This window comes from Exiguobacterium sp. s91 (assembly GCF_018618915.1).
GTDB classification, from domain to species: domain Bacteria; phylum Bacillota; class Bacilli; order Exiguobacteriales; family Exiguobacteriaceae; genus Exiguobacterium_A; species Exiguobacterium_A abrahamii.
The window spans coordinates 112,371-227,713 of record NZ_JACSMZ010000001.1 but is presented as its reverse complement, the minus strand read 5'-3'; the positions used below and the strand labels follow the sequence as shown (position 1 = coordinate 227,713).

General features: G+C 45.4%; 104 protein-coding genes and 1 pseudogene (2 of these 105 cut by a window edge). 23 read left to right on the top strand and 82 right to left on the bottom strand.

Annotation, left to right across the window (positions count from 1 at the left end; translation table 11 throughout):
- The 7 genes in view from KNQ06_RS01135 to KNQ06_RS01105 are tightly spaced (at most 21 nt apart) and all read right to left on the bottom strand, a layout consistent with a single transcriptional unit that may run on beyond the window.
- A protein-coding gene (locus tag KNQ06_RS01135; RefSeq protein ID WP_251133461.1) for a nucleotide sugar dehydrogenase crosses the window boundary here: on the bottom strand, window positions 1–954 show its 5' portion. Its footprint begins 390 nt before the window's first position; the window shows 954 of its 1,344 coding nt (coding positions 1–954); the start codon lies at window positions 952–954; its stop codon lies beyond the left edge, outside the window.
- 12 nt (window positions 955–966) lie between these two features.
- Window positions 967–2,316 carry a phenylacetate--CoA ligase family protein gene (locus KNQ06_RS01130; protein ID WP_215147140.1) on the bottom strand — a complete coding sequence of 450 codons (1,350 nt, stop codon included), beginning with the start codon at window positions 2,314–2,316 and terminating at the stop codon, window positions 967–969.
- Window positions 2,306–3,340, bottom strand: coding sequence for an NAD-dependent epimerase (locus KNQ06_RS01125; protein WP_215147138.1), 1,035 nt, complete (start codon window positions 3,338–3,340; stop codon window positions 2,306–2,308). The genes KNQ06_RS01130 and KNQ06_RS01125 overlap by 11 nt, the downstream gene beginning before the upstream one ends.
- Window positions 3,330–4,616: a glycosyltransferase family 39 protein gene (locus KNQ06_RS01120; RefSeq protein ID WP_215147135.1), complete on the bottom strand. Its 1,287-nt coding sequence runs from the start codon at window positions 4,614–4,616 to the stop codon at window positions 3,330–3,332. Before KNQ06_RS01120 ends, KNQ06_RS01125 begins: the two co-directional genes overlap by 11 nt.
- A gap of 12 nt (window positions 4,617–4,628) precedes the next feature.
- On the bottom strand, window positions 4,629–5,888 hold the full coding sequence (locus KNQ06_RS01115) for an oligosaccharide flippase family protein (protein WP_023469399.1): 1,260 nt from the start codon (window positions 5,886–5,888) through the stop codon (window positions 4,629–4,631).
- Window positions 5,889–5,903: 15 nt separating this feature from the next.
- The gene (locus KNQ06_RS01110) at window positions 5,904–7,769 is read right to left on the bottom strand and encodes a polysaccharide biosynthesis protein (RefSeq protein WP_215147133.1); all 1,866 of its coding nucleotides are present in this window, start codon (window positions 7,767–7,769) and stop codon (window positions 5,904–5,906) included.
- 21 nt (window positions 7,770–7,790) lie between these two features.
- A complete protein-coding gene (locus KNQ06_RS01105; RefSeq protein ID WP_251133460.1) occupies window positions 7,791–8,426 on the bottom strand; it encodes a YveK family protein in 636 nt (211 codons plus the stop codon).
- Between the two features lie 338 nt (window positions 8,427–8,764).
- On the opposite strand from KNQ06_RS01105, the gene KNQ06_RS01100 reads away from it, so the two are divergent.
- On the top strand, window positions 8,765–10,033 hold the full coding sequence (locus KNQ06_RS01100; protein ID WP_215147129.1) for an O-antigen ligase family protein: 1,269 nt from the start codon (window positions 8,765–8,767) through the stop codon (window positions 10,031–10,033).
- A gap of 28 nt (window positions 10,034–10,061) precedes the next feature.
- Window positions 10,062–10,820, top strand: coding sequence for a homing endonuclease associated repeat-containing protein (locus tag KNQ06_RS01095; protein ID WP_029342637.1), 759 nt, complete (start codon window positions 10,062–10,064; stop codon window positions 10,818–10,820).
- Window positions 10,821–10,884: 64 nt separating this feature from the next.
- On the opposite strand, the gene KNQ06_RS01090 is transcribed toward KNQ06_RS01095, so the two are convergent.
- Both KNQ06_RS01090 and KNQ06_RS01085 read right to left on the bottom strand, forming a co-directional pair.
- Entirely contained in the window at window positions 10,885–11,880 is a 996-nt protein-coding gene (locus KNQ06_RS01090) for an ATP-grasp domain-containing protein (protein ID WP_215147127.1), read from the bottom strand.
- A gap of 16 nt (window positions 11,881–11,896) precedes the next feature.
- Complete coding sequence (locus KNQ06_RS01085) at window positions 11,897–12,421, bottom strand: VanZ family protein (RefSeq protein ID WP_215147125.1); 525 nt, start codon at window positions 12,419–12,421, stop codon at window positions 11,897–11,899.
- Window positions 12,422–12,629: 208 nt separating this feature from the next.
- Between KNQ06_RS01085 and KNQ06_RS01080 the strand changes: the two genes are divergently transcribed.
- Entirely contained in the window at window positions 12,630–13,049 is a 420-nt protein-coding gene (locus tag KNQ06_RS01080; protein WP_064299317.1) for a helix-turn-helix domain-containing protein, read from the top strand.
- A gap of 39 nt (window positions 13,050–13,088) precedes the next feature.
- Here KNQ06_RS01080 and KNQ06_RS01075 read toward each other — a convergent pair whose 3' ends face one another.
- From KNQ06_RS01075 to KNQ06_RS01060, 4 genes are all read right to left on the bottom strand, one after another.
- Window positions 13,089–13,400 carry a hypothetical protein gene (locus KNQ06_RS01075; RefSeq protein WP_050678158.1) on the bottom strand — a complete coding sequence of 104 codons (312 nt, stop codon included), beginning with the start codon at window positions 13,398–13,400 and terminating at the stop codon, window positions 13,089–13,091.
- 141 nt (window positions 13,401–13,541) lie between these two features.
- Window positions 13,542–14,279: a class I SAM-dependent methyltransferase gene (locus KNQ06_RS01070; RefSeq protein WP_244290062.1), complete on the bottom strand. Its 738-nt coding sequence runs from the start codon at window positions 14,277–14,279 to the stop codon at window positions 13,542–13,544.
- Window positions 14,272–15,477, bottom strand: coding sequence for a hypothetical protein (locus tag KNQ06_RS01065; RefSeq protein ID WP_215147123.1), 1,206 nt, complete (start codon window positions 15,475–15,477; stop codon window positions 14,272–14,274). The genes KNQ06_RS01070 and KNQ06_RS01065 overlap by 8 nt, the downstream gene beginning before the upstream one ends.
- A gap of 76 nt (window positions 15,478–15,553) precedes the next feature.
- Window positions 15,554–15,700 (bottom strand): hypothetical protein, encoded by a 147-nt coding sequence (locus KNQ06_RS01060; RefSeq protein ID WP_156323178.1) that lies wholly within the window; start codon window positions 15,698–15,700, stop codon window positions 15,554–15,556.
- A gap of 147 nt (window positions 15,701–15,847) precedes the next feature.
- Between KNQ06_RS01060 and KNQ06_RS01055 the strand changes: the two genes are divergently transcribed.
- Window positions 15,848–16,723: a helix-turn-helix domain-containing protein gene (locus tag KNQ06_RS01055; protein WP_215147121.1), complete on the top strand. Its 876-nt coding sequence runs from the start codon at window positions 15,848–15,850 to the stop codon at window positions 16,721–16,723.
- Between the two features lie 23 nt (window positions 16,724–16,746).
- Here KNQ06_RS01055 and KNQ06_RS01050 read toward each other — a convergent pair whose 3' ends face one another.
- Window positions 16,747–17,022: a hypothetical protein gene (locus tag KNQ06_RS01050; RefSeq protein WP_047392874.1), complete on the bottom strand. Its 276-nt coding sequence runs from the start codon at window positions 17,020–17,022 to the stop codon at window positions 16,747–16,749.
- 292 nt (window positions 17,023–17,314) lie between these two features.
- On the bottom strand, window positions 17,315–17,488 hold the full coding sequence (locus tag KNQ06_RS01045; RefSeq protein ID WP_023469413.1) for a hypothetical protein: 174 nt from the start codon (window positions 17,486–17,488) through the stop codon (window positions 17,315–17,317).
- Window positions 17,489–17,567: 79 nt separating this feature from the next.
- Here KNQ06_RS01045 and KNQ06_RS01040 point away from each other — a divergent pair, with 79 nt between their 5' ends.
- Window positions 17,568–18,149: an LOG family protein gene (locus KNQ06_RS01040; RefSeq protein WP_149427856.1), complete on the top strand. Its 582-nt coding sequence runs from the start codon at window positions 17,568–17,570 to the stop codon at window positions 18,147–18,149.
- 149 nt (window positions 18,150–18,298) lie between these two features.
- Here KNQ06_RS01040 and KNQ06_RS01035 read toward each other — a convergent pair whose 3' ends face one another.
- The 3 genes from KNQ06_RS01035 to KNQ06_RS17080 all read right to left on the bottom strand — a co-directional run bounded on the left by KNQ06_RS01035 (window position 18,299) and on the right by KNQ06_RS17080 (window position 20,524).
- Window positions 18,299–19,252, bottom strand: a complete 954-nt coding sequence (locus KNQ06_RS01035; protein WP_058705433.1) for an ABC transporter ATP-binding protein — start codon at window positions 19,250–19,252, stop codon at window positions 18,299–18,301.
- Between the two features lie 15 nt (window positions 19,253–19,267).
- Window positions 19,268–20,077 carry an ABC transporter permease gene (locus KNQ06_RS01030; RefSeq protein ID WP_050678164.1) on the bottom strand — a complete coding sequence of 270 codons (810 nt, stop codon included), beginning with the start codon at window positions 20,075–20,077 and terminating at the stop codon, window positions 19,268–19,270.
- 324 nt (window positions 20,078–20,401) lie between these two features.
- Window positions 20,402–20,524 carry a hypothetical protein gene (locus KNQ06_RS17080; RefSeq protein WP_255359374.1) on the bottom strand — a complete coding sequence of 41 codons (123 nt, stop codon included), beginning with the start codon at window positions 20,522–20,524 and terminating at the stop codon, window positions 20,402–20,404.
- Window positions 20,525–20,895: 371 nt separating this feature from the next.
- Here KNQ06_RS17080 and KNQ06_RS01025 point away from each other — a divergent pair, with 371 nt between their 5' ends.
- On the top strand, window positions 20,896–22,992 hold the full coding sequence (locus KNQ06_RS01025) for a 5'-nucleotidase C-terminal domain-containing protein (protein ID WP_215147119.1): 2,097 nt from the start codon (window positions 20,896–20,898) through the stop codon (window positions 22,990–22,992).
- A gap of 62 nt (window positions 22,993–23,054) precedes the next feature.
- Here the strand turns inward: KNQ06_RS01025 and KNQ06_RS01020 are convergent, their stop codons facing one another.
- Window positions 23,055–24,494, bottom strand: coding sequence for an ankyrin repeat domain-containing protein (locus KNQ06_RS01020; RefSeq protein WP_215147117.1), 1,440 nt, complete (start codon window positions 24,492–24,494; stop codon window positions 23,055–23,057).
- 384 nt (window positions 24,495–24,878) lie between these two features.
- Between KNQ06_RS01020 and KNQ06_RS01015 the strand changes: the two genes are divergently transcribed.
- On the top strand, window positions 24,879–25,073 hold the full coding sequence (locus KNQ06_RS01015) for a hypothetical protein (RefSeq protein ID WP_133207773.1): 195 nt from the start codon (window positions 24,879–24,881) through the stop codon (window positions 25,071–25,073).
- Between the two features lie 53 nt (window positions 25,074–25,126).
- Here KNQ06_RS01015 and KNQ06_RS01010 read toward each other — a convergent pair whose 3' ends face one another.
- The 3 genes from KNQ06_RS01010 to KNQ06_RS01000 all read right to left on the bottom strand — a co-directional run bounded on the left by KNQ06_RS01010 (window position 25,127) and on the right by KNQ06_RS01000 (window position 28,577).
- Complete coding sequence (locus KNQ06_RS01010) at window positions 25,127–25,639, bottom strand: VanZ family protein (RefSeq protein WP_215147115.1); 513 nt, start codon at window positions 25,637–25,639, stop codon at window positions 25,127–25,129.
- 157 nt (window positions 25,640–25,796) lie between these two features.
- Window positions 25,797–26,816, bottom strand: a complete 1,020-nt coding sequence (desA, locus tag KNQ06_RS01005) for a Delta(5) desaturase DesA (RefSeq protein WP_029342653.1) — start codon at window positions 26,814–26,816, stop codon at window positions 25,797–25,799.
- 234 nt (window positions 26,817–27,050) lie between these two features.
- Window positions 27,051–28,577 carry an FAD-dependent oxidoreductase gene (locus KNQ06_RS01000; RefSeq protein WP_215147113.1) on the bottom strand — a complete coding sequence of 509 codons (1,527 nt, stop codon included), beginning with the start codon at window positions 28,575–28,577 and terminating at the stop codon, window positions 27,051–27,053.
- A gap of 204 nt (window positions 28,578–28,781) precedes the next feature.
- Here KNQ06_RS01000 and KNQ06_RS00995 point away from each other — a divergent pair, with 204 nt between their 5' ends.
- Window positions 28,782–29,228: a hypothetical protein gene (locus KNQ06_RS00995; protein WP_064299305.1), complete on the top strand. Its 447-nt coding sequence runs from the start codon at window positions 28,782–28,784 to the stop codon at window positions 29,226–29,228.
- A gap of 42 nt (window positions 29,229–29,270) precedes the next feature.
- Here the strand turns inward: KNQ06_RS00995 and uhpT are convergent, their stop codons facing one another.
- The 7 genes from uhpT to KNQ06_RS00960 form a co-directional block, all read right to left on the bottom strand.
- Window positions 29,271–30,680, bottom strand: coding sequence for a hexose-6-phosphate:phosphate antiporter (uhpT, locus tag KNQ06_RS00990; RefSeq protein WP_023469436.1), 1,410 nt, complete (start codon window positions 30,678–30,680; stop codon window positions 29,271–29,273).
- Between the two features lie 35 nt (window positions 30,681–30,715).
- The gene (locus tag KNQ06_RS00985; protein ID WP_215147111.1) at window positions 30,716–31,705 is read right to left on the bottom strand and encodes an ABC transporter substrate-binding protein; all 990 of its coding nucleotides are present in this window, start codon (window positions 31,703–31,705) and stop codon (window positions 30,716–30,718) included.
- Window positions 31,702–32,478, bottom strand: coding sequence for a DUF3919 family protein (locus KNQ06_RS00980; protein WP_215147109.1), 777 nt, complete (start codon window positions 32,476–32,478; stop codon window positions 31,702–31,704). The genes KNQ06_RS00985 and KNQ06_RS00980 overlap by 4 nt, the downstream gene beginning before the upstream one ends.
- A 95-nt stretch (window positions 32,479–32,573) precedes the next feature.
- Window positions 32,574–33,959 (bottom strand): sensor histidine kinase, encoded by a 1,386-nt coding sequence (locus KNQ06_RS00975; RefSeq protein WP_215147107.1) that lies wholly within the window; start codon window positions 33,957–33,959, stop codon window positions 32,574–32,576.
- A complete protein-coding gene (locus KNQ06_RS00970) occupies window positions 33,956–34,627 on the bottom strand; it encodes a response regulator transcription factor (protein WP_215147105.1) in 672 nt (223 codons plus the stop codon). The genes KNQ06_RS00975 and KNQ06_RS00970 overlap by 4 nt, the downstream gene beginning before the upstream one ends.
- A gap of 122 nt (window positions 34,628–34,749) precedes the next feature.
- Complete coding sequence (locus KNQ06_RS00965; RefSeq protein WP_215147103.1) at window positions 34,750–35,655, bottom strand: hypothetical protein; 906 nt, start codon at window positions 35,653–35,655, stop codon at window positions 34,750–34,752.
- A gap of 18 nt (window positions 35,656–35,673) precedes the next feature.
- Window positions 35,674–36,897 (bottom strand): J domain-containing protein, encoded by a 1,224-nt coding sequence (locus tag KNQ06_RS00960; RefSeq protein ID WP_215147101.1) that lies wholly within the window; start codon window positions 36,895–36,897, stop codon window positions 35,674–35,676.
- A gap of 87 nt (window positions 36,898–36,984) precedes the next feature.
- Here KNQ06_RS00960 and KNQ06_RS00955 point away from each other — a divergent pair, with 87 nt between their 5' ends.
- On the top strand, window positions 36,985–37,740 hold the full coding sequence (locus KNQ06_RS00955; protein ID WP_215147100.1) for a hypothetical protein: 756 nt from the start codon (window positions 36,985–36,987) through the stop codon (window positions 37,738–37,740).
- Window positions 37,737–38,420 (top strand): hypothetical protein, encoded by a 684-nt coding sequence (locus KNQ06_RS00950; protein WP_215147099.1) that lies wholly within the window; start codon window positions 37,737–37,739, stop codon window positions 38,418–38,420. Before KNQ06_RS00955 ends, KNQ06_RS00950 begins: the two co-directional genes overlap by 4 nt.
- A gap of 44 nt (window positions 38,421–38,464) precedes the next feature.
- Here KNQ06_RS00950 and KNQ06_RS00945 read toward each other — a convergent pair whose 3' ends face one another.
- The 4 genes from KNQ06_RS00945 to KNQ06_RS00930 all read right to left on the bottom strand — a co-directional run bounded on the left by KNQ06_RS00945 (window position 38,465) and on the right by KNQ06_RS00930 (window position 42,766).
- Window positions 38,465–40,195: a zinc ribbon domain-containing protein gene (locus KNQ06_RS00945; RefSeq protein ID WP_215147098.1), complete on the bottom strand. Its 1,731-nt coding sequence runs from the start codon at window positions 40,193–40,195 to the stop codon at window positions 38,465–38,467.
- Complete coding sequence (locus KNQ06_RS00940) at window positions 40,192–40,614, bottom strand: zinc ribbon domain-containing protein (RefSeq protein WP_214807832.1); 423 nt, start codon at window positions 40,612–40,614, stop codon at window positions 40,192–40,194. Before KNQ06_RS00940 ends, KNQ06_RS00945 begins: the two co-directional genes overlap by 4 nt.
- A 20-nt stretch (window positions 40,615–40,634) precedes the next feature.
- The gene (locus tag KNQ06_RS00935) at window positions 40,635–42,026 is read right to left on the bottom strand and encodes a TcaA 3rd/4th domain-containing protein (protein ID WP_215147097.1); all 1,392 of its coding nucleotides are present in this window, start codon (window positions 42,024–42,026) and stop codon (window positions 40,635–40,637) included.
- A 179-nt stretch (window positions 42,027–42,205) separates the two neighbouring features.
- Window positions 42,206–42,766 (bottom strand): hypothetical protein, encoded by a 561-nt coding sequence (locus tag KNQ06_RS00930; RefSeq protein ID WP_064299294.1) that lies wholly within the window; start codon window positions 42,764–42,766, stop codon window positions 42,206–42,208.
- A gap of 366 nt (window positions 42,767–43,132) precedes the next feature.
- Between KNQ06_RS00930 and KNQ06_RS00925 the strand changes: the two genes are divergently transcribed.
- Both KNQ06_RS00925 and KNQ06_RS00920 read left to right on the top strand, forming a co-directional pair.
- On the top strand, window positions 43,133–43,567 hold the full coding sequence (locus KNQ06_RS00925) for a sigma factor (protein WP_215147096.1): 435 nt from the start codon (window positions 43,133–43,135) through the stop codon (window positions 43,565–43,567).
- Window positions 43,567–44,397 carry a tyrosine-type recombinase/integrase gene (locus KNQ06_RS00920; RefSeq protein WP_251133459.1) on the top strand — a complete coding sequence of 277 codons (831 nt, stop codon included), beginning with the start codon at window positions 43,567–43,569 and terminating at the stop codon, window positions 44,395–44,397. Before KNQ06_RS00925 ends, KNQ06_RS00920 begins: the two co-directional genes overlap by 1 nt.
- Here KNQ06_RS00920 and KNQ06_RS00915 read toward each other — a convergent pair.
- Entirely contained in the window at window positions 44,378–45,196 is an 819-nt protein-coding gene (locus KNQ06_RS00915; protein ID WP_215147093.1) for a tyrosine-type recombinase/integrase, read from the bottom strand. The genes KNQ06_RS00920 and KNQ06_RS00915 overlap by 20 nt on opposite strands.
- Before the next feature lie 239 nt (window positions 45,197–45,435).
- On the opposite strand from KNQ06_RS00915, the gene KNQ06_RS00910 reads away from it, so the two are divergent.
- From KNQ06_RS00910 to KNQ06_RS00900, 3 genes and pseudogenes are all read left to right on the top strand, one after another.
- Entirely contained in the window at window positions 45,436–45,879 is a 444-nt protein-coding gene (locus KNQ06_RS00910) for a hypothetical protein (RefSeq protein ID WP_058704779.1), read from the top strand.
- 136 nt (window positions 45,880–46,015) lie between these two features.
- Window positions 46,016–48,346 carry a bifunctional diguanylate cyclase/phosphodiesterase gene (locus KNQ06_RS00905; RefSeq protein WP_251133458.1) on the top strand — a complete coding sequence of 777 codons (2,331 nt, stop codon included), beginning with the start codon at window positions 46,016–46,018 and terminating at the stop codon, window positions 48,344–48,346.
- A 90-nt stretch (window positions 48,347–48,436) separates the two neighbouring features.
- A pseudogene (locus KNQ06_RS00900) lies at window positions 48,437–49,712 on the top strand (transposase).
- Between the two features lie 362 nt (window positions 49,713–50,074).
- Here the strand turns inward: KNQ06_RS00900 and wecB are convergent.
- From wecB to KNQ06_RS00820, 16 genes are all read right to left on the bottom strand, one after another.
- A complete protein-coding gene (gene wecB, locus KNQ06_RS00895; RefSeq protein ID WP_215147091.1) occupies window positions 50,075–51,208 on the bottom strand; it encodes a non-hydrolyzing UDP-N-acetylglucosamine 2-epimerase in 1,134 nt (377 codons plus the stop codon).
- 92 nt (window positions 51,209–51,300) lie between these two features.
- A complete protein-coding gene (locus tag KNQ06_RS00890) occupies window positions 51,301–52,614 on the bottom strand; it encodes a nucleotide sugar dehydrogenase (RefSeq protein WP_215147089.1) in 1,314 nt (437 codons plus the stop codon).
- Window positions 52,615–52,623: 9 nt separating this feature from the next.
- The gene (locus KNQ06_RS00885) at window positions 52,624–54,012 is read right to left on the bottom strand and encodes an MATE family efflux transporter (protein ID WP_215147087.1); all 1,389 of its coding nucleotides are present in this window, start codon (window positions 54,010–54,012) and stop codon (window positions 52,624–52,626) included.
- Window positions 54,002–55,177: a glycosyltransferase gene (locus tag KNQ06_RS00880; RefSeq protein WP_215147084.1), complete on the bottom strand. Its 1,176-nt coding sequence runs from the start codon at window positions 55,175–55,177 to the stop codon at window positions 54,002–54,004. The genes KNQ06_RS00885 and KNQ06_RS00880 overlap by 11 nt, the downstream gene beginning before the upstream one ends.
- Complete coding sequence (locus KNQ06_RS00875; protein WP_215147082.1) at window positions 55,170–56,306, bottom strand: glycosyltransferase; 1,137 nt, start codon at window positions 56,304–56,306, stop codon at window positions 55,170–55,172. The genes KNQ06_RS00880 and KNQ06_RS00875 overlap by 8 nt, the downstream gene beginning before the upstream one ends.
- 3 nt (window positions 56,307–56,309) lie before the next feature.
- Window positions 56,310–57,329: a glycosyltransferase family 2 protein gene (locus KNQ06_RS00870; RefSeq protein ID WP_215147080.1), complete on the bottom strand. Its 1,020-nt coding sequence runs from the start codon at window positions 57,327–57,329 to the stop codon at window positions 56,310–56,312.
- 21 nt (window positions 57,330–57,350) lie between these two features.
- On the bottom strand, window positions 57,351–58,373 hold the full coding sequence (locus tag KNQ06_RS00865; protein WP_215147078.1) for a glycosyltransferase family 4 protein: 1,023 nt from the start codon (window positions 58,371–58,373) through the stop codon (window positions 57,351–57,353).
- Window positions 58,348–59,352, bottom strand: a complete 1,005-nt coding sequence (locus tag KNQ06_RS00860; RefSeq protein ID WP_215147076.1) for a hypothetical protein — start codon at window positions 59,350–59,352, stop codon at window positions 58,348–58,350. The genes KNQ06_RS00865 and KNQ06_RS00860 overlap by 26 nt, the downstream gene beginning before the upstream one ends.
- 92 nt (window positions 59,353–59,444) lie before the next feature.
- Window positions 59,445–60,218, bottom strand: coding sequence for a glycosyltransferase family 2 protein (locus tag KNQ06_RS00855; RefSeq protein WP_215147074.1), 774 nt, complete (start codon window positions 60,216–60,218; stop codon window positions 59,445–59,447).
- 1 nt (window position 60,219) lies between these two features.
- Window positions 60,220–61,068: an NAD-dependent epimerase/dehydratase family protein gene (locus tag KNQ06_RS00850; protein ID WP_215147072.1), complete on the bottom strand. Its 849-nt coding sequence runs from the start codon at window positions 61,066–61,068 to the stop codon at window positions 60,220–60,222.
- Between the two features lie 5 nt (window positions 61,069–61,073).
- Window positions 61,074–61,700: a sugar transferase gene (locus KNQ06_RS00845; protein ID WP_215147070.1), complete on the bottom strand. Its 627-nt coding sequence runs from the start codon at window positions 61,698–61,700 to the stop codon at window positions 61,074–61,076.
- Window positions 61,701–61,719: 19 nt separating this feature from the next.
- Complete coding sequence (locus KNQ06_RS00840) at window positions 61,720–63,528, bottom strand: nucleoside-diphosphate sugar epimerase/dehydratase (protein WP_215148214.1); 1,809 nt, start codon at window positions 63,526–63,528, stop codon at window positions 61,720–61,722.
- A gap of 82 nt (window positions 63,529–63,610) precedes the next feature.
- Window positions 63,611–64,498, bottom strand: a complete 888-nt coding sequence (gene galU / locus KNQ06_RS00835; protein ID WP_215147067.1) for a UTP--glucose-1-phosphate uridylyltransferase GalU — start codon at window positions 64,496–64,498, stop codon at window positions 63,611–63,613.
- A 191-nt stretch (window positions 64,499–64,689) separates the two neighbouring features.
- Window positions 64,690–65,454, bottom strand: coding sequence for a tyrosine-protein phosphatase (locus KNQ06_RS00830; RefSeq protein WP_133207892.1), 765 nt, complete (start codon window positions 65,452–65,454; stop codon window positions 64,690–64,692).
- 11 nt (window positions 65,455–65,465) lie between these two features.
- Entirely contained in the window at window positions 65,466–66,161 is a 696-nt protein-coding gene (locus KNQ06_RS00825; protein ID WP_050678204.1) for a CpsD/CapB family tyrosine-protein kinase, read from the bottom strand.
- Window positions 66,154–66,885: a YveK family protein gene (locus KNQ06_RS00820; protein ID WP_215147065.1), complete on the bottom strand. Its 732-nt coding sequence runs from the start codon at window positions 66,883–66,885 to the stop codon at window positions 66,154–66,156. The genes KNQ06_RS00825 and KNQ06_RS00820 overlap by 8 nt, the downstream gene beginning before the upstream one ends.
- A 199-nt stretch (window positions 66,886–67,084) precedes the next feature.
- Here KNQ06_RS00820 and KNQ06_RS00815 point away from each other — a divergent pair, with 199 nt between their 5' ends.
- Window positions 67,085–68,236: a hypothetical protein gene (locus KNQ06_RS00815; RefSeq protein WP_215147063.1), complete on the top strand. Its 1,152-nt coding sequence runs from the start codon at window positions 67,085–67,087 to the stop codon at window positions 68,234–68,236.
- Window positions 68,237–68,274: 38 nt separating this feature from the next.
- Here the strand turns inward: KNQ06_RS00815 and KNQ06_RS00810 are convergent, their stop codons facing one another.
- The 12 genes from KNQ06_RS00810 to KNQ06_RS00755 form a co-directional block, all read right to left on the bottom strand.
- The gene (locus tag KNQ06_RS00810; protein WP_029342698.1) at window positions 68,275–69,201 is read right to left on the bottom strand and encodes an LCP family glycopolymer transferase; all 927 of its coding nucleotides are present in this window, start codon (window positions 69,199–69,201) and stop codon (window positions 68,275–68,277) included.
- Between the two features lie 154 nt (window positions 69,202–69,355).
- Window positions 69,356–70,042, bottom strand: coding sequence for a hypothetical protein (locus KNQ06_RS00805; RefSeq protein WP_215147061.1), 687 nt, complete (start codon window positions 70,040–70,042; stop codon window positions 69,356–69,358).
- Between the two features lie 16 nt (window positions 70,043–70,058).
- Window positions 70,059–70,748 (bottom strand): hypothetical protein, encoded by a 690-nt coding sequence (locus KNQ06_RS00800; RefSeq protein ID WP_215147059.1) that lies wholly within the window; start codon window positions 70,746–70,748, stop codon window positions 70,059–70,061.
- A gap of 15 nt (window positions 70,749–70,763) precedes the next feature.
- A complete protein-coding gene (locus KNQ06_RS00795; RefSeq protein WP_215147057.1) occupies window positions 70,764–71,456 on the bottom strand; it encodes a hypothetical protein in 693 nt (230 codons plus the stop codon).
- Window positions 71,457–71,486: 30 nt separating this feature from the next.
- Window positions 71,487–72,185 (bottom strand): hypothetical protein, encoded by a 699-nt coding sequence (locus tag KNQ06_RS00790; protein ID WP_215147055.1) that lies wholly within the window; start codon window positions 72,183–72,185, stop codon window positions 71,487–71,489.
- Between the two features lie 44 nt (window positions 72,186–72,229).
- A complete protein-coding gene (locus tag KNQ06_RS00785) occupies window positions 72,230–72,913 on the bottom strand; it encodes a hypothetical protein (RefSeq protein WP_215147053.1) in 684 nt (227 codons plus the stop codon).
- 17 nt (window positions 72,914–72,930) lie between these two features.
- A complete protein-coding gene (locus KNQ06_RS00780; protein WP_215147051.1) occupies window positions 72,931–74,490 on the bottom strand; it encodes a S8 family peptidase in 1,560 nt (519 codons plus the stop codon).
- Between the two features lie 137 nt (window positions 74,491–74,627).
- Window positions 74,628–76,202, bottom strand: a complete 1,575-nt coding sequence (locus KNQ06_RS00775; protein ID WP_215147049.1) for a S8 family peptidase — start codon at window positions 76,200–76,202, stop codon at window positions 74,628–74,630.
- Window positions 76,203–76,325: 123 nt separating this feature from the next.
- Window positions 76,326–79,004: a glycoside hydrolase family 70 protein gene (locus KNQ06_RS00770; RefSeq protein WP_215147047.1), complete on the bottom strand. Its 2,679-nt coding sequence runs from the start codon at window positions 79,002–79,004 to the stop codon at window positions 76,326–76,328.
- A 206-nt stretch (window positions 79,005–79,210) separates the two neighbouring features.
- Window positions 79,211–82,549: a hypothetical protein gene (locus KNQ06_RS00765; RefSeq protein WP_215147045.1), complete on the bottom strand. Its 3,339-nt coding sequence runs from the start codon at window positions 82,547–82,549 to the stop codon at window positions 79,211–79,213.
- A gap of 500 nt (window positions 82,550–83,049) precedes the next feature.
- Window positions 83,050–83,460, bottom strand: a complete 411-nt coding sequence (locus KNQ06_RS00760) for a hypothetical protein (protein ID WP_215147043.1) — start codon at window positions 83,458–83,460, stop codon at window positions 83,050–83,052.
- Window positions 83,461–83,521: 61 nt separating this feature from the next.
- Entirely contained in the window at window positions 83,522–84,763 is a 1,242-nt protein-coding gene (locus KNQ06_RS00755) for a UDP-glucose dehydrogenase family protein (RefSeq protein WP_215147041.1), read from the bottom strand.
- A gap of 111 nt (window positions 84,764–84,874) precedes the next feature.
- On the opposite strand from KNQ06_RS00755, the gene KNQ06_RS00750 reads away from it, so the two are divergent.
- Complete coding sequence (locus tag KNQ06_RS00750) at window positions 84,875–85,126, top strand: hypothetical protein (RefSeq protein ID WP_230088487.1); 252 nt, start codon at window positions 84,875–84,877, stop codon at window positions 85,124–85,126.
- A gap of 69 nt (window positions 85,127–85,195) precedes the next feature.
- On the opposite strand, the gene KNQ06_RS00745 is transcribed toward KNQ06_RS00750, so the two are convergent.
- From KNQ06_RS00745 to KNQ06_RS00720, 6 genes are all read right to left on the bottom strand, one after another.
- Window positions 85,196–85,621 carry a helix-turn-helix domain-containing protein gene (locus tag KNQ06_RS00745; protein WP_215147038.1) on the bottom strand — a complete coding sequence of 142 codons (426 nt, stop codon included), beginning with the start codon at window positions 85,619–85,621 and terminating at the stop codon, window positions 85,196–85,198.
- Between the two features lie 112 nt (window positions 85,622–85,733).
- Window positions 85,734–87,302, bottom strand: coding sequence for an SdrD B-like domain-containing protein (locus KNQ06_RS00740; protein WP_214807972.1), 1,569 nt, complete (start codon window positions 87,300–87,302; stop codon window positions 85,734–85,736).
- Between the two features lie 135 nt (window positions 87,303–87,437).
- Window positions 87,438–87,752, bottom strand: a complete 315-nt coding sequence (locus KNQ06_RS00735) for a four-helix bundle copper-binding protein (protein ID WP_214807975.1) — start codon at window positions 87,750–87,752, stop codon at window positions 87,438–87,440.
- 97 nt (window positions 87,753–87,849) lie between these two features.
- Window positions 87,850–88,272 (bottom strand): hypothetical protein, encoded by a 423-nt coding sequence (locus KNQ06_RS00730; protein ID WP_029342715.1) that lies wholly within the window; start codon window positions 88,270–88,272, stop codon window positions 87,850–87,852.
- Window positions 88,273–88,279: 7 nt separating this feature from the next.
- Complete coding sequence (gene fabZ / locus KNQ06_RS00725) at window positions 88,280–88,702, bottom strand: 3-hydroxyacyl-ACP dehydratase FabZ (protein WP_029342716.1); 423 nt, start codon at window positions 88,700–88,702, stop codon at window positions 88,280–88,282.
- A gap of 28 nt (window positions 88,703–88,730) precedes the next feature.
- Window positions 88,731–89,027 (bottom strand): DNA-directed RNA polymerase subunit beta, encoded by a 297-nt coding sequence (locus KNQ06_RS00720; protein WP_029342717.1) that lies wholly within the window; start codon window positions 89,025–89,027, stop codon window positions 88,731–88,733.
- A gap of 404 nt (window positions 89,028–89,431) precedes the next feature.
- On the opposite strand from KNQ06_RS00720, the gene KNQ06_RS00715 reads away from it, so the two are divergent.
- Both KNQ06_RS00715 and KNQ06_RS00710 read left to right on the top strand, forming a co-directional pair.
- On the top strand, window positions 89,432–90,799 hold the full coding sequence (locus KNQ06_RS00715) for a hypothetical protein (protein WP_064299258.1): 1,368 nt from the start codon (window positions 89,432–89,434) through the stop codon (window positions 90,797–90,799).
- Between the two features lie 96 nt (window positions 90,800–90,895).
- On the top strand, window positions 90,896–91,831 hold the full coding sequence (locus KNQ06_RS00710) for a class F sortase (protein ID WP_215147037.1): 936 nt from the start codon (window positions 90,896–90,898) through the stop codon (window positions 91,829–91,831).
- A gap of 38 nt (window positions 91,832–91,869) precedes the next feature.
- Here KNQ06_RS00710 and KNQ06_RS00705 read toward each other — a convergent pair whose 3' ends face one another.
- From KNQ06_RS00705 to KNQ06_RS00675, 7 genes are all read right to left on the bottom strand, one after another.
- Window positions 91,870–92,460, bottom strand: coding sequence for a hypothetical protein (locus tag KNQ06_RS00705; protein WP_050678223.1), 591 nt, complete (start codon window positions 92,458–92,460; stop codon window positions 91,870–91,872).
- A 14-nt stretch (window positions 92,461–92,474) separates the two neighbouring features.
- Window positions 92,475–93,536: a YheC/YheD family protein gene (locus KNQ06_RS00700; protein WP_215147035.1), complete on the bottom strand. Its 1,062-nt coding sequence runs from the start codon at window positions 93,534–93,536 to the stop codon at window positions 92,475–92,477.
- Entirely contained in the window at window positions 93,533–94,150 is a 618-nt protein-coding gene (locus KNQ06_RS00695; protein WP_215147033.1) for a class D sortase, read from the bottom strand. The genes KNQ06_RS00700 and KNQ06_RS00695 overlap by 4 nt, the downstream gene beginning before the upstream one ends.
- Window positions 94,147–95,775 carry a poly(glycerol-phosphate) alpha-glucosyltransferase gene (locus KNQ06_RS00690; protein ID WP_215147030.1) on the bottom strand — a complete coding sequence of 543 codons (1,629 nt, stop codon included), beginning with the start codon at window positions 95,773–95,775 and terminating at the stop codon, window positions 94,147–94,149. The genes KNQ06_RS00695 and KNQ06_RS00690 overlap by 4 nt, the downstream gene beginning before the upstream one ends.
- Window positions 95,776–95,854: 79 nt before the next feature.
- Window positions 95,855–98,614 carry an adhesive domain-containing protein gene (locus KNQ06_RS00685; RefSeq protein ID WP_215147028.1) on the bottom strand — a complete coding sequence of 920 codons (2,760 nt, stop codon included), beginning with the start codon at window positions 98,612–98,614 and terminating at the stop codon, window positions 95,855–95,857.
- A gap of 317 nt (window positions 98,615–98,931) precedes the next feature.
- The gene (locus KNQ06_RS00680) at window positions 98,932–99,255 is read right to left on the bottom strand and encodes a winged helix-turn-helix transcriptional regulator (protein ID WP_023469481.1); all 324 of its coding nucleotides are present in this window, start codon (window positions 99,253–99,255) and stop codon (window positions 98,932–98,934) included.
- 67 nt (window positions 99,256–99,322) lie between these two features.
- Window positions 99,323–100,480 (bottom strand): AI-2E family transporter, encoded by a 1,158-nt coding sequence (locus tag KNQ06_RS00675; protein ID WP_064299252.1) that lies wholly within the window; start codon window positions 100,478–100,480, stop codon window positions 99,323–99,325.
- A gap of 249 nt (window positions 100,481–100,729) precedes the next feature.
- Between KNQ06_RS00675 and KNQ06_RS00670 the strand changes: the two genes are divergently transcribed.
- Both KNQ06_RS00670 and KNQ06_RS00665 read left to right on the top strand, forming a co-directional pair.
- The gene (locus tag KNQ06_RS00670) at window positions 100,730–103,270 is read left to right on the top strand and encodes a HAMP domain-containing sensor histidine kinase (RefSeq protein WP_215147026.1); all 2,541 of its coding nucleotides are present in this window, start codon (window positions 100,730–100,732) and stop codon (window positions 103,268–103,270) included.
- A 100-nt stretch (window positions 103,271–103,370) separates the two neighbouring features.
- Window positions 103,371–104,219 (top strand): NAD(P)-dependent oxidoreductase, encoded by an 849-nt coding sequence (locus tag KNQ06_RS00665; protein ID WP_215147024.1) that lies wholly within the window; start codon window positions 103,371–103,373, stop codon window positions 104,217–104,219.
- A gap of 52 nt (window positions 104,220–104,271) precedes the next feature.
- Here the strand turns inward: KNQ06_RS00665 and KNQ06_RS00660 are convergent, their stop codons facing one another.
- The gene (locus KNQ06_RS00660; RefSeq protein ID WP_058704123.1) at window positions 104,272–105,054 is read right to left on the bottom strand and encodes a flagellar hook-basal body protein; all 783 of its coding nucleotides are present in this window, start codon (window positions 105,052–105,054) and stop codon (window positions 104,272–104,274) included.
- 12 nt (window positions 105,055–105,066) lie between these two features.
- Window positions 105,067–105,855 (bottom strand): flagellar hook-basal body protein, encoded by a 789-nt coding sequence (locus KNQ06_RS00655; protein WP_064299249.1) that lies wholly within the window; start codon window positions 105,853–105,855, stop codon window positions 105,067–105,069.
- Window positions 105,856–106,081: 226 nt separating this feature from the next.
- Here KNQ06_RS00655 and KNQ06_RS00650 point away from each other — a divergent pair, with 226 nt between their 5' ends.
- Window positions 106,082–108,940, top strand: a complete 2,859-nt coding sequence (locus tag KNQ06_RS00650) for a sensor domain-containing protein (RefSeq protein ID WP_215147022.1) — start codon at window positions 106,082–106,084, stop codon at window positions 108,938–108,940.
- Between the two features lie 45 nt (window positions 108,941–108,985).
- On the opposite strand, the gene KNQ06_RS00645 is transcribed toward KNQ06_RS00650, so the two are convergent.
- Window positions 108,986–110,185: a multidrug efflux MFS transporter gene (locus tag KNQ06_RS00645; RefSeq protein WP_064299247.1), complete on the bottom strand. Its 1,200-nt coding sequence runs from the start codon at window positions 110,183–110,185 to the stop codon at window positions 108,986–108,988.
- A 180-nt stretch (window positions 110,186–110,365) separates the two neighbouring features.
- Here KNQ06_RS00645 and KNQ06_RS00640 point away from each other — a divergent pair, with 180 nt between their 5' ends.
- Window positions 110,366–111,235, top strand: a complete 870-nt coding sequence (locus KNQ06_RS00640) for a glycoside hydrolase family 18 protein (RefSeq protein ID WP_064299246.1) — start codon at window positions 110,366–110,368, stop codon at window positions 111,233–111,235.
- 470 nt (window positions 111,236–111,705) lie between these two features.
- Here the strand turns inward: KNQ06_RS00640 and mreB are convergent, their stop codons facing one another.
- The 4 genes from mreB to KNQ06_RS00620 form a co-directional block, all read right to left on the bottom strand.
- Complete coding sequence (mreB, locus tag KNQ06_RS00635) at window positions 111,706–112,686, bottom strand: rod shape-determining protein MreB (protein ID WP_050676945.1); 981 nt, start codon at window positions 112,684–112,686, stop codon at window positions 111,706–111,708.
- A 219-nt stretch (window positions 112,687–112,905) separates the two neighbouring features.
- The gene (murA, locus tag KNQ06_RS00630; protein WP_058704128.1) at window positions 112,906–114,210 is read right to left on the bottom strand and encodes a UDP-N-acetylglucosamine 1-carboxyvinyltransferase; all 1,305 of its coding nucleotides are present in this window, start codon (window positions 114,208–114,210) and stop codon (window positions 112,906–112,908) included.
- Window positions 114,211–114,461: 251 nt separating this feature from the next.
- On the bottom strand, window positions 114,462–114,695 hold the full coding sequence (locus KNQ06_RS00625) for a DUF1146 domain-containing protein (protein WP_215147020.1): 234 nt from the start codon (window positions 114,693–114,695) through the stop codon (window positions 114,462–114,464).
- A gap of 316 nt (window positions 114,696–115,011) precedes the next feature.
- Window positions 115,012–115,343: the 3' portion of a F0F1 ATP synthase subunit epsilon gene (locus KNQ06_RS00620; RefSeq protein WP_023469493.1), read on the bottom strand. Its footprint extends 82 nt past the window's final position; only the last 332 of its 414 coding nucleotides appear in the window; its start codon lies off the right edge, out of view — the gene reads right to left on this strand; it ends in the stop codon at window positions 115,012–115,014.

Below are 115,343 nucleotides of genomic sequence, written 5' to 3'. Positions count from 1 at the left end.
GACGAGCGCTGTTGCGATGAAGCGCCCCATCGTATCGTTGATCCGGCGTCCGGCAAGGATGACTTCCGGATGATAGCCGAGTGACTCAGCTTTCATCGTCAGATAGAATGGATCGACGCCGATACAGTGACCACCGACGAGACCTGGACGGAACGGAAGGAAGTTCCATTTCGTACCGGCGGCTTCGAGGACTTCGAGCGTATCGATGTCCATCCGGTCAAAGATGATTGCTAGTTCGTTCATCAAGGCAATATTGAGATCACGTTGTGTGTTCTCGATGATTTTTGCGGCTTCTGCGACCTTGATCGATGAAGCACGGTGGACACCGGCTTCGACGACGGCTTCGTAGACTTCTGCGACGATGTCGAGTGTTTGTTCATCCTGGGCCGAGACGATTTTTTTGATTGTCTTGAACGTGTGCTCGTGGTCGCCCGGATTGATCCGCTCTGGTGAGTAGCCGACGAAGAAGTCGACGCCAGCGCGTAAGCCGGATGCTTCTTCAAGAACCGGGATACAATCTTCCTCCGTCGCCCCTGGGTAGACCGTCGACTCGTAGACGACGATGTCGCCTTTGTTGAGCTGGCGACCGACGAGATGTGAGGCTCGTAAGAGTGGTGTTAAGTCCGGTTGATTCTGCGCATTGATCGGTGTTGGAACGGCGATGATGATGAAGTCACTTGCTTGAAGAGCAGAAGGATCCGAGACGTAGTCGACGGTTGCATTCTTCAGCGTAAACGGACTCAGTTCGAGTGTTGCATCGATGCCTTCTTGCAGTTCTTGGATTCGTTGTTCCTTGATGTCAAAGCCGATCACGCCTGTCTTTTCACCAAACGCGACGGCGACGGGAAGTCCGACGTATCCGAGTCCGACGACGGCAATCGAACGGTTGGCAATGGGAAGTGCACCGGATTGGGCTGCTGTCGTATCTACGATGTGTTTGACTGCCTTGTTCATGGTGGGTTCCTCCTATTTCATCGACTGTTTGACGATCAATGTTTTTCCGTTTGGTTCTTGTTTGACCTGTTCGACCGGCTCGAGGACGATCTTCATCTCGGAGCCGAGTAGCTTGCGCATCTCGTTTAAAAGAATCTGTTCGTGTTTCGGATGGAAACGTTTCGTATCTGGAATATAGCGAAGTGTCACGTGATTCAGCGCGTGCTGCTCGACTTGGAGTCGTAAGACCGAATTCGGTAGTTCCCGGGCAATCGTCGTAATGTCTCCTTCGAACACCTTGCCCCGCTTCTCGCTGACGATATAACTCGTTCCCCGTCCATCGATCGAAGCGATGACCGGTCCGTTTAAGCCGCAGCTACATGTCTCGTCACTGAGCGTCATCCGGTCACCGATCCGGTAACGAATCAGCGGTGTCCCGCGTGTCGTAAAACACGTGACGACGACCTCGCCATCCTCTCCATACGGTTCGATGATGCCCGTCTCGTGATGGAGATGTAGTTTTCGATGACTGCACTCTGAGATGATCGGTGCGCCTTCTGAGGAACCGTATTGATCGAAAACTGGAACGCCGAACGCTTCCTCAAGGATTGAGCGCATCTCCTCCGTCACCGTTTCCGATGTTGGGAAGATGGCAATCAGCGGACTCTCCAGTCGAATGTGATGCTTCAGCATATAGCGGGCGATTTCGACCATCGCCGTCGGTGTGCCATCGAGCGCTCGTGGCTGGAAGCGATTCAGCTCCTCGATATAAGCGGGAAAGTTCTCTTCCTTCATGTGAAAGATTGAAAGCAATAACTGATTGAGTGGTCGGTTCATCCGCCAGAAGATCGGTTTCTTTTGATCGACGGCTGTCAGTGTCCGACCGGTGAAGCTCGCCCGCCGCATCCCGGCATGAAAACCGTGACGTTCCTTGAAGTAGTCGAGATGCGCCATCCGTTCTTGAACGTCCTCGCGCATGAATGCGACTTGGAGCGACTTTCCGCTCGTTCCGCCCGTTCGCCCTCGGACCGGCGCATCGACGCGGGACATGAATGCATCGTTATTTTGGCGGAGCGTCTCTTTTTCAAGGATCGGGATTGTCTTCAACTGTTCGAGTGACGTCAACGGTAACTGGATGTCATGTTCGTGAAAGAGTTGCGTGTAGTATGGTGTATGCGTCACGACAAAAGCGAGAAAGGCATTCAGGCGATCGAGTTGTTCCGCTTTATAATCCTGCGTCCGATCCTTCATCCGAAGTTCCTTCATCTTCTGTTCATAGAAGGGACCGTATCGTTCTTGCATTAACTTGCGACCATATAACGATGTCAGCCAATTTTGGATGAAGATCGGAGAGCGGTAGTAGAATTCCTCCTTAAGCGCCATCTTGGATTTCCTCCTTCAGCAAGTAGTGACTCTCATACCAGTCGATGAATGCGTTGACACCGGCTTCGACCGTCGTCTGTGGACGGTAGCCGATCGTCTCGAACAGTGAGGAGACGTCAGCAAAGCTTTCTGGAACGTCGCCTGGTTGAAGTGGCATGCCATTTTTAATTGCTGTCTTGCCGAGTCGCCGTTCAATCAAGGCAACAAATTCGTTCAGTCGAATCGGGCTGTGACTGCCGATGTTGTAGACGCGGTACGGGACGTTGCTACGATCCGGTAAGGGATTCGAGGCATCGAACGCTTCGTCGACTTCCGGTTCGGTCTGGAACAGGCGATAGATGCTTTCGATGATATCGTCGACGTAAGTGAAGTCCCGTCCCATCTCGCCGTAGTTGTAGAGATCGATCGGTTCGCCCTTCGCAATCGCCTCCGTGAACTTGAACAGTGCCATATCCGGGCGTCCCCAAGGACCGTAGACGCTGAAGAAGCGAAGACCTGTCGTCTTGATCCCGTAGAGACTGCTGTAAGTGTGAGCCATCAGTTCGTTCGCTTTTTTCGAAGCGGCGTAAAGACTTAGCGGATGATCGACGGCATCCGTCGTCGCGAACGGCATCTTCGTATTCGATCCGTAGACGGAACTGGAGGAAGCGTAAATCAATTGTTCGACTGGGTAATGCCGACACGCCTCTAGAATCGAGAGAAAGCCGACGATGTTTGACGTCATGTAGACGTCCGGTCGATCGATGCTGTACCGTACCCCTGCTTGTGCTGCCAGGTGGAGAACGAGATCGATCGATTCCTGTTCGAAAACCTGCGCGACGGCTGCCGTCTCTTCGAGTGAGACCCGGTAAAACGTGTAGTTCGTTCCAAGTTCAGCGAGCCGGGCTTCTTTTAGCGTCGGGTCGTAATAGTCGTTCACTTCATCGAGTCCGATGACCCGGTAACCCTCCCGGATGAAACGACGTGCGGCGTGAAATCCAATGAAGCCTGCGATACCTGTAATTAAGATCGTTTTATTCGGCACGGTGTTCGACCTCCTCGAAGTAGTGGCGCGCTTGCCAGCGCATGTAGTGAACGGATGTGTAGACGATGAGTAACATCGGGAACAACTTATACCGGTGTCGGATGGCCGTTCCGACATTGCCGGTTCCTAGACCGAAGATGACCGCGTTAAGCGCAAAGAGAAGGAAAAAGAAGAAGAGGACGCTGCCGAACGGATGCTGACGGATCAGTTTAAAGGACCGGACGATCGCAAAACAGGCGATGAAGTAGAAGACGGCATCAAGGAAGAAAATCAGAATGTTCATGATGCTCGACCATTGCCAAGGGAACGGTGAGAACAGGAAGTAGATCGTCCGAATCGGTGAGTAGAGAATCATGTCACCTGGACCCGTCACCGTCAATCCGTTCAGATAAGCGGAGCCGCCACGGTCGTAACTCATCCCGCTGAACAACTGTCCGTTTTCTGAGACGTGGGTGAACTTCGCAAACAAGACGTCCTGGAAGCTGTAGACGATGAAGCCGACGACTAGTACTTGAAAGATCAGTCGCTGCACCTTCGTCGGTTCAAAGTCCATTCGTCGTGTCTCATGACTGTAAAACGAGAAGTAGACGAGTAAGACGATGATCCCGACAGCAAGACCGGAGTGGAACATCGTACTGACGAAGTAGCCGAGATACGCGAGCGTCATATACCATCCGGACTTCTCTTCCGTCCAGCGCACCATGTAATAGAGTGTATAGACGATGCCTAGGGCGACGATTTGGTCACGCAGGAGAATCGGTGAGAGCAGCAATCCTTGTGGGAAGAACGCGAAGATCAGTGTTGCTGCGAACACGTAGCGTTCCGGTAAGCGTAACCGTTGCAGCGTCTTCGCTAGGATGACGACAGCGACGACACCGAGGATGACGTTCAAGAACTGAGCGAGAATCCGTTCCGGACCAAACATCAGGTAGAAGATTCCGAGAAACTTGGAATAGGTGCCGCGAACGACATCATTGAAGGTCGACGGATCGGTGAAGATTTGGACACCTTCGAGATGAAAGGCTTCCGTGTCGTCACCACTGTGTGGCGGTAAGCGGAACAGCTCGAGATCGATGAACATCAGGACCAATCGGACGAAGAAAGCTGTGATGAAAACGAGAAAGAGTGGCGTCGTCTTTGCTTGACGGAGTAGATAATAGAGAAACAACAACGAGTTGATGAGCAGCAAGGCGGTCACGTAGGTGTCCGGGAAGAGCGACCGGGCGAATTGACAAGCAAGCGCTTCGATGACGATGAGTAGTAGGATTGGTCGCATCTTCTTCCCTCCTTAGCTGCTTTGTTCGACGACGAGCGTGACGTCCCGTGGATATAAGGACCGATACAGTGCCGGTAACAATAGGACGATCTGAGTGACAGCGCAGAGGGTGTAAGCGATCGTCGCACCGTATAGACCATACAGCGGAATCAACAGGCTACAGGCGATCAGGTTGACGACGACACTGCCGAAGATCGAGATCGTCTGGATCCGGAACTGCTGGAAGCCGGTCAAGAGTGCTTGAATGACGGTCGAGTTGTAGAAAAAGAGTGAGGCGACCATCATCAAGACGAAAATCAGATGATATTGAACGAACGATGCGTTGTAGAAAATCGTCAAGCCCCACTTACCAAAGAAGATTGCTCCGATGATCAACAGGATCCCGACGACGTTCGTCATCAGTAACATCGAACGAGTCAGCTTGCGCAGTTCCGGTAAACTTTGGCGTTCACCCGTCTCAGACGAGAAGTTCGGTAGCAAGACGGCAATCAAGGAGTGGATGAACAGACTACCAAGTACGAGTAGATAGGCGATGCTGGCGTAATAACCGAGCTCTTCCGTTCCGATTGCGTGACCGACGAACAATCGTGGGATGTTTGCGTTCAAGGCGATCAGGAGAGCGACGAATCCGAGTGGCATCGCCTTAAGGAACAGCTCCTTACCTGATCGGTACCGTAAGTCGAGTGCTTGATTGTCAAAGCCGCGACCGACGCGGCGAATCGTCGGTAAGTCGTATGCGAGTAGCATGATCAAGTTTCCGGCGATCAAGGCGAGTACGAATCCATGAATCGAATGGGTCGTAAAGAGGACGAGTGCTGCGCCCGAGACGTTCAAGAGACTCCGGAAGATTTTCGAGACGGCGACTTCCTTGAAGGCAGTGTGTCCTTGCAAGAAACCATAAGCGAGATCAGCGAATGACTCCATGTATTTATTGAGGTAGACGAGCAGTGTCAGGAGTAAGATGTCCGCTTCACCGAAGAAATAATAGACACCAAGGAGGACGAACACACCTGCCGAGAGGAGTGAAAAACGAGTCTTGATGAAGAGCCAAAAGTTCGTCAGACCAGCCCGTTCTGCCGTCAGGATCGTACTGGCGTTCAGCCAACAGAACATGACGATCGGTGCGGTGATGGCAAGGGCGTAGTTGAAATAACCGATGTTGAGCGGTGTACTCCATTTGATCAGGAGCGTCAAAATCATCCATTGATGAAGCGAATACGCCGTATCGGCAATGAAGATGAGATTGAAGCGGGACAGCCGGGCCGTTTTCATCGTTCTCCCTCCTCTCTATTTGCGAGCGATCCGTATCGTCGGTGCGACCGGGTCGGCATCGGTTTCGTTCGTGACGTCTAACAAATACTGGCGGAGTACCTCGTCCTGTCCGAGTGCTTGGGCGATCTCACGCAAGTACGGGTCGACGGATCCGAAGGGACGTGTCTTACCGACAAGAATCTTGTCGAAGACGAGTTCGTCATGCACTTCATCGCGAGCGAGCAGTTCCTCGAAGAGTTTCTCGCCTTTTCGAATGCCGCTGTAGACGATTGGGATCTGCTCTTCCGTGAATCCACTCAAGTGAATCAAGTTCTTCGCTAGTGTCGTGATGTGGACCGGTTCACCCATATCGAGGACGAACACTTCGCCACCTTTCGCGAGGACACTCGCTTGGATGACGAGACGACTCGCTTCCGGGATCGTCATGAAGTAACGTGTCATCCGGGGATCGGTGATCGTAATCGGTCCTCCTTTCGCGATTTGTTCTTTGAAGAGTGGAATAACGGAACCGCGGCTCCCGAGGACGTTACCGAATCGGACGACAGCGAACGTCGTCTCGCTGTTACGCGCCATCTGCTGGATGACCATCTCGGCGATTCGTTTCGTCGCCCCCATCACACTCGTCGGATTGACGGCCTTATCGGTCGAAATCATGACGAAGCGTTTGACACCGGCTGCTTCCGCCGCTCGAGCGACGTTGCGTGTTCCATAGATGTTGTTCTTGACGGCTTCGCTTGGGTTATCCTCCATCAGCGGTACGTGCTTGTGGGCTGCCGCGTGATAGACGAGATCTGGTTCGAACCGTCGCATGACTTCAAGCATCCGGTCACTGTCCTGAACATCGGCGATGACGGATTCGAACTGGATGTCTCGACTGAGACACTCGAGCTCCCGGCGGATCAGGTAGATGCTGTTTTCGCCGTGTCCGAGAAGGATGAGCCGTTCAGGACGGAAGCGAATCAGTTGCCTGCAAATCTCGGAACCAATCGAACCACCAGCACCGGTGACGAGGACGGTCGCACTATGAACGCTTCGTTCGATTTCCGTAATATCGAGTTCGACCGGTTCTCGACCGAGTAAATCGGCGATTGAGACTTCACGGATTTGTTTGATCGAGACCTTTCCGGACGCCAGTTCGACGAGCATCGGTAACGTATGCGCTTCGACTTGGGTTTGTTTGATCCGGTTCAGCAATTCAACCCGCTGCGGATAAGGTAACGATGGGATTGCCAGGACGACCGCTTCAATTTTTTGTTCCTCGATGATGCATTCGAGTTGGTCGATTGCTCCAATGACGGGAACACCGTGAATCCGCATCCCGCGTAGTTCAAGCGAATCATCAAGTAAGCCGACGACGTTTAAGATGTGCGACTTCTTTTGCTTCAGTTCTTTTGTGATCATCTGACCGGAAGCACCGGCACCGATAATGAGTGTTCGTTTGCCGAGCATCTTATTGTCAGGAACGAGTCTTAAGCTACGTCCACGAATCAACAGACGGACGAATAAGATACCGTTCAAGACGAGACCGGTCTGCAAGAAGATCGCTCGTTCGACCGCGAAGTCGAACAACGCGTATTCAAGACCAAGTAAGACGAAACTGCTGGCGAGAACGACGACGAGGAGAACGGCGAGATCACGAAGACTCGCGTAACGCCAGATGATTTGATAGAAGCGCATCCAGTGTGCAACGAACGTAAGGGCGACCCACTGGATGAGAGCGATTTCGAGTGCGTCCTGCAACTCGAAGTTGACGGTGAGATGGAGCGGATTAAAGAAGTAGAACGTAACGACAGTCGCGAGTGCGATGATTCCGGCGTCGATCAGGCGAAGGAGTCCGATCTTCAACTGCCGACGGTACGGGGTGAGCGGGGAATGCTGCATGACGGTGTCTCCTCTCCTCTCTCATGAATGACTGCGGGGAATCGCTTTCGGATAACTATCAGTGGATTCGCGTGTCGCTTCCTTTTTGCTTAACGAGCGAGAATAAACGATCAAGAGTCCGAGCATCAGACCAAGGACGCCACCGATGCCTGTATTCATCAGAATGTTCGGTGACACGGGTTTCGTTGGAATCCGTGCGCTCGAGAACACTTCCGTCTTACTCGTGTTGATCAGTTGCGGGAGGTAATCCTGGAAGACTTCCGTCATCGTATTCGCCTGGATGGCTGCCTGCTCCGCTGAACGATCCTTGACGGATAAGGCGATGACTTGCGAATCGAGATTGCTCGAGACCGTCAGACGATCCGTCAAATCGAATAACCGCTTGTCGGTGACGTTCATCTTTTGGGCGACCTGATCGACGACCTCTGGGCTTCGTAGGATATCTTGATAGGTACTGACGAGTGTCGGCGTCGATGTCGCCTCTGCGTTCGATTGAGGAACGACGAGGATGTAGGCTGTCGCCTCGTATGTCTTCGGGATGACATACGTGCTAAGCGCATATCCGGCTCCCGCAAAGAGAATCATGAAGAGTGCGAGTAACCACCAGCCGCGTCGGAGTGTCGTCAAATGATCTCCGAAGGTTTTTCTTTGATGCATCGAGCTCACTGTTGTTCACCTCTTTCTGACTTGACCGAATGGATGGACATTGGTTATGTCTACACCTTATTTCCAATCGGTTCCTAAAACAATTAGAGCTTGGTGGAAATGATTATATTTTTTTCGGTAGCTATCTCGCTTGCGTGACACTAGTTCACAGCATGAATTCATATCACGAAAAAGACGCGATTCACGAAAAAATGATCACGGTTTCCTTAATATTTTTTCATTTATCTGCATGATGTTTTGAAAGATAAGGGTAAATACCAATTTGATGATTAAAAAGTGCTTAAATCGGTAATAAGTCCTATATGAAGGGTGGATAGTCTTTAGAAATCATGTTAAAATCAGCCAATATACCCACATCGTTTGCCTTATCCATCCTAGTCGTTTGGATCATGCTCGATGCTTGGATTCGTCCCTTATCGTTTACGGACGAAGTGTTGCCGAAACAGTGGTCTCTTTGGTTGCTTCCCATCTATATCGTTCTGTTCAGCGTCTGTTGGTTCATCTTACGACCGTTCTATCGTGCCAATCGAGCGACTGGGCATCAAGTTGTAATCATTTTTCTGATTTATCTGACATTTCATATCATTTTTTTCTTTTTTAACGCGAATACGGATCGTGTTCTCGCTTCGCTTTACCTCATCTCGACTTGGCTATTCGTTGGCATCGTCTCTTCGCTCTCGCGTACATCGATCGAACAATGGCAACGGCTTTTGTGTCACTTTCTTTATGGACAAGCCGTCTTTCTCGCTTCCTATGCTCTCATCGTCTCATTTGGTTCAGAGTATGTTCCGGTCGAAAACCTGCAATGGCTTCGGATCGGTCCCTTATCGTTTCCACAATTGTACGTCGGGGAACAAGGCTCATTCCTTCGCCTCGCTGGTCTGATGAACAATCCGAATACGTTTGCAGCGTGGCTTGTTCCAGGCGGACTGTTTGCTTGGTTCTATCTACTCAAACAGTTCCCACGTCGGCAAAGCTTTCTACATGCTGTTCTCCTCCTTCTCATCACCATCGCCCTACTTCGAAGTGGTTCGCAGACAGGAATCTATTCTTTTCTCCTCCTTGCTCTCTTGACGAGTATTCGAATGGTTGAAGGAACGAGACGCAGGATGCAGGTGACAGCATGTTACGTAACGGGAAGCTTGATTCTCCTAGCTGTCTTTGCGTTTCAAGGACTGCTTCCCCGTTTGCTCAGTCTCAACGGACGATTTACGCTTTGGCAAGCAGGATGGCGCGCTTCCACTGATTCGCTTTGGTTCGGACACGGGATCGGAAGTGCCCCACGCGGCCTGCAGGAACAACTGAACGAACAAGTTCTCTATACGTTCCACAGCACACCGATCACTTATCTTTATGAATTCGGACTGATCGGTTGTTTGCTGTACGGTGCAGTCTTTCTGTATCTGTTCTATCGACTGTTTCGGATTCAGACGACGGATCTCACGTTTCTCGCTCTGTTGCTTACTGGCTGGCTCGGACTACTTCAATTCACGGAAAGCATTCTCGTCAGACCGAGTGGATTTTATTTCATTTGGCTCAGCCTTCTCGCTTATACGTCGCTTCGTCGACTTCCACCTCACGACAGTACCCACACCTAGAGCACCTACACGAAAGGGGTATGACATCATGAAGAAATGGACAGAACAACAAGTCATCGATAGCCTAATCGAAGCTAGTATCGAATATCCCGCTCTCGACGCAAAGACGTATGCACGTTGGTCGATTGGAAAAGATATTCCGTCGATCACGACGATCATCAATGTATTCGGCTCTTGGCGTGAAGCACTCCAAGCGGCCGGTCTCTCATCGATTCGTCCGTACTTTTCAGATGAAGAAATCCTTGCTTTCATCAAGGAAGCATCGACACGCTTACACCCTTTCCATAGCAACAGCTACCGGGAATGGGCAAAGGCGAAACATGGACCATCCTTGACATTGATCAACTTACGTTTCGGTTCTTGGTCACGTGCGCTCGAAGAAGCACAGATCGAGATGACACGTTCCATCTCGATGACGGAAGAGCGCATCATCACAGCCTTACTCGAAGCTTCCGATGTCCTCCCCCGTCTGACGACACAGACGTATGCCATTTGGGCACAGGAAAATGGACATCCGACAGTCGCGACGATTGCCCGTAAATACGGTTCATGGGCAGATGCCCTCGCTTGCCTCGACATCGCACCGCCTCGCCGGAAATGGGTCGAAGAAGATGTCCTTGAAGCACTGCGGCAGGCGCAAGAAGAATTACCTTCCCTCAGTATCATTCATTACCGGAAATGGGCAGAAGGTCGCTCGGTTCCGAGTACCTCGACGATCAACGCCCTCTTCGGTAGCTGGACCTCCGCCGTGCAATGCCTCAAGCGTGCACGCGTCTCTCTTTCTTGATTCTGCTCTTCTACCTAAAAGGAGTGACCCGGTATCACTACCAGGTCACTCCTTTTTCGCGCGCTTATGGTTTTTTAATTTGCTCAAGCAGAGACGCAGGCAACAGCGTCACCGTGTCGTGTTTCAATAAATAGATGTCTTCCGCATAAGCTCCGATGCGTCGGGAATTACGTTGTCCCTGCAGATTGTTTCGGATCGCTTTCGGAAAATTGACGCCGCATTCATAAGCATGTGGATATCCCCCACCGAATCGCGGATTGATCTCTGATAAGTAGAGCGTTCCGTCAACATCAAACAGGTCGAAATCAAGCGGACCGACAAGACCGGTTCCATGTAAAACGTGCTCGACCAGTTCAAAGACATCGTCGCGTTTGATGGAGCGACTCTTATCCGTTTCCCCTGCACGCATGACGAGTTTCTCCTTAATGAAGATATCCGTCACTTCATGCGTCAACCAGTCGACATAGACGTCAACACCGAGCTCCTGCCCTCTTAAGTATTCTTGAATCAATAAATCCGGATGAACAGCAAACAGTCCTTCAACGACTTCAAGAGAGGAGACCGCCTGGACATGGAGACTGGCACTCCCATTGCGTGGTTTGACGAAGACCGGGAACTGGACCTCCCCTTGCGCAAGTGCGCTCCGGAATGCTTCGAGCGTCACATATGTCCGCGCATGCGCAATCCCTTCCGCGACACAATACGTATACATTGCGTACTTGTCGAAACAGAGACGACAGGCATCCATCGGTGAGACGAGGACCGTGACACCGATGGCTTCAAACCGTTCCGCCGCCGCTGCGAGCAATTCCAGTTCAGGATCAATCAATGACAAGAGCGCCGTCACCTGTTCGCGCTGACACAACTCTAGCAAATGATCGATATAATCCGGTGCATCAATGCAGGGAACGAGATGATGGCGTTCTGTCATATAGAGACCCGGTGCGAGTGAACTACAATCCGCAGTACTGACGTGACCGTCCGGCATCTCACGGACGAAATACTCGACTAGCTTCGTCCGGCGACCGACGCTCGTCATCAACAAATGGGAAGTCTTCATAAGGCAGTCTCCTTCGTTAAAAGTGATGCCTGTTCTTTTCGTGCTGGAAGGAAATACTTCCTGCTTGGCGTCGTACTTTTTTCCTATAGATGAGTACATAACATCCGATTCCAATCAATGCGCCGGTTCCATCGAGTAAGACATCTTGGATGAGTCCCGTCCGGTCTCCTGTCAAGATTTGATGGAACTCATCAAAGACAGCGACCATGATTGCTAACGAATAGGCGAACAAGACGGCAAGTCCTGGTGTCAGACGACGACGTGTCAAATCGATCAATCCGATCCCTAATACGAGAAAAGTCGAGACATGGGCCGCTTTACGGATGAAAAACTCAATGAAGCCACTCCGTCCAAGGGCAGCGACACTGACTTCCCCATGATAGGAAAAGGAGATGAAACGCAGATGATCGACGAATCCTAACGGAATGAATCGCGATAACCCTGGTTTGATGGATTGCGCTTGATACGGCATCGAACTTGAGATGAAGAGGATCAATAGAACGGCAAGGACGACGTAGCCGGACCACGTGATTTTTTTCATGAAGACACTCCTTTTTTAATATCATTTTACAATAGCATAGACCCCAGAAAATTAGCGGATTCTTTCTAAAATTCAATTTCTAGTTTAACCCATTTCATTTTTTTAGTTTCCTTGAAAAACGATATTTTACATTTCACAGGTTTCTTTTATAATGAAAGTGGTTAATTAGTACTATACACGATGACCTGAAGAATAGGAGTGGAGTGCCATGAATCGTGCACTAGGTAAAAAAATCATGCAATTGCGCAAACAACACAAGTATACTCAAAAGTTTTTAGCTGAACGGTGTGGGGAAACAGCAACGGACATCTCCGCTTACGAACGTGGTCAGCGCATGCCCTCTCCTCAAGTCCTAGAACGATTAGCTCTTGCTTTAGACACGACGGTCATTGATCTCATCGATCCGAAGTATGTACAGCATCCTTCGTTGAATGAATTCATGCAACAAGCGCTTGAACCATCACAACCGCTTGATCTGAAGCTCATTCTCGAGGACTTACTCGTTCACCTCAGTCTGTCAAAGGAAATTTATTTCGATGGACGCCTCGTCTCAGCAGACGTCCGAGACGAGATGGCAACGTCGATTGATCAGGCATTAAAACGCGGACTTTCCTCCATCGAGGCGTAAAAAAAGGAATCAAAATCTGCTGATTTTGATCCCTTTTTCTTATTCTGTTTGGACGATATGGTCGATGTACAATTGTCCCTCTTCATATGTCGCTTCTAATAGTTGACGAAAAAACGCATTTTCACTTGTTTTCTCGGATACGAATACACGTGTGTAGCGCTGGTGCGCCTGCGCGAGTACACTGAATTTCAGAGTACGGGCAGATGAAGAGAAGAACAATTGTCGACCGGGATGACCAAAGGCGTCCGTTGCTTTCGATTCTTCTAAGAAGTGAAAAGATTCGTCTGGAAACAAGGTCTCAATGAACGATAGACAACTTTGCTGAAAAGTACTTCCGCTCTGATTTTCCATGATACGTCCGGCTCCTCTTTCTCATGATGTACTTCGAATCGTGAAAAGGAAACTACTGTATCCAATTACCCAGTCTTTAGACCTATTCAAACCAGTATATTACATATATTTTTCTTTTTATTATCACATTATATTTTATACTTATTGTTTTTCGAACTCCAGCACGAGTGTCGTCTTTCCTTCGTACAAAAATTGTCCACGATAGCGCGATAGCGTCGCAAATTCAAACAGCGTGTTCGGTTCATACAAATATTCGACCGCATAACTGATTTTTTCCTCATTCCCCGATTTGAGATAGGCGTTGAACAATAAACGTTCACCGTCGACTTGATAGCCATAGAACAGCAAAGTTTTTTGAAAACGTCGCGTCGCGATCGGATGAGCGATCGATTTTAGATGATCGACACGATACAAGGACACGAGCAAGCGTCCACTTGGTCGCAGCAATTGACGGATGTTTCGAAAGAACAACAAAAGCTCTCCGCGCGTATAACGTAAAATCGTCGTTCCCGGTAAGATGATTCGATCAAAGTACTCCGGACCGACGACGTCCGTCACGTCATGACTCCAGCCGTAAATCTTATGTTGATACTTCTCCGCAATCTGTTTCGTCCGTGCAGCTTCCGGTTCGATCAGATAAAGATCGTATCCTTCATCCGACAAAAGATTAAAGAGCGCTGGATCAAACGTTCCATGAAACAGGATTCGCTCGCCTTTTCGTAAATAACGCCGATACAGCATCAGCTCATCGACTTCATTTAACTGTTGCGCTTCCTGATACAGTTGACCGAATCGTTCATCTGCCTGAACATGATTCAGTACCTGGACGCGTGAGTAGCTCCCTTTACGCAAGAATGGACCAAATAAGACATCACCCATGATACATCAACTCCTTGTAGTGCTGAATCGCTTCTGCATAATCTGCGCCGAGTCGCTCCGGTAATACGTCGAACTGTTCCTTTTGATCCGCTTCGAGAATCCAGAGAAATGCTTCATTCGTCTCAAATAAACGTAACGTCGTCCGGTCGAACGCAAAACAGCCTTCCTCGTTTTGAATACCGATTAACGTCAACGGTCCGATTCGCCCGGACGTCCGAGGCAATTCGATATCAGAGTACGGTGTGATGAAACGGCTCGTTCCCTGAAACGTTCCTGCCAGTTGATACAGTAGAGGAAACAGCTCCAGTTCAGTTTGTGATGCAAGCGCGTCAGGTTGAGGTTGCTGTTCCCGGAAAGATTCAATATCAACAGATAAGTCTGCACTCAATTGGATCGTCTTCTGTCGATCAGCGTAAATCCCGTCCGCAAAGAAGAATAGTCGATGCGAGACACGTAATCCACTTAACGTCGCATAATCAAGGATCCCCATCGATTGATCGTTTTGAATCCGTCCCGTTCGTTGCCAGTCCGCTAGTCGCTCCGCAAGAGCATCACGTGACAAGATCGTTAGTTGCGAATCAAGTGAGGGAGAGAGGCGATCGGAAAACGTCAACAGAATCGGTGTCCGGCTCATCAGTTCGATGATCGGTAGATCGTGACGCATCGGGTGATCAAAATAGATGACGCTGTTGATCGTCATCGCCTGGAAATTGCTTGCCGGAATCTGCTCCAGTAATGAGCTGTCTTCGATGTAGACATGACGTAACGGTTGCGGATGATGTGGTACCGATGCTGGGTACACACCTGTCATCAATGAGAGGAGCGCATGATGGACAGCTGGAACAGATGCAGAAGCAGGCATGTCTTCCTGCGGTAAGAAGAGACCATTCAGGAAATCCGGTTGTCCAAATAAGACTTCTCCATTTGGACGAATCAAGTGGAACTGGACATGCAACATCTCGTGTTGCAAATACGCGACGAGTCGTAACGTCCGTTCGCCTTCCCCTTGGAGGACGAAGACGTAATGCTCATACTCCTGAAAATCCATATAATCGAGTAAATCATAGAACGTATGTGTGTCGTAATCAAACGCGTCGAGCGAAATACGGTGCGTCTCACAAAACGTTTGCAGATCAAGCGATGGTAGAGAACGTTGCAGCCAGCCGTCTTGTTCCGATAAAAGCGATAATCCGATCATGTCCTCTCTCCTTTCTCATCAAATGATTGAAAAAAGGGCTTCATTCTAATAGCCGAATGAAGTCCTTTTGTGTGGATTAAGCCGATTTAACGTTTGCCTTAGGTTTCGTAGCAGTCCGGTCCATTTCCCGATGAGCGAGGGGGGCGACGGAGACGGTAGCAGGATTGAGACACCAAGCGCATGAAGTCATGTTACGTCGCGTTTCTTTTAAGATGAGTGTCATGGGTGTACCCCTTTCTGAATCAAGTGAGATGGTCGTTGAAACATTGATACGAAATCGAGTAAATCAGTAGTATCTCGTCTTGTTCGCTTCTATAATAGAAGTTGGTACCCTATACCAGTTCAATCTCCACGAAAGGACGAGGAGCCGATGGATCAATTCATGTCACCGCAAATCGGCTTAGCATTACGCCGACTGCGGAAGAAACATAATCTGACACAAAAGGATTTAGCGAACGGAATTTGTAGTCAAGCAGAGATCAGTAAGATTGAGAGTGGCACACATTCACCGACAGTCGAATTGCTGTATGCTTTATCAAAGCGATTACAAGTTCCATTATCAGCGTTCTTAGACCCTACAAATCAACAAACGAATTTACGAACGATTGACGAAGAATTACTTTATAAATTTAGAAATCAGAACTTTGAAGGCATTTATAAACAAAGTAAAGTCGCACTATCTAATGCTAATACTTCATTTGAACATTCATTATTGTATAAATATTACTTCTTCATTTGCTCGTATCGTCTAGGAAAAATCGATTACCGTACATGTATAGTAGAACTTCAAAATCTATCGAATGAATACTCCACTTCATATTATTCACCAAATATGCTAATTCGAATTAAATCTGCGATTGCGAATCTATATTCTGAAAATAGAAGTTTTCAATATAGTATCAATGTTTATGAAGAAATATTAAATCTCAACTTTGACAATGATGATTTAATCGTCGATCGAATTAGAATTTCGTATAATTTTTCAAAGATTCTTTTAGAATTCCAAAAACATAATCGAGCACTTACTATAATTGATGAAGCAATTGAAACAAGCTTAAAATTTAAAGATATGTCGTTACTCGGACAATTATACTCTCAAAGAGCTGCTTGTTTAGATAAATTAGGTGCTCCATCACAAGAAATCATTAGAACTTTTGATAAATCATATTTTTTGTTTGAATTATTAGGAATGAAAGAGTATCAAAAAATTATCACAACGATGAAAGAAGAATATCTAGCCAAATAGCTGTATCAATGTATGAATTTCAATTAAGCTCGTTTTACTGCGTACTCAAGTGGAATTCCATCAATAGCCACATCTGTTTTTTGTGAATATTCTAAAGGCAATCCTTTAATCGCTACATCGAAAGCTGGAGCATACTCAAGTGGTAATCCTTTGATTGCTAGGTCTGTTTTTTCTGAATACTCGAGTGGCAATCCTTTAATCGCTACATTAGTTTCAAGCTGACTAGCAACGCCAGCACCAACAGTAACAGATAATGATAAAGCTGCAATCGCTAAACCTAATTTCTTTTTCAAGTTCATCTAAATAACCTCCTATTATTTTTCGTATGGCTTCGTAACAACATCATATAACCTTAGACCCCCTCTGAATATTCGAATACGAATAATTATGGTATTTTACACATTATTTTCACTTTCTATTACTTTTGACTCGAGTCATATGTCCTGATTCCTGTTTGTTTTTTACAAATCATCCATCAATGTGTCGAACTTGTGTATGAAAATAGATTTTTTTGAATATTCCATCAAGATGAAATTCCGTAACAGACAAAAAGAGAGCCCGTACAACTCCTACGAGTCGAACGAGCTCTCTTTATTTTGAGGATTGTCGTAACGCGATGACGTAAAAGATACCGAGGACGACAATCACACCTAGTAGTATTGAACTAATCGTCGTTCGCGTTGACGTATCCGGCATCCATATCCCAAGTCCTAAATTGATTGCTGCGATAATTAAGACGAGCCAAACAATCGTACGTGGTCGCATATCGATCTCCTTTCTGGTCTACTCTGCCGTCCGATCACCGAATATGCTATGGTGAAGATAACGAAGGAGGTTCTGTTTCATGAATAGACTTGCTGTATTTTGTGGTTCCAAAGATGGTGCTAGCCTAGTCTTTCGCGAGGCAGCGGGTACGCTTGGTCAAGCGCTCGCAGCGCGCGGCATCGGACTCGTATACGGCGGTTCCCGTGTCGGAACGATGGGGGCTGTCGCGGACGCTACGCTTGCTGCTCAAGGTCAGGCAATCGGTGTCTTGCCTCATTTTCTACAAGAAAAGGAACTTGCCCACCCCGGACTGACTGAATTGCATCTCGTTCACTCGATGCACGAGCGGAAAGCGAAGATGTCAGAGCTTGCCGACGGATTCATCATTCTCCCTGGTGGTCCCGGTACGATGGAAGAGTTTTTTGAAGTCTTCACGTGGGCGCAACTCGGTCTACACGAAAAACCGTGCGGTGTACTCAATATCGAAGGATACTATGATCCCTTGATCGCTCTATTTGACACGATGGAACGTCAAGGATTCCTGATTCCGGAACACCGTGCGATGCTTATCGTCGAGTCAAATCCTGATCGTCTACTTGAACGCTTCGCGACGTATGAAGCTCCACACGTCAAAACCTATATGGATCGCTCACAAACCTGATGCAAACGGAGTCCTCGACTCCGTTTTTTTGTATGGATTCTCAGCTCTTCCGATTCTACTTCTCTCTCGTTACTCATTTTCTCTACACTGACGTAAGAATCCTACTTTACAGAACAAAAAAACCAGATGCGAATGCATCTGGCTTAACATTAAAAGAACTTCAAGATCGCGTCGCTGAGGTTCGTTAAAGACGGGGTCTCGTCAATGACCATCAAACTCCCTGCTGCGAGAACGATGAGACCAAGACCCGACAAAATCCAACCTGGGTGTTTGACCGTGTCCGCTGAATCTGCGTTTTCTTTACCAGACCGCGCATTCGCTGCTTGTTCTTTCAAGCGATCGCGACGGTATTGATGTTGTTCCTCTTTCGACCACTTCTTATATTCAGCAAGAAACTTCTTGTACTCCGGTAAGACATCCTTCGTCGTTCCGTCGAGGCGGACTTGACCGTATTCGAGCCAGACGACCCGCTCACAGAAGCTCTTGATTTGCGAGAGTGAGTGACTGACGAAGATGATTGTCTTCCCTTCTTCCTTGAATTCGTTCATCTTATCGATACAACGGTTGTAGAAGGTTTGGTCCCCGACCGATAACGCTTCATCGACAATAAGGATGTCGGCGTCGACATTAACTGCGATCGCGAAGCCGAGTCGCGACTTCATCCCACTCGAGTACTTCTTGATCGGCTGATCGATGAAGTCACCGATATCCGCGAAATCGATGATGCCGGGCATCCGACGCTCGATTTCCGCGTCATCCATCCCGAGCATGAGACACTTCAAGCGAATGTTCTCCCGCCCTGTCAGGACGTTCTTCAAGCCTTGTGAGACGGCGATGATCGCAACTTCACCGTTGATCGCGACGTCTCCTTCGTTTGCATAGATGATACCTGAGATCAAGTTCGATAACGTCGATTTACCGGATCCATTGATACCGACGAGTCCGACGACTTCTCCCGATCCAATCTCGAGCGAGACATCCCGTAGTGCAGTGAATGTTTTAACGCTCTTGCTTTGATTCTTGAACAAGAGCTTGAATTTTTCTTTTGTAGTCGTGACCATGTCGAAGCGTTTCGTGACATGGTCGAGTTTAATCATAGACATGGCGATTTCCTTCCCTTAGACGAGCTCAGTGAATGATTTACGGAACTTGATGTGCAAGAATGTTCCCGCTGTGAACAACAGAAGCGTCACACTCCAGAAATACAGACCGGTCGGCCACTCCTGCCAGACCCAATGCCCTCCGAGCAAGCTCGCCCGGTATCCCTCGACGAGATAAAAGACAGGGTTCAAACGAAGGACGCCGTGTAAGAAGTCCGGGAACCGTTCAATGTTCCAGAGGATTGGTGTCATATAAAAGAGCATCCGCATCATCGACTGCAAGAAGAGCTGGATGTCTTTGACGAGTGTGATGAGTGTTGAAAAACAAAGTGAGAACGCATAGACGAAAATGTACGTCGCGATCATATAATACGGCAACTGGAGTAACTTCCATGTGATCGGGATACCGTTTGCGATGATGACGATGAAGACGATCAAGAGCATCGCAAAATGTTGATACATCCGCGATAGGATGACATACGATGGAATCGCGCTCATCGGGAAACGCATCTTCGTCACCATTGCGAGACGACTGTTGATCGAGTTCGATCCGCGTAGTAACGCGTCATTGATGAAGAACCAGACGACGATCCCGCAAAGGAGCCAGACGATGAATGGAATATCGCCATCCACGTTCTTATTCCCTTTAAGACCGACACCGAAGACGAACCAATAGATGAAGATTTGGAGACCCGGATTGAGGAGCTCCCATAAAAGGCCAAGGCGTTGCTCTGCATGCGCTGATTTGATTTCATATCGCGCCAACCGGCGAATCAAGGGGAAATTCTCCACCTGTTCCCGGATGATACTTCTCATTTCTTTCAGCATAAGTGTAAGTTCCTTCCGATTCATGATACATGTATTTTATTTTCATATTCGTTGATTCCACTCAAAAAAAGACAGATGCCGTCCGCGATTGCTCAAACGAACGCTCTCTCCGCGTGAACGGGACCTTGCCCGGTCGATTCCGACTCGCCTCCTTTGTCCACTCATTCGTGCATGCAGAAGCAATACTTCCTATATACACTTAATCAATTCTAGCTATCGTGAAAAAGCGTGTCAATGTATTGGACGAACCGACACCAAACTGTAGTTTTTCAGGCACGACAAAAACCGGCGGGTCCACCACCGGTCATCTCCTAGTTTGTTTCCTTACGCATGATTAAAATGTGGAAACTCAATCGTCGTCGGTGGTGATGCGAGCCCCCATACGAGGAGGACGGTGATCACACAAATAATGCCGACGAGGACACCGCCTCGAATCGTATCATTCATCTATCGTTGCCTCTTTTCATCCGAACTGTCTGTATACTGATATCATACAATATTTAGCAATTCAGGACCACTAAAAAATCGACATTTAATGGGAATGTTTAACGATTGGTAATATTCTTTCGTTTCATTTTTATTTAAGACAAGATATAATGAAAGCGTTATCATTTCCTTATGAAGGCGAACGTTCGGATTCTAAAGCTTACGAGCAAACGACTTCCGTGGGTTGTCATGTTGTCGGACCTAAGAATTTACGTTATTTACAAAAGGTTCATCCCACGAAGCTTTCCGAACCCTTTATAGTAGAAGAAGAGGTCAACGATCGCATCACGACCTTGCATTCATACCCCACTCTTGAAGGAGGATTTTTACGTATGTACAAATCAAAACCGCTTTACGCGGCAGCTGTGGCTGTCGCCCTGACGACATCGGCAATCGTGCCGGTTGCCCAAACGACAGTTTCGGCTGCAACGCATGTCAAAGTCAAAACGGTCAAACTCAAGTCACTCGTCTTCACGAAAGGTGCTCCGGTCAAACTCCCTGCTACATATAAAGGTGAGAAGATCACATGGAAGTCTTACGATCGCCATGCATTCAACCGTTATCAAACGGTCAAAGGCACATACGGTAAGAAAAAGAATCCGATTGAAGTCAAAATCTACATTCAGAACTACGCAGTGAAGTTCGTCGAGAAGGTCGCGGATCAGACGATCTATGTCGATCAAAAACCAGAATTGCCGAAAACACTAGCTGTTCTTTATGCGACAGGTCGCATCTATGACAAACCAGTCCGTTGGTCGAAAGTCGATACGAGCGAAGCGGGTGTGAAATATGCGGTCGCAAGTTATACGCGTCTTGGCAAGACGATTACATTAAAAGCAAAAATCACGGTGCTCGACGTCAACACGGATGACTTCTCAATTGGTTTAATGCATACGAACGACACGCATGCGAACCTCGATAAAGCACCGAAGCGGGCAACTGTCATTAAAGAACTTCGCTCTGCTTACCGTGCAGAAGGTAAACCATCGCTTCTTTTAGACGCTGGTGACGTCTTCTCTGGATCACTCTACTTCAACAAGTTCCTTGGCCAAGCGGATCTTGAACTGATGAACTACATGAAGTACGACATGATGACATTCGGTAACCACGAGTTCGATCTCGGCGATACAGACAACAACATCGCTTTGAAAAACTTCGTCACGAAAGCGAAATTCCCGTTCATCACGGCGAACGTTGATTTCAGTAAAAACGAACTCTTCAACGGTCTACAAAAGAAAACGATCACAGCCGGACCAGAGCGTGGCAAAATCTATCAAGGGATCATCAAGGAATACAAAGGACAAAAAATCGGCTTCTTCGGTTTGACGACTGAAGAAACTGCTGATATCGCAAGCCCAGGTACGGTGGCGTTCGCGAACTACATCACGAGTGCGAAAGCGGCCGTGAAGAAACTCGAAGATCGTGGCGTCAATAAAATCGTCGCCTTGACACATATCGGATTCGATGACAACGAAGCAATCGATAACGATCAACTGCTCGCACGTAACGTCGATGGGATCGACGTCATCGTCGGTGGTCACTCGCATACGAAACTTGAAAAACCAGTCGTTGTCGACGAAACGGTCGTACCAGGCAAAACAGAACCAACGATCATCGCTCAAGCATACCAATACGGTGATTTCCTCGGAAATCTTGATTTGACGTTCGACTACAAAGGGAAGCTGACGGAGTACAACGGATCACTGATCGACGTTTCAAAAGCAGCTGAAGACGTTCGTGCAGCTGAAATCCTCAAACCATATGCCGATCAAATCGCTGAATTGAAAAACGAAGAAGTCGGTGCGAACATCGTTAATGCTCTTCCAAACCCACGTGGTGAAGTCAGTGTCCGTAACAGCGAAACAGCTCTCGGAAACTTGATCACGGACGGCATGCTCAAAAAAGCAAAAGAATACAATACAGATACAGTCATCGCGATGCAAAACGGTGGTGGTATCCGTGCTGCTATCGATGCCGGACCACTCACAGTCGGTGAAGTCTTAACGACGCTTCCATTCGGTAACACGCTTGCGACAGCTAAAATGACAGGAGAAGAAATTAAGGCTCTCCTCGAAATCAGTGTTGGTGTGGCACCGGTCGAAAACGGTGGCTTCCTCCACGTCTCTGGGATGAAGTTCGAATACGATAGCACAAAAGCTAAAGGCGAACGCGTCACGAAGATGGAAGTCAACAACAACGGCACATTCGAAGTCATCGATCCAGCGAAGACCTATGTCATCGCAACGAATGCCTTCACAGCTAAAGGTGGCGATGGTCTCACACCATTCGAGACAGCTTACAAAGCTGGTCGCGTCACAGACCTCGGTCTCTCGGACTGGGAAAACCTACGTGATTTCACGAAATCACTCGGTCAAGTCGACTACAAGATTGAAGGTCGCATCGTCGATACATCAAAACTTCCAAACTAATTAGACACAACAAACAACCGCAGGTCTTCTCGATTCGTTCGAGAACGCCTGCGGTTGTTATGTTATAGTGTCTGCGCTGAGTTTTGCTTCAACAGCTCAATGATTTCATCGAGTTCATACTCTTGTGCCAACATAAGTGGCGTAAAGCCATCCGCGTTTTTGATTGACGGATCCGCACCATGCTCGAGTAAGAGCTTGACGGTTTCTTTCCCTTCCCCTTCAACAGCATGATGAAGAGGCGTGAACTTGTCGGCATCTTGTTGATTGACCTTTTCGCCTCGCTTCAAGTACAGGTCGACGAGTTCATCGTTGTTACTGAAGACTGCCGTAATGAACGGTCGCTCGCCGAACTCATTGACAGCATCGACATCACTGCCTGCTGCAAGCAATTCCTTAAAGACCGATTCGAGTCCCGTGCTGGATTTACGATATCCGAGGTAATGCAACGCCGTATCGCCATCGGCATCGACTGCCTTCATATCACTTTCCGGAATCAGTCGATGTATGTCTTCGAGCTTCCCTTTTTGAATCGCTGCCATCAACTCTGTCTCGTTGAGATCCTGACCATTCGTCTTCGTCGTGGCGTTCTCGTCACTCGTTTCTTTTTTTGCCTCAATCGCCCCTTCGTCTAACAGCATACCTGCAGTCGTGCTGACAAGGAATATTGCCATTAGAATGCTACCTGCGACGACGAAGCCTTGACCATATCGAAAGAGTGGGCGCGGACGTTCGATTGGCTCACCCGTTAAGTGCAACCGTTCGAGTAAAGAAAGTTCGGTTCGTAACGCTTCATACAATAAGATGGAAAACGTCCGTAGCTGCCGTTTCTCCTCGATATAGACCTCTGTATCTGTCGTTGCTAGGAGCGTTGGTCCGAGCACATCCTCGAACATGGCTTGTCGCGCGTACGCTGTTGAAATAAGTGGTAGGACCATCTGATGACGGGTCCGAGTACATGCCCGCATGTAAGCCGGACGTAAAAACGGAATCCAGCTGCCAATCCATAGTAAGATTTGCTTTTCCTGATGGTTCCGTTTGATCCGTGCCAGTTCAAGCAGTAACCGAAAACGACGTGTTTCTGTCAATTCCAGATATGACGTCGGTAGGACGATCAAATATTTTTGGAATAGACCAATGACGTGCGGTCGTTTCACGTCATCTTGGAAATAGATTTCTGGCATCCGCCATAGTTGCAACTGTTCCGTATGTATACGGACTTGCTCGAACAACTCTGGGAACTGCTCGGCACTCAAGCGAACCCCTTCACTTCGAATCCGTGACACCCGTTGCCACTGGCGTAACCAAAGTAGTAACAATAGGATCACTAGCGCAAACATGGCATAAATACCGCTCTCGCCGGTTTCAAACACTAACCCAATGATGCCACCCACTGTCAAAATGGCGATGCCTAACAACAAACTAAAGTAGACGGTTTCTTTGCGGGTCACCGCTTGCCTGATCCGGTGCGCGGGATCGATTCGTTCATGCATCTCCTGCTCCATGTGTCATCTCCCTCATCTGTCACGTAATTCATCGTTTTCTCTTCCTTCTTATCTTAACGGTTATTCCATTGAAGTTCCAAGGGAATCCTTTCCTGACATACCAAAAGACTATTCAGATAACTTATATTTTCGTCAATCTTTTGATAACGCAATATTTTTTCCTGAATATTCATTATATATGTAATAAAATTTCATATATTCTATTTTAGAGCGGTTTTTGTTGATTTTTCAGCATTTATACGCAATTCACACAATAAAACAACCTGCCATTTGGACCACTAACATTTTATTAACAGGTAGGACAAAAGTCGCTTTTTTAGATTGCAGAAAAATTTGTAATACCATATAATAACTAACAGAAAGAAGAATATGGGAGTGGTTTTCTTGGGTTTATTTAATTTAATAAAAAAGGACTATACCGTCCAGTATCAAGTATTACGCGGTGATGAGATCGTTGATACGGATCGACTCAACATCCGGGCAGGCGATCACACGGCAGCACGAAAGAAAGCAGACAACATGTTAAGAAAAGAATTCGGACGTACTCAGTATAAGATTGAATGGGTACAACGGTTCTAATCGCTAAAATAACCCATCGCCTCAGTCATGATGATTGAGACGATGGGTTATTTTCATGCATGCTGTTGTTCTTGCTCCCGTACGATTCGATCAGCTTTTAAGTAAAGACGAATCGCTGTGTACAATACGATGCCAATCAATGCACCACTTCCATCGATCAATACATCACCGACGAGTGGGGTTCGTCCACCCGTCAATTGCTGATGGAACTCATCCATGACACCAATCGTCATCGCTGCCGTAAAGGCAAAGAAGGCAGCTGGTAATGCTGTGTATCCTCGTCCACGTAAGAAATGTACGATGCTGATTCCAAGAATGAAGAACAATCCAGCGTGCATCCCCTTTCGAATGAAAAACTCAAGGAACGCTGCAGGTCCAAGCGACGCGACACTGATCGGAACTTCGTAATGGAACGACACGAAGGAAAATGCATACACCCAGTCGAGTGGAATATGCTGCGTCAAAAACGGAATCAAGGATTGTTGCTGGTACGTCATCGAACTGAAGACGAATAAGGAAAGTAAGATGGCTCCTCCTATATAAACGGAAATGGGTATCCGGCGCATCCTGCACTCTCCTTTCTATTAATACATCCTATCATGGATGCTCATCGTGAACATACGCCAAAAGGCGGACTTATCTTACTCTCATTACCTGTTGATTCCCTCTTTTGCTTCAAACACAACAAAAAACACCCCGTCCTAGTGGACGAGGTGCAGTTCCTTACAACGATGACGTCTTTGGTTCGCGTAAGAGGTGTTTGATGTCATGGAACGTCACAAACGTTCTGTTCTTCGCATCGTATAGTTTATAGCGAAGCGACTTCAGACTCGAGAATAAACCAATCTTCGTCGCCTTCTGAAGCGGTGGCGTCGAGACGTGTGCTTTTTCGAGATGATAGTTCGGAACACGTGGGCTGAGATGGTGGACGTGGTGGAAGCCGATGTTTCCTGTCACCCATTGCAAGACCTTCGGCAACTCGTAATACGAACTACCTTCGATTGCCGCCTTGACGTAATCCCATTCACTTTCATCCTCGAAGTACGAGTCTTCGAACGTGTGTTGAACGTAGAATAACCAGATTCCAAGGACGCCTGCTGTGAACATCGTCGTTCCTTGGATGATCAAGAAGGCTTGCCAGCCGATGAAGTAAATCAGGATACCGTACAGGACTATAAGCGACGCATTGATGACATGTGTGTTGACTCGTTCTTTTTTGCGAGCATCCTTCCGGTTGAAGCGGCTCGAGACGAGAATCAATAAGAGCGGTCCAAGACCAAACATGACGAGTGGATTCCGGTACAGACGATACTTGAGACGTGTGAAGCGTGACGCTTCGATGTACTCCTCAATTGTCATGACCCAGATGTCACCGACACCACGCTTATCGAGATTTCCACTTGATGCGTGGTGAATCGAATGCTCTCGCTTCCATTTCTCATACGGGAATAACGTCAAAATCCCGGTGATCGTACCGACGATAGCATTCGCCTTCTTATTCTTGAAGAATGAACCGTGCGTACAGTCATGGAAGATGATGAACATCCGGACGACGAATCCAGCGGCGAGGATCGCCAAAGGAATCGCGAGAAACACAGATAGCTTCAGGGCCTGATATGCCAGAAACCATAGGACGAGAAATGGCAGGATCGTGTTGATCATCTGCCGGACGCTGGCTTTGATGTCTGCCTTTTCAAACGGCGACACATGTTTGCGCAGCTGGGCAATCTTTTCTTTACTCATAGTGGTGCTTCCTCCTCGGGTTGTTTCAGCGTTCACGACGCTAAGTAAAATGGTGAAACTAAATATGAAACCAGTGAGCGATGGTCGTGACGGTGCCTCTACAACACGATTCAAAAGCGGCACTCTAATTGTTTAGCGCTAAAATATTTTTGTTACCAGGTAATTATAGCACATATTATAAATCGACTTCGGATTATTTTTAAAATAAAAAAAAGCAGAGACAAGTGCCTCTGCTTAATCGACTGATTTGAGTGGGTTGACGGCTGGTCCTTCTAGTACTTCTCCTGTCGGACCAAATCGTGAACCATGACACGGACAATCCCATGACCGTTCTGCTTTATTCCATTTCGTATCGCACCCCATATGGGTACAGGTCGTCGAGACGAGATGAAGGTTCCCTTCCGAATCCCGGTATCCACCGACCGTCTTGCCGTGATGGGTGACGAGTCCCCCTTCATCCGGCTGTAACTCGTCAGCACGACGACGTGCTTTCGTCAGCTTCCCTTTGACGAGCTCGATGGCGACGTCCGCGTTGTTCTTGACGAACTGCGTTGCGTCCTTCGTCTTTAGCTTCGAACGGTTTGGGTCAAACAAATGACGATAACGGTTAGCTGTTCCCGTCAATAAATCGCTCAGCAACAATCCGGCTGCGATACCGTTCGTCATCCCCCACTTCGCAAAGCCGGTCGCAACAAATACGTTCGGATCATCCGCCGTCATCTGTCCGATATAGGGAATCTTATCGAGCGTGATCAAGTCTTGCGCTGACCAAAACTGCTCGAACGCCTCGACATGAAACTCACTTCTCGCAAAGTCAGCAAGGTGCTCATAGCGTTGCATCGTCTCCGTCTCGTGACCGGACAAATGATTCTCACCACCGAACAGACCAAGCAGACGACCATCTTCTGTTCGCGTGTGACGCAGAGAACGACTCGGTTGATCGGCACTCATGAACATACCGTCCGGAAACGTCTCATCGACCTGACCCGACACGATATACGAGCGATGGACTTCGAGTTTTGAGAAGTATAATCCCTTGAAGTCATGAAACGGAAAATGGGTCGCGATGACGACCTTCTTCGCCTCGATCTGGTGACCGTTCTCAAGGATGACAGTTGGCGTTCGATTTGATTCGAGCGATACGGCACGTGTCTGTTCATACACTTTCCCACCTTGGTGGACGATTTGTTGCGCGAGGCCTTGAAGATATTTCACAGGATGGAACTGCGCTTGATCGCGCAGGACGACAGCTCGTTTAACATCGTACGGCAACTTACTTCGGACTTCTTCCGTCGCCTCGCCACCGTTTAATCTCAATCTTTCATAGGCACGGACTTCCCGTTCCATCGCTTGCTCTTTTGATGTTGCCGCGTAGAGATAAGCGTCTTGCGTTTCGAGTTCGCAGGCAATGTCGAGTCGTTCCACTTGATGACGTAAAAACGTGATCGCTTCTTCATTCGCTTCATAATACAGTCGCGCTGACTCCTCACCAACGGTTTGGATTAGCGTGTCGTAGATCAAACCGTGCTGTGAGGAAACTTTAGCCGTCGTATAACCCGTCGTACCGGCAGCAACGTCACCTGCTTCAATCACAGCGACATCATATCCCCGTTCCGTCAATTGCATGGCCGTGACGAGTCCAGCAATCCCAGCCCCAATGACGACGACATCATGCTTAGCATCTTGATTGAGAGCGGGATGTGAAGTAGCAGGTGCGCTTTGTTTCCAATAAGACGATGGAAATCCAAATAAGTAAGGCATTAAAAAACTCCTTTCGAAAAAATACGACAGATCGACATGGTTAATCGTTCCCTGAACGATACAAAAACATGCGGAAATCGTATTGTTTTAAAAAGAAGCTCTAATTCAAAGGAATTAATTTACTTTAATAAAAAATAATATGGAATAATTAGGTTTATCATTGTTTATACTACAGTTAACAAGCATAAGAGAGGAGTTTACTTCATGAAACTGGGGCGCCATATAATTGAGACCTTTCGTCGTTTTACGCTTGCAGCAAGTATTGATGAATACGACCTTGCCAGTGTGCTGACAAAGGAAATTCCAGAGCTGACAGATATCTGCGTCACGATTCGACCGACACACCTTCACCTTCAAGCCGCCGTACCGTTGACACGTTATGGTCTAGAGCGTGACTTACCGGTCGAATTGACGCTCCAATTGCGGGCAGTCGATAAACGCACCATCACGTTCGAAGTCTTTGATGTCTGTCCTCATGATACCGAATCCTTTAATGAAACCTATCTCATTCGTCCACCTTATCTGCGTTATGCAAATCGACTCCTGACCGTCGATCTTTCCTTCTATTTTCCTTTCCGTCATGCCCGTTACCGCTCGATTCGTCACGTTAAACTGGAAGAAGGTTTTCTGCTTGCTTATTTATCTCATTAATAGAGCACCCTCTCCTACATTAGGCGAGGGTGCTCATGTTTGTCACGAACTCAACTTATCCGCTTGACGCTCCAGCAGTCCGAGGCGACGAATCTTTTTCTCCTCGACGACGGCGACGATCGCGAGGGCGATCAAACCGAACAGTAACGCCGCATTGAAGATGACAAACGTGTCGCTCCAGCCGTGTAACGTAACCGAACCAATCGTTAGACCGTTCGTCTCCGGGTCAGCGATTTTCGCTAGACCGACTTTTGCGATTGAATCACCGAACAAGTAACCGAACGTACCGACCATCCCGTTCGTGACCGTTGTCGCTTGTTTTGGTGCGAAGCTGATGACCGAGACACCGATCAAGAGCTGTGGTCCGTAGATAAGCGCACCGAGTGCAAATAGTGACGCGTAAATCATAAGTTCACTCGTACCGTAACGATAACCGAGGACCGCGACGGCCGTCAGTAAAAGACAGATCGCTGCGACGAGCGCCCGGCGTCCTTTCAGTAAATCGGACACGTAACCCCAAATCATACTGCCGCATAAGGCGCCGATCTCAAAGAAGAAGATCGTATTGACGGCACTCTCCGTGCTGAAGTGCAAGTGTTCCGTGACATAGAGCGGCGCCCAGTTATCAATCCCGATTCGGACGATGTAAACGAAGACGTTCGCGATACAGAGCGTCCAGATCCAGGGGTTCGAGATGACGTACGTTTTGAAGATTTGCCATTTTGTCATACTTTCAGCAGCGATATTTTCCGGTTCAATCGGTTCTTCGAAGATTTCTTCACTTCGATTCCACCCGAGTTCCTCCGGATCATCCTTCCCGATGAACAGACCGACGATTCCGATGACGAGCGCGATCGCAGCTGGGAAGATGAACATCCCGACGACACTTCCGTTGAAGAAGACGTTCGCTCCCCACAGTGCGAGACCACCGGCAATCGCTCCACCGATGTTGTGCGAGACGTTCCAGAAGCCGAGGTAGCGCCCACGTTTTTCAAACGGTGTCCAGCGAGCGATCGTCGAATACGACGATGGTCCCCCGACCGATTGGAAGAACCCACTGAGTCCCCATAAAACCATCAAGAGACCGACCGGACTTCCGCCGGCACTCATCAAGAGTCCCATCGCGGTGACGATTAAGGACGAGAGAATCAATAAGAACGAGATGACGCGTTTCGTATTTTTTCCGTCAACGAAGTAGCCGAGCAATGTTTTCCCGATTCCGTATGTAATCGAGAAGGCGAAGCCGATATAACCAAGTTCCGTCGTCGTAAAGCCCAGTTCCTCTTTCAAGAGCGGTTGCGCTGCCTTAAAGTTGTTTCGGATGAGATACATCGCCATATATGAGAAGAAGACGACTAAGAATGCCTTTAAGAATTGCTGTAACCATTGTTTCCGTTGTACTTCGATTGGTATGCCGGCATTCGGCAATTTTTTGATGCTGAAGAAGCCCATCTTCCATTTCCCCTATCTGAATCAGAGTCTTCGCATCATTTGTCCTGGAGCTGATTGAATCGACGAAGATAGTCGCGGTAATCGGCGACAATGTCCTGCCCGACGTTCTGCTGGATCGGTTGTGTCTTCGCGATCGCATAGGTCGGCGTACCGAACGAGACTTTCCGCAGGATCGCCTGACCGTCTGCTGAGAGTACGAAACGCATGAAGGCGTTCGCCTGCTTTTGTTGCGTCCGTCCTTTCAGCTTTGAAATCGCGTTGATCGAGTACGTATCGAGTGGAATGCTTTTGACCGGATAATACTTTTCACGCAGCGATTGTTGATCCCCGATGAAATTGACCCCAAGCATCGCTTCCCCACTGGCGACATACGACGTCGGTGCAAAGCCGTTCGCCGTGAATAGTCGTGTTCGCTCGATGAGCTGGCGTAAGACATCTTCCGCCTTCGTTCCGTATCCGTCAAAGACCGCTTGCAGGATCGTCGCACCGGTACCAGAATGATTCGGATCCGGCAAAATCAACGCGTTCTGATATCGCTTCGCCGTCAAGTCAGCGAGCGTTTTCGGATAAGTTGCTGTCCCGAACCGCTCGTTCCAAACGTCTGTATTGATGACGATTGCTAAGCGTTCGACTTCATAGCCGATCCAGTAGCGGTCCGGATCTTGTAGTTCCGCTTGATCCATGTCGCTCGGGAACGGTGTCGACAACCCGCGTTGCTTGAGCGTCTGGTGAGCATCCCACGTTCCGCCGATGATGACGTCGGCACGCGGATGATCCGCTTCCTTCGTCACACGCCGGACGAGTTCTTCCGTCGACAGGCGCACGAACTCATACGTACAACCCGCCTGCTCACAATATGACGACAGCAAGGCGCGACCGATATCCTCTTTCGCAGAGACATACGCCGTCAAATGCGGAACGGTTTCCCGTGCGGCTGTCCCCTGCTTCGTCTGTTCATTGTTGCGGACAATCCAAATGCTCATGAGACAAATGATACTCAGCAAGAAGAGCATTCCTTTTCTCATCGATCTGCCTCCTTCCCGGTCGGCAGGAGTTGTCCTTTTAAATAGAAGGTGTTTCCATTGTCATCATCCATGTACTGGACGCTGAACAATGTCTCATACACAGTAATATTCATTAAGTTGGCACGCGTATTCTGCTCATTCTTGAACCGCTGGAGCTTGAGAATGCGCGGCTGCCGCTGACTCGCATCGAGTGCTTGACCGACTTCTTCATAGTCCGTCATCGGCTCCGCTTGCGTCAGGCGACGCTTGACGTCTTCTCGCTCACGTGCAGTCAAAGAACGAGACCGTCCTGCTGCATAAACGGTTACGACTTCCCCCTCAGCGAACTGACGCGCGAGCTGTTCTGGTTCGTGATAGGCATTCAAGAAGCGTGCTTTTAATGTCGTCGTCTGAGTGCTAGGACGTTGTGCGACACATTTTCCATTAAGCGTCATACTTTCTCCGAGCGAGAACGTCCATGTCGTTCCGTTCAAGAAACGGAGCGTTCCGGTAAACGTCGCCGTACCCGCCGGGCAAGTCCCGTTTGTCACCGTCTTCATTTGCTTCAATAGCGTCGTGATGCGCTGGACTTCCGTTCCGTCTTCTACCGTCTGCTCCCCCCATGCCCGGTGACGTAACGTCAACTCGGTCGGGAGCGAGTCATCGGAAGCATTCAGTCGTTTCGGTCCATCAAGGACGTGTAAGCGTCCGAAGACCGTCTGCTGAAGCAAAAGAAGACCGAGGGCAAACAAGATGCCCATCAGGAAGAGATAAGCGATAGTCGATGCTTTCATGATTCCTCTCCTTGCTTGATTCTTAGATTACGGGGCAATTGTTTCGTAAATCCGGTCGAATTGTTTCGTAAATGCATCATTTGTAAGCGATTACATTAAGTCTGATTCGCTAATCGGAAAGTTAATGTGATACGTGTGCCGCTTACATCACTTTCAAGTGCAAAATCGCCACCTTGTTCCTGCATCAGACGTCGGCATAGCGGTAGACCGAGTCCATTCCCACTCGCCGTCGTCAGACTATGCTGCTCCTTTTCCCATTCGGCAAGCACTGCTGGATCAACACCGATCCCATCATCCGTCATGATGAGTCGGAGGGTCGTATCCGTACTGACGCTCGAAAACGTCACCGTCATCGCGTCACTGTATTTGACGGCATTCTCGAGAAGATTCAACAAGACTTGTTTCGTCTGATCAGGTTGCCCAAGCACGTAGATCGGTGGAACATCTTGTTTAACTTGAATCCCTTGTCCTTCAAGACGCAATTGCATGATGAATAAGGCGTCGGCAAGCAAGGCGTCGAGCGCGAACATCGTCGACGTCATGTGACGTTCGTTGCGCTGTTGTTTCGCCTGTTCGAGATTATGCGAGACGAGTCGTAACAAGCGCTGACTCTCGACTTCGATGTAGTGATAACAGTGCGCCGCTTCCTCCGGTGGCAGCTTGGGGATTAATTCGACATAGCCCATGATCGCCGTCATCGGTGTCCGGAGCTCATGAGTGATGTGATCAATGAACGTCTGTTGGTCGCTTCGTTGTTGTTCGAGTTGTCCAATGTTGTGCTGAATTGCGTCAGCAAGCGTCGAGAAGTCCGCTGCCAGTCGGTTCAATTCCTCATATGGATACGCCGGTAGCGCATGCGCATAGTGTCCTTTCGTCAAGGCGTGCGAGACACTCCGTAAATCATCGATCGGTCCGATTAACGTCTTTGCCATCCGACGCGCTGTCCAAACAGCAATTACGATCAAGATCAGAAAGACGCCCGTGAAGACATAGGTGAATTGCCGTAGCAGTTCGGCTTCCGTCCGCAGATCAACAAGAAAACGGACCGAGCCGATGACGTCCGTTTTGCCATACAGCGGACTCGAGAAGAACAGCACGGGAACATCGGTTTCTTTCAGAAAGAGATAACTCGACTTCCCTTTTAACGCTTGATCGATGTCTCCCGCGAGGAGCGGCAATTGATCCCGTTCCGAATCAGCGAGTAGTTCTGCATTTGGTCCAAACAGCTGGACGCGCGCATCGAAGCGGTCCGCGAGATAGGAAGCGATCGGGACTGCCGTATCGGCGAGCGAGTCCGTCTCTTCACTTGCGAGGTAGTTCATCGTGTAGAGCTCCGCTTCCCGACTCAATTTTTGGACGGACTCGACGGCGTTCTCGTATAGGTTCGATTGGATGAAGGCATAGAGAATCAAGAAGAGGACGAGCAATGCCGGAACGAGGAGCAAGACGAAGTTTTCCGTGATGACTTGGCGTAGCTTCATGCGTCGGTCCACTTGTAGCCAACACCGTAAATCGTCTTGATCCGTTCGCCTTGTGCTCCGAGTTTTTTCCGTAAGCGCTGGACCATGATATCGACGGCGCGGGTCTGACCGGAGAAGTCAAAGCCCCAGACTTGGTCGAGCAGTTCATCTCGCTCAAAGACCCGTTTCGGATGCGTCAGGAAAAGTGCGAGCAATGCATACTCCCGGTACGTCAGTGGCAATGGTTGACCGTCGAGCCGAATGACCCGTTCTTCGGGATCAACAGATAAGAATGGATCACTTGCGACAGGTACTGGTGGCGCGACCGTCTTCGTGCGTTTCAATAGATTTTTGACACGCAAGACAAGCTCCGTTCCGTTAAACGGCTTCGTCATATAGTCATCCGCTCCGAGCTGCAGACCGATGATTTTATCGTTCATCTGATCACGTGCGGTCAGCATCAAGATCGGTAAGTCAGGCGTCGTCTGTCGCAGTTTTGGAATCAAATCGAAACCGGTCGTATCCGGTAGCATCAAATCGAGGACGATCAAATCAAAGGTCTGTGTTGCCTGCAAGGCGAGTGCTGCTGCTCCATCGGCTGCAGTCTCGACCGTCTGACCATCAAGCTCGAGTTGCAGTTTGACGAGATGCCGGATGCTCGCCTCATCATCGATGACAAGAATATGCATAGGAATTCCTTCTTTCTAGGCAGGTTTTTCTGTCCCCTAGCGTATCATGAAATCGTTTGCAATCACACCAGCAGGACAAATGAAAAAGCCAGTTCCTAAAATAATCAGGAACTGGCTTTTAATTATTTCACCGTAAATTTCACCGTGACAGAGTTGTCATATGCGTCTGGTTCGAACATCCATTTTTCGACACCTGTCTTCACCGCTTTAAATCCGTACCCATCAAGTTGTAACTTCCCTTCTCCTGATGAGAGTGCACGGTAGACATATGGATTCGTATCCTTCGTCGACTTACGAACGATTCCAAAACGTTGTCCTTTTTTGAGTGTCATCGACTTGCTGCTCGTCAGATGTGTACGGCCACCATAATAATCGAGCGTCATGTATTTCGATACTTTCCCAGCGACCGTCCGATCATCCGCTCCCGTACCGACACGATACTTTAATGTCTTCCCTTTGTAGGAGTAAACATCATGGACAATTGTCATCGAACCAAGATAGAGTTTTTTGTCTTTAATCAACGCGCGACCGAACGGATACGCTTCTTTTGCTTCAAACATTTTTTTGATTACCTTACCATCCGTTGATCCGATAAGAATCGGAGTTACATAACCACCACTCCCACCAGCGGGTCCGATGACGAGTTGTTCTTTTTTCGTATCAAGGAGTTTTCCTTTCGCCCGAACATCATAGTAGTCCGTATCTCGATCCGTATACGTATAGATCGTCGTCCATTTTTTCTTCTTCGCATCATACTTCTGCGCTTTACCGATGACATCGTTCATATATGTCTTCGTGTTGAATCGTTCATACAGCGTAAACGTCTCAGGGTACTTGCCACCAAGTAGATAGACGGACCGAACATCGATTGGTTTATAACCACCAGATAGTTTACTTTTCTTTAACGCAGCGATTTGGCGATCAACGATTGATTTCTCTGTTTTACTGAGTGCTGCTACCGAGTCACTAGCTACTGGTAGTGTGCTGATGATGAGACCGAGTGCTGTTGCTACAACTACTTTTTTCATTTGAATTCCTCCTTATGATTAATACATCGTCGTATCGTTATGACTAAAGCTTTTCAGTTGTTCAGAATCAACGATGTACCATCGTTCATCATCTAAGTTGTACTTCAGGTAATATTTGAAGGGAACGTCATCTCCAGGATCACGCTCATCGAGTGAACCGTCATCTTCTTTGTAATAGTCACCTTCATAGTAGCAAATGGCTTCTACGGTCGCCGTCAAATCAGTTGCTATTTCACTGACATTAATTGATGAAGGTGAATATTCGACATCATCCAAGTATCCTTCCCAATAAACACCTTTCTTGTCCATGCTTGCGTAATAACTTTGTTGCTTACTTAAATAAGCAGAAGATGTGAACAACGTGAAAGCAGATGTATCCTTATCGATATATGCTTGCTCCCATTCTTTTGCATGTTGATATACGGTATTAACGATATCTTCTTTAACCGATTCTCGGACCTCCATGCCTCTGCCTGTCGCTGAATCTGAGAGCGACTTCCGTTGATCGACGAGCCAGTCTTGTCCCGATTTCACAAGATTTAGTTCCCAGACGATCGTGCTGCCATCCGGACGTTCGTGTAGATACGGCTGATAAGACCGTGATGAGTAGTCGACCTTTACTTTGACCGTCGCCTTATCTCCTTTAATCGTAATATCGTTTTGAGGAATATCGTTGACCGTCAGCTCACCGTCAAAGATATACCCCCCTGTGACGAGATCGTTCAAACTACTTTGGAAGTTTTGATTATAAGTGTTCGTACTGACGGACAGCCCTTTGACGCTCCGCTCCGTCAGAGCATCTTCGAGTTCTCGGAAAAAGAGCGTTGAAATATCCTGGATATTCTTATAATCCTGATCGGACACTTCCTTCGAATCTGACTTTTTCGTCGCTTCCATTGATTTCGATTCCGATTTTTCCTGACTCGTCTTCTCTTCTTCACCAATGACGAATGAAGCATCCTGCTTCTTTTGTTCGACCGCTTGAGGCGTCTCTTCCGGATTCAAAAAGAAATACGTCCCTCCGCCAGCAGCGAGTAAGAGGACAATTGCGCTAATCCCGACCGTTCGCTTATTGCGTTTGTTCTTTTGTTTCTTTTCGTACTTGATGACGACGTATGCTCGTTCGATTTCTGTCCGCTCCTCGGATTCCTCCGGATGTACTTCTAGCTTCTCAGCATACGCTCGCTCGAGCTCTTTCATCGATGAGGTCCGCGATATCCCCAATCGTTCATATGGATCCATGATTCCCTCTCCTTTTGTTCAAAAATTTGTTATTTTTTATCTTTATTTTACATTATAATAGCGAAGTTAAGAAAGGAGTGCTTTTTAATGTCACATTGTTCGAATTGTCGAACCCCGATGAATGACCAGATGATTTATTGTCCGGTCTGCGGTCAAAAAAATCGTTCATCGCAATCCCGTTCCGTCAAAAAATCCTGGTTCATCGGATTGGTGATCGTGATGCTTTGCATCGGTGGAGGTACGTTCGGTTATCTCAAATATCAAGCGGCACAACCATTATTTAAGACGAGTCAACTGACGCATGCAGCGGCTGACATCGATCAAGTCTTGCCGGAAGGTGCTTCAGCGACACAACTTAATCAACTAGCTGATGAGGACCTTGAGGATTACCTCATTTTTGATGCTGCCTCACCCGATTCCTTGTACGAATTCCTAAATAGTTATGCCCAGCGCCTCCCCTTGCTCAACAATGGAGAAGATGGTGGTTGGGATTATTATGACTCCACGATTGAGGATTATAGTTCCTATGCTGATCTATTCTACGGTGAAGACGATTTATCTGAAGATGAGCGAGATCGTTTCGGTGATCGACTGAAGGTGCCTGAAGAAGATCCATATAGTTACCTCACATTAAAGGATATGACCTTCGATCGTATGGAAGCCATCAGCGAAAGTGAATTCAGAGTCGAAACGACCGAGACATACGCTCGCGTTCATTTCAGTAATGATGAAGAAAAGAAACGACTTTATCGCGCCATCGTCGAATATGAGGTGACGTTCGATGACGATCGATACAGCATCACCTCTGTGAAACGAACCTTCAAGAAGGAGATGACATTATGATGCGACGCATATTGCCTTTTCTTTTGACAGCTCTCATACTAGGTGGCTGTAGTAACGACTCAGCGGATCTCTACTTGAAGCAAAGTGCTCAAAGCTCGCTCGCTGGAGACCTGTTCGAAGAACAACAATGGCGCGAAAAAGCTCGGACAGAAGGTGCGACAGACAAACGCCTGATCGCGCTGGCGCAACAACAAGAGGCGTTTCACGATTTGAAAGCTGCCTTGTTCATGAATCAGACGACGGACGCCCTTCGTCATGCGGAACGAGTTATGAATCAAACGTTCGGTGACAAAGCGCTCGCGAACGAAGCGGCTCGTTACCACCGCACCCTTGGTAAGGTCGAAAAAGCATTTCGTGACGTGGCGGGTACCTATACATACTCGACGAGTGATCAAGGCGAGTACGAGCAAGATTATAGCGATGCGACGATTGATGTCGTGACGCATCCGAATCGTGAGGCGACACTGACAATCCATGATGCTCGAGATTATGAAGGACAACCACTTGATGACTTTACATATAGTGGACGCTTTAATTCCGACAATAGCTTGATGCTTTACTTTTATGAGTCTTCTTTAGAAATCCAGTTTAATGACGACGGCGGTCTGACATTCCGCAATTCCGGCATTGAAAAAGATTCGACGGTCGACTTTGAACAGACGACCAAACAGTCCTTATGATAAAACGCTTGTCTTCGAAACCGGAGACAAGCGTTTTTTTGGAATCATCCTTTTGTATCTTTAAAGCGATTCAATCCGTATCCCACTAGTCCACCGAGGAACGGGAAGAGGAACAGCATGAACGCATTCCACCATGTCAAAGTAGAAACGACGACACCGGCTAGGACATCGTTATCCCATTGCAGTTCAAACCGCGTTTGTGTGAAGTACGCTAAAATAAGTCCACCAATCATGAAGACTCCAGCATAGATCGCGACATTCGGTAACGTCCGAATCCAGCGGAATCCGATTCCGACATGGATGACGAACATCAAAATAAGAGCAATCAAGCCGTACGGAGCAACACTTGAACTGAGCAATTGTTCTTCTTCAAACGAAGTGGAGGCATTCGCGATTTGCGCGAAGCGTGTCAAGAGTCCCACATCCACCGTCTCATCAAAACGCGTTACTTTCGGATCAAGTGTTGGATCTTCTCCGTTTTCAATCTGATTCCCGATGATTCCTTGAATCCGACTCAGATTCGAAGCTTCTCCCGCTTCTTCCACTGGTCGTTGCAGATCATTCAAACGGTCTTCGCCATATAAGGCAGCACCTAGACGGAAGTCTTCCGTCAAAACGGTCATCTTGAAATCGACTTGTCCCGCTTGTGACATCGCGTAAAGCGGAGAAGCACCACTCAAGAGAACGAGGCTTGCTGATTCCCCAAATTCGACTTCGTCCATTTCATCGAGCTCGTTTAGATAATACACTTGTCCAAATGACGTCAGTAGGACACCGAACAAATAAACGCTCATCAATGTTGTCGCAGCGACTCGTCCGACTTGCCAAGAACCGCTTAGATTCGTTTGACCGATGAATTGGAATAACAGAACACCAGCGAGTGCTAAAAGGAAAATTCGAAGCATTCCTGTGATCAGATGTAGATCGAAAATGCCGAAATCCGTCGCAAACAATCCGACAATCAATGTGATCACCGATAATGTCAGGGCAAAGACGACCGCACGTTCGATCCGTTCATTCCACGATGTCGCCTTGATTCCGATGACACCACCTCGTTCCAGTAACCAGGCACTACCGATTAATAAAATTAACCCTGGTAAAGACAGCAAGAAGTGTCCTGAGAAAATATGAAAATCAAGCTGATCGATTGCTTTTTGAATATCAGAGAACTGTTCCGCATCGTTGCCTACCACTTCTGTCAGAAAGCGTGATTTCAAGTCTTCACTTGATGTGAGATTTAGACCAGCAAGAGCGACGAAGGCAAGGAAGAAGAACATACCGAACGTACTAAAATCATCCCCCATGTTTTGTTGAACAGTCTTAATTCCTTCTAATGCCGGGTTATCACTGAGTAGACCAAGCATGACGAACAATAAAACGATGATTGCAGCAAAACAAATGACGGCAGCAATACTACCGATCGCAAGGCTCGGATTCCCAAGCGAGAAATCGAATCGTGATATAAATGCGCGTCCCCGCTCTTTCAACGGGAGATTCACGTTCCAATCCTGCGACTTCCACTTCTTACGAATGTCATCCATACCCGGAAGACGGTCTACAAGTGAGCCTTCTGATGTCGCAGCGACGAGGCGCGAATGCCCACAATTCGGACAGTACGACGCACGACCATCCATCTGTGTACCACACCCGACACAAAAATGCGCCGCTTGTTCGAAACGGATCGGACGGGCTTGCTTATCGAGTGACGTCCCGTCTACTTCGCAATACTGGGCGTGCGGAGCATGTGCTTGACCACAGGTCGAACAATACTTCATACGCGTTGCCCCATTTCTGATCCACAGCATGTACAAAAATGCTGATCATTACGTTGTGGCGTATGGCATGTCGTACAGGCGACTTTTGCTTGTTCGTTCTCGCGTGGAACGGACGTGCCACATTTCCCACAAAACTTCGCGCCTGGCTCAAGTGGCGTCCGGCATGACTTACATTGCTTTTGCGCAGCTTCGACTTCCATCTCATCAATCCGTGACAAGGCACCGAATACGAGTACTTCTTGTGCAAGAATATCCTCGATTTCTTGACGACGCCCTTCGCTCCGCAGCTTCATGTAATGACGCTCTCCGATTTCGTAAAGCAAGCGTCCTTTTTCACGTCGTGCTTGCTCCGCCTGCTCCTGTAATTCTTTTGCTGTCATCCCTTGAAAACGTGATTTGACTGATTGCCAATCCATCATCTGTGTAGCCTCCCTTGTTCTTATTTAATACTCGTTGCCTGTTGAATCCGGAAACTTTCCTCGTAGCTATCAGAATCTGGTGTACTACCATATGTGAAGAGATAACGGAAAAGTGATTTGGAGGTTGTTTTACCTGGATACTCACTTCCATAGGTGTAGAGTTCTCCACGAATATAGGTCGTCGCCATGACTTCAATACCGATCGTATCCCCATACTCGACGAATTTCGCTGAAGAACGATCAATCGACGCATTCATGAACTCTCCATCCCACTCCAAGTCCTTTCGGCTCCAATCGTCATAATTTTTTTGTTGCTTCGCAATATATGAAGCATCATCAATCAAATAGAAGTTAGAAGTATCTTGGAATTTTGCGGCTTCTACCCACTGAGCAGCATGCTGTTCAACGACTCCTTGAAGTTGATTCAAAACAGCTTCAGACGGTTCAAACGTGAATGTCGCTTTTTTCGTATCTGGTTTGACGACGATCTCATCCGACGTTTCCTCTCCCCATGGGAATGAATTCTCAATCGACAGTTTGATGCCGTTCTTCGGAATTGGTCCGTAGTTCTTCAAATCGGATACTTGTTTCGATGTCGATTTTCCGTCGACGATTAAAAAGGCATCCGGATACGTTTGATCAAGCTCAATCGCATTTCCTTTTAACGTGATTTCGAATTTTCGGTCCGCAGCGTCGAGCGTCAACGGATTGATCGTGACATCACTCGACTCTTTACCGTATTCGCCATCGTAAGCAATCTTCGCATCCGTTAATCCCGGATAGACACCGTCCATCATGATACCTTCCGCCGATGCCTTACTACTCTCCGTTCCGACCGGATTCACGAGCGTGACCTTCGTTCCTTTAAAATTACTGATGACTTCCGTTTTGACGCTATCGAGGCGTAAACGATAATCTTTGAAGATTCCGAGTTGACGACCACTTGCTACGATTTGACCAGGAACATCACTATCGTTTTCTGCTTGAATCGATGCCCCGGCCATCAATAAATAATCCATGAATGATTCCTTTTGCTCCGGCGTCTCTTTCAAGGCATCTAAAAAGCGTTGCGCCATCTTCTGATCAATCGGTTTTCCGTTGAACTCTGTATGCTCAGCGAGTAGTGTAGCGTCACCAGATCGAATCGCATCGCGGACCTGATTCGTCGTCGCTTCGACCGTGAACCATTGTGTCGCGAGTCCATAATAGGCACCACCGGCAACGACCAACAATCCGACCGTCAACAGAATCGCTTTTGCAGATTTACTCATTTTCTTAGGACGAATTGATCTGACGTCGCGTTCTTTCTCTACAGGTTCTGCATGTTCTACATGCTGTTCTAAGGCATCACCGCAACTCGGACAGAATTTCAATCCACGCTTTGCAGCATCCGAACAATTCATACATGCCATGATAAACCTCCCTCTCTATTTTTTAATTTCAATTAGTAAAAAATAACCATAGAAAATTCTAACATGATTATTCTGTATTTACTATTTATTGTAAAAATTAATTTGTTTATATTTTCCTAATAGTCTGTAAATATAAAATAAAAACCTTTACTCCTGAGGGAGCAAAGGTTAAAGATGAATCATCGATCCGTCGCAGAAACACCAATTGCGCGGACATATCCTTTTGTATCGTAGTCGAACCAAAGCAGTGCTTTTTTGCTGACGTTATAATAGTAGGTACCTTCTTGCTTGAAGTTGAGATACTTCTCTTTTTTAATCAGGAAAATCATCTTCGTCGGAACTTCGCCTTTTTTCAGCTTCTCATGCTCATCCGGTTTACCGAGTGCTTTCTTGACCTCACTTAACTTGATCTTGCGATCGTCAAGCTTCGGTAACGTCATCAAGACACCTACATGCTCCGGATACTTCGCGCTAAAACGAAAATCCGAGTACAAATTCTTTCCTTTTAACTTGCCGAACACACAGCAGTCCGTTTCGTCGACCCCATAACTGGCGTCTTTTCCTTTGATGGTGAAGCGATCATACAGTTTTGCTTTCGCATCCAGCAATGTTCCTTTTTCCGCTGCTGCGAATTGTTTCTTTAAGTACTTGGCGTTTGACATGGTTTTGGCATCAATCGAAGTCGGGACGAGCAACACCAACATCATGACGAGCACGACGAGCCCTTTCATCCATTTCATTTGACGATTCCTCCTTTGTCACGGATTACGCTCACTGTAACATTTATCCATTTCTATTTCATCATTCTATTTCAAATAACATCAATCTATTTTTGAAATTTATTTTCTGGAATTTGATGTCCGATTATCCCGAACACCCCAGCGGATAAGTAGAGTTATCCTGAAAGTGATCGCATTAGAATGCGGGTTTATCTGAAGCGAATGGACGGAAGGATAGGAAATCAAACGGCTTACGCTCATCGAAAGTTGAAGAAACCGTTGGCATGATTGAAGAAATGGAGCGTTGCGCCTGGCGGATAACTCTACTTATACTAAAACTACCGCGGAATACATAACAGATATGCATATCTGAAGAAACGGATACTCATGAACGACTTACTACGTAACTGGATTCCCCTCGTCAACTCCCTCCTGTCCCGCCTCTCGATCCACCCGAATGAACATGATGAATGCCGGCAAGCTGCCCTCCTCCGACTTTGGAAATCAATCGAAGAAGGAAAGGTCATGACTGTCACCTTCGCTCGGATTCGGGCAAAAGGGGCGATGCTCGACTACTTAGCGACCCGTAACCGGACGCTTGCGACTGAAGTCGCAGTCGAGACGATGCCGGAGCTTCCTCGGACACCGAACGCCTCCTTTCATTATCTCCTCAGCGAACTTAAACAGGATCTGTCGAATAAAGAGTACACGTTTCTCGAAGCCTTGATGCACGGCACGGAAGAGACGCTCGGTTACTCCCCGGCGCGACTCCGTTCGTTGAAGTCGGAACTCCGGCAGAAAGTCCAGTTCCTCCTCGGATGATGACCTACTATCAAGAACGCTTACTCGCGATCATCGAACAGGCGGACTATCGTCCCTTGACGAAAAAAGCCTATCGCTCGGACGTACGGCATCTCTGTCGCCACGTCGAACGGATCGATTTTCCGTCGCTCCAACGCTATGGTAAGTTTCTGCGCGACACTTATGCTCCAGCGACTGCCGCTCGACGACTACATGCGCTCTCCATCCTGTTCGATCAACTGGTCGCGGAACGTTCACTCGGGGCGAATCCATTGGCTCGCGTCAAAAAACCGATTCCCGCACCCTACCGACGACTTGCCTTCACGTACGACGACGTCCACCGTGTCCTCGAGACGATTCGTGACGAGACTGTCTACGCCTTTAGCTTTCTTCTCCTGCACACGGGACTAAGGTTTTCGGAAGCACGTGACTTACAGCTCGCAGATATCGACTTTGCGCGCGATCAGTTGCTCGTCCGGAGCGGTAAAGGCGATCAATCCCGTCAAGTTCCGCTGCATCATACATTACGTGATGTCCTGACGCGTTACATCGAGACGATTCGCCCTGATGTCCTGCCGTTGTTTTGTGAAGATAGTGGACGACCGGTCAATCCGGCAAAGTTTCGTCGTGTCTTAAAAGAAGCAAGTGAAAGATGTCTCGGACGGATCCTGCGACCGCATGACATCCGGGTGACGTTCGCAACGACACTTTATCACGTGCATCAGACGGACATTCTAACCATCATGCGCTTACTCGGTCACAGCGATGTTCGGACGACTCAGCACTACGTCTTACCGTCGCACGACATTGCCCATACGTCAGTCAATCGCCTCAAGCGGACAGACGATTAAGAACGTCCCGGACGTGATTCGTCTGGCTACGGATGTATCCTTCCGTCGTTGAGATGCTGGCGTGACCAAGCAGACGCTTTATATCAAGTAGCTTCAATCCTGCCTGCTGGTAAAGATAGGTCGCATAGGCGATCCGGAGCATATGCGGACGGACGTGACGCTTTAAGGACGTAAATCCGACCTCGCGAAGTGCCCTTCTTGCCGCATGTTCATTGATCATCCGTCCCGTGACGGACTGAAACAAGTAGCCAGTCGTGCGACCTGCTAGAAACAGAACAATCTTGTCGCAAAGGGTCTCTCCGATCGGAACGGTCCGTGTCCGCCCACCTTTCCCGTGACGCACGTACAGTTCATTCTTCGCTAGATCAAAATCCTGCACCGTCAACAAACGGGCCTCCATGAAGCGGAGGCCCGTTTGGCTGAGCACCTCGAAGAAGAGGCGATAGGTTGAATTTTGAATCTGTCGAATCACGGGGATCAACTCTTCACTATCATGATAGGTCTCATCTTGGAGACGTTGATGGACAATCGGACGGATCTCGACCATCGGATTCTTTTTAATCCGTCGTCGCTCGACGAGAACGTTTCCGAGCCGATGTAAGACATGATACCGTCGCAGGATCGTCGACGGCTTATAATGTGCTTTCATCCAGTGAAAGTAGCGTCGTAAGGACGCGACTGACCAATCGATTTGATGCAAGCGCATTTGCCGAAGATCACTCCGATATGCTTTGATCGTATGGGCTGACCGCGAGCAGTCGGTCAATAAATACTGATCGAGATAGTCATAGTGGGTCATAGCTGGTTCCTCCTTTTTGTAGGGACTGACATGACAGCCAATGGAGTACACGATTGATTTTCGATGAAATATCAAGAATCGCTTTCCCTAAACAATCAATGAACGAAAAACAAAAATAAGGAAAAAAGTTACAATCATATTGAATCTATGTTCTGCAGATCAGGAGAAAAAGCATACCTTTCTTTACCCTGAACGACAGCGCATTGATTCCCTCCACTAATCGATAAAGGAGCTTATATATGAATACGGATAACGACTATCTTGGCAATCCATCAGATATTCTCGTCACGACGTATGTGACGGAAGAAGACTTGCGCGACATCATCGCAACCGAATTTAAAGATTTTTGGCACCCGAAACTACGCATCACGCCACATGAGCTCGTGATTACCGGATCGACCGTCTCGACAGAACATCGATTTGCCCATCATAAATCGTTCACCCTCACGATTGCCCCGTTTCGCATCCGTCATAACATCATCTCGTTTCATATCTATGACATCAGCCCAGCATCCCAAGAACAGACGATTTTGAATCTGCTAAAGGCAAACCCCAACTTGTCTTACAGTTATCACATGATTCATGTCCATCTTCAACCATGCGACTTCGGAAATCCGTTTTTTCATACGCTCCAGTATACGAAATTAATGGATCATAAAATCCTCGTCGGTCTTCATCTATAATTGATATGCTTTGATTTTTCCTCACCTGCAGATATTATTTGAAAAAAATGTATATGATTGAATGAAAAAGGGTATCTAGATTACACCTTTACCATTCGATTAAACATTCTACTCTGCCGAGGTGACTCCATCTATCATGCCAAACCATACGATGCATGCTCATACTGACTATTTACTTGTCACGTTATCTTATCTGATTGCTGCAACATCCGCCTATATCGCAATTGAACTCGCGGGACGCGTCAAAACGGCGACCGATCGTTCGAAACATCTTTGGTTGATTGCTGGTGGATCGATTTTAGGTCTTGGTATCTGGTCGATGCATTTCGTCGCGATGCTTGGTCATGGTACCTTGAAGGATGCGACCTACTCGTTCCCGCTCGTCTTTCTGTCGGTCATCATCGCGATGACGGGATGTATCCTTGGCTTTTATCTCGTCGCCCGTCGCATGTCCCGTGAATCGTTCGTTCTTGGTGGTTTTTTGATGGGAAGTGCGATTGCCGGCATGCATTATGTCGGGATTGCTGCTTTACAGGGGATGACCCTGCAGTATCATACAGGATATGTGTTGCTCTCGATCTTGATTGCGATTGCTGCTTCTTGGACCGCACTCTGGATCGGTTTCTTTTCGCGTTATGCTAAACGACAGATGCTGGTGCAGACAAAAGTCTTCTTTGCTCTCATCATGGGCATTGCGATCTCCGGGATGCATCACGTTGGTATGCTCGGTTTAGAGTTTCAGATGATTCCATCGTTCACGAGTGATCAAGTCATCGAACCAGCGATGCTATTGACGCTTGTTTCGATCGTCACGCTGTTTTTGTTCATCGTCTTCTTCGCTTCCGTCTTGTTTGACCTCCAGTTACGTAAACGTGACTTCATCCAAGCGACGATTCTTGAATCAACCGAAGATGGTGTCGTAACGACGAATCCTGACGGTCTGATCCAATATGCAAACTCGCTGTTCCATGATTTTTTCCCGGAACGTCACTCATACTTAACGGAACATGACGCGACGTTACGTCTTGATGTGCCCGATCATACGAAACAGATGCTACACGTCGACGAACGTATCCTTGAAGTCGTCAATCACCCGCTAAAAGGCGAGAACTTGAATCAGACACTGTGGTTCTTCCGCAACGTCACCAATCAAGTCTCGTCCCAGCAACAACTCGAACACCTTGCCTTTCATGACCGGTTGACGAATTTACCGAATCGAGACAAAATCACGCTGTTCATCGAAGAACAGATCAGACAAGGAATTCCGATTTCGTGTCTCGCGTTCAGCATGGACCGTTGGCGTTCTCTGAGTGATATGCTGGGACATAAAGGCGTCGAGAGTCTGTTATTGCAAATTGCAGAACGTCTGCAAGCAACGATTCACGCCCGTGATGTCCTAGCACGCCTTGATTCATCGGAATTCCTTGTTCTCCTCGTTGACGAACGCAGTCATCTCGCGACTCAAAAAGCTGAGAAGTGCTACACTGCCTTATCGCAACCATTTGATATCGATGGAACGGTCATTACGCTGACGATGCGCGCCGGAATCAGCCATTACCCGGAAGACGCCACAACAGCAGAAGAACTGATCGAATATGCAAAACTGGCACTACATGCTTCGTTTACTGAAGCGCAAAACACGATCAAGGAATTCAAGGTCGAGAATCGAAACGATATCTTACGGACCGTCCAGATTGAAAAATTCATGACGGAGGCACTCGAAGCAGAAGCCTTCGAGCTTGTCTATCAACCAAAGATTGCAGTAGCTACGGAACGCATGACGGGTGTTGAAGTCTTAGCACGCTGGACGCATGATGAGCTTGGCTTCGTCTCACCAGCCGAGTTCATTCCCGTCGCTGAAAATACGGGAGCAATTCATGCCTTAGGTGACTGGGTACTACGAACAGCCTGCCTACGTTGGGTCGCGTGGCAAGACCTGACTCCGGAACCGTTCTCGATTGCTGTTAACGTCTCGCCACTTCAGTTCGCGAGTCAAAAGTTCTTACGCCGCGTCGAAATGATTCTCGCAGAGACAGGCATGGATCCCGCATATCTGGAGCTCGAAATCACGGAGTCCGCCGCCTTATCCTATGAGACAGCGACCTATGAAAAATTAGCACGACTGCAAGAACTTGGTATTCGTGTCTCACTCGACGATTTCGGTACTGGTTACTCGTCCTTTAAACAACTTCGTTCATTACCGATTCAGTTATTGAAGATTGACCGTTCATTTATCAGTTCGTTATTTAACGGTAAGAATCAACAAGCGATTGTCCAATCGATGATTCAACTTGGACATAATCTCGAGATGGAGATCTTAATTGAAGGGGTAGAAACGTTGGAGCAGGCAGATTGGCTCGCGCAAGAAGGTTGTGATTATTTCCAGGGCTATTATTTCAGTCGACCGTTGAAAGAAGAGGATCTGTTTGGATATTTAAATTTATTACGATCGAGCGGAAGCGCCTAATTTTTTAGTCATAGCATCGCAGCGAAGCTTTTTTGATAACCACTAAATCGCTCATCTCTCTGAGAATTCTGAGAATAAGGAGGACTTCCTATGATGGGTAAGAGAGATCACCATCATCGCTCAAAGAATGTCACCATCACATTGGAACAATTGATCCCGCAGAACCATCTCGTCCGAAAAATAGATGCAGTCATCGATGTCGACTTCATCTATAGTACCGTAGAGAACTTGTATAGCGAAAACACAGAAAGACCAAGTGTCGATCCCGTTCTGTTAATCAAGATGGCGCTTCTTCAATATGTATTTGGTATTCCCTCTATGCAGCGTACCATCAAAGAGATTGAAACCAACGTGGCATATCGTTGGTTTTTAGGTCCTGCTCTGGATGAGAAGGTACCGCACTTCTCTAAATCCGGCAAAAATACGTTCGGCGTTTTCAGGATACAAACGTCTTTGAGAGTATTTTTTATCGGATCCTCACGCAAGGAGTCGAAGCCAGATTCGAGGACCTATAGGTCCTCTTCATTGACTCCACCCACATCAAAGCAAACGCGAACAAGCGGAAGTATAAGAAGAAGTTCGTTCGACGCGCCGCACAACAGTACAAAGAAGAACTAGACCAAGAAGTCAACGAGGATCGGATTTTGCATGGAAAAAGCCTTTCACCTCCAAGACGAAGAAAGCTGAAGAACACGAGACGTAGGAGAGTACGACAGATTCGGAGAGTGGCTATTACGTGAAGGGGGAGCGTGAAAAGCAATTCGCCTATTCGTGCCATACCGCCTGTGATCGGCATGGCTTTATTCTCGGGATGATTGTAACGCCCGGAAACGTCCACGATAGTATCGTCTTTCCTGCACTTCTTCAAACTGTCACGCACCGTTTCGGACAACCATTCGTAGTCGTCACCGACTCTGCCTATAAGACTGTTCCGGTCGCCCATCATCTTCTCAAACAAGGCATTTTACCCGTCTTCCTTTGTACACGCCTCAGAGAGGTGAAAGGAATGCCCACTTCTCTCTCAATGTACATAGAGTCACGACCATAGAAAAGTCATCCATCGCCATCTCTGACAAGAGGCAGTAGATGAGATGGAGCATCTCAGACATACAGTTGTGAATCGTGCGTTGTATCGAAAGCGTCAGTAAACACAATTGAGCGTGTCTTCGCAGACACCAAAGAGAAGCATGGCATGCGTTGGAGCCGCTATCTAGGGCTGAAAAAAACGACGCTTCAAGCGATGCTTACTTTCGTTGCCATGAACCTCAAAAAGCTTGCGAATTGGTCCTGGAATTCCCCCGGGAATCCATGTCTTCACTACGTTTTAATGATGAGGATTTGTCTACAATCTGACACTTCACTTTGAAGTGATTGAATCATTGCTTTACTTATCAGTGATTGGATACAGTTAATCATGGACGGAATTAAAATCCTATTTTTATCCGTAGATTTAATAATTCTCCTTTACTTCGGTTCTCTCGTTTTATATCCTATTTTTTATCTTATCGGTAGCTAATTATTAAAAATTAATTTTTAGCTCAACCAATTTATAAAAATATATTTGTGAATACGACCTGTAAAGAGGAATACAAAAATTTAATTACATTAACTCTCATTAATTTTTTTAATTCTTGTATATCTACAATAAATTTGATGATTATGTAATACAAAAATGGAAGTATAGAATATAGCAATGGAAACATGCGCAATTCTATACTTCTATTTTTATTAGATATTAATTTTATCTCTATTTATGGTGTTAGTAAGACTTTTAATTAGTATCGATACAATTTTTTCAGCTGTTCTTCCATCTCCATAAGGATTACTTGCTAGTGACATTTTTTGATGTTCCAAAGAATCAGATAATAATAAATCAGCTGCATTAAAAATGTGTTCTTCATTAGTACCTACTAACTTTAAAGTACCTGCTTCGACTCCTTCTGGTCTTTCTGTAGTATCTCTTAATACAAGAACCGGAACTCCTAAAGATGGGGCTTCTTCTTGTACACCACCAGAATCGGTTAAAATCAAATAGGATTTCGAGGCGAAATTATGAAAATCGAATACTTCTAAAGGATTAATTAAATGAACTCTATTTAATCCAGACAACTCACTTTGAGCCAACTCTTTTACAACAGGATTCATGTGTACTGGATAAACAAATTCTATATCTTCGTATTTTTCATGTAATCTTTTTACTGCTTTGAAAATATTTCTCATAGGATCACCCAAATTTTCCCTCCGATGTGCAGTAAGAAGAATCAATCGATTTTCACGTCGAACTATAGAACTCAATAAAGGATTATTATACTCTTCAGAGACTGTTGACTTTAAAGCATCAATAGCAGTATTACCAGTAACATAGACAGTTGATTCATTTTTACCTTCTTCAATTAAATAGTTTGCAGAAGTTTTGGTAGGGGCAAAGTGGAAGTCAGTCATTATACCTGTTAATTGTCTATTCATCTCTTCTGGATATGGTGAATATTTATCGTATGTTCTAAGGCCAGCTTCTACATGCCCCACCTTAACTTGATTGTAAAAAGCTGCTAACGAAGAAGCAAATGTTGTAGTAGTATCTCCATGAACTAATACAATATCTGGTTTTACAGAAGAAATAACTTCATTCATCTTCTCCAAAACTAATGCTGTAATACTTACAAGTGTCTGATTCTTAGTCATTATATTTAAATCAAAGTCAGGAACTATTTTGAAGTGATCTAGAACTTGATCTAGCATTTGTCGATGTTGTGCTGTGACAACTACAATTGATTCGATTTCTTTATGTTTTTTTAATTCCAAAACTAATGGAGCCATTTTTATTGCCTCTGGTCTAGTTCCGAAAACAGTCATTACTCTCATTTTGTATCTCCAATCAAAAAAATAAATGAGTTCTATTACTAAGTAAATTACATTACTGAATTAATTAGATATCAACTTTTTAAATCGAAATTTTAAAGTCTCCAAGATTCTATATTATTTTTTTCTAAATCATCTACGTTGAATATACTTTTAACATCAATCAATACTTTAGAATTATTTTTTTTATACATTTTGTTAATTTCATTAATATCCATTAATTTATACTCATCATGAGCTACAGCAAATATAATACAGTCAGCATTTTCTACCTTATCTATCGTAGTTAAATCTATATTGTATACACTTTTTGCTTCTTCTTTACTAGCATAGTGGTCAACAATTTTAGGAGTTATACCAAATGTTTTTAAATTTTCATAAATATCTACTACTTTTGAATTTCTAATATCAGGACAATTCTCTTTGAAAGTTAGTCCAAAAATATAAACATTTGCAGATTTAACTAGTTTATTCGCTTCAATGATTTTTTTTATAGTGGCATTAGCAATGTATTGTCCCATACCATCATTAATTTTTCTGCCTGATAAAATAATTTGGCTATGATATCCTAGTCTCTCAGCTTCATAAATAAAGTAATATGGATCTACTCCGATACAATGTCCTCCAACTAATCCTGGAGAAAATTTTAGAGCATTCCACTTTGTATTCATGGCTTCGATAACTTCGGTGGAATCTATATCCATTTTATCAAATACCATAGCCAATTCGTTCATAAATGCAATATTAATATCTCTTTGACTATTCTCTACTACTTTAGCAGCTTCAGCTACTTTAATACTACTAGCCTCATGCACTCCGGCAGATATTACAATCTTATAAACCTCAGAGATTTGATGAAGAGCATCTTTATCTATTCCAGATACTATTTTAACTATATTCTCAAGCTTATTATTTTTGTCTCCAGGATTTATTCTTTCTGGAGAATACCCTACTTTAAAATCAGGTCCACACTTTAATCCAGAAATTTCTTCTAATATAGGAACACATATATTTTCTGTTACACCAGGGTATACAGTAGACTCGTATACCACAATAGATCCTTTTGTTAAATTTCTTGCAATCATACGACTAGCATTCTCAACTGGTTCTAAATTCGGAGTCTTATCTAAATTAATCGGAGTAGGAACCGCAACAATATGGAATTTTGCTTTTCTTAAATCAGATTCATCACTAGTGAAATAAACATTAGATTTTTTGATGGAATCGTCACCTACTTCCTTAGTAGGATCAATACCCTTTTTATATAATTCAACCTTGCTCTCATTTACATCAAATCCAATAACATCTACTTTTTCTGAAAACAGTACTGCTAATGGCATTCCCACATAACCTAGACCCGTCACGGAAATTTTTTCACGTTTTTTTAAAAGACTATTATATAGCGTCATTTTTATCACTCAACCTTTTATTTTTATTTTTTTAGTTATTTTTATAATATTGTTCTTGTAAAAAAAATAAAGCATTACTATATTCAAAAATACACCAAATAAATATGTGTAAGTATTTAAATTCAAATACACTATTAAAAATAGTATTATAATCATCAATTGATGACTTTCACTTCTAAAAGTATTCATATTAAAGTTTGTTACAATTCTTTTCTCTAGAAAATAATTTAATGCTGATAAAACAATTACAGTAGCAAATCCATAAAAAATAAAATTTAACTTTAAAATATAAATTGTGAAATTTAAGAAGCTTAAAATAAATACACAAAATATATTATAAAGTAATGCAAATTTGGTTTCTGCTAATGCATTTATTTGCGGGATTATTCTTATAGAATAATTTAATCTAATGAAAATTATTGGAAAAAGAATTATAAAATAAATAATTGAGTTGTTATACTTCGGAATAAATATATTAATCATCGGAAAAATTAATATAACAAAAATAATTGTTATACTAAATAGTATATTAAGAATAACTTTAGAGGTTTCAAAAAATTCTATTTGCTTATTTTTCTCCATTTTCATTATCATCGGAAAAATTAAAACAGTTAATGAATCAAAAATAGTTATAAATATTGTAATTAAACTATAAGCAAATGAATAATAAGCATATTCTTCAAGGTTTCCGGATCGCTCGATAAATATTCGATCAAGACCTAATAAAAATGTGGATATAAAATATGCTGAAACTATTGGGAAACCTGTTTTTATTAATTTCAATTCAGAACTAAAAGTTATTTCCTCACTTTTTTCGTTATTCTTAATTACGGAAAAATAACCAATAATAATTTGTAAAATGTAAGTAATGTAAACAGCATAAACTAAATAATAATAATTTTTTATATGCAAAAGCATCATTATTAAGGCAGTTAATACTAGTGCGATTTTTAAGAATAAATTAAATAGTGAAATTAATTTAAACTTATTTTTAAGAACCATTACTTTTGTAATGTATCCCGAAATATTAACGAATGGAATCAAAAAACAAATGTACAAATAAACTGACTTACCAAGAGTACTGTATACAATCATTGACATAATTAACGTTATAAATAATTGTATTATCGAAAAGATATATAGTGATTTTTTAAAAGAATATTTATCTAACTCTTCTGTACTTATAGAACTATATTTCATTAAAATTCCATCTATATAGCCTACATGTAAGATTGGAATAAAGCCAATATAAAACATTAATATTCTATATTTTGAAAAATCATCGAAATCTAACATGCTTGGAATTAGAAATCCTATAATTATGTTTAGTCCAACACCAATAATTGATGATAATAACAATGAAATCACTTGAAAAATTTTACTACGATCAAAATTCATAATTATTTTTAACCACAATCTCAACTGAATATCTTAAATTCAGAAAAATCAACAATCTTTCAACTTCTTGATATTCTAATTCATTATCACAAATAACTCTATTAAAACCCATGTTCATTAGTTCAAACAATTCATTATACTCTTTAGGTATATTTTCTGAAACTATAATATTATTAAATAATCTCATATCTTTTCCAAAAAACTTAATTTTACTTGCGTACTTCAGAAGACGTACTTCTTTAATAATTTTATTTTTTCTAAAATAATCGTTTTTTATATAAAAATTTTCTAAACTTTTTATATAAATATTATCAGTGGATTTTAATTTCCCTTTGATTACTTTAGTAACAATTTTACTTTTTCTCTTTGTTTCTTTTTTAAAAAATATAGGTTTGTATTTATCTTTAAAAATTCTCGATAAGAACCTTTGAAAACTATAAAAAGGTATATCATAAAATCTCATTAAATGCATTATTGATCTTAAATTTCCATTTATGACATTTAATTTTCCTATTTCATTATTTATATAATTTTCTTCATGAATTCGATATTTAATAATAGGTAGATCTATATTTTTTATTTTAATAACTTCAAGATTTTCTTTAGTAAAGTCAATCCAAAACGGAGTATTCCAATAAAGATAATTTTTAAACGATATTTTTTCAAATTCATCTTTTCTAATGAATGCAAAATCGTTTAATATATTTGTTCCATACAACAAAAACATTCTGTTTAATAAATCATCCTTTTTCCCTTCAGATTTTCTAGGTCGTATTTTTTGAATATACTCATCTTTATCATCTATTGCTACTAAATGTCCCTTTAAAGCGCCATAATCTTTATTAATAGCTAATTCACTCATTGCATTTTCTACGACTTTATTATCAAAAAATAGATCATCGCTATGTAAAATGTATATTACATCTCCAGTTGAATAGCTATAACCATTTATTAAAGCGTTAAGTTGATCTTTATTTGATTGATTTAATAATCTAATTCTCTTATCATTAAAACTATTTATAACATCAACTGTTTTATCGCTGCTACCATCGTTAATAATGATCAATTCTATATTTTTATAAGTTTGATTTAAAACCGAATCAATACTCCTTTTTATTGTTTTTTCATCGTTAAAAGTTGGCATTAACACACTTAATTTATCCATCTTTTTTCACTCCTGTAATAAGTAACTCTTTATCAAAAACGTTATCTCCACATTTCTCTTGAATGAACTTAAAACCTTCAGATGATTTTTTTAAATATACATCAGATGAATAATACATTTCTTCTATAGCAGATACATATTCTTCAATATTATTACATACATAACCAAAATTGCTTTCAACAAATTCAGGAATTGCTGAATTATTTGAAGTTATCGGTACTAAACCGCTAGATATTCCTTCACACATTGAAACTCCCTGAGCATCTTGTCTAGTTGGAATTAATAAAATCCCATTTTTTTTATGTAACTTACTAATATCTTTTTGAGATAAAAATGTCTCATTTAAATTTATATTTTGATATTTTTTTAATGATGCATTAGTTTTTTTGAATAATCTACCTGCTCCATAAATATTAATTTCCAGTTCATTAAAAAAAGGCTTTTTCATTAACTTCTTTATAACTTTCACTGTAATATCATTTGCATATTTTTTACTTGAATACGGTCTAATACTTAATATTTTTAAGCGAAGATCTTCAGTTTTTTTTTGATAATCAAATACTTCACTATCTATAGGATTTGGGATAATATCAAAATTTTTATCAATTACTGTATCTGTATCTTTTTCTAAAATTTCTTTCATCCATTTAGATACAAATATAAAATGTTTATCTATTTGTGTATCTTTAATAAGTTTCTTCATAAATTTCATTTGTTTTCTATTGAAATACATATATTTTAAAAATCGAAGTAAATCAAATATATTGAAGCCTAGATTATAGGTTCTTCTTTTCCAAGATAATGCTTCGGTTCCATGAATCCAAATATAAATTTTTAATTTTCTTTTCAATTCTCTTAATGTTTTTATCATTTCTTCATCTACAAAATGAATAAATATTTTTTCTATATATTCAGGAATTATCTCTTTAACATTAGAATAATGACATTCAAAAACCGTTACTCCCTCATATTCATAAGAATTAATAAGATTAGTTTTTTTATTTAAGACAATAACTATTCCATCAACTCCACGTTTTTTATATCCTAATACTCTACTATGTACAAATCCATTACTGTACTTATTACTTTCTGAGGGATAACCATTCGTTAACACAACGAAGTTTTTCAAGAATTAAATACCACCTTTTTTGAAATAATAATATCTATAAAGATATTTTGAAAGTTTAGGCGTAGTAAAATACGTAACAATACAAGCTATTTTTTCTTGAATACTAAATTTTTTATTTAATAAAATATCGAAAAAAATTTCATATCTCTTTTTGCCTACAAATTTAATTGTTTCATTTCTCATTTGAATAAAGCTTTTAAAAAATTCTTTATTATTATTATTTTTATAGGATAAAAAACCTTGAGAAAATAAATTCATATACATTCTCATTTCATAATTCTTTCTATATTTTATAAACTTATTATTTTCTATTAAAATTTTCTTCAAAAATAATAATTTAACTATAGTTTTTTCGAAAATATAAAATTCATATCTTTTTGATTTACTACCCACTCTTTGATAATAGTAATAATAATTGTTATTAATTGTGACAACTTTATTTACATGCATGAGATACTCTAATATAAAAACTTGATCTTGACCACTTGTAACTTCTACTGGACAATAAATTTTATTTGTTTTAATTATATTTGTTAAAAATATCTTGTCACACATAAGAACAGTGAGTGGACTTGTACCTAAAAAATATTCTTCAATTATTTGATCGCCTATAAACAAATTTTCTTCTGCTTTACTTTTTTCTTCTAATCCATTTTTATATATCTTTGTATGTCCACAAACAGCTAAACCTGCATCATTAATTTTTAATGAATTAACAAGTTGTAGAACAAAATCTTTATGTACATAATCATCTGGATCTATAAATATAATAAAATCACCACTTGCATTATCAATAGCTAGATTCCTTGCAGCGCTTACTCCTTTATTTTTTTGTTCATATACAATAAGTCTGTTTTCTATTTTTTTTAATTTGTACAATTTTTTTAAGGTATTATCCTTAGAACCATCATCAACTGCTATAATTTCTAAACTGGCATAAGATTGATTTGAAAGAGAGTTTATACATTTTTCAATATAGTCTTCGACGTTGTAACAGGGAAGAATTAAAGTTACTTTTTCCACTTAATCACTCCTAAATATCAATTATAAATATTGACTTTGTAAAATTTCATCAGCAACTCTTTTGTAATTATATTTTTCAAAATAAAGTCTCAAATCCGTTTTTTCATAAGGATAGATTTTTAAAAATTCGTCAAATCGATACTTTGAATTTTTATAATCATTTAAATCTATTGACATCACATTTTCTTTTAACTCATTTAAAAACTCTAGCTGTCCTCCTGAATCAGGACATATAATTTTGCATTTATTCAATACAGCTTCTAAAAATACTAAACCAAAAGGTTCATGTGGATTTAGTGAAATAAAAATGTCTGCCTCTTGTAATTTTTTCATAACATTTTCTCTACTTGCTTTGCCCTCAAAAAATATTGTTGATGAGCTATATTTATTTTTTAGATATTCTTTTTCAGGTCCTTCGCCAACTATTGTTAAGCTACATTTATTATTATTATTTTCAGTTATATGATTAAAAACCTCACATATCTTGTCTACTTTTTTTTCTTCAACAATCCTTCCTACAAAAATAAATTTAATTTCATTATTTGGTTTTTTCAAAAAATCTTTATAACTTTCTTGTAAACCTAGTTCAATTACTTTATCACATTCTATTCCATATATTTCATTATTAATCAATTTGGTTAACTTACTATTCGCTATAAATAAGTCTGTCTTTTTTCTTATATTTTTTAATATGACATTTAAAATGTTTTTTTTTACAATTCCATATCTATAATTAGGGAATCCATGTATAAAGTGTATAGTTTTAACTTTGGGGCATATTTTTTGAATTTTGTTATTTATCAAACCGTACCACATTGAAGTAATGATCAAATCTGGATCAAAATCTTTTATTACTTTTTTCAAGGAAGCGGATGGATGAATAAAATTACTTTTCCTAAAAAAATTTTTACTGCCTCTTGAGTTAGAAATTATCAATACTTTATGACCTAGAGAATTAAATGCGTTCTTTAAGCCTTCATTAAAAGTGGCAATTCCACCAAAACTATCTTTTGTAATTTCAGGTCCTAAGATACAAATATTCATGTTTTCTTTTCGACTCACTTTCGAAAAAATTGTTTTTCCTCAAAATGAAGAAAATAATAAATGCTATTAAAAAAGATCCATGTGCAATTGTAAATTGCTCAAATATATCATACAAAAATATTGATATGCATATTTTAATAGCAAGATAATCTTTGACTTTAAATAGTTCCTTCATTAGAGCAGTCATTAATAATATATGAATTACGAAATATATTATCCCAATTTCGTAAAGAATTCTTAAGTATGAATTATCTACCGAAATATTTAATCCATAAATAGAATTACCGAATAAATTTAACTCGTTCACTTTAACAAAAGTATTCATTATTTCTGGTCTTCTGTTTAAGATTAAATTAATACTCTGATTACTAAAAAACATAATTAAAATAGTAATTCCACAACTTATAAAATAAAAATTAGATATTATTTTTTTAGATATAAAATAATATCTGTCTTTAATAATAATCATAAACATTAACATCATGACAACTATCAACAAAGTTCTAGAATCTGTGAAATAATAAATCAAAAATGTAGAAATACATATAGTCATCCTAATCTTCTTGTTATTTGGATATAAGTAAATTAGCCCAATAGCTATATCAAAAAAGATCATACTTGCAGTATTTGGATTTGTGAATCCCATTGTATAACGTACTTCTCTATTCAAATCGTTGATGTTATATATTTCATTTAATCCATAATAGCCTAAGCATATTACAACTAGAAATAATACTAATTTTGTAAAAACATATCCTTGTAAAATTTTCTTATAGTTCCCCAACGATGACATGGATAATATATACATAAATATGTTAATAAATGTTATATTACCACTTAAGACTAAAACTACACCTATAAAAAACAAACCTGTGAAAGATTTTAAACTAAGTTTAAAAAAAAGTATAAATATTATTAAATTAAAAATAAATGTTACTATTTTTAAATTATTAACATATGTAGCTAAATTTCCTTCCATGTCTATTACCCTTGGTAAAATTACGGTTGAAGAAATAAACAAAAAACTAGATATATATATTATAACTATAAAAAGATTGTTCTTTTTAAACCTCATTGCTTCACCTTTAAAAACTTATGTTTTTTAAAATAGGCATTTATCGAATGCAGACCAGTAAAAAATAATGATTTAATATAAGAGTAGTTAAGCTCTTTAAATACTCTATATGTCATAAAAATAGTTTTAAGTTTATTCCCAGATTTAGAATTTTTACTGAGTCTGTAAATTAACAATTCTTCATCAATACTATATGCTCGATTTCCATCATTTAATATTTTTAACCATAATAGATAATCTTCATGTATATCATTTTTTTCTATGAAGTTATATTGTAGAATTTTTTTATCAATAATTACTGAAGAGCAAGCTATAACATTATGTTTTCTCAATTTTTTAAAATCCACTGAATTTGGAATATTAAATTTTTTATTGAAGCTAACTTTTTGATCAGTAATGTATCTTGTATTAGTAAATGTAAAATAATAATTATTCTTCAACATGTAATTAGTCTGAATTTCTAATTTTTTTTCGTGCCAGTAATCATCGCTATCTAAAAACGCAATCCATTTTCCTTTTGATTCTTTAATAGCTATATTTCTACTAAAAGCAGCACCTTTATTTCTTACATTTACAATTTTTTTTATTCTTTTATCTTTTTTTATACAATCATCTATAATTTTATTAGTATTATCTTTGGAAAAGTCATCTACAATAATTAGTTCCCAATTGGAATACGATTGATTTATGATAGAATCAATTGCCGTATTTAACGATTTCTCCGAATTATATGCCGGCATAATGATAGACACTAGATGTTTATTTTTCATGTTATTTATCCTCTGATCCTACAATTTTTCGTATATTCTTCTTAAAGTCAGTTATAATAATTTCTTGAGAAATCTCATGAAGATTTTTCTCATAAGTATAGTCCCCAAAAACTTTATCTATAAGTGGTATATCTAATAACAGTAACTTACTTATCATTAAGTCTACAATGAGAATCTTTTTATTATTATGCTTTTTAAATTCTAAAATCACTTCATTTGTACTAACGTATTCTGAATCTCGAGGATGAAATATTCCTGGTATTTCTTTAATAATTATATAATTTAAAAATAAAATTAAATTTTCTATAAAGATCATACTTCTATTATTATGAAAAGAAGGGACAAAAGGAATTTTTAAAGATAGTTTTCTTAATTTATCAAAATTACCTTTACAATTATCACCATAAACTATTGGCGGTCTTACTATAGAAATTTTGAAGCTTTCATCTTTTAATTCTAATAACTTGTTTTCTGCATTAAATTTTGAAATACCGTATGCATTTTTAGGAATAATAGGAGTATCACAAGATATTACTCCTTTATTTTTTCCATAAATACTCATAGTACTCATAAATATAAAATGTTTTACACCATCTTTTTTCGATTTTTCCGCAATTTTTTTTGTAAGATTTGTGTTTACCCTTGTATACACATCATCACTAATTTTTTTTTGATGTACAATGCCAGCTAAATGAAGAACTACGTCATACGTTGAAAAGCTAGTATCTAACCATTGATCTGATTTAACATCTATGAAATCAATTTTCACTGTATTAGAATTTTTCATAGACCACTCGAAGAATTCGCTACCTATATAACTATTTTTTCCGGTTATTAAAATTTTCTTCATTAAATTTACTCCTTTGTAATTGCAACTTCTTTTTTTGTCATTTTTCCAGTACCTCCTTCAACTACTCCTTCACTTTTCAACACACTAAAGAAAGTTAAAATGAGACAACGTGAGTCCATAAAAAATCCAATTCGCTGAATATATTCTCCATCAAGCTTTGCTTTTATTTCAATTGCTAATTCGTCTCGTCCATTAATTTGAGCCCAACCTGTAAGTCCTGGAAAAGTATCATTAGCGCCATACTTATCTCGTTCATCAATTAAGTCATATTGATTCCACAACGCAGGACGTGGTCCAACAAAACTCATCTCACCTTTTAAGATGTTAATCAATTGCGGTAACTCATCTAAGCTTGTCTTCCGTAAAAACTTTCCAACTCGTGTAATATAGACATCCGGATCAGCAAGCAAATGAGTTGGTGTATCTTGTGGTGTTTCAATATACATGGTGCGGAACTTTAAAATGTTGAAGTGACTTTTCTTCAGTCCTACTCGCTTTTGTTTAAAGAAGACCGGTCCTTTTGACTCAATTTTTATCGCTCCCATGATACATAAAAAAACTGGTATTAAAACGATACATGCCACAAGTGCTAGGATGAACCCTAACAATCGCTTCACTGTCATATAACTCATTTGCTTTAGCTCCTTATGTTCATACTAAATTTTGTTGTTTCATCGCAACGTCATTGGCAATATCAAGTAGCGTATTGCGCAGTTGCAGTGGATTCAATTGATGATGTTCGACCATTCGTAAAATTTCTTCAATCGGTTCTAGTTGTTTCGTTCGACCTACAAAGATTTTCGGATAAATCGCTTCCGGATCGACTTCTCCGTCTTTGAGTAGCTCTTCGTACATCTTTTCTCCGGGTCGAATCCCTGAGAACACAATTGGCATCTCATCCTCTGTAAAGCCACTTAACTCAATCATATTTTTTGCAAGATCAACGATTTTAACTGGTTCGCCCATATCAAGGACAAATACTTCTCCACCATCTGCTAGAATCCCAGCTTGAATGACAAGACGACTTGCTTCAGGAATCGTCATGAAGAAGCGTGTCATTTCTGGATGGGTCACCGTGACAGGTCCACCCGTCTCGATTTGTGACTTAAATAGCGGAATTACCGATCCCCGACTACCAAGCACGTTACCAAACCGAACAACCGCGAACTTCGTCTGACTTCGTTTCCCTAAGTCCTGGATGATCATCTCGGCAATTCGTTTTGTCGAACCCATGACGTTCGTCGGATTGACCGCTTTGTCCGTTGAGATCATGACAAACCGTTCGACCTGATGACGGTCCGCTACTTCTGCGACGTTCTTCGTTCCATAGATGTTATTTTTTACCGACTCATACGGATTTGCTTCCATTAAAGGAACGTGTTTATGAGCTGCTGCGTGGAAGACGACATCCGGACGATGTTGTGCAAAAACTTCTTCAAGTCGCATCCGATCTTGTACATCTGCGATGACAGGAATCAAATTGATTGCTGTCTGTAAACCACGTAGTTCTCGTTCAATTAAATAGATACTATTCTCACCATGACCGAGTAGTACCAATGTCGTCGGATTGAACTGAATAATTTGGCGACAGATTTCTGACCCAATCGATCCGCCTGCTCCTGTGACGAGAACCGTCCGTCCTTCAATCTCACTACGGATTCCTGAGATATTCAGTTCGACTGCTTCTCGTCCGAGTAAGTCTTCAATCGATACATCGCGAATCGCATTGACTGACACTTTTCCGGTAACGAGTTCTTCAATCATCGGTAACGTCTGGACATTTTTACAAAGTGTCTTCGCTTCTGTAATTAATTCAATTCGTCGTTGTTGCGACAACGATGGAATCGCTAAAACGATTGCTTCGATTTTATATCGTTCGATGACGGCTTTTAAATCTTCCGTCGTACCTGCGACTTCGAGTCCTTGAATCATAAAGTGCATATGTTTCGGATCGTCATCAACGAATGCAACTGGTTTCAATTCATGAAATGGTGATGCATAGAGTTGACGAACCAATGCACGTCCGGCACGACCTGCCCCAATAACTAACGTCCGCTTACGCGACTTAATCATGCGTCGTGGTAGAGCATATTTTCGCCAGTGCTGACCAATCCCAAGCAAACGTAATCCAACGCGGATTGCTCCGAGTAACAATAAAGAAATACAAAAACTTAATAGTGTGATACGTTCTAAGACTTGTCCGAAGAATAGAACTTGATACACTATTAAGCCGATTGAGCTCAGTGCAAGAGACAATGATAACGTCATAGCCTCTTGCACACTCGCATATTTCCAATTGACACGATATAGCTTCATTAAAAAAGCCACCGTGATGAAGAGTAAAGCAAATACTGCAGCGGACTGAATCAGTGCACGACTGTCAATCAATAAAAATAATTCCTTCGGATACAAGAAAAAATATGTAAAGCTCATTGCGACAATCAATGCGAAAGCATCCATACATGCTAATAAAAAGGTCCGATAGTAATAGTACTTCTTCAAGACGACAACTCCTTTCAACTAATATTTAAAACACTATTTTTTAGACAAGCGATTGTTCTTTATGTGCATCAAGTAGCTCTTGCATGATTTCTGCCACGTCTTGACCTAAATCTTCACGATTCAACGCAAACTCAAGCGTTGTCCGAATGAACCCTAGTTTTTCACCGACATCGTAGCGTTTACCATCAAATTCGTAGGCAAAGACACGTTGCATCTCGTTGAGTCGTGTAATCGCGTCTGTCAATTGAATTTCGCCACCTGACCCGACTTCTTGTGTTTCGAGATACTTAAAAATTTCTGGTGTGAGTAGATAACGCCCTAAAATCGCTAAGTTCGATGGGGCAGTTCCAGGTGCTGGCTTTTCGACGAATGATTTCACCTTATGTAATTGCTCTGAGATGCTTGTACTTGGGTCAACGATCCCGTAACGATGTGTGTCTTTTTCCGGAACTGGTTGCACACCAATGATTGAACTATTCGTGATTTCATATTGCTCGATTAATTGTCGTGTACACGGTACATCTGCTTGAACGATATCATCACCAAGCATGACAACGAATGGTTCGTTCCCGATGAATGCTTTTGCTTGAAGAATCGCATCCCCTAAACCCTTTGGTTTTGATTGACGAATGAAATGGATGTTGATATTCGTCGTTGCTTCAACGAGATATAACAATTCCGATTTATTTTTTGAAATTAAGTTCGCTTCGAGCTCAGGTACGGAATCAAAATGATCTTCAATCGCGCGTTTTCCTTTACCAGTGATAATCAAGATATCTTCAATTCCTGATTCAATTGCTTCTTCAATGATGTATTGAATCGTGGGTTTATCAACGATTGGTAACATTTCCTTCGGCATGGCCTTTGTCGCTGGTAAGAAACGTGTACCAAGTCCTGCTGCTGGAATGACTGCTTTTTTTACTATCATTATGTAACACACTCCTTGAGGTAGTTTTAAGTTGGAAAATTATATTCTTCATTCCATTCTTTATGTAAAATACAATAACATAGGACACATGTCACTTTCCATAAAGTTTTCCATATTTTAATAATGTAAGCGTTGACATAGAAAAAAGAGAGTACGAATTCACTCTCTTTCCCTTACCTTGACAAAAAATGTTACACCCATTGTCCTTTCCAATTCTTCTCGACAGGACTCGGGGGATTGATTGTCACGAGTTGGTTCAAGAGAACGGCTTCATTGTTTTCATAAATCTCATCGATCAACCAATCTTCGAATGTTTTCTCAAGCATCCGTTCGCATTGCTTCCAGTAGAATGGACGTTTCTCGAGGTGATGCGCATCACTTGCCACAAGATGGGCTAGCCCATTCTCAAGCAAGGCAATCGCAAACCGCTGGACATCCTTTCCGTATTTGCCGATCAAACTGGCACACGTCACCTGACTGATCGCACCGTTTGAAATCAATTCAAAAAGTAACGATGGATTTTGAATGATTGCTTTATTCTTTTCTGGATGGGCAACGACCGGGATATAACCATCGGAAATCAATTCTGCAAAGACTTGGCGCGCATACGATGGAATTCCGCTTGATGGAAACTCGATCAAAATATAGCGTGAATCGTTCAGCGTCAGCGCTTGTCCTGCTTCTAACGCTTCCATCAACTCACCGATCAACCGGATCTCATGACCTGGATAGACGGTTAACGGAATATCACGTTGTTTCAACAAGACATTGAACTCATCGACCGTCAACTGGACATCGACATCTTCTGTTTCGAATTGTGGATGATAGAGGTGTGGAGTCGCGATGATCCGCGACACCCCCTCTGCGACGGCTTGTTCAGCTAACTGCAAGGCATGTTCGACACTGGCCGGACCGTCATCGACGAGCGGCAAGATATGACAGTGGATATCAACCATATAGATGTCCCTCACTCATAGGAATAGTAGTATTGGTATGCTGAATCATCCGTCAGTTCACGACGGTTCAAGACGACACCGAGAATTTTCGCTTCGGCCAGTTCAAGCTGTTCTTTCGCTTTTAACACTCGTTGACGATCAGATGTCGTACAACCGACGACAAGGACAACACCATCCGTTAGTTTCGAAGTAATCCGACTATCGGCGACTTGTAGTAATGGCGGTGCGTCAAAGATGATGATGTCGAATTCTTCACGTAGTTGTTCCGTTAGATGCTCCATCGCACGTGACGACAAGAGCTCCGCTGGATTCGGCGGAATCGGACCGGCTGTCAAAATGGATAGGTTATCGACTTTCGTTGGTAAGATTGCCTTTTCTTTTTCCGCTTGGCGAGTTAAAAGACTCGAAAGTCCAAGACCATTCGCAACACGGAACGTATAATGAACCGTTGGGCGACGCATATCCGTATCGATAATCAATACTTTTTTCCCTTGTTGCGCGTAAGCGACGGCCAAGTTTGATGACGTCGTTGATTTTCCTTCACCTTGTGTTGCGGAGGTGACAAGAATTGCTTGAATCTCACGATCGACGGCCATGAATTCAATGTTCGTCCGGATCGTTCGATACTGCTCAGCAACAGGTGACTTCGGTTGCGTGACCGTAATCAGTTTCCGTGCATCTTTGTTCATTTTGCTCTTCTTAGCCATATTGTTTGACCGCCTCTCGTTTTGCTGCTTTTGACGATGACTTGAATACTTTACTGTCGATATCCGGGATACTACCGAGTACCGGCAGATCAAGAATTTGTTGGACCTGATCTTCTGTCCGGATGCGACGATCGAGTACTTCACGTAAGAAAGCAAGACCGACACCGAGTAAGAATCCAACGACTGCTGCAATCGCTGTGTTCAAAATAATATTCGGACTGACAGGTGACGTTGGGATACCTGATGTCGACAAGACAGTAACGTTATCAACACTCATTAATTCTTGAACGTCTGAACTAAAGACTTCAGCAATCGAGTTCGCCAAGTTGGATGCTAATGCTGCATCGGTACTTTGGACCGAAACGTTAATGACCTGAGAGTTTTGCTCACTTTCGACCGTGACCATGTTGTTCAAAGCATTCATATTCGTTGGTGCGTTCGGAACTTCCTTTTGAACCTGTTCTAAAATCGCCGGGCTCTTGATGATGACCCGATATGTATTAACCAATGTGACAGACGACTGGACAGACTGTGCATCAATGACTTCATTTTCTTGTTTCTTCGGTGTGACGAGAATTTGCGTCCCTGCTTGATACGTCGGTTTAATCAAAAAGCTACTGACGGCAAATGAGATGAGGGCGGCGACAATCGTCAACGCCAAGATGCGCCAGAACGATTTACGTAAAATCGAAAATAATTCCTGCAAGCTAATCGTTTCATTCATGGTCTAATTATTCTCCTTTATTTGTCTAATTCAGTGACTTTCCTACATCAACTAGGACTCAGTATAACAAATATTTGGGAAATGGTTGATGTTTTTTTAGGAAATGACATACGTTTATTGAAAAACATTGCGTATAATAAAAGATGAATTGTTACTTTTTACATTCATTTCCGTATCTCGACATAGGAGGAATTTCTTTATGCATCGCTCGTTACAAGCGCTACAATTCTATACATCTCACTCGAAGGAAGATATCGCACGACTTCATGAACGGATTCGTTCGAGTCTTGCTTCGACGGAATCCTTGACGGATACGATGATCCGAATTACTGGTCAACCGCCACTGATTCCTTATGACGAAGATACCGTCACGGTCGAAGAATGGAATGCATTCCTCGCCGGAAAACATCATGCGACATTAGCTGACTTTTACGGTACATTAGTCGCTCGTCCAATCTTGGACGAAGATGGTCCACTCCCGGACGAGGCAGAAGAACCACTTCCAACTCTTTCACGGAGTCAACGCGAACCGGAACCAAAACGACGTAAAAAAGAGAAAGAAATCAAGCATGCTGGAGCAAAACGACCGTTACCTTGGGGCTGGATTGCGCTGTTGATTCTTTGTTTCTTACTTGGAGCCGGTGGAACTTACGTCTACTCGACATACTTCGTAGGATCTGCAGATACGACACCAAAGGCTACTGTCGAAAAACCGGTCACAGTTGAAAAAACGAAGGAAAAGAAACCAACAGCACCAGAAGAGACTGCCGCTGTTGATGATGTCCTATACGTCAAAACACGTTCGAGCAACATCTACCGGGAAGAGTCGATGACGACATTGCTGTACGAAGCCGATTTCGGTGACGGATATCGCATCGTCAAGAAAAATGACGGTGTGACTGAAATCGAATTGTCGGATGATTTAACGGGTTATATTAAAACGTCCGATACGACAAAACGGCTTGAAGGTGAAACACTTGCTGATGAAACGCTTTTGACGTGGGTCAACGATCAGCTCGATACAAGTTTTGTTACCGGGACCCTCATTGACCTTATCGGTAAAAGTAGTGAAGAACTGAATAGTCTTTATGGACCAGCCGATCGGACTTTCAATGATGAATTGCATGACTACCTGTTTTACGGAAATCACTTTTTTGTCTTGAAGGACAACAAAGTCATCGCCATTGACTGGACGGAGACGACTATTACGAATGAGCAATTAGCCTCACTCGCCCCACTTCAACTAGAAACGGAATCGACAGGACTCGTCACGAGTAACTCGTATCGTCTCCAACGTTTTGCAAAAGACGGAACGATCAGCCGGATTCGTCTAGCGGAACAATCGTTCTAAACGAAAAGCACCGAATCCGTGAGATTCGGTGCTTTTGTTCATTCCATATCGAGTGAATAGCGTAATGCCGTTTGTGTCTCTTTTAATGAATCTTCTGTCGGGTGCCAGTAATAAATTCCGTCGCCTTCTTTTCCACCTGTTCCTTCGAGTTTCAAGTTCTTCTGGTTACGGAAGGCATCCATGTAATCAAATGCTAAAGTACGCATCGGTTTGAACGAGACGTTTGTTTGTGCATTTTTGCCAACGACGTCCATGATGGCGTTAAAGTTACTAACTGATACATCGGATGACAATTTGTTCGCGACTTGAGCGATGACTTCCCGTTGGCGCATCTGACGACCAAAGTCACCACGTGGATCTTCATAACGCATGCGTGTGAATTTCAAAGCCGATTTTCCATCTAAGTTAACTTTACCGACCGGGAAATGTGTCCCACTGACCGTAAAGTCGATGTCGTTATTGACCGTCACCCCACCGACTGCATCAACTAGGGACGTGAACCCTTCCATGTTGATTTCTGCATAGTAATTGATTGGGATATTAAGAAACTTTTCGACTGTCTTGATTGCCATCTCCGGTCCACCGAATGAATACGCATGGTTGATCTTATCATTTGTTCCTTTTCCGACGATATCAACCTTCGTGTCCCGAGGAATACTGATCAATCGACTTTCGTTTCGTGTCGGGTTCAATGTCATGACCATGATTGAGTCACTGCGTCCGCGCTCTCCTGGACGTTGATCGACACCAAGTAACAGAACCGAAACCGGCTTTTGCTCTTCGACGACTTTGTCTCCCGTATTCTTGACGGGGGATTGAATTTTTTTGACCGTTTGGTCGACTTGATAATATGTATAGCCGATGAATCCGCCGACACCGACGACGAGGACAAGTGCAATCAATAGCATGATTTTCAGTGGTGTCCAGCGTTTTTTCACCTTACGTCTTTTTTTGACTCGTTCCAACTGCGTCCATTCCCTTCTGTGTTTTGCTTCTCGTTAGTATCGGTCATCCATGAAAAAACTTACAGTCCGAGTATAACGAAATTTGAGAGCGATTTGTCAAAAACGGGAAAAGATGAAAAAAAGAGCCTATCGTTCAGATAAGCTCCTTCGTTCATTAGAGTGACGTTTGACTACCTACTGTATAGGTTTTCTTCTCATAATCATAGTTCATGATGACAAGTTTACGCTGTGTTGTCGAAGTCGGGAACACGTATGTTTTCGAGAGTGCTTTGATTCCGAGTCCATATTCTAGTTCTTGTTTCGTTTGAATCGATGTCCAGTCGATTGAATCCACTCCTGTCCACTCACCCAAACCAGTTCCAGATAATACTGCATCCAATTGCTTTTCGGTCATGCCCGTCTTGATTTTCTTTCCTTTGAGCAGTTTCATCTTACTTTCACGTGCACCTGAGTAACTATCTGCACGATAAAGATCTAGCGATTTCCCTGTCAAACGATAAACCGAACTGTTCTTTTTCGTCATGAACTGAAAAACAGACACATTCGTAAAGTTCTTTTCATCAGAGAACGCATATGTCGTCGTTTTTTGCCCTTGAGATACGGTCGTAAATTCCGCTTTTTTCTTCAATACCGTCGAACCACTCTTTTTCGTCAGCTGCTTCTTATATTCTTTCCCATAGATGACTTTTGCTGCTTGCTCGATTGTCATCCCCGCTTTTAATGCTGTGTAACGGTCGGTTACTTTCGTTTCGTCTTTCGTCGCCGCAGATGCTGCTCCTCCGAATAAAGTCGTTCCTGCGATTACTGTTGCTACTGCAACTTTCGTAAATGTCGTTTTCATGTTTCTATCCCCTTTTTTAGAATGTTTGATAGTCTTCAACAATGTAGGTTTTCTTTTTAGCATCGTATGTCATATCGACGTAAACACGCGATTTTGTAGATTTTTGAAAGATATACGTTTTTCCTTTATATTCGCTTGCTTCCCCAGCTTTGATTTCAGCTTGGCTGTAAACACTACGTGTATCAGCTTCCATCACTCCACCCCATTCACCAAGACCCGTCCCTGATAATATGCCGTCGAGTTGTTTTTCCGTCATACCGAATTTAATTTTAGCTCCTGAATTCACCTTACGTGTGCTCTCGCGATATTTTGAATAACTATCCCGACCGATTTTTAGTTCTTTAAAGACAAGACGATACACAGAGTCATTCTTTTTTGTCATGAAAGCAAGTCCAGTGAACGTCGGAGGCGTCTTGACTTTTCGATCGTAAAGCTCATAGTAGATTTCCTTACTTTTCCCTGACGTATTTTGAAGCACTTCCTTCATTTTCAATACTTGTGAACCTTTTTTCGTTGTCAATTGTTTTTTGTAGTCTTTGCCGTATAAGACTTTGGCGACTTGCTCCATCGTCATACCCGCTTTGAGTGCTGTGTATTGATTTGTCGCTGTTGTCTCGACTTTCGTCGCCGCCGATGCCGTGCCACTAAAGAGTGTTGATCCCGCGATGATTGTCGCTACCGTGATTTTCATGAATGTCGTGTTCATACTCTACTCTCCTTTTTAATACTGACTATGATCTTCGACACGATACGCTTTCTTTTTCGTGTCATAAATGAAAAAGATGTATTGCCATTTGTTTGTTGCAGTCGGAAAAACGTACGATTTCGTATGAATGATCGTCGCTTTCCCTGCTTTGACTTCTTTTTTTCGAAGGACGGATGTCGTATCGACGTGACCGAGTGTTCCGAATGCCCCGAGCCCTTTCCCCGTCAGTAATCGATCGACTTGTTGCTCCGTCATCCCGTTCTTGATTTCCGCACCTTTGACCAGTTTGCGATCGCTCGTCCGAAATCCGGCTGCCGTGTCACGCTTGAACTCCATTTGTTTCATCGTCAGCCGATACTTTGTCCCACCTGTCTCCGTCATGAACATCAGGACACCGATTGCTGACGGGAATTCCACTTTTCGATTCACGAGATCATAAAGTAGGACGTTCCGATCCCATTCCTCCATCTCGATTTCTGTGTTCAATCGTAAGACTTGTGAACCGTTTTTCATCTTCAGTTGCTTTTTATACGTCTTGCCATAGAGGACTTTGGCGACTTGCTCCACTGTCATCCCCGGTTTTAAGGCACGATATTGTTTTGTCGCGATCGTCTCAGCCTTCGTTGCCGCATCCGCCGTTACTGGATGTAAAGAAACTATTGCGACAAGTACCATGAGAAGCCATCGTTTGACGTTCCACTTCTGCATCCATTTCACTCACTTTCTGTTGCACGTGCTTTAGTTTTTTGTCTTAATCGTCCGAATATCACTGACCTGGTAGGTTCTTTTTTGTTCGCTATACGTCAGTTCGACATGTTTCCACTTGTTCGTCGTCGATTTAAAGACGTATTCCTTGATCCGAGACACTTCAGCAAATCCTCGTTTTTGTTCGTCTAGCGTATAAGCAGACGCTGTATCCATATGACCGAGCATCGTCCAGTTACCAAGACCCTTCCCCGTCAATTTCGCATCCAGCTCTTTTTCCGTCATCCCGTTCTGGAGTACGGCACCTTTGACGAGCGTCCGTGTGCTTTCACGATATCCTGTCTTCGTCTTCCGTTCGATGAACAAGGCTTTCGTCACCAAGCGATACTTCGTACTCTTCTGTTTCGTCATGAATTGTAAGACCAGTTCAGTCGGGGGATGTGTTGTTGCCGAATCGGAGAGGACGTGGATTAATTGCTTATGTCCTTCTTCGTCTCCTTCGAAGTTGATTGGAAGTTTAAGAACAGTCGATCCGTTTCTTTTCTTCAGGTGTTTCTGATACGACTTGCCGTACAGGACTTGCGCGACTTGTTCCATCGTCATTCCATTTTTCAAGCCCTTGTACTGTGACGTCGCAAGCGTTTCTGCTTTTGTTGCTGCGGAAACTGTTCTTGGAACAAACAAACCAAGCAACAGTACTAAACAGAGTGACCCTATCATGATGCGTTTCATACCTGTTTCCTACTCTCCTCGATGACTCCATGAATCATCCTTATTCATTTTTCGTATTTCAATGAAATCCCGATTTCTGTATCCACTTCATATCGCTTTTTCTGTGTGTTATAGGACAAGGTGACGACCTGCATCTTTTTCGAATGCGACCGGTGGAATTGATAGATTTTGTAGCGCCCCGTTTTCATCGGACTTTCTTTGAAAACGGACGAAACGTTCCAACTAAAATACATTGACACCTGTCCAAGCTTTTTGCCGGACACCAGTTGGTCGAGTTGTTTCTCCGTCATCCCGTGGCGTAATGACGCCGGCTTCATGAGTGTCCGGCTATTTTCATACAACCCATTTTCCGTATCAGCTTGGTAGTAAAGCGCTTTTTGTGTTAGGTAATATGTCTTCTGGTGCTGTTTCGTACTAAATTCAAGAAGCGTTGTCGTCGGAAGGTTTTTGGAGGGACGCTCAAGTACGTATCCGAGGGAGCGATACCCTTGTTCGTTATCGGTCGTTCCCGGTTTTTTCGTAAAGATGACGCTACCATTTTGTTTCTTGATGTATTTACGATACTCTTTTCCGTATATCGTCTTCGCGACTTCCGTCAGCGTCATACCGAACTTGAGTGCTTTGTACGCTTGTTTGATCTGCAGTGCTTCCTTTGATGCTGCCTGTCCTTCGAGTGTCCCACTGAAACAGAGGGCACCGATGAGGAAGACACATAGGATACGTTTCATCGTTTAACCTACTTTCCTTATTTCACGAGCTGAACGGCACGATCGGCATTCAAGCGACCATATCCGTACGTCGTGTCGCGACCTTTTTTGCCGAGGTCCTTCGCTGACTTCCGAAGAATCGATTCGACGTCCGTCACTTTGATACTTGGCTTTAAGCTATAGAGGACACTCGCGACCCCTGCGACATGCGGTGTTGCCATCGATGTGCCACTCCAGAAGATCGATTCGCCGTCTTGCAAATAACTCGCGATATCTTGCCCCGGTGCGACGAGATCGAGCCCTTCACCGTAGTTCGAGAATGACGCTCGTTTATCGAATCGGTTCGTCGCCCCGACCGAGAACGCATATTTCGAACGTGCCGGATAGGACAGTTTCGATGCGCCTTCATTACCGGTTGCTGCTGCAACGAAGATCCCTTTCTTGCGCGCTTCCGCTAAGGCATCTTCAATCGCCAGTGAGACACCGCCACCACCAAGGCTCAAGTTGATGACTTTTGCCTTTTGTTTCACAGCGAACAGAATGCCTTTGGCGATATTCGAGTTCGACGCGTAGTTATTGCGCGAGATGACCTTGATCGGAATGATGCTTGCTCGATCGTTGATCCCCGTCATCCCGTAGCCATTGTTTGATGTTGCAGCGATCACACCGGCAACGTGTGTCCCGTGCCCGTGATCGTCATAAGCAAGTTGACGTTTATGAACAAAATCATATCCGAGATCCATCCGGACGCGTCCGGCGAAATCCGCATAGGTCGGATTGATCCCCGTATCGACGACCGCCACGCGAACGGTCGAACGTGATTTGTTGGCAATTCGTTTGACCATCGCGTGATAACCGATATCCGCTCCTTTTACGCCTCCGCGTTGTCCCGTATTTTTCAGCGCCCACTGGACGGACTGGAACGGATCGGTGCTGAGTAACTTCATCGGTTGATCGAGTTCGACGTACCGCACGCCCTTCGTTTTTTCCAGTTGGCGTTTGGCTGCCATCGCTTGGATGAAGCTGTTGTAGGAAAACTTCTCGAGCCGTAACGTACTATCAATCGTTTCGTGATCAGTAGCCCGTGACGTCTGTGACAACGTACTCGCTTTCGTCGCCCCGTTCAGACGAACGACGAGACTCGTCGCTTGTCCGGTTGTCGTTGATTTTGTCGCATATTCGCGAATTGGTTCAAGGCGTTCGAGTTTATAGGGAATCGTAAAAGCTTTATTCTTCGCCCCCGTCACTTCGATGTATTGTCGCCCACTCCACGTCAGTGGGAAAAAGAGTGTCTTTTTACTATTCGCATACCGCGCATACGGATCTTTTTGTTTGTATTCCGTCTGCGACGTATAAACGGTTGCTTTTTTGGAAGCGTCAAAGGCGAACTTCAAGTGTGTTCCACCTGACAGATACGTCTTCGTATCAAAATAGAACAATGCCTTTCCGCTCGCATCGAACGTTCCTTTGATGTAGCCTTTTTTCGTTTTCGCTTCGATGGCCGGCACTTTTTTCGCCGTTGTCGCAGCTTCTGTCGTATCCCATGTATATGTACCAAATGCACTCACGAGGAGAGCACTGACGATGACCTGTTTCATTTGGGTTTCACTCCTTATCGTTGTATCCTTTTTCATTATAATGGAAAAAATTGATTTTCCTAGTTCTTTTTACCTCTATCAATCAATGAATTGACTGAAAAAAAGAAGCCCTGTTCGCACAGGACTTCTTGACTGCATTAAGGGATTAGTTTGACGGCGTTATCGGCATTCAAACGACCGGCACCATAACTCGTATCATAGCCTTTTTTACCGAGATCCTTCGCTGATTTCTTGAGGATGCTTTCCACACTACTTGCCTTCAAGGACGGCTTCAGACTGATCATAAGACTCGCGACACCTGCGACATGTGGCGTCGCCATCGAAGTACCACTTCCATATAGCAACTCCCCATCTGCGAGATAACTTGGAATCGAGACGCCTGGAGCAACGAGGTCTAGACCTGTTCCATAATTCGAGAACGACGCTTTCGTATCTTTTCGTCCGGTCGCACCGACCGACAAGACATATTTCGAACGGGCCGGATACGCGACCGTTCCGCGTCCTTCGTTTCCGGAAGCGGCGGCGATCAGGATGTTCTTCTTGACTGCCGCTGCTAATGCCGACTCGATCGATTTCGAAGAAGAACTACCGCCGAGACTCATGTTGATGACTCGGGCACCTTGTTTCGTTGCATGCTGGATACCTTTGACGAGTCCCGAGACCGAACCAGCCCCTGACTCATCGAGCACCTTAATTGGAATCAACGTCGTCATCGGATTGATACCGGTCATCCCGTACGTATTATTTCCACCGGCTGCAATGATCCCGGCGACGTGTGAACCGTGTCCGTTATCATCCCACGCCGTCTTATCGCCATTGATGAAATCATAGCCAAGATCCATCCGGACTTTACCGGCGAAGTCGGCATACGTCGGATTAATGCCGGAGTCAAGGACTGCGACTTTCGTTGCAGACAGCTTCTTGCCTTTGATGCGTTTTTGCATGGCGACAAAGCCGATGTCTGCTCCCTTCAGTCCCTTTTTTTGTCCCGTGTTCTGCAGCGACCATTGATGTTTTTGATAGGCGTCGACACCGAATGCTTGGATCGGTGCGTCGAATTCTGCGAACGCAACGCTATTCGATTGCTCGAACTTTTTCTTCGCTGCTTCAGCGTCAGCATACGAATCATAGACGAGTCGTTCGATGCGGAGCTCAGACGCTATCGGTTCGATTTTTGAGGCACCGAACGATTGTGCCCGCATTGCACCAGGGCGTGTCTGAACAAGTAACGCCGGTTTGACTGCTTTGACAGCAGCTGCCATCGATTCCTCGATTGGTTCATAACGTGAGATGTAGGCAGGAACAGAATAACGGTCGCCCGGATAGCCTTCGAGGACTAAGTATTGTCGTCCGCTCCAACTGAGTGGAAAGTAGAGCGTATCATCCGTAACTTGATAGTAGCGATTGTAGACACGACCTGCTTCCGCATCGGCTTTACTGGCGAACATCGTTCCGTACGTATCGTAGTCGAGTTCGAACTCAAAATGCGTTCCTTTTGCGACGAAATCCTTCGCATCAAAATACCAGACCGCAAATCCATCCGAATCAAAGCGACCTGTTAAAGCACTACCGGCTTGCTTTGAGAACGCCGGGACTTCCTTTGCCGTCGTTAATGTTGCAGGACGAATCGTTTCCTGCTTTTCAAACGCATTGACTGGTACCGTACTACAGATCAAACCAAGCGCTAAGCTCCCTACTATCCATGTTCGCATCATTGTTCCTCCCTCTAGGTCTTTCTTACTAATACCCGGATTAGATGGAATTATGTGGAATATAGTGAAACATTGACGCGAATCAAAAAAACATCACTCTCGCAGGGAGAGTGATGTCTAAAATTACTTGACTGTGACTGTGAATGTTTTGACGACTTTGTAGTTTCCTACTGTCGTGTATGTGACACGGATCGTCGTTTTGCCTGCTTTGATCCCTTTCACGTTACCACGCGACGAGACTTGTGCGACTTTTTTGTTCGCTGACGCATACTGAACGGATTTGATCTTATCCGTTGCTGACGTATACGCGATACGTGTAGTCTGGTTCTTCTTGAGTGTTGCTTTTGTTGCTTTCAGCGTGACGCTGTTCGCTTTTGTTTCGATCGGTAAAACTGTTTTCAAGACAAAACCGTCTTTTAACGTAACCGTTGCTTCAACCGTCGTCTTACCTGTTGCTTTACCTGTCAGACGACCTTTTGAATCAACTGTCGCTTTTTTCGTATCAAGGACACGGTAGCGTGTTGACGCAACTGCTGATGTCGTGTTCGTAACTGTCGTTTTCAAGTCGAGTGCTTTTCCTTGGTAGACAGCACCTGCTTTGATTGCTGCAACTGGCGCTTTTGTTGCTTGTGGGACGAAGACGCCGACGTAACCGTTGACTTCAGCTGTCTTGATACCTTTGACTGGAACCGTCAAGATACCGTTCTTATCTGTGACGAGTTTCGTGTTCGTGACGCCACTAGCATCGACGAAGACTTGGTTCGCGTGTGTTTTACCCATGTTGACTTGAACTGTCGTATCTAGGGCTGCGTTTTTCCCGATGACTGTCGCGACACCTGTGTTGCGGTCTTTTCCGAAACGAACGCTTGAGATCAAGTCTTTACCCGCTTCTTTAGACGTGTTCGATGTGTGGTACGCAACGTGTTGTTTACCATACGCATACTGTTTACGGACTTTTAGGAGATTCGTGATTTCGTCATAGTACGGTGTCGTTTTCGACATGTACGATGCATCCGTCTGGTAGAGATCACCGTAGTAGACCGTTGGTACCGTGTTTTTGTTCGAAAGAAGGAACGCGTATTGCGCGACGACGTTTTCCGTCGAGTATTTCTTCGTTGGACTTGCGAGTTCTTTGTTATAGATCGCAAGTGCCTTCGCTTCATCTTCTTTATTGTAGAGCTTCTCGAACGATTTCGGCTCGCCATCTTTTCCGTACTGCGTATTCGTTTTGATGCCGTACGCATCAAGCATGATTTGGTTGACGCGGTTTTTCTCTTGGTCATGGTTGTTGACGAATGACCAGTTCGCTTGAACGTTCGTCGCGCCGTCACCTTCACGGTTAACGACTGAGACTTTCGCTAAGTCACGGAGTGCACGTTTGTTCGATGGCGTAAGTGCTGAACGGAGCGTGAAGTAAAGCTCTCCGTCCATGACGAGTTGTTCATTATTGTTAGCTTTCATGTAAGCATTCTGTTCTGTTTTATAGCTCTCGATGTAGCTGAGGTAATCTTTTTTACCGAAGTGCGCTTTTGACACTTCTGCTTCTGCATTCAAGATTCTCGTATCATAGTGTGATGCCGCATCGATCCGGAAACCATCGAACTTGTATGTCTCAAGCATCCACTTCATCCAGTTCTTTTGCTCCTTGATGACTTCTGGGTTCGAGTTCGCAAGGTCGACACCGATCAAGAACTCATCGTTGTTCGTCATCGTTTTGTTGTATGCCTGCGTTGGGAAACCAGTCTCATCGACGAAGAGGAACTGATCTTCGATGTCGATCCCTGAGTTATCGTTTTGGTATGAACGTTCTTCTGATCCATAACCGTACGCAGCTTGTGTTTTCATGTATTCTTCCGTCAACGAAGCGATTTTTCCGTTTTCCGTTGAGGTGAGTAAAGCTTCTTTTGTTGCGAAGCCGTTTTGTTTCATGTACTCCAGGTATCCTTCATCCTTCGCATATTGCGAAAGCATTGGCTTCCAGTTCTCTGGTGAGACTTCATACCAACCGTCTGCTGCGAGGTACGTATCGATGACATTCAAGTTCTGTGTCTTCGCTGCGTCAAGCAACCATTCTGGTAAGTAGTTCTTCGCATCGTCCTTACCGAAGTAACGGTACGGTTTACCGTCTTTATCCGTCATGACACGACCCATCCCCTGCCCTTGCAGTGATGTTCCATTGATGAACGATTTGTTCCATTCTTTGAGGTAACCGTATTTTGCTTGTCCCATACCGCCACCTTTTGTGTAAGCGAGGTAAGGCGTTGCGAGGGTCTTTGTTTTCTCTCCACCTGTGAATGGATTCGCGAACGGCTCACCTGAGCTTGTCGCACGACGAACAAAAACAGCTTCACGTTGATTGAGACCGAGCATTTGGTTCGGTACGAGGTCCATCTGAACTTTGATGTTGTCGTCATGCAACATGTCGACCATCATCTCGAGTTGTGTTGCTTTTCCATATTTTGTCGCAACCGATCCACCTGGTCCTTGTGGGAACTCACCGAGGTCATAACGGTCAGCAATTGCATACCCCTCCATGTAACGCGCCATGTCGAATGAACGGTATGCAGGTGGTAACCAAACGTCTGTCACACCCCACGAGTTAAGCAATTCACCTTTTTTAGCAAGCGTCCGATACATGTTGCTTTCGTACGGTTGATACAGGCTGAAGCTTTGGAAAATAACGCGATTGTCGAGCTTTTCACTTGGTGCGAAAGCCTTTGCGCTTTCTGGTGCATACGTTAGTCCGCTTGTCGCGACCAATGCCGCAAGCAAACCTGTTGAGACTTTTTTCGTCTTATTCATGAGTCTAATCTCCCTTTAACTAATCTATATTTCTAATTATTTATACCTAAAATTTCAAATAACATCACATAATTTAACATCTTCTTCAAAGTAAATACAGTTGTATTTTTGAAAATAGGTAAATAGATTTACTAAAATGCAATCGATTGCGCTGATTTGTCACAAAAAACCTCTCCCTACCAAAGTAGGAAGAGGTTTCGCGTTTCTTATAGTCCGAGAAGAACTGCTTTCTCGTAACCACCAGTCAAGACAGAGTTGTCATACGACTGAAGCTCTTTGTTGACTGTGATGACGTTCGACAATGTTTTGAGTGTTCCTTCTGGAACTTTGATCTTAACGATGTCGAGACCGTTCGTGATATCATCATCCGAATCAGCAAGCGAGATGCTTGTGCCGACCGGGAGATTTTTTCCGTTCAACGTGTACTGTGCAGTGTTCGTCGCATCGTACATTCCAGTGTATTGAACACCTTCAGAGAACTTGATACGGATGACGTCTTTTTCATCTTTTGCGTTTGCCGTGACTTTAACGATTTCGAATGGTGAAGCCACTGGTGTGACTGGCGTTTTCGAAACTTTGAAGTCGTGTGTCGCTGTAGCGACAGTGTTTCCGACATCGTCAGAGAGTGACTTGACGACGACTTTCCACTCTTCTCCGTAACCGTCTTTGTCGACGAGATACTGAAGGTTATCATTCGCAGCGACGCGGAAGTTCATATCTGAGCTATCCGTGTAACCAACGACTGATCCATCGATCGTAACGGTTTTACCGTTTTTATCTTTACCGATGAACTCAACTGTTGTTTTCGGCGGAAGTACTGTACCTTCTGCGTTGATGAGTGGTGTATCCGACTGATCAAGACCACGAAGTTTAACCGGCTCGCTCATCATGACTGTGAAGTCATTCGTCAAGAGGTAACGGTCAATCGTCGTGATTTCCGCACTCTTCAGATCTGGAGAGTTGAGCGGTGAACCAGCATAGTTGAGATCAAGCGACAACGCGTCGTTTTTCTCGCCGTTTGCTTCTGCTTTGACAGAATCTTTTGCGAGCGAAAGTTTGAACTTATCGTTGTAGTAGTTCTCTTTCGTGTTGACTGTATCGTAGATTTCCGTCCAGTCCTTATTGAGTTCGAGGAGAACTTCGCCTGTCTCTTCATCGTAGTACGTGACATCAGCATACTGGCTGAAGTCTTCGTACAACTTCGTGTTCGAGTTGTAACGCTCGAGTTTCAACTTCTTCGAAGCAAGCAATGCTTTGACCGCATCAAGATCAAGACCTTTCAGCTGTTTGCTGAACATGATACGGAACTGTTCTGGCGACTCAACAACGACACCAGCTGTCGGCTTGACTGTATCAGCAGCGACTGTGAAGTCGAGGTTTTGTGTCGTTCCGATGTTCGACTCATCCGAAAGGGCTGCGAAGTCCATCGTGTTCCAAATTTGGAGTGAGTGTTTACCAGGTGCGAAGTAGCCTTCTTTTGCTCCTGGATACGCTTCTTCTGGAGCAACACCCATCATTTTCGCATCGTTCAACGTGATGATGACTGTATCACGGCGATCGACACCTGTTTTGTTATCAAATCCGAGGTATTCGACTTTGAAGTACTTCTCGCCGTATTGACCATCGATTTTGAACTTCGCGCCTGCGATTGCTTCAGAGAATTTCACTTCAAGTTGGTTCAGACCGACTGGTTTGACCGAAGTGACTTCCGGCTGACGTGCATCTGTCAACTTGAAGCTTGCTTTTGACTTCACTTCTGTATCCGTGCTGCTTGTGATTTTCGCAAGCACTTTAACAGTTGCGTTGTCTTGGAGTGGTGTTTCTTTATCAAGGATCAATTCGAATGCTTTTGGATTCGAAGGAATGGATTTGATACCGATGACGCGTTTCGAACCATCGAACTGTTCGATTTGGATGTTGTCGTTTGCGAGGTATTCACTCTCGTCAACAGTCGGTAATTTCTTATCGAGACCGAACGATTTCAAGAGAAGGTCACGTGAAACGGCTTTATCGAGGAAAATCGTCACACGATCCGCTTGGTTCGATTCCGCTGCAAGAACGTTGATCAATTCAACTGGTGCTGGTGTAACCATGACCGTGCTGAATTTGACTTTCGCTTGTCCATCGATCTTACCGATCAAGTCTTTGTACTCGCCATTGACCGTCTCGATGATTTGCGCATCGATCGTTGCTTCGATGTCTGTGTTGCTGAACTCAGACGTCAAGAGAACCGTCGCTTTACCATCTTGAATAGTAACGCGTTCTTTCGCGAGTGAACCGAATGATGTCGATAATTTTAAGACGATATCGTCTGCTTTCGTATCGACTTCACCTGTTGCTTTGTTTTTCAACTGGAATGTGACTTCCGTGTTGTCTGATCCGTTTGCAAGGATCGAAGACGCTTTTGGTGTCACTTCAAGCATCCAGATGTTTTCGACGCTTTGCGTCATGAAGCTGAGTGAACCGAGGTCTTTTGCAACGCCACCAATCAAGATGCCTTTTGCGTCAACTGAGTAGTCCATGCCGTACTCGAGTCCTTCGACTTCAAGAACTGCTGACTTCTTGTCTGCGCTAAGTGTCGCTGACTTGACTGTCGCACCTGCGATTTTGAAGTTGTCTGCTGAGACAGAGTCAACGGCACGCGAGAATGAGACTTCGACTTTCTCTTTGCCGATTGCTTTTGCTGAAGCGAGAACTGTGTTTGCAATCGTGAAGTCCATCGGAGCTGATTTGACATCGCCGACTTTGACGACGTAGCTGTGTGTTCCTTCTGGAATGCCACCTTGTGATGCCATGAACTTCCCTTTCGAGAGCGTTCCTTTTGCAACGATCGGAGTTGCTGACATGTCTTTGCCTGGGTAGATCAAGAGTTCTGCCATTGCGCCCACTGCTGGGTACATGACGTCTGCTTTGACTGAAAGCATCTGATCATCGACGCTTCCCATGACATTCGAGATGCTTGCTGCCTTGACTTCGTAGTTGATGTAACCTGTTACGACAGAGTTAGCACCTTTGTACGAGTAAGCCAGTTTATATTTGCCTGCTTTTGAAGTCGATGGTGTTTTGAGGTTGAACTTGCTGATTGGACGCTTAACGATGATACCTGATTTGTACTGGATGCTGATCGTGCTTGGCAATTGAACTTTTTCGCCAACAGCAACCGGCTCGAGGACTGGTTCGAGGACATCAACTGGGTAGTTTTGAAGTTCGACCTTGAGGATCGCTTTCTTCGTCGTACCTGCTACCTTACCGTAAAGGACTTGGTATTTGTTGATGTATTTCTTTTCGAATTTGACAGAACCGCTCCATTTGACTGAGCGCATTTCGTACTTGCCGTTTGAAAGTTTGACTTTGACTTTCGTCGGTAGCGTCAATTTCTTGACTGCATATTTCGAACCACCAGCGTGTTTCATCAAGATTGGAGAGATGTATTTAACCGAGACCTTCGATGCTGCATCAGCAGCAACCGGTGCTACGACAGACGCCGTGACTGCGAGCGCAGCTGCAGCAGCGTACAATTTGTTCGATTTCTTCGAGTAACCCATGTTTACTATTCCTCCTCTTTTCTAACAAATCACAAGCGAAAATCCCAATTTTAAATCTACAATATAAGTAAAATATAGAAATATTTTACTTTAAAGCAGTCAAAAAATTCTTTAGTCGTCTTAGGAGGAGTACCTTCTGTTTCACGTGCGACTTTTCGTCTATCATCAAGACGATCCATTCGTGAGCCATTATGTATCCGATTGGGATGAACTAAAGAAACTGCCAAAATCGCTCCAAGAAGCCATTTCTGATTGTAGATTCGTACGTCCCACCGTTTCGTTTTTGAGAATCGGTAGAAACGCTACAGGTCAAATATACAAAAATGGGAAGGACGCCACAATAGATTTTTTGTAAAAAATAGGTGAATAGTAGTAAGGTAAAATATATTTACACGGGCTGTGCATGGAAATTAATTTTTGGATTCACCCCTTTAAAGAAAACGCTTACATTTCATTAGGTTTTTGCCTTATTTTCGTTTTATTAAAATAAAGTTTTGATTTCACGAGATAAAATGATCTGCTTTTTCGATTGCTTGAAGGAACGATTCCCGATGCAAGCGATGAATATCATCAGCCCACATTTCGATATTTTTTCCGCGTCGTTTTAATTCAATCGGTAATCCACGACCAATCCAATCGAGCTGCCGTTGCAGGACATGACGTTTTCGTCCATCTTGTCGTTCCGCCTCCGTGAACTGGCGCAAGTACTGCAAGACGTAACCGAATCCGAACTCAATCGGAATCCGCAGTTCTGCTCCTTTATCACGGATTCGGATAATCCCAGCACCATAATGGATGGCCCGAAACAATTCTTCATTGATACGCTGATACCACGTTCCTTGTGTCAGACAGTGCGGCTCTAGTGCGCCTTTTTTTCCACTCGGTAAGACTGCGAAATAATCAATGACCATGCGTCTGCTCCTTTTCCTCAAAAATAGGTGAGTCCGCGAGGGGCTCACCTATCATGACAGGTCAAACGGTTCGATTGTTCGAAAATGATTTAGCCGGTCGTCCAATACTTTCGTATTGAACATCTCCCGGTTGATCCGTGAATGACCAACAGTTACGTCCATCAACGACACGGGGTTGACGCATCTGACGAACGAATTGCTCTGGTGTAATATTACGGAGCTCTTCCCATTCCGTCATAATAACTGCAACATCTGCATCCTTCAATGCTTCTTCGACCGTTTGCTTTTGATCGAGTAACGTTCGGGCAACTGGATCATATCCAGTTACAATGACGCCAAGTTGCTCCAGACGTGCTGCGAGGCGTAATGCTGGTGCGTCCCGCAAGTCATCCGTTCCTGGTTTAAAGGCGAGACCGAGTAGCGCCACGCGCATCCCAGTTCGTGGTTGGATTTTTTGTAAGACATAATCTAGTTGAGCTTCATTTGTTTTATCTGCTGCTTCAATGACATAAAGTTGTTGCTCATGTTCACGAGCGAGCGTCGTAAGCGCTGCGATATCTTTCGGGAAACATGATCCACCGTATCCGGCTCCAGCTCGCAAGAACGAGGAACCAATCCGTGGATCGAGACCAATTCCTTTTGCAACGTCCGATACGTCAGCCCCAACAGCATCTGCTAGTCGAGCGATTTCATTGATAAAACTGATTTTCACTGCCAGAAAACTATTCGCCGCATATTTCGTTAACTCAGCCGTCGTCGGGTCGACTTCAACAAGAGGTGCTGTCGTCGCAAATAATGTCGCTAGTTCTTGCGATAAATCGTCATTGTTGGTTCCGATGACGACACGATGAGGATTCCGCATATCAGCAAGAGCCGTACCCTCTCGTAAAAACTCAGGGACCATCGCAAAGCGTAGCGTCGGATACTGCATCGCTAGTTGCATCGTCGTACCAGGTGGAACTGTCGATTTAATAATGACAGCCGCAGTTGGTGCGATTCGTTCAATATGAGCGACAACAGCTTCTACTGCCGACAAGTCACAACTCCCGTCCGCTTTCTCCGGTGTTCCGACAGCGACAAGATATGTCTTTGCGACTGGGTATTCCGTCGTGAATGTCATTCGTTGTTGATTCGCGACTAGCGCTTCTTCGATCCCCTCTTCTTTAATCGGCGGGATCCCTCGTGTCAATTGCGCCATCCGTTCTGCATTCAAGTCAACGCACGTTACGTCGTGTCCGTTTTCCGCCAGTCCAATTGCAGTCACGAGACCGACATATCCTGTTCCAATCACTGTCAGTTTCATTCCATCACGTCCTTCGATAGTTTCTCTGTCTCCACTATACGGGAGAGCAGAAGATTTGTGCATCGAAAAAGCTTTCTGAATACGCTATACTGGATTACGGGAATGGGAGGAATGCTCGTGGCTATCATTATCTTTTGCCTCGTCTGTCTCATTGCGTATCGGATCCGCAAGCTTCCCGAAGCACTACGGACGATTTTACTCATCCTCGGTTTAATCAGTGGATGGTTCGCGCTCTTTGAGATGATCAGCTTCATCGAAGCTAACCCGTACTTGGCTGCAATCCCGATTGGACTGGGACTTGCTTACTGGTACTGGTACCGTAAAAAGAAACAAGCAAACGACAAAACCCCTTCCGACTCGTGAAGTGGGTTTTTCTTATGGTCGAACGAAAAAAAGCGATGTCTCCTCAATTGGGGACATCGCTTTTCGTGTTCAGAACTGAACTTTCCGTTCGATTGCTGCGATCTTCTCTTCAATCTCAAGCAACTTCAGTTCGTGCTCAAGTTCGAGACGACGTTTTTTGCGTTTGAGACGATCGAGTTCTTCTGCGAGTGACTCGTTTGATGCTTCCGGCTTCGGTGGGGCTTGCTCCATCGATTGACGGAGTGGGTCAAACAAGTTCGATTTCGCGAACTGAGCCGCTTCCGGTCCGAACATGTCTTGGATGAGTGGGAGAATCTTGTTCATCGCGGTTCCTGGAATCTGTGACTTCTCATCGACGAGACGTTTGAGCGCCAATTCATCGACGAGATAGCCTTTTCCATCCTGTTCGGCATGCAATTCGCCTGTACGGATCCAGCGACGGACCGTTTCTTCTGAGACACGTAACAATTCACTGATCTGCTTTGTCGTTAACATCGTCATCCCTCTTTCCCTCTAGTAGTATCTTTACTATACACACATGTGTGCGTGTGTGTCAAAAGATGCACACATCAAAAAAAGAGACCTTCTGATTGAAGGTCTCTAATCATTATGCTCCCCGACGAACGAGTAACCAAAGACCGACGATGGCAAGTCCTGCTCCCGTTGTTGCATATGGGAACGGCTTGTCTTCACCTGCTTGTGGTAATGTGCCCGTTGCTGTCGTTGTCGTCGGTTTCGATTGTTTTTCAGCCGATTCGACTGTTTGGACAGATGTTTCTGTTGACGTTGGTGTTGGCGTCGGTTTTGCGACCGGTTCTGCTTTCGCGATTTCCGCGAGCAAGATCGTACCGAGGCTGCCTTCTTCGATCGTCACACCCGCTTCCGGTGATTTTCGCTCGAAGTACTTCAACAACTCATCAATCATCTCTTGTTCTTCCGGCGAGATTGATTCTTCATCGCTCGCCATCAGTTTCATCGCTTTCGCTTGCTGAGCGAATGACTCATAGTCTTCATACATCTCTTCATCCATATCCATCATCAAGTCATCCATGTCAAGGTGATGCATCGCTTTGACCGTGTAGCCCGCTGCGACTTCCGTCTTGATCGTGTACGTTCCCGGATCAAGTTGGAGCATCATCAAGTCATCTTTTGCGATCTTTTCCTGATAGACATCCTTTCCTGTGATCGCATCCGTTACCGTATACGTCGCAGGAACTGTTCCTTCATCAAAATCTGGCTGTTGGTTTCCGTTTGCATCAAAGAAATTGACGACAGCTAACCAATGCTCGAACATACCGTCGAGCTCTTCGTCGCCGTAAATCCCAGCGTCGATCACTTCCGTCTGACCTGCGACGAGACGGACTTTCTTCATCCCAAAGTCTTCATCGACATCGGAGTCGATCGTCCGGTCGTCACCAACGTTTTGCTCGGAATAGAAATAGTACCCCATGTCATATCCGTCGACTTCGACTTCATATGTTCCTGGTTTTAAATCCTTGAAGCTGTATAGACCATTCTTAGTGTATACTTCATCGATGACATCTTCATTCCGGTCCATCAAATAGACGACTACATCATCGAGACGTGTTTCCTTCTCTTGGCGAATGCCGTCTTCGTTCTCATCGAACCAGATCGTTCCTTCGATCGTTGCCGTCGTCGGTGCCTCGACTGGTGTCGGTGTCGCGTCATCACCCGTCTCTGGCTCGTCTGTCGTCGGCTCTTCCTTGACCGGTTCTTCCGTCACAGGCTCTTCTGGTGTCGGTTCCTCCGTCACCGGTTCGTCCGTTGCTGGATCTTCTTTGACCGGTTCTTCTGTTACCGGTGTCTCTGGCGTTGGTTCTTCTGTCGTCGGCTCGTCTGGTGTGACGACTTTACCGAACTGGACGAGAATCGTCCGTTGTCCATCTGCTGAAACGACCTTGACGACAGGTGCCGTCTCCGCCGTGAACGTCACGACCGGTGTCTCTTCGATGTTGACGTCTTCCCCTGTCACGCCGTCTTCAAAGACGAGTGCCGTCTCCGACGTGATATCGACGATGCCTGTGCCTTCAAACGTCAACGTATACGGACCCGTGCCCGTTCCTGTGACGTCCCACTCGACGGTTTCTGCGTAGACCGGTAACTTCAAACCGAACGCGACGACGAGTGCCATCAAAAGTAAACTAAGTTTTTTCATGAATGTATGTATGCTCCTATCGTGATTTAATATTACCTCCCTAAATAGTAAACAAATCCGCCAAAAATAACCAGAAGAAATCTTGAATTCCTGCTATTTTTTTATAATAAAAAAGCCTTGTCGAAAGACAAGGTCTTAGACGAGCTGACTACACGCTTGCGCACATTCCGTACACGCTTTCGCGCACTCTTGGCAATGATCGTGATCGTGTTTACTACACTCAGCGGCGCATGCTTCACAAATCTTCTGGCATGCTTTAGCGAGGACCGCGACATTCGAGCTGTTTCGAGCGATCGCTTGTAGCAAGAGGCTACAGATATCAGCACAATCTCGGTCGAGTCGAATACAATCCGCCATATGCCCGACATGTTCTTCCTTCAGACAGGCATCAAAACAATGATTACAAGCAAGAATACAATCTGTCAGTCGTTGCTGTACCGTGTGATCCATATTGATTCCTCCTTTTGTATCTATTTTCTGTTCCCTCACGAGCCGAAATTAAACAAAAATAAGACAGCACATGGAGCTAGAAGCTCGCTATGCTGTCTTATTTGACGATCTCAAGCGGAATCTCGATTCCACGCCCTGCTCCTGCATCAATGATGAGGACCGGAAGACGCTGGTCATCGAAGACTTCTTTTTCGATCGTCGTATTGGACGTATAGGTCCGGATTTCCCCCATCTTCTTCGCTTCGAAGGAGACGAACGGAAACGGAATCGATTGGTTGGCGACTTCGAGCCGGATATCGACCTGTTGGTCATCGAGTCGAATGTCATTCGCTGTCCGGATGACGAGACGCATCCGGTCATTTTCCGTCAGGGTGACCTGTGCGGAAATGTTCTCGGTCTGTCCTGCACGCTTAACAGGATCCACGATGACCGTCGGGGAAGCGGTCTTCGCTTGTTCTGCGCGCTGACAACCAGGAACGACGAGTAAGGAAATCGCGAGGGGGAGAAGCCAGCGTTTCATGTTCGCTTCACTTCATAGCAAACGTCAGTTCAGCGACACAGGCGACTTCCCCATCGACTGTGGCTGTGGCACGACCTTTACCGATCGGTCCGCGGACCTTCGTCAATTCGACTTCGAGGCGGAGCTGATCCCCGGGCACGACTTGACGTTTGAAACGGCATCCTTCAATTCCTGCGAAGAAGGCGAGCTTCCCTTGGTTCTCTTCCATCTTCAATACGGCGAAGGCACCGACTTGCGCGAGTGCTTCGACAATCAAGACGCCGGGCATGACATTGTACTCTGGGAAATGGCCATTGAAGAATTCTTCGTTCGCCGTGACGTTCTTGATTCCAACGGCACGTTTTCCCTCTTCGACTTCCAAAATGCGGTCAACGAGTAAAAACGGATACCGGTGCGGAATGACTTCCTTGATTTGTTCGATCGTATACATATTCGACAGCTCCCATCACTGATTAAAATTAAGATTTCATCCAAAAATCGGTGATGCGGGTCCATGTGTCGAGCTTTAACACATCCATTGCCTCGCCACCACCAAACGTCGCATAACCCACCATTGCGCCGACGATCAGTGCTACGACGATGAGAACGAGAACGATCAGTACACGTACGATGATCGGAACTCGGCGTGTCGAATATGCACGAAGACGTCGCTCTGATTTGTGCTCCGGATTGCCGGTTTCCTGGTTTGAAGCCTGTTGCTTCTTCTTCAGGCGTTCACGCGTTGGCTGATCCGTGCCTGTTTGGTTTTGTACCATCTTGATCACCTTTCATTGATTCAGTCTGAGAACAGTATAGCATATTAGTACCTGGTATTAAATAGTTCCAAATTCGCTACAAAACGTGTTCCGCAACTAGTGTAACACGATGAGACAGGCAATTCCTCTAAAAAATTTTAGTTTGTGTATATAAGGAAGGCGAAAAACAGTTTCCCACGTTCTGCGGTTTTTTTACACTTTTTTAAATCCAAATGAAACTGTCCGGCGTAAGCTTTCCAGAACGACGCAACAACGGTTCTTGGATGGCACGAAACATCACTTCAACAACTTATTAAAAAAATTAAAACTTTATGCAATCCAAACCACCCGACGTTGCGTAAGCTATTCAGAACAGGCAAGAAACACCTACCAAATAAACCAAAAACTGAGAGGAATGATTTAAGATGAAACACACGAAAAAATTCGCAGCATCAGCAATGGCAGCAGCACTCGTACTACCAGGAACGGCAGCATTCGCTTCCGGTGGCGGAGAAGACATGAAACAAGATGCACCGAAAAACGTCACGGTCAAAACAAAAGCCGCTGACCTTCGTGCTACACTCGATCAATTACTCTCTGAGCACTTCGTCCTCGCAGTCATGGACATGAAGAAACAATATGACGGTTCAAAAGACGCACAGTACTACGAAGCAGCACTCAAACAAAACGCACTCGACATGACTCCAGCAATCGCTTCAGTCTACGGTGACGAAGGCGCGAAACAGTTCGAGAAAATCTTCGTTGATCACAACAAATATACGACAGACCTCGTCAAAGCTGTAAAAGCAGACGACCAAGACGGCATCAACGCTTCGAAGAAAGAAACAGAAGAGTTCGTTCAAGATCTCTCAAGCTTCCTCGATACAGCTACGGAAGGTAAACTCCCGAAAGCAGCAGCTGAAGAAGTCCTCCGTGCTCACGAAGCAGACGTCTACAAAACATTCCAGCAATATGCAGCTGGTGACTACGAAGGATCGTACAACACGTTCCGTGAAGGTTACAGCCGCATGTACGATATCTCAAAAGCACTTTCTGTTGCAATCACAACACAGATGCCTGAGAAATTCGACAACACGAAAGCTGACTCAAAAGCAGCAGATCTTCGTTCGACACTCAACAGCCTTGCAGCTGAACACGTTGCTCTTGCAAACCTCAGCATGACAGCTGGCGTCGACCAAGCGAAAGACTACGATGCAGCAAACTGGGCTGAAGACATGCACACAGCTGACTTCAAAGCAGCCATCAAATCGATCTACGGTCAAGCCGGTGCAGATCAGTTCGAGCAAGTTTGGACGAAAAACCACATCGAAGCACAAGCGAACCTCGTCACAGCAGCAGTCAATGACGATAAGAAATTGATGGGTGACGCACAAGACATGCTCAAAATGTTCTCGAACGACTTCGGTGCATTCCTTGGTGCAGCGACAGAAGAAAACCTTCCAACAAAAGCAGCACAAGAAGCGGTATCAGGTCACGAGACTTACGTCCAAGATACGTTCATGCAGTATGTTGAAGGCGACTACAAAGGTTCTGTCGACACATTCCGTGAGTCTTACGCTTACATGTACGGCGTAGGAGCTAACCTCGGTGATGCAATCGTTAAACAATCACCAGAGAAATTCATGGATGGTACTCCAGGATCAATGCCTAACACAGGTAACGGTGGAATGAGCGACAACAACTCAGCTGCAACAACTGGTGCGATCGCAGTATTCGGTCTTGCACTCGGAGCAGTCGGTCTTGTCCTCGCACGTAAACGTCAAAACGCCTAAGAAATTGGGTATAATCAATAACAGGATAGCGACATGCTATCCTGTTATTTTTGTACATAGAGGGAATCCCTTCTCTCGGAAAGGAGATACGCGTTTATGAAACGTTGGTTATTACCGGCGAGCATCATCTTAATGGTCGCCTCGGTCGGAACACTGCTTTTCCTCTTGTTCGGTCAAACAAAACCGGATACATCAAACATCACGCAAGGTGATCCAAAAACAGAATCCGCGGCCTCTTCCGAGACGAAGGAAGAAGATCCGCTCAAGCCGTCTGAAATCTTCAAGAAGGAGTTCAAGGACCTCTCGGCAACGGAGGTCGAGCTTCCGAAACAACTCTTCATCCCGAAGCACGACATCAAAACGAAAGTTGAACAGGTCGGGCTCGATAAAGATGGCGCGATGGCGACACCTAAAAACGAACAACAAGCCGGCTGGTACAAGTTCGGTCCGCGTCCAGGTGACGTCGGAAATGCCGTCATCGACGGTCACACTGATACGAAGACCGGTCCAGCGATCTTCTATAAGTTGCATGAGCTGAAGAAAGGTGATCCGGTCGAAATCACCGATGCGTCCGGACGGAAGCTCGTCTTCCGCGTCAAAGAGCTCGTCCAGTACGATCACTTAAAAGCACCACTGAAGAAAATCTTTGGTCCAGCCGATACCCGGAACCTCAACTTGATCACCTGTATCGGAACGTATGATCAGAACCAAGGCACGTATGATGACCGACTCGTCGTCTTCACGGAACTTGATGAAAAAGCATCGGATCCAGTCAAGACGCCACCAAAACCGGCGACGAACATTCGCGTCAGTGGTGGATTCATCAACTGGTATGCGTCAACCGATGAAGACGTCGTCAAATACAACGTCTATCAAGAGAAGGATGGAAAACGCAAAAAACTCGGTACGACAGAATCGATCGAGCGTAAAGCGTTCCCACTCCCAGAAGATGCAACAGGTCGTTTCGTCGTCACAGCGGTCAATAAAGCAGGAATCGAATCAGAAGACGCGTTCAGCGCCGTCCAGAAATGACAAAACGGGATGTCTCCAACTTGGAGGCATCCCGTTCTTTATTTTGCTGCTGGTAATGCAATCCGCAGTTGCTTCTTACCGGACATCGTCTCATAGAACAGGCTAAGTCGCCCTTCCGTCACACGGAGTTGCTCCGACGGAATAAAGACGATCCCGATCCGGCTCTCATCCGGTTTGTATTTACCGTTCAAGGCATTAAATTGATCCGCAATCGTCACAATCTCGTCCTCTGTCTCATACTCCCCGATCTTTGGTAAGATTTCAATCTCGTCCGCTGACTGATTCGTCACTTTGACCGTGATCGCAAGCAACCGTCCCTGCTCCCCCATCACTTGGAGGAGCTTTTGTTTTTCGACCTTCATTTGAACGAGCGGTGTTTGTCGCGTTTTTTCCGTCGTATCGACGTCCAGCGTCTTCAGCTTCAATCCTGCCATCTCATAGACGACACCGAGTCGATCTTCGCGATCGAACTGCTTCAGCTGTGCTTCATCCAGTCGAATTGACGTCCGTGGTTTCGTTTCTTTTACCGGCTCCTCTGCTTGAAACCAACCGAAGAGTGGGACCATGAATTTCGTTACGATGATGAGGACGAGCAAGCCCGACATCACATAAAACAATACTGTCTTCACACGTCGCCTCTTTTCTAAGCCTCGATCCGTTCCTTCATCCATCCCCGGTCGAGTCCATGTATACCGGGACGCCCATGTGTCGCAAGGTACTGGCAATACTGGACCGCGAGATACTCTGCCTGAAACTCGACATAGCGCGTACCAGGCAAGCTGTTGACCTCATAGAGATAGATACGTCCATCCTCACCAATCCCGACATCGATTCCGAGCGCATCGAGCGGGTAGACATAAAACGATTCGAAATAAGCCGGGAACCGTCGCGCAAAATCGACGATCCGTCGCGAAATCGCTTCATGTTGATCCGGATAGTTCTGCTTCATGAAGATGTCCATCCGCGTCGTCGAGAACGCTCCGTGACTGAGATGGCTGACCGATTCTTGGTGATTGTTGCTGACGAACGGAAAATATTTGACGAGTTTCCATTGCCCGTTCGCTCCCTTCGCGACATGGATTCGCATGCAATACGAATGCCCATGAATCGTTTGCGAGGCGATGAACGGCTGGACGATCATCGGATTCCGTTTCGTCTCTTCTTCGATGCGGTTGATCAATTCCCCTGTCGAACAGACGGTCGACTCGAGTAGATGGCTGAATCGATACTGATCTCCCTCCTGCTCGATCGTATAAATCCGTTGCCCTTGTTTCCCGTTCGCCGGCTTGAAGACGATTTTTCCGTACTTCTCAATCAGCGGGAAAATCGTCTTTCCTTTCTTTACCCGGTGCATCGGAATCAAGACGTCCTGAAACGATCCTTCTTGCGCCAGTTGACGTAAGACGACATTTTTATTCCCAATCCGGTGCGTCGTAAAGGGAATCTCGGCTGCAAGACGATTGAACAATTTCTTGTCTGCATCACTGAGTGGCAAATGATTGTAGATGACGTCCGGAAACTCATACATACTTGGATGCCAGGCATCTTCGTCGAAGAAGAGTCCGCGGATCGTCCGGTTTTTGAAATCAACATCGCGCGGACGGAAAAAGAAAATGTCAACGCCCATCGAAGCACCGATGACGCAGGCAATCTTATCGCGAAACTGCGGATTCTCGTTCAGGCGTAAAATTCCGATTCGTGTCATGACGCATCCTCCTCGATCGGTTCAAAATAGATCAAATAACGTTCCGTACTGTCCGTGACGTTATAAAACGGATAACAGGTCGAAACGACGAGTGACTCCTGCTTCGTTGACTCAAGGACCCGCGTGTCTTTGTAATCAACAATCTCGCTCGATTGCATGACGTAGCGATAGGACCCGTTCGCGAGATAGAGGACGACCTCGTCGCCCTTCTTCAACTTACTGATTTTCGAGAACGTCGTATCGTTATGCCCGGCGAGGAAAATCCGGTCGCCTTGCCCTGGAAAGGCCGTCTCCGGATGATGGCCGACACCTTTTGCGAGTGTCGCATCATCGACGCCTTCAAGCACCGGTAACTCCATCTCAAGTGACGGCACTTTTAAATAACCGACCGTCTCACCGGTTTGAAAGAGGACATCCTTCGTCTTCTCCTTCGCTTGTTTGCTCGTTGCTGCTGATTTTGATGTGGTCGATGACTTTCCTTCCGCCCGGACGACATCTTTTGCTTTTGCCAGTTCCGTCGTCAAGGTTTGCTGGACCGTCAGTTTCTGATACCCGACGTATCCAAGTAAGGCAAGTCCGATGACAAGTAACAGCGTTGATACGCGTCGCATCATGACGGCACCTCCTTCAGCATTCGTGTCCATGCCCGGCAATACCCAGACAAATTATGCTCGACGTCATCGATTCGGACCCGCATCGAGTGGTGCCGAATATAAAAACTTCCGAGAATCCGACCGGGTTTCTTCATATACATCGCGACTTCTGGATAGAAGAAGCCGTTTCGCTGATAAATCATCCGTCGTTCAATCGTCTGGTCGAGCCAGTCGAGCGGAAAATCAGCTAACAAGTCGGCTCGTCCCAGCGCTTCGATCCGGTCAATCATCTCGCGTGCCGCAAGCATCAGTTCAAGGAACGTCGGGTACGTCGTTTCCCGATGATAAATGAAGTCGAGTTTCGGGGAGACGTTCTTGAGACCGAACTGGAAATAACGCGCTTCCGGCAACCATTTCGTTAACTCGTTCGCACTATAGCTCAACCAATGATCGTGGAATTTCCAGTACGATTTAGCGATGAAATGATCAAATGATTGGACGACACTATCGAGCCAACGGGGATCGGGATCGAGTGCGTACAACCGCATCAAGGCGTATGTCGCTTCTCCTTCGTAGTAGATGATCCGGAAGGCTTCCTTTAACGCAAACGACGGATACTCGAGCACATGCAGGTATTGCCCCGATGGTTGTTGCAGTGAAAGAATGCCTGTTGCGAGTCGTTGACTGAGTCGTAACTCATCCGTCGTCTGAAACGTCTGCATGTATTCCGTCAATGCTAAGATTGCTGCAGCATTCGCACCGAGTTTGATTTCGTTCGATTCGCGATCAAGCACGAAGGAACGCTCCCCTTCATGTACGATCAATTCCTCGATCAAATAGCGTTTTGCTCGATCGATTGCTTGGCGTAATCGTTCGCTTGGTGTCAGTCGATAGGCTTCAATCATTGAATAGAGTGTACTTGCATGACGTAAGCTGTTGTAGAACTTGATCGGTTTATCAAAGCATGGGAAGTAACCATATTGGAAGCGACCATTCGCCCGGACTTGGCGAGCAAGATACTCACTCGACTGGGCGACGATCGTCTTGATTTCAGAAGGAAGTGGGCTTGTCGTCTCACGGATTTTTTCGACATCACGTATGACTTCAAGTACATGTGGTGTTTCGTCTGCGAAGACACCGAGTGTATCAAAGAGGAGGCATGGACTTGTCGGTTGAAAGGCAATCCGCTCTGTCCGCCCTTGTTGGTGCGCATAATTGCTCAAGTTCGTTAGATTGATGTGTAGTTCTTGATGCGTCGGATCTTTTGTCAAAACGGCATTTCCATTCAGTTCTTCTTCTAGATAGGCACATTGCATCTTCCGATCAAACGCGATTCCGTACCGGAAGTAATTTTTCCGTGTGTCTTTCACTCGCTCGTTTAAGGTCTCAAACGAGAGTGCCTCAAAGTTTCGGGCGATGTCGAGCTTCAACCACGCTACTTCTGGTTGTTGGCGGAGCCAATTGCGTGCTTGATCTTTTACGGATTGTAGCCCTTTACCTTGGAATCGAACGACACGGGCTCGCTCCGATGCTTGTCCGAGTGAGACGAATAACATCATCTGACGATTCCAGTAGTAGATATCATCGGTCTTCATGTGTTGTTCCAGTACATCCATGGCATTTGTGAATCGGTTGAGCAGATCCATGTTCAGCTTCACTCCTATTCTAAAAGGATGAATCGCAGTGAGGCACAGATGGCCCCACTACGATTAACTACAGCATGACTTACTCTTGTGGACGGCGACGGAACAATTTCGTGAACAATCCGGCAGCTGTCGCGAGCATTCCCATGAGGGTGATCAAGAACAGATTTTCCGAAGTGTTCGGTAACGTACCACCAACGATTCGTTTCACCGGTTGAGTGATCGGTTTTGAAACGAGTGGTGATTTATTGATCGGTGCACTGACTGTGTTCGCTGGCAATGTCGGCTTGACGCTTGGTCCATTTACAGCGCCAGTCGAAGGAGCTGGCTTGACGTTCGGACCTGAGACAGGGCTCGTTCCAGGAGTTGGTGTGACACCCGGACCATTTCCTGGTGGAGTCGTTGGTGGCGTGACGACAGGGATCGGAATGATGACACTATCATTATCATCTTTCGGATCAGAGACATTGTCTGGATCCTCTTTCCCACCGTTATCATTATCGTTGTCATTGTCTCCACCATTGTTGTTATCGTTATCGCTATCATTATCTTCGTCAGCGTCAGCATCGGCATCTGCATCCGCATCCGCATCGGCGTCAGCATCCGCGTCAGCATCAGCATCAGCATCCGCATCGGCGTCAGCGTCGGCATCGGCATCGGCGTCAGCATCCGCATCCGCATCGGCATCGGCGTCAGCATCGGCATCAGCGTCAGCATCGGCATCAGCGTCGGCATCGGCATCGGCATCGGCGTCAGCATCCGCATCGGCATCGGCGTCGGCATCCGCATCCGCATCGGCGTCGGCATCCGCATCCGCATCGGCGTCAGCGTCGGCATCCGCATCCGCGTCGGCATCCGCATCCGCGTCGGCATCCGCATCGGTGTCTGCATCCGCATCCGCGTCGGCATCGGCGTCTGCATCCGCGTCAGCATCCGCATCCGCGTCGGCATCGGCATCGGCGTCCGCATCCGCATCCGCATCGGCGTCCGCATCCGCATCCGCATCGGCGTCCGCATCTGCATCCGCATCGGCGTCAGCATCAGCATCCGCATCGGCGTCGGCATCCGCATCGGCGTCAGCATCCGCATCAGCGTCCGCATCAGCGTCAGCATCGGCATCAGCGTCGGCATCCGCATCGGCGTCTGCATCCGCATCCGCATCGGCGTCGGCATCCGCATCCGCATCGGCGTCTGCATCCGCATCCGCGTCGGCATCCGCATCCGCATCGGCGTCTGCATCCGCATCCGCGTCGGCATCCGCATCCGCATCGGCGTCGGCATCCGCATCCGCGTCGGCATCGGCGTCAGCATCCGCGTCAGCATCCGCATCCGCGTCGGCATCGGCATCGGCGTCTGCATCCGCATCCGCATCAGCATCCGCATCGGCGTCTGCATCGGCATCAGCATCGGCGTCAGCGTCTGCATCCGCATCCGCATCGGCGTCCGCATCAGCGTCAGCGTCAGCATCCGCATCAGCGTCGGCGTCGGCGTCTGCATCCGCATCCGCATCGGCGTCAGCATCGGCGTCGGCGTCTGCATCCGCATCCGCATCGGCATCCGCGTCAGCATCCGCATCGGCATCAGCGTCGGCGTCCGCATCCGCATCGGCATCGGCGTCAGCGTCGGCGTCCGCATCCGCATCCGCGTCAGCATCGGCGTCGGCGTCCGCATCCGCATCGGCGTCCGCATCCGCATCGGCGTCGGCATCCGCATCGGCGTCCGCATCTCCATCTGCCTCTTCATCAAAGATGATTGTAGCTTGACCATCTAAATCGGCCAGCAGTTGCGCATCAATCGCAGACGTGTTGACGACAGATCCCGTAACAACAACTTCGTCTTGAGCAACTCCAGCCGGTTTATCAACGATGACATTGGCACTAACAGAAGTTGGTCCAAGTACTTGTACACCTGCGAGTTCATTCGACAAGTTCACTGTATCGTTCGTTACTGCCGTTAAAAGACTGTTCACACCTGGCAGTAAATTTTTGACTGGATTTAAAACAGGATCAATTAAGTTTCCTGCTATTCCGGATAGTTTTAAATTCGTGATGGCGTTGACTAAATCGGTTAAGGCGTCTTGGACAACTTGTTTCGTTACCGTATCAAGATGCTGTCCTAAACCATCACTAAAATCGATGACGATTGAACCATCCGGATTAATCGTGACTGGAGCAGAACCTTCATAATCCAAAAGATCCGAAAGGGCGGTATCTAAATTCTGTAGATTATCCAGAGCATCCGTTAATTCTGTGAGCCCCTCCACTCTCAACAAACTACCTACGACTGGAGTACGTTGTAATCGATCGATACCCGCTAATAGGTCAGTCACAGTATCTGCTACTGTTCCCGTCAGAGGATCGAGTTGACCTTTCAGCGTCGGTAAATCTTCGAGTGTGATGGGTAATAGTTCAACACTGACTGACGCATTACCGTTCGCCTGCATTTTTCCCGCTAAATCTGGAATGTTGAAGACGGCCACCCGGTCCGGGTTCAATACCTCCGCATCGGCTAATCCGACTCCGGTTAAATTAAGGGCTAAATCATAGTTATCCGGTTGTTCCGTCAGATTTGCATTGACCGCGACATCCGTCAATAGTTGAACTTCAGCTAAGCTGACTCGATTCGGTCCTTGGACAAGCGAGTTTCGAACCGAGTTCGCGAATTGACTTTGTTGCGTCTGAAACTTCTTTTCAGAATTCTCAGCTGCTTCGGTTTTCGTATAAGTGAATGAGATCAGAGAGAGGGCGAGAGAGGACGCTGCCAGCAGTTTCACTAGTCTTCGTGTGTGGTTTCTATGGTGTCGATTCATCTTCTTTCGAAAATCAGGTGCTTTTTTTCTCATTTCAACACTCCTTTTCTACGGAAAAAATAATCGTACACCTATTATTATGCATGCAATTACCATAAAAATATACAATTTTTTACAAAAGTAATGGTTGAATAGTTATTATTAACCAGTATTTTAGATATTAATTTACCATAAAAATATAAATAATATATATTATCAATAATCAATCACTAAAATATATTGTAATTTTATTTCATACTAGTTCTATCCATTTTGTGTAAAAATGGCTTATTTCAATTTTATATGACCATAGTTTTAAAAAACGCAAAAAGACCTACGAGCGTCTGCTCGTAGGTCTAGAAACCTGCTTTTTAGTATCGAATGTGTTGCTTACTCCAACGGATCGATTCCTTGAACTGTCGGACGAGATCTTCAGCGGGTGCCGTTAAATAATAGGCAAGTCCGTGCACTTTCTCGGACATCTGCTGGACAACGAGTCCATCTTCGATTAATTCCTGTAATTGCTCGAGGATCTGACCGTGCGACTGATCGATTCGTTGCTCGAGTTCCCCGATCGTCAACGCACCATCACGCAAGAGATAAATGATGCTCGACTTCAAACTGTTCTCGAAGTTGTGTTGAAATTTCTGCAACGCCAGTAAATCGGCTTGTTCTTCGGTATGACGTGAATCCATCTGATTCCTGCCCCCTTTTTCTTAGCTACCTCTTCAGTATGACGTACTTTTACGTGAATTTCAAAACTCAATCGCGCTCCGTGATGATCGTATCAAACGTCTTCTCTTCCTCCGTGATGACCATCTTCTTCTGCGACCGGAGATGATAGAGACGACGAATGTTCAGGATGACGACCTTCATGACAGCGTAGAACGGAACACCAAGCAAGACGCCGAAGAAACCGGCGATGTTACCAGCGACGAGCAAGACGATGATGATCGTTAGCGGATGAACGTCAAGCGTCTTCCCTTGCACGAGTGGTGACATGATGTGCGAATCGATCTGTTGCGCGACCGTCATGACGATGATCGCATAAATCGCAAGAATCGGATCCTGAATGAACCCGACGATCAAGGCCGGAATGACACCGAGGACAGGACCGAGGAACGGAATGATGTTCGTTAGTGTCGCAAACAAAGCGAGCAATAACGCATAATCGATCCCGATAATCAGATACCCGATATAGGCGATGATCCCGACACCAATGCTGACGATGACTTGCCCGCGGATATAGCTCATGATCGTCAAATGGACGTCACCAAGGATTTTTTTCGTTTCCTTATGATACTCATACGGCATCAGCTTGACGAGATTGCCTTTCAGCTTATCGCCGTCAAGCAACATGTAGATCAACATGATCGGAATGATGACGATCGTCACGACCGTCGTCGTCAGGACACTGACGAATCCACCGACACCTGTGCCGATGTTCTTGAGGAAAGTCGACGCATATTCCGAGATGTTGCCCGAGAACTTATTGAACAAGTTGTCTGGTCCTGACAGGAAGCGTGAAAAGGCTGCGCTGTTCTCGAGTTGATCCCGGACATCAATCAATTGCCGCTGGAACTGTGTCGCAAGTGTCGGAATCGAATTAACGAACTGCGTGATTTGCTCCGATAGCATCGGACCAAAGATGAATCCGAGTGTCGTTAAAATACCAATCAAACCGACTAGCACGATCAGGACAGCAGGTCGCCGTTTCATCTTCTTCTCAAGTAACTCGACGATCGGTAGCAGGACATAATAGAGAATCCCGGCGATCGCGAGGGGTGGTACGACCATCTGAAGCAGAATCGCGACCGGTCGGAACAGGAACGTGACATGATCGCCAATCCAGACGATGATCAGTAACGTCATGACCCACCAGGCGAATCGGTACCATTTGTTTTCAAACATTTTTTGCATCTAACCACTTCCCTACTTAAAAAATGAAGTTCAATATCCTCTATAGTTTTCCTTAAAACGATACTTCTTAATCCTTATTCTTAGAAAATATATAGTTCGTTATGTACTAAGAAATATATGATATATTTGTTTTAGTGATTTTTTGCAGATTCAAATTTGATGGTGTGTATGTTTCTGCGTAAGATGAATATATTCGATATTTAAGAAACCTTTTTTATACATGTAAAATAGAATACGGAGGAAAACCCAGTGAAATGGATCAACCATACCATCGGTCGCCAATTGATGTTCGCCTTCTATATGGTGTTCGTCGCTCTCAGCATCACGTCCGGAATCGTTTACTTCTATACGGAACAAAAGATTGATCAGGCGAATGCGACATTCGATGATTTACGTGAACGGCGGACGAATGCGAATTCGCTCGCAAGCGAGTGGACCGTCGCGCAAAGTAACGTGAAATCTTACTTATTGACCGGCTCACAGGAAACACTTGATGCCGTCAAGACAAACCAACAGGAGATCAACCGTTTGACGACATGGTTTGAGAAATATGCGGTATATGAGCAAGGTCAAGAATACGCAACCGCGACACGTCAAATGTATGACGATTATTTCGGAACGTCGCTTCCGCTCCTCAACGAATACGTCGAAGGAAAAAAAGACGGAAAGATTAACGAAGATTTTGTAAATCCTGACACGCTCGCTGCTCTTTCCAATGGGAAAGACCTGTTCACTGAAAACGGTACGTTACGCGGATCGGTCAGTTTGTCCGACGCTGATGTCGACATGACACGGATTGATACGTTACTTGCTGATTATCTGACGTTGATCCAAGGGAAAGAAGTCGATGCGAAGAACGATCTTCTAGGCGAAATGCGTGTTGCCCAGTTCATCTGGCTCTCGAATCTCGTCGTCTTGATTCTTGTCCTCTTCTCGCTCGTACGCCCGTTCATCAGCCGCGTTACGAAGCAGGTCAACACATTATCTCGCGACAGCGCCTTACTTGCGACGGGAGAAGACATTCAAGCGATCCCGTTGCCTAAACGGAAGGACGAGCTGCATACACTGACGACATCGTTCAATCAGATGGCGGCATCGATTGCTGATAACAAGGTCCATATGCTGGCGAAGAACGAAGAACTTCAAGCACAACAAGAAGAACTCGTCGCCCAACAAGAAGAATTGCAAGCGCAACAGGAGGAACTCGAAGAAGCACTTGATATCACGCTTCGCAGTGAACAACACTTGAAGTATCGCAATGAATTGACGGAGACGCTCGCTTCTCGTGAGACGTTGACGGCTTATCCGGAAATCATCGAAAAGCTCGTCTCCATCACGCATTCTGAAATCGGTGCCCTGTTGTTCCTTGATCAACAAGAAGTCCGCTCAACGATCGATTACGGGATGACAGAAGAGATGGTCGGTCGTCTTGTCTCTGACGATCAGTCACTCTTGCACCGGGCACGTCTCTTGAAGCGTCCTGTTCATTCATCGAAACAAGTCGCACACGAGAGCCCGCTACCGTACCCGTACTATATGTATGAGGTCGCGGTGCCGGTCATGGATCCGTCAAAAGAGCACATGATCGCCTGCATCTATCTCGTTCGTTATCGTGATGCCTTCACGACGGAACAGATGAATGACATCCTGTCATTCTCGCATCAACTGTCACTCTCTCTCCTCCGGATGGGGATCTATGAAGAAATGATCCGTGAGAAAAACAAGACGACGCAACTATTGAACTCGATTCGCGAAGCTGTCGTCTACATCGAACATGAGACAGATGAGTTACTCGTCAACGAACCGTTGATGACGTTGTTCCCGGAAGTTCCGACATCGTTCGAAGACGAAGAACGTTCTGCGTTCGAGCAAGCGATGCAGTCATTAGCTGACATCATTGATGAACCCGCAGCATTCGAACGGTACATCGAACAGATCGTTGAACTCGATTTACCGAAAGATAGCTTGATCGTCTCGATCCGCAAGCACAGTACCTATATCCAGATTTACGCTGAGAAGATCGAAGTCGACGGCACATGGGTCGGTACGATGCTTGTCCTCCGTGATGTGACGAAAGAAACGGAAGCCGAGCGAATGAAGGAGGAGTTCGTCTCGACCGTCTCGCATGAATTGCGGACACCACTCTCTTCGATCTATGGCTTCACGGAGCTGATGCTCAACAAACGGTTCGAGGAAGAACGGCAACGGAAGTATCTGCAGACGATTCACTCCGAGACCGGTCGCCTGACAACGCTCGTCAATGACTTCCTCGACGTCCAGCGCATGGAGTCGAGTGAACATCGTTATGAGATGACGACGTTCGATGTCGTCGAACTCGCCCAAGACTTGATTGAGTTCTATGATGTCTCGCACGAGACGCACCAGATTGATTTCGAAGCCCGTGGACCGATCATGATCGACGGTGATGCGGAAAAGATGAAGCAGTTGCTGAACAATCTACTCAGTAATGCCGTCAAGTACTCCCCGAGCGGTGGTACGGTCTTGATACGGATTACAAATGAACTTGGTTTCGCTCAAATCCGGATCCAAGATGAGGGTATCGGAATTCCGCAAGACGCCCTTCCGAAATTGTTTGATAAGTTCTACCGTGTCGATAACTCCGAGACGCGAAAAATCGGTGGAACTGGTCTTGGTCTCTCGATCTGTAAGGAAATCGTCAAACACCATAACGGAACGATCGATGTCGAATCCGTCGTCGGTGTCGGATCGACCTTTACGATTCGCTTCCCGATCGCTGTCATCTCGACGATTCTCACATATGAAGATTAATCACCTGACCGTTCACATCATGTGGACGGTCTTTTTTGTCGTTAGATTCGGTTAGGCGCGGGGTATAGTCAAAAGCGTATGATGATAAGGAGGAATCGACATGCACCTTGGATGGATTGGGTTAGGACATATGGGGGTACCGATGGCAACACGTCTACTTGACGGTGGGCATGGCTTGACCGTCTACAACCGGACGTATGAAAAGACAGCTCCGCTGACTGAACGAGGAGCAACAGCTGTCAAAGAAGCACAGGACGTCGTGCGTCAAAGCGATATCATCTTCGTCATGCTCGCGGACGGACCAGCTGTCGCATCCGTCATCGAAGACATCACATCCGCTCTTAGCGGTAAAATGATCGTTAATTTAAGTACGATCTCACCGGAAGAGACAAAGAAGATGGCACGGCTCGTCGAAGAGCGTGATGGCATCTATCTCGAATCGCCTGTCTCGGGCTCCGTTCCCGTTGCAGAAAGCGGACAGCTCGTCTTGCTTGCTGGCGGTGACGCAGACGTCGTCACGGCTTGTCAGCCCTATCTTGACCTACTCGGCAAAGAAACGATTCATTTCGGATCACATGGCTCAGGCAGTGCAGCGAAGCTCGCCATTAATTTATTGCTTGCTGTCGTCGGGCAAGGGGTCGCGGAGACATTGTTGCTTGGAGAAGGTGCGGGGCTCGAGAAAGAGAAGCTAATTCAGATGATTAGTGCTTCCGGGATGAACACCCCGCTATTCACCGGCAAACGCGACATGTACCGGAAGAATGACTTCCCGTCTGCATTCCCGCTCCGTCTGATGGCAAAGGATTTAGGGCTGATCACGGCTGAAGCAAAACGCCAACAAATCAAGCTGCCACTCGCACAGGCGACGGACGCTAGCTATGCTGAAGCAAAACAGACTTATGGCGATGCGGACATGGCAGCAATTTATCTCGCGTTACAAGAAAAATAATGAAAAGGGTGATGCCTCTCAATATGAGAAGTATCACCCTTTTGCTATGAGATTATTTAAGAGACGTGACGATCCCCATCATCTGATCACTTGTCATCAACGCTTTCGAGTTGAACTGATACGCCCGCTGCAGCTGCGTCAAGTTCGTCATCTCAAGCGCCATATCGACGTTTGATGTCTCAAGCCGACCGACCGTCAACGGATTGCCCGCTGCATTCTGATATTGTCCGGTCGCCGTGAACAAACCACCGCCGACTTCCGTCAATTCACCGTAGTTCGGGATGTCCGCAACACCCACTCGAGCGAGGACACGCCGATCCCCGTTTATGATCCCCGTGATGTTGCCGTCCTTGTTCAGTTCAATCTCTGTCGCGTTCGCCGGCAAAACGATCGGATCATTCGCCTGGTTGATGACAGAACGTCCGGCATCATCTGTCAGCAGGACTTGTCCGTTTGCTTGCGGTGACAACTGGAAGTTTCCGTCACGCGTGAACTTCGTTACGCCATCCGTATCGATGACACCGAAGAAATGGTGTGGATTCCCAAGTGCTGCGTCGAGTTTTCGGTCTGTCGTCCGGAACGTTCCGACGCCAAAGCGCGTCGCTTCGTTTGCGACGTAACCTCCGACACCGAGTCGAAGTCCTTCTGGTGTCGTCAACGGACCTGGCGTAAAACCTGTCGCTTGGTTGTTGATGTTACGGACGAGCAGTTCATTGAACTGGGCATCCCGACGTTTATAGCCGTTCGTATCGACGTTAGCCAGGTTTTGACCAGTCGTGTCGAGCTGTTTTTGCAACTGTCCCATCGTACTTGCGGATGTATAGATTGATTGCATCGTATCCTCCTATTAGCGAACGCGTCCGATTTCGGAAACAGCCTTCTCCGCTGTCCGGTCGTACGCTTGAATGACTTTTTGATTGGCTTCGAACTGGCGTAGACCGGCATTCATCTCCGCCATCGTCTGTTCGACCTCGACGTTCCCAAGTTCGAGTACACCTTGATCGACCCGGACGTTTCCAGCGTTTAACGGATTAGCTGATCGGAACAAGCCGTTGCCTGTCCGCTCAAGCGTCTCTGGTTGATCGGTTACGACGAGACCGAGGTTACCGATTGCCTGACCGTTTCCGTCCGTGACGGCACCGTTCGCGTCAACGAGGAAATCTTCATTGACGACGTCGAGTGGTTGACCGTTCGTATCGAGGACAAGATCATTCTCCGTCGTCCGGAGTAACCCGTCTTGTCCGACGGCGAACTGTCCGTTCGTCGTGTAAAGTGTCTCTTCCTCTCCCGTCAACGGATCCTGATGGCGAATCGTAAAGAGCGGTGCCCCTTCAAGCGAACTGATTTGCAAGTCCGTCGCATTGCCCGTCTCCGTGATTGAACCTTGCGTGAAGTTTGGTGTCGCTGCCTGCATAAAGACACCGGTCGCAAGCTTTCCGACCGTCGCGACTCCCCGCACACCTGTCCGTTCATTGTTTGCTGTCTGCTGAATCAGCATCTCCGGAAACGTCCGGAGTGACGCTTGATCAGCGCGGAAGCCCGGCGTCCGCGCATTCGCCAAGTTATTACTGAGCATTTCCTGTTGGCGTTGTAATGCCTGCATCGCATTCGACGCCGTATACATTCCTCGTAGCATGCGTTCATCTCCTCATTGACTTCATGTTCAATTCTTTCCTCTCAGTATATCGGTCGCTTCTTCATCAATTATGAGCTTTTTTGAACAAAAAGGTAATGTTCGGAAGAGATGAATCAAAAGACCTATTATAATCACGTTTGCCTTTTTTTAAATAGATTACATATTCAAAATTGACAAATATTGTTATGCTATAAACAACAAAAACATGATCCTCGAGGTGAAACCTATGAGCTTCTTTAAAAAACGTGCCACTGAACGAACTGTGCCTGGGTCTTTGGATTTATACACACTGTCCGACGTCACTTATTTTTTGGAAAATCATCCGGATGCCGTCTATACGATGGATACAAAAGGTCACTTCATTTCCTTCAACAATAAATTTCCGCTTATGCTCGGTTATGACCGGGATAGTCTTAAGCAACTCCATTTCGAAACGTTTTTAAAGCCCAATGATGTAGAGGAAGTCAAACAGTTCAAGAAACGCGTCTATTCGGGCGAAACCGTCCACTTCACGACGACAGTTCGTCATAAAGACGGACACTGGTTGACGTTGAACGTCACGAACATCCCGATTTACGACCAACGTGTCATCATCGGTCTTTATGGGATTGCCCGTGATGTATCACAGCAACAGGAACTCCGAACCGATTACCAGCGCTTATTGATGAAAGATCGATTGACGAACGCGATCGAAGGGGTCAGTTTCGTTGAATACTTCCCAACGTCGAAAGAAATCGTCGCATCTCCCTCTCTCGCTACACTATTACAACTTTCTAAGAATCACTTAGCGAAGATGGATACCTATGACTTTCTTGAAGAGCTCCATCCAGAAGATCGAACGATTTTCCGCGAACAAAGTCTCGCACTGCATATGGGGCAAATTCCAATCTTCTCGATGCAGTTACGGATGGGGCGCAGAGGTCAATTCCAAAAGATCGTCCACTGTGAAGGTGTCGTTCAGACGGATACGATTCCGAGTTCACTCCTCTTCATTCTTAAGGATGCGACACCGCTCATCCAGCTCGAGCAAGAACGGGATCTTGCGATTGCCTCCCTTAAAAAGTTCTTCACGTCGCTGCATACGACCGCTTACGAGCATCGTTATAAAGACAATACCGTGATGTTTCATGCTGCCGGATTCCTTGAACCGTATACCGACTATCTCCGGCGAATCGAACAGGATCATCAACTGTGGACGAAACTCGTCTCATCAGAAGATCTCATTCTCATGAAAGAGGCATATCCGAAAATTCGTCAAGGGGAAGTCGTTCGACTCGTCTATCGTTTAAACTATCCCGACCGCCAATTCTGGGTCGAAGAGACGTGTATCCCGATCATCGATGCACATGGTGAAGTTCTCGGTCACTATGGTGTCTCGACCGATATCACGCGTCTAAAGGAACAACAGCATGAGATTTGGCACTTGTCGATGCATGACCCGATCACCGATTTACCCAATCATGCCTTTACGTTAGAACAGGTTCGGGAATTATTGAAGCACCGTTCCCCTTTCACTTTATTAACGGTCACGTTTAATCAACACAGCCGTCTCGCTGAGCGATTCGGTCACGAAATCGGGGAAGAATGGATCCGTCAGACGAGTGCAGCCGTGAAAAAGCTTATCAAAAAAGAAGTATTTATTGGTCATCTATTCGGGGATAAATTCCTTATCATCTTAAAAGGTAAGATTGACGAAACACGGGCAATCGGACTTGCTAATCAATTGCTCGAGCTGACCCATCATCGGTTCGACGTCTTGTCTTATGAACTGTTTTCGAAGGTCTTCATCGGCATTACCTATTCCGTCCATCACGACCATACGGCAGAAGAGTTGATTAAACAGACATACACGGCACTCCGCCGTGCCAAGTCGATCTCTAAGAGTAACTTCCAGTTCTATTCATCGAAACTCGACATCACGATGTACCGTCGCTATCAACTCGAACGCGATTTACGCCATGTCATCAAAAAAAATCAACTCTTCCTTGAGTACCAACCGAAAGTCGATAGTTGGAGTGGACGTATCGTTGGTGCAGAAGCGTTAATCCGTTGGGAACATCCGGAGTGGGGACGACTGGCGCCAAAGGATTTCTTATCTCTGTCAGAAGAAAGTGATCTTTACATCCACATCGGTGACTGGGTACTCGATCAAGCGTGCCAATTAATCCGCGATTTACTCGATGAACAACCGGAACATGTCATTCCGCTATCGATCAACTTATCACCGAAACGATTGTTCTACGGTGATTTTGCGAGTATCGTCGAACGACACTTAAAAAAACACGGTGTTCCTGGACATCTGTTAGAGATTGAACTACTTGAGTCCGATGTACTGCTCGAAGGCGGACAAGTCCTCGAGACACTCGACCGTCTCGTTGATCTCGGTGTCAAACTATCACTCGATGATTTCGGAACGGCTTATTCATCGATTTCTTATGTCCAGCGTTATCCGGTGCATTGCCTGAAGATTGATCGATCGTTCGCGATCCATGCCGAACACGATCCAAAGAGTCTCTCTGTCATTAAAAGTGTCATCTACATGGCGAAGGAATTCGGTTTGACCGTCGTTGCGGAGGGTATCGAAAACATGCAACAACTGAACCTCTATCGGGACTTAGAATGTGACATGATCCAAGGCTATCTTTTCAGTAAACCCGTCGATATCAAGACATTTAAGCAACTACTTGAGAACGGCACGCTCTATCCAAAAGATACGGGAACCGCTCCACCGAAGGAGCCAATTCTTAGTCTGCATGCGAAGGTGACGATTTCGAAGCTGAATGGGCAGCCGATCCAAGTCGGATCGTCTCCAATCTTGATCAATCGCTGTACGAATCGAACGATTTCTTTCTATTCCTCGATTCGATTGCCGGTGAAGCATAAACTGGAACTCTCCCTGCAACTGCACCACCTGACACATCCCGACATCTTTATTGAACCGACGTCGATTTCGGAACTCGATAACGGTCTCTTCTACTATGTCGCTGACTTCCAAGTCCGCGCCTTGTCTCTTATCGTCCAAGAACAGTTGAATCACTCCCATCATTCTCGCGTCGACGACTTCTTCGAACAATCGACTGTATGAAAAAAAGCTTCCATCCCTTTAATCAAACGGGGATGGAAGCTTTCATTAGTTATTCGGATTCTTTTTCAAGACGGCGGTCTGCGTCCGTTCGAGTACGGCATTCGTGATGACGATCAAGCCGGTGAAGAGGAACAAGGCTTCAAAGCCGAAATGACCGGCGATCTGTCCACCAGCGAGTGGTCCGAGGAAGTTCCCCATGAATTGTGCCGACTGGTTGTAACCGAAAATACGACCCGACGAATTCGCTGGTGTGTTCTTACGAAGCAAGGTTTGCACTGACGGTAGCAAAGCAGCCGTTGCAAATCCGATTCCCATCCGCAAGACGATCAACTGGCTAGTATCCGTAACGAACGCCTGCGGAATCAAGAACGCCGCAAAGACGAGTAAGGCAAAGAACAGGACACGCTCTGCCCCAATCTTATCAGACAGCCGACCGAGCCGTTGCGCCGCGATCAAAGCAGCAATCCCGGGTGCAGAGGCCACAATCCCGGATAGCAAAGCGAGTCGTTCCGTACCCGGACTGAGTTCCCGGACGTAGAGCGACAGGATCGGACTGATGGATTGCGCTGCGAACTGAATCAGGAACGTCGTTAAAAAGAGACTTAAAATCAATTCCGGATGACGGAGTGATTGAATGACTTCTTTAGCAGACGCCATCTTTTTGACTTTCAGTGGTACAAATTCTTCTTTGACAAAGAAATAAGTAACGAGGAACGTGATGAAGAGCGGCACGCTCGTAAAGAGAAAAACGGGTCGAAGCCCAACAACGTCGGCAAGGAATCCTCCAATGAGAGGTCCTAGCAATCCACCGGCAATCCCACCGGTCGAAAGGGTGCCGAGCGCCCAGCCACTTTTCTCTTTTGGGGTTTGGGAAGCAACGAGTGTGATACCGGCTGAGATGAATCCGGATACGGCTCCCATGACAAGACGTAAAAAGACGAGTTGGTAGACGTCTTGAACAAAACTAATCAAGAACATGACGATCGACATACCAAGACTTGCACGAAGCAACATCAGCTTCCGTCCTTTTCGATCGGCGAGACGACCCCAGATTGGTGAGACGATCGCAGCAATGAGGAAGGTTGCGCCAAAGGCGATACCGGACCAGGTCGTAATATCTTGTCGGCTGTCGACACCGAGTTCTTCAATGAATAAAGGCAAAAACGGTAACACGAGACTGAGGGCTGCAGCGGTCAAAAAACTACCGAACCAGACGACTACTAAATTTCTTTTCCACAATGGCATTGTGGCATCACTTCCTTTTATTTGACAATTCATTTCAATGCAACAACTTTTAATATACACTTCACATTATGAAATGTCTAGGATTTGAACTGTCAAAGTGTAGAACAGGACCTTTGATGCATATAAGCGACTGCTCAACGACCGATAGTAAGGTAATCCACACGAAGGAGTGAAATTGAAATGAAACGCTTTTTGATTGGCGTAGTCTGTCTGTCGTTGCTTCAATTCGGACTACCACTCAAGAGTTCAGCTGCCGTTTCCGTCACTCGTCACACGGTCATCTGGTCCATCCCAGAGGCCAAATCCATTTCAACGAAGATCAATCAGCTGGCAAACAGACAGATGAAACGTGTCTATCTGCATGTCGCTGTCGAGGGTGACCGTACTCTCTACCGAACATTCGTTGAAAAAGCGCACGCTGTCGGCATTGAAGTGTACTTCCTATTCGGACAGCCACGCTGGATCACAAACGAAGGAACGACAGCTCGACCAAACGTTGAAGATCCACTCGCCTGGATCTCGACCTATCAACAGGAAACGATCAGTCACCCGGATGGCATCAGCGTTGATCTCGAACCGTATGCCTTACCGGAATGGGAAACGGACCAACCACGTGTCATCGCCTCCTATGAGCGGATCTTACTCGCCTTCCGCGAGAAAGCGTCCGCTGAAGGACTACCGCTTCAACTGTTTCTCCCGTTCTGGTTCCATACCGTACAGGATGCGAACGGTCGCCCTCTCAGCGAGTGGGCAATGGAGCTCGCCGACGAAGTCACGTTGATGAGTTACCGGACCGTCTATGGTGGTGGGAATGGACTTGGTGCGATCACGATGACGGACGCGCTCTATGCCGCAAGCAACAATCACACTTTATCGTATGCGATCGAGTTCACTGAACTTCCCGAGACACCGGACATCACGTTCTATGGCAAGACGCGGACGCAGCTGAATCAGCTCGTCAATCAAACGATGGCCAGTTCACTACCGCCAAGTGCGATCGTCTATCATGATTTTGAAGCGTACCAAGCGTTCATGCGTAGTACGCAGTGAACTATCTTCATCTGTCTGCCCCCTTTGCTTTTCATCCGCTTTCCTCAGGCGAGACACAAGCCAGTCTTCACTGTTCGTATAACAGTGAAGCCGGGTCTTGTTTGTCTCTGACAGCGCAAAATCGCGCTTTTCCCTGTAGGAGTCGGATGAAGCACAAGGAGGCACATGATCATTTAGTACCATGGCATTGCATTATGTTTAAAACAAAGGGAGTCCAGTTTCCGATACGTACTTCGGAAACCGGACTCCCTATTGGTTTGATTCATATCGAACGAACTTGTCCATTCTCGACTCCTGCAGGAAAAGAAAGTGCAAGCAGCACTTTCGTCAGGGATAGGTAAGACCCGACAACTCGCATGAAATGCGCGCTGTCGCGGCTTACCTCCCGCCTGTGGAAAGCGAGAAGGACAAGACGGTCGTTATAGGAATGAACTTTTACGAGAGATCATATCCTTTACGCTTACACGCTCTTACTTCCCAAGATTGTCGAGCATGATTCCTGTACCGCGTGCGACACATAACATCGGATCTTCTGCGATCAGAACCGGTAGACCAAGTTCTTTTGCAAGCAGTTGATCAATTCCGTCCAGCAACGCGCCCCCACCTGTCAAGATGATGCCACGGTCGATGATATCTGCTGCAAGCTCCGGTGGTGTCTTCTCGAGCACACGCTTCGTTGCCTCGACGATCTCCATCGCTGCTTCCGCCAGCGCATCGTGCATCTCTTCCGATGTCACCGTGATGTTGTGTGGTAAACCCGTCACGAGATTCCGTCCGCGAATATCCATCTGCTCGCGACGTCCGTCTTCTGATACAGTGGCAACCGTTGTCTTGACCGCTTGTGCCGTCCGTTCCCCGATGATGAGCTTATGTGTATCCTTGATCGAACGGATGATGTCGTGGTCGAAACGATCTCCTGCGACCTTGATCGTCTCTCCGCATACGATATCACCCATTGAAAGTACGGCAACATCCGTCGTTCCGCCACCGATATCAATGACCATGTGCCCTGCTGGCATCCAAATGTCCATACCGGCACCAACTGCTGCGACCTTCGGCTCGACTTCGAGGAAGACCGTCTTTGCACCTGACTTTTCACCGGCTTGACGAATTGCCTTCGCCTCAACCGTCGTGATGCTTGCTGGTGTACAGATTAACATCCGGACTCCACCGAACATCTTACGGACTTCAATCTTATCGATGAAATGGCGAAGCATTGCTTCCGTCATTTCAAAATCGGCAATGACACCGTCTTGAAGTGGTCGAATGGCCACGATATTCCCCGGTGTCCGCCCTACCATCAAGTGTGCTTCCGTACCTACCGCATGAATCTTACCTGTTGCCTTGTCGATCGCGACGACCGATGGCTCATCGAGGACGATGCCTCTCCCTTTGACATGAATGACGACATTCGCCGTCCCTAAGTCGATTCCGATATCTCTTGAAAACATCTCGTGTGCTCTCCTTTACCCACTGGCTATTCTTCCAAAATATAGAACGTCGTTTGGACGTCTAACCCATTTATGTATACATACCTTTCAATTCTAGCATATGCCCCTTCATGAAACGACTTTCTTTTTCCCCTTTTCGGATTTCATTGTCGTCATTTTTAAAAGACAACAAAAAAGAGCACCATCCCATTTTGCGGGATGATGCTCTTATATAATTGCTTAAAGTTTTGTAGCAGCTGTTTCTTCAACGACTACCGCTTCTTCTGTCACACGCTCTACGTCTGCACCAAGTGCTTGTAACTTCAAGTGGAAGTCGACGTATCCACGGTCGATATGGTGAAGTGCACCAACACGTGTTTCGCCTTCAGCAATCAATCCTGCTGTGACGAGTGCTGCACCTGAACGAAGATCCGTTGAAAGAACTTCTGCACCTTGCAATTGTACGCCACCGTTGATGATCGATGAACGACCTTCGATCTTGATGTCAGCGTTCATGCGGCGGAATTCTTCAACGTGCATGAAGCGGTTTTCGAAGACCGTTTCCGTGATGACTGATGTGCCGCCTGCTTTGAGGACGAGTGCCATCATTTGTGCTTGAACATCTGTCGGGAAGCCTGGGTGTGGCATCGTCTTGACGTCAACTGCTTCGAGTTTCGCTGGACCGACGACGCGGAGCCCTTCTTCTGTATCCGTGATCTTAACGCCCATCTCTTCCATCTTCGAGATGAGTGGACGAAGGTGTTCGCGCTCAGCACCGATGACTTCGACGTCACCTTCTGTGATTGCTGCTGCGATCATGAACGTACCTGCTTCGATTCGGTCAGGAATGACGTAGTGTGTTGCACCGTGTAATTTCTCGACGCCTTCGATGCGGATCGTTTCTGTACCTGCACCGCGGACTTTTGCGCCCATTGCGTTCAAGAAGTTCGCAAGGTCAACGATTTCTGGTTCTTTTGCGACGTTCTCGATGACTGTCGTTCCTTCTGCGAGTGTCGCAGCCATCATGATGTTTTCTGTCGCACCGACAGATGGGAAGTCGAGGTAGATTTTTGCACCTTGGAGGCGACCGTCGACATGTGCTTCAACGAATCCGTTTCCGATGATTGTTTTTGCGCCCATCGCTTCGAATCCTTTCAAGTGAAGATCGATCGGACGTGATCCAATTGCACATCCACCTGGCATTGCGACACGTGCGCGCCCGAGGCGTGCAAGTAATGGACCCATGACGAGAATCGAAGCTCGCATTTTACGCACGTACTCGAGTGGTGCCTCATCTTTGAGATTCGGCTCTGCATTGACCGTCACCGTGTTCGCTTCTGCGTCGAATTCGACTTCCGCGTTCAAGTTGCGTAAGACGTTATTGATTGTATAGACGTCTGCTAGACGTGGTACGTTTTGAAGAACTGATTGTCCCTCTGATGCAAGCAATGTCGCGACAAGTGTTTTTAAGACCGCGTTCTTTGCACCTTCTACTTTGACTGTTCCAGCTAATTTACGTCCGCCACGGACAACGATTTTTTCCATTCTCCCTACTCCTCTGCTTCGTTTCTGTTCTAGTATGTTCAATTCGTGATTGGTGAGGATCATAGTTGGAATTCAACGAATGTTAGAAAAGAAACTTCCCTATAGTTGATCTCTTACTACAAAGCCAATACGACGTTTCGATTGTAATGTTAGATGATTGCTAAATGACTGTGTTCCTTCATTGAAAGAGCAGTGTCCTGTTCCATGGTAAAACAAATTACCATTTCAGGGTTTACAATGCAGTTACAAGTTCACCCGATTAAAAACTGAAGACGTTGTGCAAAACCGGCATAATCCAGTAAAAAGCGCGCTACGATGGATCCGAGTGCAATCGCAAGAATCGTTCGTAAGGCTACCGCATGCGGTCCTTTAGGATGTTGCAGGATTTTCTCCCATTTGACTGGTAACAAGGACCACCAAGCGAGTAAAATCGCTACGATATAGACCAGCATACTAACTAACGCACTCATACCAATAGATGTCACTTTCGTTGCACCTCTTCTTCATAGTTTCTTCAACTCTACTATGATTTCATAAAATGAATGATTGCGCAAACAAAAAAGAACACGCTGAATTAATTTTAGCGTATAAAATATATTTATTGAAGATAAATTTGGTCTTCTACTGAAAAAAGGTTGAAGAATTCGTGAAGACGAGGCATATAGTGTACTTTTACATTTTTGCAGTATTTTAAACCTGTATCCTTCATCGTGTTGCGAAAACGGTTGCCATACGGAAAATCATTGATGATTTGTACAAAAAAAACCCCAGTTCCGCGAACGGAACCGGGGTTTCATCAAATCAATCGCGACCGTAGTCTTTCAAGCTGAGACGGTTAACTGCTCGTTTCAGTGAAAGTTCAGCACGCTTGAATTCGAGTTCTGATAATTTCGTGTCCTGGAGACGACGTTCTGCACGAACCTTCGCAGCTGCAGCACGGTCATAGTCGACCTTGTCTGCTTGCTCCGCAGTTTCCGCAAGAACCGTTACAGTATCCTGGCGCACTTCCATAAAGCCACCGCTGATAGCGATCAACGTGCGTCCGCCATCTTCGTGGCGCAACTTCAAGATGCTGATATCGAGTGGTGTTACGAGTGGGACGTGGTGCGGGAGAACCCCGATCTCACCAGAAA

What these genes read in the sequence shown, in the direction of transcription:
- KNQ06_RS01130 (WP_215147140.1), bottom strand. Translation starts at nt 2,316, where the DNA reads ATGGCGCTTAAGGAGGAATTCTACTACCGCTCTCCGATCTTCATCCAA.
- KNQ06_RS01120 (WP_215147135.1), bottom strand. Translation starts at nt 4,616, where the DNA reads ATGCGACCAATCCTACTACTCATCGTCATCGAAGCGCTTGCTTGTCAA.
- KNQ06_RS01115 (WP_023469399.1), bottom strand. Translation starts at nt 5,888, where the DNA reads ATGAAAACGGCCCGGCTGTCCCGCTTCAATCTCATCTTCATTGCCGAT.
- KNQ06_RS01110 (WP_215147133.1), bottom strand. Translation starts at nt 7,769, where the DNA reads ATGCAGCATTCCCCGCTCACCCCGTACCGTCGGCAGTTGAAGATCGGA.
- KNQ06_RS01105 (WP_251133460.1), bottom strand. Translation starts at nt 8,426, where the DNA reads ATGCATCAAAGAAAAACCTTCGGAGATCATTTGACGACACTCCGACGC.
- KNQ06_RS01100 (WP_215147129.1), top strand. Translation starts at nt 8,765, where the DNA reads ATGTTAAAATCAGCCAATATACCCACATCGTTTGCCTTATCCATCCTA.
- KNQ06_RS01095 (WP_029342637.1), top strand. Translation starts at nt 10,062, where the DNA reads ATGAAGAAATGGACAGAACAACAAGTCATCGATAGCCTAATCGAAGCT.
- KNQ06_RS01090 (WP_215147127.1), bottom strand. Translation starts at nt 11,880, where the DNA reads ATGAAGACTTCCCATTTGTTGATGACGAGCGTCGGTCGCCGGACGAAG.
- KNQ06_RS01085 (WP_215147125.1), bottom strand. Translation starts at nt 12,421, where the DNA reads ATGAAAAAAATCACGTGGTCCGGCTACGTCGTCCTTGCCGTTCTATTG.
- KNQ06_RS01080 (WP_064299317.1), top strand. Translation starts at nt 12,630, where the DNA reads ATGAATCGTGCACTAGGTAAAAAAATCATGCAATTGCGCAAACAACAC.
- KNQ06_RS01075 (WP_050678158.1), bottom strand. Translation starts at nt 13,400, where the DNA reads ATGGAAAATCAGAGCGGAAGTACTTTTCAGCAAAGTTGTCTATCGTTC.
- KNQ06_RS01070 (WP_244290062.1), bottom strand. Translation starts at nt 14,279, where the DNA reads ATGGGTGATGTCTTATTTGGTCCATTCTTGCGTAAAGGGAGCTACTCA.
- KNQ06_RS01065 (WP_215147123.1), bottom strand. Translation starts at nt 15,477, where the DNA reads ATGATCGGATTATCGCTTTTATCGGAACAAGACGGCTGGCTGCAACGT.
- KNQ06_RS01060 (WP_156323178.1), bottom strand. Translation starts at nt 15,700, where the DNA reads ATGACACTCATCTTAAAAGAAACGCGACGTAACATGACTTCATGCGCT.
- KNQ06_RS01055 (WP_215147121.1), top strand. Translation starts at nt 15,848, where the DNA reads ATGGATCAATTCATGTCACCGCAAATCGGCTTAGCATTACGCCGACTG.
- KNQ06_RS01050 (WP_047392874.1), bottom strand. Translation starts at nt 17,022, where the DNA reads ATGAACTTGAAAAAGAAATTAGGTTTAGCGATTGCAGCTTTATCATTA.
- KNQ06_RS01045 (WP_023469413.1), bottom strand. Translation starts at nt 17,488, where the DNA reads ATGCGACCACGTACGATTGTTTGGCTCGTCTTAATTATCGCAGCAATC.
- KNQ06_RS01040 (WP_149427856.1), top strand. Translation starts at nt 17,568, where the DNA reads ATGAATAGACTTGCTGTATTTTGTGGTTCCAAAGATGGTGCTAGCCTA.
- KNQ06_RS01035 (WP_058705433.1), bottom strand. Translation starts at nt 19,252, where the DNA reads ATGTCTATGATTAAACTCGACCATGTCACGAAACGCTTCGACATGGTC.
- KNQ06_RS01030 (WP_050678164.1), bottom strand. Translation starts at nt 20,077, where the DNA reads ATGCTGAAAGAAATGAGAAGTATCATCCGGGAACAGGTGGAGAATTTC.
- KNQ06_RS17080 (WP_255359374.1), bottom strand. Translation starts at nt 20,524, where the DNA reads ATGAATGATACGATTCGAGGCGGTGTCCTCGTCGGCATTATTTGTGTG.
- KNQ06_RS01025 (WP_215147119.1), top strand. Translation starts at nt 20,896, where the DNA reads ATGTACAAATCAAAACCGCTTTACGCGGCAGCTGTGGCTGTCGCCCTG.
- KNQ06_RS01020 (WP_215147117.1), bottom strand. Translation starts at nt 24,494, where the DNA reads ATGGAGCAGGAGATGCATGAACGAATCGATCCCGCGCACCGGATCAGG.
- KNQ06_RS01010 (WP_215147115.1), bottom strand. Translation starts at nt 25,639, where the DNA reads ATGCGCCGGATACCCATTTCCGTTTATATAGGAGGAGCCATCTTACTT.
- desA (WP_029342653.1), bottom strand. Translation starts at nt 26,816, where the DNA reads ATGAGTAAAGAAAAGATTGCCCAGCTGCGCAAACATGTGTCGCCGTTT.
- KNQ06_RS01000 (WP_215147113.1), bottom strand. Translation starts at nt 28,577, where the DNA reads ATGCCTTACTTATTTGGATTTCCATCGTCTTATTGGAAACAAAGCGCA.
- KNQ06_RS00995 (WP_064299305.1), top strand. Translation starts at nt 28,782, where the DNA reads ATGAAACTGGGGCGCCATATAATTGAGACCTTTCGTCGTTTTACGCTT.
- uhpT (WP_023469436.1), bottom strand. Translation starts at nt 30,680, where the DNA reads ATGGGCTTCTTCAGCATCAAAAAATTGCCGAATGCCGGCATACCAATC.
- KNQ06_RS00985 (WP_215147111.1), bottom strand. Translation starts at nt 31,705, where the DNA reads ATGAGAAAAGGAATGCTCTTCTTGCTGAGTATCATTTGTCTCATGAGC.
- KNQ06_RS00980 (WP_215147109.1), bottom strand. Translation starts at nt 32,478, where the DNA reads ATGAAAGCATCGACTATCGCTTATCTCTTCCTGATGGGCATCTTGTTT.
- KNQ06_RS00975 (WP_215147107.1), bottom strand. Translation starts at nt 33,959, where the DNA reads ATGAAGCTACGCCAAGTCATCACGGAAAACTTCGTCTTGCTCCTCGTT.
- KNQ06_RS00970 (WP_215147105.1), bottom strand. Translation starts at nt 34,627, where the DNA reads ATGCATATTCTTGTCATCGATGATGAGGCGAGCATCCGGCATCTCGTC.
- KNQ06_RS00965 (WP_215147103.1), bottom strand. Translation starts at nt 35,655, where the DNA reads ATGAAAAAAGTAGTTGTAGCAACAGCACTCGGTCTCATCATCAGCACA.
- KNQ06_RS00960 (WP_215147101.1), bottom strand. Translation starts at nt 36,897, where the DNA reads ATGGATCCATATGAACGATTGGGGATATCGCGGACCTCATCGATGAAA.
- KNQ06_RS00955 (WP_215147100.1), top strand. Translation starts at nt 36,985, where the DNA reads ATGTCACATTGTTCGAATTGTCGAACCCCGATGAATGACCAGATGATT.
- KNQ06_RS00950 (WP_215147099.1), top strand. Translation starts at nt 37,737, where the DNA reads ATGATGCGACGCATATTGCCTTTTCTTTTGACAGCTCTCATACTAGGT.
- KNQ06_RS00945 (WP_215147098.1), bottom strand. Translation starts at nt 40,195, where the DNA reads ATGAAGTATTGTTCGACCTGTGGTCAAGCACATGCTCCGCACGCCCAG.
- KNQ06_RS00940 (WP_214807832.1), bottom strand. Translation starts at nt 40,614, where the DNA reads ATGATGGATTGGCAATCAGTCAAATCACGTTTTCAAGGGATGACAGCA.
- KNQ06_RS00935 (WP_215147097.1), bottom strand. Translation starts at nt 42,026, where the DNA reads ATGGCATGTATGAATTGTTCGGATGCTGCAAAGCGTGGATTGAAATTC.
- KNQ06_RS00930 (WP_064299294.1), bottom strand. Translation starts at nt 42,766, where the DNA reads ATGAAATGGATGAAAGGGCTCGTCGTGCTCGTCATGATGTTGGTGTTG.
- KNQ06_RS00925 (WP_215147096.1), top strand. Translation starts at nt 43,133, where the DNA reads ATGAACGACTTACTACGTAACTGGATTCCCCTCGTCAACTCCCTCCTG.
- KNQ06_RS00920 (WP_251133459.1), top strand. Translation starts at nt 43,567, where the DNA reads ATGACCTACTATCAAGAACGCTTACTCGCGATCATCGAACAGGCGGAC.
- KNQ06_RS00915 (WP_215147093.1), bottom strand. Translation starts at nt 45,196, where the DNA reads ATGACCCACTATGACTATCTCGATCAGTATTTATTGACCGACTGCTCG.
- KNQ06_RS00910 (WP_058704779.1), top strand. Translation starts at nt 45,436, where the DNA reads ATGAATACGGATAACGACTATCTTGGCAATCCATCAGATATTCTCGTC.
- KNQ06_RS00905 (WP_251133458.1), top strand. Translation starts at nt 46,016, where the DNA reads ATGCCAAACCATACGATGCATGCTCATACTGACTATTTACTTGTCACG.
- wecB (WP_215147091.1), bottom strand. Translation starts at nt 51,208, where the DNA reads ATGAGAGTAATGACTGTTTTCGGAACTAGACCAGAGGCAATAAAAATG.
- KNQ06_RS00890 (WP_215147089.1), bottom strand. Translation starts at nt 52,614, where the DNA reads ATGACGCTATATAATAGTCTTTTAAAAAAACGTGAAAAAATTTCCGTG.
- KNQ06_RS00885 (WP_215147087.1), bottom strand. Translation starts at nt 54,012, where the DNA reads ATGAATTTTGATCGTAGTAAAATTTTTCAAGTGATTTCATTGTTATTA.
- KNQ06_RS00880 (WP_215147084.1), bottom strand. Translation starts at nt 55,177, where the DNA reads ATGGATAAATTAAGTGTGTTAATGCCAACTTTTAACGATGAAAAAACA.
- KNQ06_RS00865 (WP_215147078.1), bottom strand. Translation starts at nt 58,373, where the DNA reads ATGAATATTTGTATCTTAGGACCTGAAATTACAAAAGATAGTTTTGGT.
- KNQ06_RS00860 (WP_215147076.1), bottom strand. Translation starts at nt 59,352, where the DNA reads ATGGAAGGAAATTTAGCTACATATGTTAATAATTTAAAAATAGTAACA.
- KNQ06_RS00855 (WP_215147074.1), bottom strand. Translation starts at nt 60,218, where the DNA reads ATGAAAAATAAACATCTAGTGTCTATCATTATGCCGGCATATAATTCG.
- KNQ06_RS00850 (WP_215147072.1), bottom strand. Translation starts at nt 61,068, where the DNA reads ATGAAGAAAATTTTAATAACCGGAAAAAATAGTTATATAGGTAGCGAA.
- KNQ06_RS00845 (WP_215147070.1), bottom strand. Translation starts at nt 61,700, where the DNA reads ATGAGTTATATGACAGTGAAGCGATTGTTAGGGTTCATCCTAGCACTT.
- KNQ06_RS00840 (WP_215148214.1), bottom strand. Translation starts at nt 63,528, where the DNA reads ATGGATGCTTTCGCATTGATTGTCGCAATGAGCTTTACATATTTTTTC.
- galU (WP_215147067.1), bottom strand. Translation starts at nt 64,498, where the DNA reads ATGATAGTAAAAAAAGCAGTCATTCCAGCAGCAGGACTTGGTACACGT.
- KNQ06_RS00830 (WP_133207892.1), bottom strand. Translation starts at nt 65,454, where the DNA reads ATGGTTGATATCCACTGTCATATCTTGCCGCTCGTCGATGACGGTCCG.
- KNQ06_RS00825 (WP_050678204.1), bottom strand. Translation starts at nt 66,161, where the DNA reads ATGGCTAAGAAGAGCAAAATGAACAAAGATGCACGGAAACTGATTACG.
- KNQ06_RS00820 (WP_215147065.1), bottom strand. Translation starts at nt 66,885, where the DNA reads ATGAATGAAACGATTAGCTTGCAGGAATTATTTTCGATTTTACGTAAA.
- KNQ06_RS00815 (WP_215147063.1), top strand. Translation starts at nt 67,085, where the DNA reads ATGCATCGCTCGTTACAAGCGCTACAATTCTATACATCTCACTCGAAG.
- KNQ06_RS00805 (WP_215147061.1), bottom strand. Translation starts at nt 70,042, where the DNA reads ATGAAAACGACATTTACGAAAGTTGCAGTAGCAACAGTAATCGCAGGA.
- KNQ06_RS00800 (WP_215147059.1), bottom strand. Translation starts at nt 70,748, where the DNA reads ATGAACACGACATTCATGAAAATCACGGTAGCGACAATCATCGCGGGA.
- KNQ06_RS00795 (WP_215147057.1), bottom strand. Translation starts at nt 71,456, where the DNA reads ATGCAGAAGTGGAACGTCAAACGATGGCTTCTCATGGTACTTGTCGCA.
- KNQ06_RS00790 (WP_215147055.1), bottom strand. Translation starts at nt 72,185, where the DNA reads ATGAAACGCATCATGATAGGGTCACTCTGTTTAGTACTGTTGCTTGGT.
- KNQ06_RS00785 (WP_215147053.1), bottom strand. Translation starts at nt 72,913, where the DNA reads ATGAAACGTATCCTATGTGTCTTCCTCATCGGTGCCCTCTGTTTCAGT.
- KNQ06_RS00780 (WP_215147051.1), bottom strand. Translation starts at nt 74,490, where the DNA reads ATGAAACAGGTCATCGTCAGTGCTCTCCTCGTGAGTGCATTTGGTACA.
- KNQ06_RS00775 (WP_215147049.1), bottom strand. Translation starts at nt 76,202, where the DNA reads ATGCGAACATGGATAGTAGGGAGCTTAGCGCTTGGTTTGATCTGTAGT.
- KNQ06_RS00770 (WP_215147047.1), bottom strand. Translation starts at nt 79,004, where the DNA reads ATGAATAAGACGAAAAAAGTCTCAACAGGTTTGCTTGCGGCATTGGTC.
- KNQ06_RS00765 (WP_215147045.1), bottom strand. Translation starts at nt 82,549, where the DNA reads ATGGGTTACTCGAAGAAATCGAACAAATTGTACGCTGCTGCAGCTGCG.
- KNQ06_RS00760 (WP_215147043.1), bottom strand. Translation starts at nt 83,460, where the DNA reads ATGGTCATTGATTATTTCGCAGTCTTACCGAGTGGAAAAAAAGGCGCA.
- KNQ06_RS00755 (WP_215147041.1), bottom strand. Translation starts at nt 84,763, where the DNA reads ATGAAACTGACAGTGATTGGAACAGGATATGTCGGTCTCGTGACTGCA.
- KNQ06_RS00750 (WP_230088487.1), top strand. Translation starts at nt 84,875, where the DNA reads ATGCTCGTGGCTATCATTATCTTTTGCCTCGTCTGTCTCATTGCGTAT.
- KNQ06_RS00745 (WP_215147038.1), bottom strand. Translation starts at nt 85,621, where the DNA reads ATGTTAACGACAAAGCAGATCAGTGAATTGTTACGTGTCTCAGAAGAA.
- KNQ06_RS00740 (WP_214807972.1), bottom strand. Translation starts at nt 87,302, where the DNA reads ATGAAAAAACTTAGTTTACTTTTGATGGCACTCGTCGTCGCGTTCGGT.
- KNQ06_RS00735 (WP_214807975.1), bottom strand. Translation starts at nt 87,752, where the DNA reads ATGGATCACACGGTACAGCAACGACTGACAGATTGTATTCTTGCTTGT.
- KNQ06_RS00730 (WP_029342715.1), bottom strand. Translation starts at nt 88,272, where the DNA reads ATGAAACGCTGGCTTCTCCCCCTCGCGATTTCCTTACTCGTCGTTCCT.
- fabZ (WP_029342716.1), bottom strand. Translation starts at nt 88,702, where the DNA reads ATGTATACGATCGAACAAATCAAGGAAGTCATTCCGCACCGGTATCCG.
- KNQ06_RS00720 (WP_029342717.1), bottom strand. Translation starts at nt 89,027, where the DNA reads ATGGTACAAAACCAAACAGGCACGGATCAGCCAACGCGTGAACGCCTG.
- KNQ06_RS00715 (WP_064299258.1), top strand. Translation starts at nt 89,432, where the DNA reads ATGAAACACACGAAAAAATTCGCAGCATCAGCAATGGCAGCAGCACTC.
- KNQ06_RS00710 (WP_215147037.1), top strand. Translation starts at nt 90,896, where the DNA reads ATGAAACGTTGGTTATTACCGGCGAGCATCATCTTAATGGTCGCCTCG.
- KNQ06_RS00700 (WP_215147035.1), bottom strand. Translation starts at nt 93,536, where the DNA reads ATGACACGAATCGGAATTTTACGCCTGAACGAGAATCCGCAGTTTCGC.
- KNQ06_RS00695 (WP_215147033.1), bottom strand. Translation starts at nt 94,150, where the DNA reads ATGATGCGACGCGTATCAACGCTGTTACTTGTCATCGGACTTGCCTTA.
- KNQ06_RS00690 (WP_215147030.1), bottom strand. Translation starts at nt 95,775, where the DNA reads ATGGATCTGCTCAACCGATTCACAAATGCCATGGATGTACTGGAACAA.
- KNQ06_RS00685 (WP_215147028.1), bottom strand. Translation starts at nt 98,614, where the DNA reads ATGAGAAAAAAAGCACCTGATTTTCGAAAGAAGATGAATCGACACCAT.
- KNQ06_RS00680 (WP_023469481.1), bottom strand. Translation starts at nt 99,255, where the DNA reads ATGGATTCACGTCATACCGAAGAACAAGCCGATTTACTGGCGTTGCAG.
- KNQ06_RS00675 (WP_064299252.1), bottom strand. Translation starts at nt 100,480, where the DNA reads ATGCAAAAAATGTTTGAAAACAAATGGTACCGATTCGCCTGGTGGGTC.
- KNQ06_RS00665 (WP_215147024.1), top strand. Translation starts at nt 103,371, where the DNA reads ATGCACCTTGGATGGATTGGGTTAGGACATATGGGGGTACCGATGGCA.
- KNQ06_RS00660 (WP_058704123.1), bottom strand. Translation starts at nt 105,054, where the DNA reads ATGCAATCAATCTATACATCCGCAAGTACGATGGGACAGTTGCAAAAA.
- KNQ06_RS00655 (WP_064299249.1), bottom strand. Translation starts at nt 105,855, where the DNA reads ATGCTACGAGGAATGTATACGGCGTCGAATGCGATGCAGGCATTACAA.
- KNQ06_RS00650 (WP_215147022.1), top strand. Translation starts at nt 106,082, where the DNA reads ATGAGCTTCTTTAAAAAACGTGCCACTGAACGAACTGTGCCTGGGTCT.
- KNQ06_RS00645 (WP_064299247.1), bottom strand. Translation starts at nt 110,185, where the DNA reads ATGCCATTGTGGAAAAGAAATTTAGTAGTCGTCTGGTTCGGTAGTTTT.
- KNQ06_RS00640 (WP_064299246.1), top strand. Translation starts at nt 110,366, where the DNA reads ATGAAACGCTTTTTGATTGGCGTAGTCTGTCTGTCGTTGCTTCAATTC.
- mreB (WP_050676945.1), bottom strand. Translation starts at nt 112,686, where the DNA reads ATGTTTTCAAGAGATATCGGAATCGACTTAGGGACGGCGAATGTCGTC.
- murA (WP_058704128.1), bottom strand. Translation starts at nt 114,210, where the DNA reads ATGGAAAAAATCGTTGTCCGTGGCGGACGTAAATTAGCTGGAACAGTC.